Source organism: Pantoea osteomyelitidis, from assembly GCF_044342975.1.
Taxonomy (GTDB): domain Bacteria; phylum Pseudomonadota; class Gammaproteobacteria; order Enterobacterales; family Enterobacteriaceae; genus Pantoea; species Pantoea osteomyelitidis.
In genome coordinates, this window is the sequence record NZ_JBGFSN010000010.1 from 1 (window position 1) to 111,250 (window position 111,250).

The following is a 111,250-nucleotide window of genomic DNA, read 5'->3' on the forward strand; positions in this document are numbered from 1 at the left end:
GATAAGGCCCATCTCGGTTGCGCCCAGCGGAGCTGAAGCCAGCGACTCAGGATGACGATGTTCCAGCCAGGTCTTCTCGTCACCAAAGTTCACATCAAGATCGGGTTCCCAGACATCTTCGCGTCCGGCACTGAAGCCAAAAGTACGGAAGCCGGAATTTTCCAGCGCGACGTTACCCGCCAGAATATACAGGTCAGCCCATGAAATTTTCTGACCATATTTTTGTTTAACTGGCCAGAGCAGACGGCGGGCCTTATCCAGGCTGACGTTATCAGGCCAGGAATTTAACGGAGCGAAGCGCTGCTGGCCGCGTCCGGAACCCCCACGACCATCAGCAGAGCGATAGGTGCCTGCGCTGTGCCACGCCATACGAATAAAAAGTCCGGTATAGCTGCCCCAGTCAGCGGGCCACCATGACTGTGAGTCAGTTAGCAGCGCCTTAAGGTCGCCTTTAAGCGCGGAGTAATCTAACGTGCTGAATTCTTTGCGGTAGTCGAACGCTTCTCCCAGCGGATTAGAACGATCGGAGTGCTGGTTCAGCAAATCCACGCGCAACTGATTTGGCCACCAGTCACGGTTGTTAGTGCCGCCGCCAGCACTTTGGTTAAGATTGCCCTGATGAAAGGGACATTTCCCTGCAGATAAAGCGTTGTGTGAATCAGTTGGCGTGCTCATTTTTATGCTCCGTTTTTATTCCGCCGTTACGATATCTTTGTTTTTTGATAACTCATACCTGAATTAATCTACGGATTTGATAGTTTTTGCCTTTGTTAAACCGGGCAACTGCCGGGTGTGCATCTGAATCAGCCTGGCGGCTAAAGCGGCAGGGCCAGCAGATTGACGAAAACCCGTGCGGTTAACGCCGCGTCTCCCTGGCTGGTTGTTATACTTGTGTAAAATGTAGAAACGGGAGTGAGTATGAAATTAGGCTTCGCTTGTAAATATCTTAATGAGGAATTGGTACAACTGTTTCCTTTCAAAGCGACAACCCGCAAGCGGTTTTTAAGCTTAAATAATGAAGAGAGGATAGAGCTGGTTTATAAGCTTTCAGAAAAAAACCTGAAGAACCTTTTTTTCATCTTTGAAAAGTTGGCTAACCTGCCCGAAGCATTACGGATGATGAGAATCGGGAGTGATTTGCTGCCTTTATATACTGTTCCCGAGGCAACGCTATTATACCGGGATTTTTTGCCAGATTTATATCCTTTGTTCGTAAAGTGTGGCGATTTTGCTAAAAAGAATAATATACGTTTGTCTTTTCATCCGGGACAATATTCTGTTCTGGCATCCGATAATCCGCTGGTGGTTGAGAGAGCGTTAGAAGATGTTGAATATCATGCAATGTGTGCAAAATTAATGGGTTATGGAAAAAGCTTTCAGGATTTTAAAATAAATATTCATATGAATGGAAAGAAAGGCTTCGAAGGTTTCCAGCAGGCTTTCGATCAGCTTAGCCCTGAAGCAAAACTGATGTTAACCGTGGAAAATGACGAACTTTCTTGTTCGTTAGATGATGTATTACAGGCTAAACATCTCTGCCCCATCGTGTTAGATATTCATCACCATTGGGTCAAAGAAAATGAATTTATCAAGCCTGACGATCCTCGGATCGCAGTAGTCAAAGAATCATGGAGAGGCGTTAGGCCGGTATTACATTACTCTGTCTCGCTGGAAAACCTGATTCCCGAGCAGGGTTTCCCCGATCAAAATGTATTAGGGTTATCAAAAACAAAATTACGGGCGCATTCAGATTACTATTTCAACGATACTTTAAACGACTGGGCGTTGTCTTTTAGGGATTTTGATATTATGTGCGAAGTGAAAATGAAAAATATAGCCAGAGACAGGTTATATGAACATGTTCAGTCAAATAAAAATCATCACTAAAACGTTGCCAGCATGATTTGTCGCGCTCGTTATGCGGATGTATTCATCAAATGAGAATAACTTCATCATGATTATTCATTTTTCATCATCAACTCGGAGGGGTAAGGTAAGCACATCCCAATTAATGAAGAGAATGATGCCATGACTGAATATGCTGTTTCACGCAACCCTACTTCCGGCGAGATTCTGGCGCGCTACCCCATGCAAAGTGCCGATGAGCTTGAGCAGACACTGATCCGCAGCGCACAAGGTTTTAACCAGTGGCGCGCTACGCCGGTGAAGCAACGTTTGCAGGTGTTGAGCCAACTGGCCGCTCAGCTTCGCCAGCGCCAGGATGAGTTGGCACGCATGGTTACCCTGGAAATGGGCAAACCGATCGCTCAGGCGCGGGGAGAAGTGCTCAAATGCGCCGATCTCTGCGATTGGTATGCCGCCAATGGCGCAGCGATGCTTGCGCCGCAGGCCACGCAGGTTGCAGATCAGCAGGCGTGGCAGGAGTTTCGTCCGTTGGGGACCATTCTTGCCGTGATGCCCTGGAACTTCCCATTTTGGCAGGTTCTGCGCGGCGCGGTCAGCATCCTGCTGGCAGGCAACGCTTATCTGCTGAAGCACGCGCCAAACGTGATGGGCTGTGCTTATCTGCTGCATGATCTGTTTGCCGCTACCGATATTCCGAATGGCACTTTTGAAATCATCAACGTTAACAATGACGGCGTCTCCGCCGCGATTAATGACGATCGCGTTGCTGCCGTGGCGGTCACCGGCAGCGTCCGTGCCGGCGCTGCCATCGCAGCTCAGGCGGGCGCCGTGCTGAAGAAAACCGTGCTGGAACTGGGCGGCGCGGATCCCTTTATCGTGCTGGCGGACGCCGATCTCGATGAAGCTGTGAAGGCAGCCGTGATCGGTCGCTTCCAGAACAGCGGCCAGGTCTGTATGGCGGCGAAACGTTTTATCATCGAAGCGCCTGTTGCGGCAGAATTTGAAGCGCGCTTTGTTGCGGCAGTACAGGCGCTGCGCATCGGCGATCCGCTGGATGAAGCTAACTATATCGGGCCGATGGCGCGTTTCGATTTACGTGATGAGCTGGATGGACAGGTGCAAAAAACCCTGCAGGAAGGGGCGCGTCTGGTGCTTGGCGGTGAAAAGCTGGCAGGTGAGGGCAACTATTACGCGCCGACCATTCTGGCGGACGTCAGCGAAAATATGACGGCCTTTAAAGAAGAGCTGTTTGGCCCGGTGGCGGCCATTACCGTGGCGCAGGATGCCAGACATGCGTTGGAGTTGGCGAATAACAGTGATTTTGGCCTCAGCGCAACCCTGTGGACAGCGGACACGACGTTGGCCGATGAGATGGCCGCACAGCTGGAAACCGGCGCCGTGTTTATCAACGGTTACGGCGCATCCGATCCACGCGTTACCATTGGCGGCGTGAAGAAGAGCGGTTACGGTCGTGAGCTGTCGCACTATGGCGTGCATGAGTTCTGTAATATCCAGACAGTATGGAAAAACCGCCGTTAACCACGGCAAATTTTCTTATCTGAACAAAAGGTCGCGCAATGCGACCTTTATTATTGGTCATGTTTCGCCAGAAACGAGCTAACACGTACATCGTTAACCGGGTTTTTTACTCAGCGAAGGAAACCCCTCAGCCAGGCTATCGATTAATGCCCTGACCGCAGGGGGAAGGCCCCGGCGTGTGGTAAACACCAGATGAACTCTTCCCGCCTCGCTGCGCCATGCCGGAAATAGCTGAACCAGCTCTCCGTTTTCCAGCGCATGCCGACAAATATGATCGGGCAGAAAAGCGATGCCCAAGCCGCCCACCGCTGCCTGGCGAACGGCGGTAAAATCGCTGCAACTCATACGCGGCTGATGACGAAGCCGGAAAGGGACCTGATTTTCCGCCTCCAGACACCATTCAATCTCGCCGGGTTCATCGCTGGTCGCCAGCGTGGGCGCATTTTCCAGCGCTGCGATCTCTGTGCCCATTTGGCCTGCCAGCTGCGGGCTGGCAACGAGAATGCGGTATGAGACGCCAAGCGTACGCATAATCAGTTCCGCATCGCTGGTCAGCGCCGTGCGTATCCTCAGCGCCACATCGATACGCTCTTGAATCAGATCAACAGGACGATCCAGCGCGATAATTTGTAGCGTCACTTTGGGATAACGATGCATAAAGCGCAGGGTGATATCGGATATCACTTCCACCATGCCGGTCGGGCAGCTAAAGCGCACTCTGCCATGCGGTTCCGTCTGCGTCTGCATAATCAGGGCTTCAGCCTGTTCCGCTTCCAGCAGCATGGCGCGACAGCGCGCATAGAAGGCTTCGCCCACTTCCGTCACTCTGAAACGGCGGCTGGTGCGCTCGATCAGCCTTACGCCTAATCGTGATTCCAGCTCGGCGACGCGTCGGCTGAGTTTGGATTTCGGCTCCCGAATAGCGCGTCCCGCAGCAGCAAAACCACCGTGCGCCACTACCTCGGCGAAATAGCGGTAGTCATTGAGATCGGTTCGCATAATGCCTCCTGTCGTTCAGTTTACAGAACGATGGATACCATATTTGCTCTCTTTTTGCATCATCGTCCCGGTGGTATCGTCATTGTCGAGAAATCAATCAACCCGATACAATGAGGATTAAACAAATGTCTGACAAATTCGCTAAAAAAGTTGTTGTGGTGACCGGTGGCACAAGCGGTATTGGTTTAGCCACAGCGAAAGCCTTTGCTGCCGAAGGCGCTGTGGTTTTCATCACAGGCCGGCGTCAGCAGGCGCTGCAAAGCGCGCTGCGCAACATTGAAGGCGATGTCACTGGCGTGCAGGGCGATATGAGTAATCTCAGGGACATTGACCAGCTTTACGATGCGGTGCAGCAGAAACATGCCCATATTGATGTGCTGGTGGCGAATGCGGGTGGCGGTGAGTTCGCTGCGCTGGGATCCATTACTGAAGAGCATTATGAACAGACTTTTAATACCAATGTGAAAGGGGTGCTGTTTACAGTGCAAAAAGCGCTTCCCCTGTTACGCGATGGTGCTGCCATTGTCCTGACCTCGTCGACAACCAGTATCTCCGGCACGCCTGCGCTCAGCGTTTATTCAGCGACCAAAGCGGCAGTACGTAACTTTGCCCGCAACTGGATCCTCGACCTTAAAGAGCGTCGCATTCGCGTGAATGCCATCAGCCCTGGCGTCACCGAAACGGCCGGACTTGATACGCTGTTTGGCGGAGGCGACCAGGCAGAAGGAACAAAAGCTTATCTGGCCAGCCAGATTCCGGCCGGACGCATAGGTCAGCCGGAAGAGATTGCCAAAGCAGTGCTTTTCCTCGCCTCAGAGGATGCCAGCTACATCAACGGCATTGAGCTGTTTGTCGATGGCGGGCAGGCCCAAATTTAAAGCGCGGCAGCGCATTTTTATGGAAGCGAATAAATATCTGATGTCCAGCCGTCAAAAAAAAGCCCGCATAGCTGCGGGCATTTCAATTAATGTGCCGGTTCGCCGTGGGCATGAGGCGACTGGACAACATGGGAGAGGTCGATCGATTCACGTGCCCGGTTGAGATCGTAGGTTGCCTGCATTGCCAACCAGAGGCGAGCGGCAATGCCTAAACCAGCCTCAAGCCTTAAGGCCATTTCAGGGCTTATTGCGGTTTTACCGGAAGCAACTTTACTTAAGGCTGAGGGCGAAACGTCCAGATCCTTAGCCAAAGAGCGGAGACTTACTCCATAGTCTTCCAGATATTCCGCAATCAAGCCTCCCGGATGAGGGGGATTGAACATAGTCATTAGTGATAGTCCTCCAGATTTAAAATCCAGGCATCGCCATCTTTAAATTCGAAAGTTATCCGCCAGTTGGCGCGAACGGTAATAGCGTACAAATTCTGTTTATCACCTTTCAAAGAATGGAACTTAAAGCCCGGATAACTTTTAAAATCTTCCGTTGTTGTCGCATTATCGAGAGCCAGCAATCTGAGTTTTATGCGCTCTGCATCCTTTGCCTGAACTCCGCTCGTGTCGCCTTTTTCATACAACTTCTGCAGGCCTTTATGCTTCCAGCTTTTGATCACGGTTGGTAACTCCTGTTTCGCAACGGGAAACAGTATAACATATGTTTCTCAACGGGAAACAACCAGCTTAATAAAAAATCTGCAAATGCACAGCGCCTCAACAACGCCTGTTTTACCGTCTCAATCTCTTTACCGCACGCATTCCGCCTCTTTCATTGCACACTCACTGCTACTCTTGTGAATATATTTTGCCGTAGCCATGCAGGCCACGGTTTTCGTCAAGGAGCAGCACGACTCATGGTCATCAACAGCATTGTGTACCGTCACGGAAAACGTAACGAAAATATCTCATTAGAAGAGGTCGGTGACGTCCTCACTGAAGAAAAGGTATTTCTCTGGGTTGGCCTGTGGCAACCCGACGCCGAATTTATGCGCGTGCTTCAGGCGAAATTCGGCCTGCACGATCTGGCGATTGAAGATGCGCTGACCGCGCATCAGCGTCCCAAAATCGAACAGTATGGCGATTCACTCTTTATCGTGATGAAAACGGCCAGGCTGCAGGATGACGATCAAATCCTTTTTGGCGAAACGCATTTCTTTGTAGGCAAAAACTTTCTGATTACCGTACGGCATGGCGCCTCGGAAAGTTATGCGCCGATTCGTCAGCGGGCAGAAGAGAATACCACCATGCTGTGCGAGGGGCCGGGCTATGCGCTCTACTGCATCCTGGATTTTATCGTGGACCACTACAGTCAGATAACCTCTTCTTTAAGCAATCGCATCAGCGATATGGAAGACGCGATGTTTCGCACCGAGTTTGACCGCCAGACGGTAAAGAATGTCTACATCCTGCGTCGCCAGCTGCTGGCGCTGCGCAATGCGGCGATGCCGGTTGATGAGATTTGTCAGCAGCTGGTGCGTTTTCACGAGGATGTTATTCCAAAATCCCTGCGCGCCTATATTCGCGATGTGCAGGATCACGCTCACCATGTGGTGATTGATGCGGAAGATATGCGCGAAATGCTCACCAGCGCCATGCATGTGAATCTGGCCCTGGTTTCCGTTCAGCAAAATGAAGTTGGCAAAAAGCTTGCCGGCTGGGGTGCGATCCTGATTATTCCCACCATCATTTTCAGCATGTACGGCATGAACTTTGAAGATATGCCGGAACTGCATGCAAAGCTGGGCTATCCGGTAATTCTGGGCGTCACTCTGGTAATCTGTCTGGTGCTCTGGCGCAGATTAAAGCGCTCGGGCTGGCTGTAGCGCCGGAAACTGCAAAGGCAGCCGCCCGCGTTGCAGAGGCGGTCGGCTGCTTTTCACGCTTATTTCAGATGTTGTTTCAGTTCGGATGCAGCCTCAAACAGGGCAGTTTTCACTGCAGGTTCGTTGCTCAGGGCATTCAGCAGGCCGTAGTCATGAATCAGACCGTTATAGCGGGTAACGGTAACCGGCACGCCAGCCGCATCCAGCTTACGTCCGAACGCTTCGCCTTCATCACGCAGTACGTCCAGCTCAGCCGTCTGAATCAACGTCGGCGGCAGGCCTTTCAGTTCCCCGGTCGTTGCACGCAACGGTGACGCCAGGATGTTATTGCGGTCGGCCGCTGAGGTGGTGTAGCTGTCCCAGAACCATTTCATCATATTCTTCGTCAGGAAATAGCCGCTGGAGAACTGGTTGTATGACGCCGTATCGAAATTCGCATCGGTCACCGGCCAGAACATCACATCATAACGAATCGCGGGAGTATGGTTGCGTTTAGCCTGTAAGGCGACCGCTGCCACCATGTTGCCCCCTACACTGTTGCCCACCAGCGCCAGACGCGAGCCGTCAACGCCGATCTCATCGCCATGCTCCGCCACCCATTTCGTCGCTTCATAAGCCTGAGTAATGGCAACAGGGAAGTGCGCTTCCGGCGACGGATCGTAGTTAACAAAAACAGCCGCCGCACCGGATTGCGTAACCAAATCGCGCACCAGACGTTCGTGAGTTGGGTAATCACCTAATACCCAGCCGCCGCCGTGGAAGAACATAAATACTGGCAGCTTACCGGTTACGCCTTCTGGTTTTACGATAGTCAGCTTCAGCGGCTTACCCAGAATCTCAACGATTTTCTCGGAAACCTGCGCCGGTGGCAGCGTTGCCCCTTGTTGCGCGCCGATCAGCACCTGACGTGCCTCTTTCGGCGAAAGCTGCTCAATGGGTTTACCGCCGCCAGCATTTAAAGCGGAAAGAAATTTTGCCACGCCCGCTGTGGGCGCAGGTTGATTGTCAGCCCAGGCTGAAGAGATCGTCATTGTCGCTAACAGTGCTGCGGTCAGTGCTTTCGCTTTGGTGGTCATCGTCTTTTCCCTTAATCATTGGTTGCTATTTTATAGTGCGCTATCTAACTGGTGCTAAGCATGACAGAGTTTATTTACATTGCAAGCGATTTATTTTCGCACGAGTTAAACGGGTAGGGATGGCTGCTGCAGATTCTTCTGAAGGGATCGCATCAGAAACAGGTGGAAAAGGGATTGACAGGATCAGGGCGAACCGCAATAAGTCGGCCGAACGGCAGAAAAAACAGGAAAATATGCTGGATTCTCAAAAAAATGCTCACAGCAGCAGAGCGCAAAACTAATAGAGGATCGTGTAATAGTTTTGGAAACAAAATAAGCATCCGCCTCGACAGCAGGTCTTAGAAATCAGTAAAATATGAATGGTTACCCTAAGGTGAATAAAAAATAAATAAATTATTCATATGCTTTTTTTAGTAAGTAGCAGTGAACCTATTACTTTAATGATCTATATCAAAGTTGCTATGAGTTATTTTAGTAGATTGCTAATTGTTTTATTAATCGCCGAAAAAATAACAGATAATTATAAGCATCTGTGATTCTTCAGCGTCGGCCTCTGGCCGGTAATTTTCCCTGGTGTTGGCCACTGGCCGCCTGATCTCTTTGTTTAACGGAACAAGGAGATCAGGTATTTTTTTATCCTACTGTGATGTCAGATAACATACTAGCTGTACTAAAGTACAGGGAGTGCAGGAATATTCCTACAAAACAGCGATGGCAGGCTTAAATAATGACTTTTCCCAATATTAATCAGGAAGCCTAAATGAATAAAGTTGTTGAGTTTTTTAGCATGAATTTTGATCAACTACCTCATCCTCAGGTAAATGAGCTTTACCGGTTAAGACATAACACTTTCAAAATTCGACTGGACTGGCAGGTTAACAGTATTAACGGTCTGGAGTACGATGCTTATGATACTATGTCAAAGTCACCCCTTTTCGTATCAATAACAAAAAAGAGATACTTCAGGTTTAAATGATTATGCATTTAATGAATTTTTGCCTCAAGAGTAAAGCTCTGTCAGGCCAATAGTTGCAAAAAACTACCATGTAGCTGACTGTTAGCCCCAGGAATTTAGTTTTTTATTATTCAAAAGATCAAGGTCAATGCTTAATTTTACAGCATGTCTGGCATTGGAAACACCCAGTTTTTTGATGATATTATGAATATGAAACTTAACGGTTCTTTGTGAAATGCCAAGGATGATTGAGGTTTCGAAATAGGTTTTTCCAACCCCAATCCAGTATAAAACTTCGCACTCTCTCAATGAAAGGCGGTTAGCACTGCTTTTCTGTACCGTATCGTACAGGCGAAGCATTTTTTGATGGATAGAGATAAACAAGGACTGTATTTTCTCTCTGTTTTCCTGAGTCCCGATACGATATTTTTCAAACCCTATAAGCGATAAAACTGTCAAATTGTTTTTATAATCATGCAAGACAAACGTATGGCCAGATGCAATGCTGTGTTTTTTTGCAGCATCAAAAATATCAGGGGTAGTATGTCCGTAAGGTATGAACGTCTCTTTTTTCCAGGGAAAATCCTGAACGGTTTTCAACGATTTTATTATTACCGGGTCAATGAGTTGATAGTGATTTTTCAGATAAATATCAAACCAGACTGGATAGTTATTAATTATGGCTATTTTTAACGGTTCTTTCTTATCCATAATGGCATAAGCATAAACCTCCTTCTTAAAGGGCATGAAAGCCTGATTAAGTGCTTGCTTAATCGTATCATTGATTTCCTTATTGTTATAAAAGTTACTGATCATTTTAATTCTCATTATTTGACGGACATATTGAAAAGGTTTGCCCATGAGCGAAGGGTAAACTTCTATAAAATTTTACGGATTTTTGCAAAGAAGAACTTAAGTTATTATTAGTTGATATTAAAAATCCTTTTTTTCCAGTTATTACTCTTTCGTTTTGCGAATTACAGAACTGCGTAATAGTTATAGCAACAGAAGCAATAGCAGTGGGTATCCAAACGTAGCACTATGCCTGACGGCCGAAGTGTGAATGAACAAGCAGTGAGAATATCCATATTTCTCTTTTCAAAGCAATACTGTTATGCAAATCGTAGCCGTCTTCATTGATCCGCTGCAAGGGATAACATGCCGATTACCCCAGCGAAAATGCTGGCGCACGCCATCCGTAATGAACGAAAAAAGCAGCCTCTCAGCCAGGTTGAAACTGCAGACAACGTGGGTTTAAAACAGGCCACCCTCTCGGCGTTGGAAAATAATCCCGATGGCATCCGGCTGGATACCTTATTTAAAATTCTGTCCGCGCTGAACTTGCAACTGACAATCGTGCCGCGTGGGCAAACTAAACAGCATAACCACAGCGATCTGGGGTGGTGATGGTGGAACGGCTTCAGGTTGTTGATCACGTAGCCGATCGGTTACCGGAAGGATTTCCGCTGGATGTTGCGGATGCCATCTCCAGCGGAGTAAAAAAGCAGGCGGCGAGGCTTCCGGACTGATACAGGCGCCTTACGCCACCCGCGTAGCGCAATCAGGCCAGAATACGCTTCGCCCACTCGGCAATCTCGTCACCGCTGCCGATATCAGGCTGAACCAGTCCATTAATCATAAAGGTTGGCGATACGTGGATGCCGTTCTGGCGGGCATATTTACAGTGCCATTTGATTTCATTCTGCAACTCCGGTCGGGCAAAAGCGTCCGACAGCTTCACGCCGCTGTATGCTTCGATACGCGCAATGATTTCATGCGGTGTGGCATCCATATTGGGTCCGGCGCAGTGATCGGTAAATTCAAACTCTTCGCGATGATCCGCTACCGCGCGCATCACTGCTTTTGCCGCCAGTTTACCTTCGGGCAACGTGGAGGCGGCAAGAATAGCGCGTACGATCACGCCAGAGAACATATGCCACGGCTGCGACTGCAGGCGAATCTTCAGCGTCATATTCTCTTCGCCGACCTGATCCAGCAGCGCGTCGAATTTATTGAAAGCGCGTACGGAAAAAGGGCAGGTTGGTTCAAGAAACACTTCAAATACTTTCACACCCTGACCCCAAACCAGCGGATCGGCGCGTAGCGTCTGTGCCTGATTCATATCGTCTCCTTAAACAGATAATCAAAAAAAGATACTGTGACAAATTGCAGGCTGTGGTGCCAGCTACGATTCGCGTCCCGTCAGCTTAAAGATGGCCCGACCGGCAAGATTCAACGCTTCGCTCAGGTCCGTTTGATTCTGAGTGCTGTTTTTTTTCTTTACACTTTCAGGAACGTCTTAAAAGTACAGGATAACTTTTATCGGGCGGTCAGAAGCCGCGATGAAAGCAGCAGGAGAAGCTATAGTTACAAACTTATGTCGGCTCGTTAAACTCATCGGAACTGAAAAGCTGCGCATCTCCTGATACATTTCACGGGGTGAAGACAACAGAAGCATCAGAAAGAGGGCAAATTTTGTTTACTGAACTTTCCTGGAAAATTATCCATCAGATCATCAATCAGACGATTAAAGAGATGGTGGATGAGCAGCAAACGCTGGATGTGTTGTCACTGCGTGCGCGGCTACGGGAAATGGCCGAAAAAGAGACGGATGAAGTGATGGTGCTCTGTTACTGGCAGGCCAGTAAGGTTCTGAACCGTCTGCCGGCTACCGTCACCGCAAATCAGCTGCTGCACGCTGCGCGTCATGCATTCAGGACGCCGCTGAATCATGAGCTGTCTTAGCACTATCACCATTTAACGCCCAGTCCGGTGGTGAACTGGCGTTCGTTCAGCGTGTCGCGTGTGCCGCTGACAAGGTTATGATGATAACCGATATTCAGCGTTGACCAGGATGTCAACGCATAGCGCAACCCCACTTCGGCATCCATTGTGAAGATAGCGTCCTCATCCAGCGAGTGGCCAACATCGCCATTGCTGTAGAGCGTGATGGTCTTGCCGCGCAGGTAACGCTGGTAGCTCCAGCGCAGCGAAGCGCCGAAATGATTATCTTCCGTCCCGTCGCTGTAGCCATAGCCAAAGCCGCCGCCCAGGAAAGAGAGCGAGAAAGAACCGAGTTCGTTATCCCAGAACTGGTAGCCCGGCCCGGTGCCGAGCAGCGTCTGGCGTGAAAGATCTTCAACCCAGTCGCGTTTGTAGCTGGCGCGCATCTGCCAGAAATATTGCTCGCGCAGACGATAATCCAGCGCATAGCGCAGGCTGTAGTTATCAGTGTTGACGCTGTTGTCTTCTTCCTCCCGATCAAAAGTGCCGCCAAAATTGTGCCGCCAGTTACCTTTGCTGACTTTGTTGTTGAAAGACAAGTTGTAATCCTGCGTGTCGGTGGAGGCTTTTTTAATATTTACACCAGCGTCGATATTGCCAGTCCAGGCGAGCTGGTCAGTTCTTACCTTCGCTTTCATAAACTCATCGATACGCTGCGTTGACACTTTTTCTTCCTGCTCATCTTTTTCCACCCAGATATAACCTGGATCGGAGGATGAAAGTCGCACCTGATAGCCTTCCCCGGTGACTTTGTTTTGCACCGTCACGGGATTATCACTTGCCAGGGTGCTGACGGCGCTCCAGTTGAGCGTCACCGTACCGGCATAAGTGGTATCCAGCCCCAGTTTGCCGTCGCTGAGGTAGCGTACCGTGCCGCTCAGACGGTCGCCGTTAGTGAGCCAGACGGTGTCGGCCCGAGTAACAGAACTGTTAACCAACAGAGCAAGGGCAGTAGAAAAGGTAACAAACGGAAAAGTGACAGGTTTCAGAAGCATCGTCCATTGAGCGGTTTAAACCGGAATTCACAATGGTAGCCAAAGAATCGTTAAACGGAGCGGGATAATGCAGGAATCCGGAATTATCTGCCGCACGCAAAGGGACGCGACAGAGTCCATACAAGAGAGTAACAGACGAGCGCCAGAGTTAACCGCGTTGAGCGATACGCTGGTCCTGCCAGACGCGGGTGTCAGGTCCACACAGCAACACCGGATCACCGCCTTCCAGACGCTCAAAAAATCCCGCCTTCATCTCCGGGCTGATACCGGCGCCGCACCACATCAGGTAATGCATCGGCTGCTGACGGAAGGGAACCGGCGTGCCGACCTGTAGCGACAGCTCGACATGAAAGCCCTGACCGGTAAGCCGGATCGCTTCCAGCCAAATCTCGGTGTCGTCGCGTACGCTTACCGCTTCCAGATAGATATTAACGTCCTGTTTTCGCGAAAGATGCAGCGCACGGCAGGCGTGTCTGACCACCGCATAATGAAAGCGCGCCAGGCGTTTTGCCGCACCAGCACGATGATCGTTGCGCAGCCAGTTATTTAACGGTCGCAGCAGGGCGTTAACCAGATCGTCGCCGCTGTAATGCGCAGCGCTCTGGCGCAGGGTTTTATACAGCTCATCGTCGTTGCCATATTCCAGCTGGTAAAGCAGATCGCCTTTACGAGCCGACCAGCCTGCAACGCTCAGCGGCTGTTGATTTTGCAGCGCACCCAGCATCTCCGCTGGCGTCGCGCCGGTGTTGCTCAGTGCGAGTACCATACAGATCAAATCAAACTGACTGTCGCTGTAGCCTTGTTTACTCGCTGGCCGCGAAATCAGTCCGGCGTGCCGCCAGTGATAAAGTGTAGCGGGTTGAACACCCGTAAGGGCACAAACAGAATCGATAGTAAGAAAAGGCATACAGACTCCCTTTTTGAGGGAAAAGACGGCCGTTAAAGCCGGGGGTGAACAAACAGTGTGAGCCTCTCTGATGAAAAAAGATACCGCAAATAAGGCGAACACTCAGAAACAACACAATATAAAACAGTAATCAAAAGCTGATATAAGCATAACGCTTTGAAGAATTACAGCCAGGTAACTGAAATAAATAGATTTTATAGAAAATGTTACACTGTCACAACAACCGTAAAGGCAATGTTCTCATGCTGAAAAAAAACGTATTAAAGCTCCAATAAATGCAAAATATAAACGCCAAGATAAAAAAGACCCCTCCCGCTGTGCTTTACATTCATTACCGCTGGCAGCAGGGTTATTCGGCCAGTTTATCGCAGGCTATTTTATATCAAGCACATTGCGGTGCGTTAATTATCCGGCAGCAGATGCGGTAAAACGTTGCTATCAGCGCTTTGCTACACTCAGCCCGATTAATCCACTCACACTGAGGTAATGAATGAAAATCAAAAGCTACGCGGCGATGGAAGCGGGTCAGGCTTTAGAACTTTATGAATATGACGCGGGCGCACTGGATGCGGAGGATGTGGAGGTTGAGGTCGATTACTGCGGCGTTTGCCACTCCGATCTCTCCATGATTGATAATGAATGGGGGATTTCACAGTATCCTCTGATCGCTGGCCATGAAGTGATAGGCCGCGTCTCTGCATTAGGCGAAGCAGCAAAAAGCAAAGGATTAAGCCTGGGACAGCGGGTAGGTATCGGCTGGACGGCAAAAAGCTGCCAGCACTGCGACGCCTGTATCAACGGCGATCAGGTGAACTGTCATCAGGGCAGCATACCCACCATTCTGAATCACGGCGGTTTTGCCAGCAAGCTGCGCGCTAACTGGCAATGGGCGATTCCGCTGCCGGAAAAACTGGATATCGAATCAGCCGGTCCGCTGCTGTGCGGCGGCATTACGGTATTCAAACCGCTGTTGATGCACAAAATTTCCGTTACCAGCCGGGTGGGCGTGATCGGCATTGGCGGACTGGGCCATATCGCGATTAAAATCCTGCGCGCTATGGGGGCGGAAATCACCGCCTTCAGCTCTTCCCCCGCCAAAAAACAGTCGATTCTCGATATGGGCGCTGACCATGTGGTCAACAGCCGCGATCCCGAAGAGCTGAAAAAGCTGGCCGGACAGTTCGATCTGATTCTCAGCACCGTTGCGGTGGATCTCGACTGGCAGCCATACTTTGATGCGCTGGCGCCGAAAGGCAATTTCCATACGGTAGGCGCAGTGATGAAACCGTTCCAGGTCGGCGCATTCAGCCTGATTCAGGGCGACCGTGCGGTAACCGGTTCTTCCACCGGTTCGCCAGGACAGATGCGTTCGCTGCTGAAGCTGGCGTCACGCGCTGATATCGCGCCGAAGGTGGAATTTTTCCCGATGTCGAAAATCAACGACGCGCTGGAGCACGTGCGCGCCGGTAAAGCCAACTATCGTGTGGTATTAAAAGCGGACTTCTGATAGCAAAGAGTGCGCGTCCGGTAGCGAACGCGCACTTACCCTTACTGTTGCGGCTCCGCTTTTTCGCCGAGGAAAAAATACCAGAGCGGCACGGAAAACAGGCCGGTAAACACGGCGGTATAAAGCACAATCATCATAATTTGCGTGACGTAGAGCTGCAGCGACCATTCGCTAAACGGAATGTGATACTGATCGATGGCGCCGCCTACAATCGCCTGGGTAATCACCGACGCGGCAATCAGCGACACTACCAGTACGCCAATAAGAAACTGACGTTTCTCTTTTTGCCTGACCGCGACCGGCTGCGCCTTCACGTTCTTTTGCTCTGCGGCCGTGGTTAACGAACGGGCAGGTACCCTATCCTGGCGCTCCCAGCGCACAATATCGATCGACATAAAAATCAGCAGGCTGACGCCCATGACCGGCAGGCAATATCCCAGCGCCAGCGCCACGGCGAACGACGCGATCTTCCAGTAAAGCGGCAGCGCCAGCCAGCTGGCCACGAGAGTCTGTGAAGGGCTGACGGCTGGCGCCGCCGGTCTGCGCAACCACCACATGCGATAGCCCAGCACGATCATCATACAAAGACCAAGGCCGAATGCCGCGAGGATAAGCTGATTCGGCAGGCCAAACAGGATGCCCATATGCGCATCCACGCCCCAGCGCGTGAGTTTCGCCACCAGCGGAAAATCATTGAACCTGACGTAATCGACAATGCTGAAATTATCGGGATTCACCGAAACCGCATCCACCTGTGTAGGCCAACTGCGATCGATTTCCGTGACAGTCCAGGCGCTGTGCTGTTTTTTTGGCTGACGCAGCTCAACTTTGGCAGCGTCAATCCCGTTTGCACGCGCGGCGCTTAATACGCGATCCCAGTCGCCATCGGCACGGTTGCTGACGGGCTTGTTCATCGGCATGTCGCTCATGGCGGTGTGATGATCGGCATGAGGATCGAGCGGCTCAGCAAGGGCGGAACGGTCAAGCGTGGTCGTGACCTGCGGCGTCAGCCAGCCGAGTTCGCTACGCATTTTGTTGATATTGTTTCCGGCCCACTGAGACCAGGTCAGCCCGGTGATGGAAAAAAAGATCAGGCCGAGCAGCAGAATCAGGCCGAGCGTGATATGCCAGTGACGGGCAACGGCGAAGCGGCTCAGGCTCTTTTTCGCCTGACGACGTGGACGATAGCCCAGCCACAGCACCACGCCGCACAGTGCAGCAACCCAAAGCCAGGAAGCGGCCAGCTCGCTGTAGTTGCGGCCAAAATCGCCCAGGAGCAGTCCGCGATGCAGCTGATCGATCCAGGTTCTCAGCGGCAATACGCCCGACGTTCCGTAGACCGTCATATCGCCCTTCACCTGTAGCGTGTAAGGATCGATAAACAGGGCGCGGGATTCTGACTCGTCGAGATGAGGCGCGACAAACTGCACGCGCGTGGTATCAGTCGCGCCGGGGGCGGGACGCACGGCATAAATTTTTGCCGTTGCGCCGACACGTTTGCGTGCGGCAGCGATCTGTTCAGAAAGCGGTTTCGGCGCGCCCTGAGGTTGCGCGGTAAGCGCATCCGCAAAGAGAATATTTTCAATTTGCGGCGTCAGGACATAAAGCACGCCGGTAAGCGCCGCGATAAAAATAAAGGGCGCAACAAACAGGCCAATATAAAAATGAAGACGACGCACAAGATTCAGTACCGCGCCGCGGGGCGCCGACCGATTTACAGTTGAATAAGACATAGCCAATCCAGTTCTCAGGATAACAGGGTGCGGCCACTATTCCGACAGATTCAATCCGCAGAAAAATGACCGGTTAATCTTAAGAGGTTGTACCGGATAAGGCCGGGGGCGGAGCGCGCGGATGATGAAAACCCCAGGGCTGACGAATAACTGGCGCGCTGACGGTAGCCATCGGCGGCGCACGGGAAATCAACATCATCAACCAGATGAAAGGGATAAAAACCCAAACCATCAGCGGGACGTGCACCAGCAGATCGCAATAGCCGCAGGCAAATTCGCCGTCCGGCATGGCACTGTGGTCCATGGTCATCATGCTGGTTTCAGCGCTTTGCATCTGCACGGCAGCGCTGTGGTGAGACGATGAGGAGGCAGCTTCAGCCTCCATGTTAAGGGTGCGCATCTGATGACGTTCAGCCAGGGTTTTGGATACCACCGGCGCCACAAACAGCAGCAGCACGGCCAGTATCGCAATACAGGCTGTGAGTCGTTGTTGAGTGGTGCGTGATAAAACCATCCGAAACCGCAAGTTGCTTAAACGTCAGGAGCGGCAGTTTAACGCGAAGCGAGAAAAAGCGTAAAAAAATTTGCAAGGCAAGAGGGACGTACGCAGACGTCCCGGTAATATCAATGGCCGCTGACGGTGCCGCTATCCACTGTTGGCGCGTCAAGGCGCACCAGTAAGCAGAGCAGGGTGGCATCGCGGGTGGCATTGATGGCAGGCAGCGCATCGTCGTTGCTGCTGGCCGCATCGCCTTTTCCCAGCTTTTGCTCGCCAAGGGTAATTACGCCGTCCAGCACATAGAGCCAGCTGGCGAACCCGTCAATCCGCGGTGCTGCCAGCGTATGATCTTTTTCCAGCCTGACATCATACACCCAGACCTCCTGACGGATATCCAGCGGCGCGCCGCTGCCTTCCGGCGCGGCCAACAGGTTCCAGGCATTGTCGCTGATGCCTGCCGGGCGATCCATAAACTGCACGCGCCCTTCGCCATCCGCCGCGTTCGGCCGGATAATCACCTGCACGGTTTCCGCCTGCACAATCGGCGTTGACTCTTCATGGCTGACACCGCTGCCAGCGCTCATCATCATCAGCTTCTTAGCGGAGAGCGGCGTGCGGTTGCCGTTGGCATCTTCATGCACCATTGAGCCGCGCCAGACGTAAGTGAGAATCTCATCATTAACATGCCGGTGCATCGGCACGCGCGAACCCGTTTCCAGCGTGGCGTGATCGACAATCGCCAGCGGGCCGAAGGTGCTGCCGTTATCAGGGGAATGCATGTGACCAGGGCGCAGACGACGAATGGTAAAAGGGCCGTACTCAAATTTCTGAGTAGGATCGGCACGCATAATGTTGATCATATTTCCTCCCGACTCGCTGGTTAAATAAAAAACGTTTCGCTTAAAAGAGCAAAATTTTTGATGATAATTCAGGCGGCCGGTTTTACGCTCCGGCTAGATTTCATTGCAATAAAAGAGAGAGTAAACCTCAGGGGGAGGAAAGAAAAGTGGGCAGGTTTGCTGTAGTAACTCAGAAAAATTGATGAAGAAAAAATAATCGGGTAAGGTGTGATGCAAAGGCAGCCAGCATAGTGCGCGAAGCACTATGCTGGCTGAGCTGTGGGTCAATTAACCGAGCGTGCTTTGAGAGCGCAGCTGGGTTTTCACATTTTCCGCCGAGCGTTTTCCGGCCAGAAACGCGTGATCGGAATTGTAATATTCCCACTCGCTGTAGCGGCCTGACAGGTGGATATCCTGCGTCAGCAGCCACTGGCGGATCAGCGTCACGTTCGCCTTACGGGCATGATCGTAAACCACATAGGCATAAGGCATATCGACTTCGCTGGCGGAGAGAATCACATCATCGGGACGAATCATGCCTACCTTGATGCAATCTTCCACGCAGCGGGCGATCAGCGCATCTCCTTCCAGCGGCAGCGGCTTATCGTCGCAGTAAGTGATCTCACAGGTCAGGCCACAGGCGCCTTCCGGGCTACAGAACGGGCTGGCGTTGCCCTGCACAAAAATGCGGTGGAACAGCGTTTCGCCCGGATAGTAGATCCAGTGTTTCTCGGTAAGATCCGCCCGGCCAACGCCGAGATTCACGCAGCGCACCGAAACGTGACGCAGCTTTTTCGCCGCCGCCTGCACGTTTTCCGGCACTTCATCACCCATCAGCTTAATCAGTTCCGGCAACGGCATGGTGTTGATCATCTGCTCATAGCGATAGTGGCGTCCATCAGCCAGAATCGCGATATGCGCCTGCGGCAAAATTTTCACGATGGCGGCATTGGTTTCCAGCGTGCATTTCAGATGGGGCAGGAAGCCTGACACCAGCGCCTGAAAACCGCCGCGCAGCGGATAACCGAAGCGGGCATTAGGGCCAAGGGGTTTCCCCAGCGGCTCCAGCGCGCCTTCGATAATTTGAGACAAATCCGGTAGCGGCACGCGGCCGCCCAGCCAGGAGGTTTCCATTTCCGACAGCGGCAGCTTCCAGAGTTTTTTGTTATAGGGCAAAGCAAAGTGACGAGCGATCCCTTTGCCCCAGGTGCGCAGAATAAACTGCTCGAAATTCTCAGAAACCTCTTCTTCGCTGCCTGACGCGCAGTTTTCGCCATCCGGCACGGCGCCATCGGCACAGCAGTCGCGGCGATAAGTGCGGCTTTCCGTGCGCAGCGGACTTTTCACGGAAGCAACATCCAGCGGCAGGGTGCGCGCTTCCGTTTCGCCATAGCGCGCTTCTATCGCACCGAGGATGCACTCTTTGATCACATCCGCTGGCAGCCCGTAGAGCGCGGACTGGAACGGGTAACGGGTATAAACGCCGTCGTTATAGACCCAGGCCTCACGCGCCTGCCAGTGCAGGTTTTCGCCCAGCAGCATCTCATAAAGCTGCAACACATAAGGATCCTGAGAAAACATAATGTGGCCAGCGTAATCGAAGGTAAAACCGCTATCCTCGATGGAGCGGCACCAGCCGCCCGGCGTGGCGTTTTTCTCCAGCACCACGGCGCCTTCGCCATAGTGATAGCCTGCGCTCAGGCCGGTGGGACCGGCGCCGATAATCAAACAGGGTACCGTTTCTGACTCCTCCGTCAGCGGCGTCAGCCAGGTCACTGCCGGTTGAACCGCGGAGGCTTCGTTATTGCCTTGCGTCGTATCGGTGGTTTTCGCCATCGCCTGATGCATCAGCCGGTGCATCTGCTCTGCAGTGCGATCCCAGGAAGTGGCAGCCACTTTTGCCTGCATCTGTTCAGCCAGCGCCTGACGCGCCTCGGGCGTAAGTCGCAGCGCATTCTCGCAGGCCTGGATAAATTCCGCCTGGCTGTGTGCGATGGCCACCAAACCTGCATAGTGCCGTTCCACATCGGCGATCGCGGTGCTGACGATCGGCAGCTGCGCGGCCATATACTCCAGCACTTTGGTCGGGCTGATGTAGCGCGTCGAGGCGTTAAGGGCGAAAGGCATTAAACAAACATCCCAGCCGGCAAGAAACTGGGGAAGCGCCTGATAAGGCTGCTGTCCAAACCAGTGAATATTGCTGCGCTGCGGCAGCATTGCCGGATCGATTTTCACTACCGGTCCCACCATGATGATCTGCCATTCCGGATGACTGTCGGCGAGGGCGGCGATAAGCTCCAGATCCATACGCTCATCAATCACGCCGTAGTAACCGAGGCGCAGCGGCGGCAGTGCTTCCTGTAGCGGGTGGCCGTTATTGCGGTCCAGCGCCTGCTCAAAATGCACCGCATCAACGCTGCTGGGTAAGCAGTGAACATGGGGATGCTTGCTTTTTTTCGCCTCATAAAGGCTGGTGCCGCCGGTAAAGACCAGATCGGCGCGGCTCAGCAACGCTGATTCACGCTGCTGAAGCTGGCGCGGCGCCTGATTAAACGCAGAGAGCTCATCCATGCAGTCATAAATCACCGCACACGGCTGGAAAGGCGTCAGCAAAGGCAGCGCCATCGGCGTATAGAACCAGACCAGCGGACGCTCATCTTCATCAATCAGCGTGGAAAGCAGCAGCTGGAGCGGGGCAATCTGGCTATCATGAAAACCAGGCGCATCGATCTCAGTATGCGGCTGAATCACGGTAATGTTGGGCGCAGGAGAGCTTTGATGGATGCCTGCCGGCCCCGCCTGGTGGAGCGGTTCTTCAATAAACAGGATTTGATAATGTTGCGCCAGGCGCGTCAGTAAATGTTGCGGGCGCTGAAAGACAAATCCCCAACGCAAATGGCTGAATACGATTAAGTTTGGTTTTTTCATACCCTTCTCCTGAGCCTGCTTGGCAGATGAGATAAACAATTGAAAATGCCGCAGCGACCGTTGCGCCTGGCGCAGCGCATGGGCGTAAGGCTGTTGTAATTGACGCGCATAAGGATCGGGACCATTCCGGTCGAGATCCCAGAGTCCGCTGCGGGTCCAGAATTGGGTGTCCTCCCACTGCGGCCGATCGATAATCGGATAAAGACAAATCCCTACCAGCTCCACGCCGGCGAGCTGCGCCTGGGCAACCTGCGCGGTAATCTGCGTGATCCAGGCGCCGCGTCCGCTGCCGACATGGCCGGTTTCCGCCAGCAGCAGCGGTCGCTGATAGCGTTGATGCAGGGCGATCAGCAGCGCGTGCAGCGGCTTGCGTCGTCCGTCGCCCAGATGCCAGGAGAGCCGCTGTTCGCTGTTGGTTTCCCATTGGTTGGCGTGGTAATAGTTAACGCCAATCAGGTCGAGATAGTGCGGCGCGCCACCCAGCTCCGGCTCGCGTTTTCCGGCGAGCATGTCCCAGGCCTGATACTGCGATTCACGCATGATATGCGTAAGGTGATGGCACTCTTCGTTATCCTCGTCCGGCTCTACATGAACCAGCGGATCGCAGTGCAGAATGCGCGCCCGGGGATCCGCCTGCCAGATAGCATCGCAGGCGGCCAGCGTTGCGCGGATGAGCTGACGCTTGGCGGCATCGGCCCGATCGCTCTCCGGGGCATCCGGAGCATTACTAAAGACAAATACCCCGACGGAAAGGCCCCAGCTCAGAAAAGAGATCTCATTCATCGGCGAATAGACCGGTGAATCGGAATATAAGGGAGCAAGGAATCGCGCCAGCGCGCCGCAGAAGGCGGCGAAGCGTGGGATAAACTCCGGAGAAAACAGACTGAGATCTTCGGGCCAGCCGTAGTGACAAATCGTCCAGCTGATCTGAATGCCTTGCTCACGCGCGGCCTGCATACGGATAGCCACGGAGGAAAAGTCATAGCCCAGCTCGGTCTCGGTAAGACGCCAGCCCACGCTTTCGCGCACCGTATTGATATTGAATCGTTTGAGTTCTGCGTAATCTTCCCGTACCCGAGCCAGATGGCCGTTGATTTCATTCATCGACAGCCGTTCGCCCTGAGGGTTGATATGATCGGCACCTTCATAGCCGGCCTGCCAAAAGCTGGAAAATGGCGTCATCCCGGTTCCTCTGATGGGTTACAAATAAAAACAGTTACGCTGACAAGCTATCTGCGGACGGCTTATCGGTAGTAAAGGCAATTTTGCGCAGACTGGCGGGCACCACCATTCTGATTGAGCTGACAATCCATGCTAAAAGCGATGAAAAATCATACGCGGGCCTGGCGAGATCAGGCTCGGCGACGACATGTGAGAGATAGCGTGGTGAGATCAGAAACGCTATCGATGAGATGACCCTCTCTGGTTTCACGTTCGGACTATCAATAAATGATTAGTTTCGAAGTGAAATCTTTTTTTGAAAGTATAGGCAAGGCGCGCGGTTGCGCAAGGGACTGAACAGAAAAGAGAAAGCACAGCGGCAGGCGAATCGTCCATGATAATAATTATGCGCGGATCTGATATCGGAGGTGAAAATCTGAATTGCGGGTCTCTGAAACAGGAAGCCGATTCGGTTATCTGTGAGCGCGCCGTTTCGCTGCACCATAGGGGTGCCTGGAGCGTTTTCTCTGCGCCTTTTCGGTGAGTGAAAGCAGCGCAAAGTGGCGCGACAGCGGCCTGCGCCTGTGATTACAACTCTGGCATTTCTCTTGCATATGTTATGCAACATGCAGGAGCGATAGCGGGTAACCGGTGTCACTGTACAATTTGAAAATGGGTCACTAGGGTTCCGGTCGCAAGACGCTGGTCCGAGAGTGACCGACCGCTCTCTGGCGGTTACACGGCGGGATAAAAGCCCGGGAGGATAGCGCGATCTACTCGCTGCCTCCTGCTTTTATTTCACTCCGCCACCGTCAGAGGAAACATTATGTTTACACGCTTCGCACGTCTGCTTCTGCTTTGTAGCCTCGCGCTGTTCAGCCTCAATACCTTTGCCGCCAAACCTACCTTTAACATCTGCTGGTCGATTTATGCCGGCTGGATGCCCTGGGACTATGCGCAGCAGAATGGCATCGTGAAAAAATGGGCGGACAAATACGGTATCGATATCAAATTTGTACAGGTCAACGACTATATCGAGTCGGTAAACCAGTACACCTCTGGCGGATTCGACGGCTGCACCATGACCAACATGGATGCGCTGACCATTCCGGCCAGCGGCGGCGTCGACAGTACCGCGCTGATTGTAGGCGATTACTCTAACGGCAACGACGGCATTCTGGTCAAGGGTGCAGACAGCGTCGCGTCGCTGAAGGGCAAGCCGATTAACCTGGTTGAACTTTCGGTGTCCCATTATCTGCTGGCGCGGGCGCTCGATAAGTCCGGCATGAGCGAAAAAGATGTCAAAGTGGTGAATACCGCCGATGCCGATCTGGTAGCCGCCTTTACCACGCCGGAGGTCAACGCGATCGTGACCTGGAACCCGCTGCTGGCGGAAGCGCAGAAGCAGCCGGACAGCCATCTGGTCTTCTCTTCCGCCCAGATCCCCGGCGAAATCCTCGACCTGCTGGTGGTCAATACCGAAACCCTGAAGCAGCACCCTGAGCTGGGCAAAGCGCTGACCGGCGCCTGGTATGAAACCCTGAAAATCATGTCCGGTCCCTCCCCGGAAGCGAAAAAAGCACGCAGCCTGATGGCGGAAGCGTCCGGCACCGACCTGGCCGGATTTGATCAGCAGCTGGCCGCAACCCATCTGTTCAGCGATGCCAAACTCACTCTCGACTTTATCGAAACTACTCAGATCAAAACCACCATGCAGATGGTCGCCGAGTTTTCCTTTAAGCATGGCCTGTTGGGCGACGCCGCGCCGGGTGCGGATAGGGTCGGCGTGGAAACGCCTGCGGGCGTCTGGGGCAATGCGGAGAACATCAAGCTTCGCTTCACCGATCGGTTCACCAAACTGGCCGCGGCAAACCAGCTGTAAAGCGGGGAAGGCTCAATGCGTAAGATGATCAATTACCAACCGGTGCCGATGGCGCGCTTTATGATGGGATTTTTGCCGCTGCTGGCGTTGCTGCTGATCTATCTGCTGGCCTCCGATGCGCGCCTGAGCCTGAACGCGGCGGATAAGCTGCTGCCGGGCTTCAACGCAATGGGAGAAGCGGTACAGCGTATGGCCTTTCAGCCCAGCCCGCGTACCGGTGAATACCTGCTGTGGAGCGATACTGCCGCCAGCCTGTTGCGGTTGGTCATGGGGGTGGCGATCGGTGCGATGCTGGCGCTGACTTTCGGTCTGTTCTGCGGCGCGTTGCCGGTAGTGCGCGCCTTTATCTCGCCGCTGATTACCCTGTTTGCGCTGGTGCCGCCGCTGGCGGTGCTGCCGATTCTGTTTATCTGTTTTGGTCTGGGCGAAGCGTCAAAAGTGGTGCTGATCGTTATCGGTATTACGCCGCTGATCGCCCGCGATTTGATGTTGCAGGTGCAGACCATTCCGCGTGAACAGCTGGTAAAAGCGCAGACGCTGGGGGGACACAGCGCACAGATCCTCTGGCGCGTCATTCTGCCGCAGCTGATGCCGCGTCTGTTTGACGCCGTGCGGCTGTCGCTCAGCTCGGCGTGGCTGTTCCTGATTGCCGCCGAGGCGATCGCCGCCACGGAAGGGCTTGGCTACCGCATCTTTCTGATGCGCCGTTATCTGGCGATGGACGTGATTCTGCCTTATGTGGCGTGGATTACGCTGCTGGCCTTTACTCTCGACCTGCTGCTGCGCCTGATCGGCCGCCGCCGCTGGCCGTGGTACTACGCGAAATAAGGGGAAGCGGATGGCAATCCTGGAAATGAAAAACCTGGAAAAACGTTACGGGCAACAGGTGGTGCTGGAACGCATGAACGTCAGCGTGGAGGAAGGGGAATTTGTCTCCATCGTTGGCGCCTCCGGCTGCGGCAAAACCACGTTTCTTAATATGCTGCTGGGGACGGAAAGCCCCAGCAAAGGCGATCTGCTACTGGACGGCAGCCCGATTCCGCAGGAGCCGGACGCCCATCGCGGCGTAGTGTTTCAGCGTTACTCGGTGTTTCCACACCTCACGGTGCTGGGCAACGTAATGCTGGCCGACGAGTTCAGCGAAGCTCGCTGGCTGGGGCGCGTCTGGGGCCGCAAGCGCCGTGAGATCGGCGAGCGGGCGCGCGCCATGCTGGATCAGGTGGGACTGGTCCAGGCGCAGAACAAATATCCCCATCAGCTTTCAGGCGGGATGCAGCAGCGGCTGGCGCTGGCGCAGGCGCTGATGAAGCACCCGCGCATTCTGCTGCTTGACGAGCCGTTTGGCGCGCTGGATCCCGGCATTCGCGGCGAAATGCACGAGCTGATCGGCAATCTGTGGCAGGCACACCGTCTGACCATTTTTATGATCACTCACGATCTTAAAGAGGGCTTTACGCTCGGCTCGCGCCTGTGGGTATTTGACAAGCTGCGCCACGATCCCCACGCCCCCGACGCCTGGGGAGCCAGCATCACCTATGACATTCCGCTGGAGCGCGCCCGGCCTGCTGCACCCGCAGCGCCGACGGTCGCCCAGGTTGCCTGAGGAGAAACGCATGAAAAGTTATGAAACCATTCTGCCCGCCGGATCCCACTGGTCGTTACGTATGCGGCGCGGCAGCGCGCTGCGCCTGACCGATCTGGATGGCGGCGTTAACGCCAGCCTGCTGATGTACAACCCGGAAAACCTGCTGGAGCGCTACAACGCGCCAGACACCCTGAAGTGTCAGCACACTTTCCGTCTCACCGCCGGGCACTGTCTCTACTCCGATATGGGCCGGATTTTCTGCGGCATTGAGCAGGACAGCTTCGGCTGGCATGAAAGCGTCTGCGGCAGCAGCAATGCGCAGCAGATAGCGGCGCAGTTCGGCGCGCGCGATTACCAGCAGGCGCGCAACGGCTGGCACCAGAACGGCTACGACAGCTTTTTGGTGGAGCTGGCGAAATATGGCCTGGGCAAGCGCGATATGGCTGCCTGCGTCAATTTCTTCTCCCGCGTCACTGCCGGTAACGATGGCGAACTTCAGCTACAGCAGCAGGGGAAGAAAGGCGCGCAGGTCACGCTGCGCTTTGCCATGGATACCCTGGTTATCCTGCATACCTGTCCTCATCCGCTCTCTGCCGCCACCTCTTACCCGCAACAGCGGCTGGGCATCGTGCTGGACGGCCATCCGGCACCGCTTCCGGCGATTTGTCTGCAGCGGGAAGAGAATCAGCGCGGCCTGCGCAATAACCAACTCTACTATCTGACCGCACAGTGCTGAGGAGCCGGTGATGATTAAACACAGCCCAAACAACGTGGCGCAGGCGTGTCACCGTGAAATTATTCCCGCCGGCGATTACTGGATCTGGCGCATAGAGGCGGGCCAGACGCTGCGTATCACCGATCTGGCAGGCAATCAGGCGGCGGATACGCTGTTTTTTAACGCCGACGATACCGCCGAGCGCTACAGCGTCAGCGAGACGCTGCGCGGACAAAAAAATGTCTTTCTCACCGCGGGCAGCGTGCTGCGCTCCAACGAGGATCGTCCGATGCTGACGCTGACGGCGGATACCTGCGGTCGCCACGACACCCTGGGCGGCGCCTGCGCCACGGAGAGCAACACCGTGCGCTACGACCTGGAAAAGCGCCATATGCACGCCTGCCGCGACAGCTGGATGCTGGCAGTAGCGGAACATCCGGAATATGGTCTGACCCGCCGCGACATCACCCACAACATCAACTTCTTTATGAATGTGCCGGTCACGCAGGAGGGCGGGCTGACGTTTGCCGATGGCATCTCCGCGCCGGGCAAATATGTCGAAATGGTGGCGCACATGAACGTGCTGGTGCTGATCTCCAACTGCCCGCAATTGAACAACCCCTGCAATGGCTACAATCCCACGCCGGTTGAAGTCGCTATCTGGTAATCCTCTGGCATGGCGGGACGACCCGCAGCAACCGTGCTTTGATGACGCAGGACGACCTGCCTGAATGAGAATTGAGTCATGCTGGAACGCGTATTAATAGCTAACCGTGGCGCGATTGCCGTACGCATTATCCGTACCCTGAAAGCGATGGGCGTTAAGTCGATTGTGGTTTATGCCGAGGCGGATCGTCATTCTCAGCACGTTCGTCTGGCTGATGAAGTCTGGTCGCTGGGCGAGGGCAGCGTACGGGACACCTACCTTAATCAGGAAAAGCTGCTGCAAATTGCTCTCCAGGCTCAGGCGCAGGCGATCCATCCCGGTTACGGTTTTCTTAGCGAAAACGCCGACTTTGTGACCCGCTGTGAGCAGGCAGGAATGATTTTCCTCGGACCCACCGTGGAGCAGATGGCCGCTTTTGGCCTCAAACATCGCGCGCGTGACCTGGCGCAGCAGAACGCGGTGCCGCTGCTGCCCGGCAGCGGACTGCTGAATTCCCTGGAGGAGGCGCAAGCGGCCGCCCGGCACATCGGTTATCCGGTGATGTTGAAAAGCACCGCTGGCGGCGGCGGTATTGGCATGCAGCGCTGTGACGATGACGCACAGCTGAATGAGGCTTACACCAAAGTAAAACGCCTTGCGGGCAATAATTTTGCTGATGATGGGCTGTTTCTGGAGAAGTTTATCGCCCGCGCCCGCCATATTGAGGTGCAGGTGTTTGGCGATGGTCAGGGCGGCGTGCTGGCGCTGGGCGAGCGCGACTGTTCAGCCCAGCGGCGTAACCAGAAAGTCATTGAAGAGACGCCCGCGCCCGGACTGCGCGCTGACGTGCGCAACGCGCTGCAGCAAACCGCTATCCGGCTGTGTCAGGCGGTGAATTATCGCAGCGCGGGTACCGTGGAGTATGTCTATGACGAGGTGACGCAGCAGTTCTACTTTCTGGAAGTGAATACCCGGCTTCAGGTTGAACATGGTGTAACCGAGATGGTGTACGGCGTGGATATTGTGCGCTGGATGGTGCAGCTGGGCGCAGGGGAACTGCCGCCGCTCGCCTCGCTGAAATCTACCCCGTCAGGACACGCGATTCAGGTGCGTCTTTATGCGGAAGATCCGGCCAAAGGATTCACGCCCAGCGCCGGGCTGCTCAGTCAGGTAAGTTTTCCGCAACAGGTCAGCCACGGCAAGCTGCGTATCGACAGCTGGCTGGAGAGCGGGATTGAGGTCACGCCCTGGTACGATCCGATGCTGGTCAAGGTGATTGTTCATGCGGAGGATCGCCCGCAGGCGTTGGCCTCGCTCGCCGAGGCGCTGGCAGGCTGCGAGCTGTACGGCATTGAAACCAACCTGCGCTGGCTGCGCCATCTGATCGCTCTGCCGGAAGTGCAGCAGGGACGCGTCATTACCGCCACGCTGGGCAATGTCAGCTGGTTGCCAGCCACGCTGGATGTGCTTCATGGCGGCACCCTGACCACCATTCAGGATGCGCCGGGACGCGCAGGATACTGGCATGTCGGCGTACCGCCTTCCGGGCCGTTTGACGCCCGTTCGTTCCGTCACGGCAATAAGCTGTTGGGGAATAATGATGCGGCGGCCGGGCTGGAAATTACCCTGCGCGGACCCACGCTGCGCTTCAACCATGACTGCGCCTTTGTGCTGGCCGGAGCAACCATTGATGCCCGGCTGGATGACATTGCGGTGGAGTGTGGCCGCGTTGTTAACGCACGTGCCGGGCAAACGCTCACGCTGGGCGAAATCCGGGGAGCAGGCTGCCGCAGCTATCTGCTGCTGGCGGGAGGCATCGATTGTCCCCTTTACCTTGGCAGCCGCAGCACCTTTACCCTCGGCCAGTTTGGTGGCCATGCGGGGCGGCAGCTGCGCACCGGCGATGTGCTGCATCTGGCCGCGCCGCAAACCTGCGAACAGAGCGCGCTGCCCGAGGCGCTGATGCAGACGTGGAGCAACCAATGGCAGCTGCGGGTCATCTATGGCCCACACGGCGCGCCCACTTTCTTCACAGAGCAGGACATCAATATCTTCTTCGATGCCCGCTGGCAGGTGCACTATAACTCCAGCCGCACCGGCGTACGCTTGATTGGACCGAAGCCCGAATGGGCACGCAGCGACGGCGGCGAGGCGGGCATGCACCCCTCAAATATCCATGACAACGCCTACGCCTTCGGCACGGTGGATTTTACCGGCGATATGCCGGTGATACTCGGCCCCGACGGCCCGTCGCTGGGCGGGTTTGTCTGCCCCGCCACGGTAATTGCGGCTGACCTGTGGAAGCTCGGTCAGCTGAAGGCAGGGGACAGCGTGCAGTTCGTGCCGGTTTCCCTCGAAGAAGCGGATCGACTGGCGCAGCATGAAAACCAGGTTGCAGCGCATCTCCAGCCGCAGCCCGAACAGCTTTCGGCTGTTTGCCGCATCGATCCATTACTTTTCGCATCGCCTGCCGCGCCTCAGCAGCCTTCTCTGACCATCCGTGCCGCCGGCGATAGTTTCCTGCTGCTGGAATATGGCGAGGCGCAGCTGGATATTGCCCTGCGCTTCCGCGTTCATGCGCTGATGCAGTGGCTGGAAGCCCATCCGCAGCCGGGGCGTCTGGAGCTGACGCCGGGCATTCGCTCGTTGCAGGTGCATTTCGACAGCCTTGTTCTGCCACGCACAACGTTGCTGGAAACCCTGTTGACAGCGGATCGCGCACTCGGTTCGCTGGAAAATGCCACCGTGCCGTCGCGCACCGTCTGGCTGCCGCTCAGCTGGGATGATGAAGCCTGCCGTGAGGCGATTACGCGCTACAGCCAGTCGGTGCGGCCAAATGCGCCCTGGTGCCCGGACAATATCGAATTTATCCGCCGCATCAACGGGCTTGGCTCGGTGGATGAGGTTAAAGATATCGTGTTTAACGCGCGTTATCTGGTGATGGGGCTGGGAGATGTTTATCTCGGCGCGCCGGTCGCGACGCCGCTCGATCCGCGCCATCGTCTGGTAACGACCAAATACAATCCGGCGCGTACCTGGACGGCGGAGAACTCCGTGGGCATCGGCGGAGCTTACCTGTGCGTTTACGGCATGGAGGGACCGGGCGGCTACCAGTTTGTCGGGCGCACTATGCAGATGTGGAACCGCGACCGGCAGACGGACGCCTTCAGCCAGCCCTGGCTGCTGCGCTTTTTCGACCAGATCCGCTTCTATCCGGTCAGCGCGGCGGAACTGCGCGATATCCGCGCGCGTTTTCCCTGGGGCGGCTATCCGCTGCGTACGGAACAGGGCGAATTCAGCTTAGCGGCATATCAGCAGAGTCTTGAAAATAATCATCAGCAGATTGCTGCATTTCAGCAGCATCGTCAGCACGCCTTTGACGAAGAGCTGGCGCGCTGGCGCGCCGATGGAGAGTTCACCTTTGACAGCAGCCTGCAAGAGGAAACACTGCAAAACGAGGCGGTTCCGTCAGGATGCTGTGCGGTGGAAAGCGAGCTGGCAGGCAGCATCTGGCAGTGGCGAGTGACTCCCGGCGACCGCGTCACGGCAGGGGAGACGCTGGGCATCCTCGAATCGATGAAAATGGAGATTCCCATCCTGGCACCCGTGGAGGGCACGGTTCGTTCTTTGCAGCGAGCAGCGGGGCAGCAGGTGCAGGCCGGACAATTGCTGCTGGTTATCGAGGAGAATCCCTGAACAGCAACTATTCTGTTTCACAGGGCCGTGGGCGGGGAACGCCTGCGGCCCGTGACTGATACTTACCCAGACAAACAGGAAATGATAATGACCGGGAAACAACTGAATTTCGTCACGCTGACAGGCAGTCTGCGCACAGGCTCATTCAACAAGGCGGTGGCCCATACGCTGCCGGAGCTGGCTCCGCCAAACGTTACCATCGATCATCTGGGATCGCCGGGGGATTTTCCCCATTACAACGCAGACCTGCAGGATGAAGGTTTTCCTGAGCCGGTTGTGATGATGGCGGAGACGATTGCGAAAGCGGATGGCCTGATTATCGTTACGCCGGAATATAATTATTCCGTGCCGGGGGTGCTGAAAAATGCGCTCGACTGGCTATCCCGTGTTTCTCCTCAGCCGCTGGCGGGCAAGCCGGTGCTTATTCAGAGCGCGTCGCCGGGCAATGTCGGCGGGGCCAGAGCGCAGTATCATCTGCGTCAGATCTTGGTGTTTTTTGATGCGCGAGTGATGAACAAGCCTGAAGCCATGATCGGTCAGGTAAATGGGAAGATCGAAGAGAACGTACTGGCAGATGAAGCGACACGCACCTTTCTTACCAAACAGCTGGCCGCCTTTGCCGCTTTCATCAGTAAATAAAGGCTGAACTGCTGCCGATGCAGGAAATAATTGCTGTCACCATCATTGGCTGCGCAAAATTTCGTTGATGGAAAGCGAAGAGACGGCAGAAAGCGGGAAGAAGCACTAAAGCGGAGGGAATGCCTCCGCTCATACAACACTATTTTTCCGTGCCGAAACCCTGCTTTTTAAGCGCGGGCTGAACGTTCGGGAAATAGATATTTCTGTAGTAATTTCCTACCGTTTTGCTCCAGTTTTCGCCACCGTTACGATCGATGGTTTTCCAGTGCTGCGTCAGTTCATCGTTGTGCTGAGCGATCAGCTTTTCCAGATTTTCGCTGCTGTAAGCCTCGTCGTGGCGGAAGGTCGCCAGCGGGAGACGCGGCTTGAGCGCGGCAGGTTCGTCAACGTAGCCCAGGGTTAAGCCGTTAATCGGGAAAGTCATTTCCGGCAGGTTAAGCAGCTTAATCACTTCCAGCGGCTCTCTGCGGATGCCGCCGATCGGCACCACGCCCAGACCTACGGAACGCGCCGCCGCCATGGTGGTGCCCAGCGCAATACCCACGTCGATGCTGCCGGAAACCACGCTCTCAATGCTCTGATGCGCAATCTGGGTTTCGCCCGCTAACTTCATCCCTTCTGCGGTTTTATACATATCCAGAACGAAGGTAATAAAGACCGGTGCCTGTGCAATCCAGGGCTGTCCGCCAGCCAGCGCAGCCAGCTTCTCTTTGGTTTCTTTATCGCGGGTAATAACCAGCGATACCTGCTGCGAATGCACGGAAGTGGGCGCGCGATAAGCGGACTGAATAATGCTGTCCAGGATGTCATCAGGAATCGCTTTATCAAGAAAGCTGCGATCGCTGCGGTGATTAATCAGGGTTTCGATAGTGCTGTTCATTTTTTATCCGCATTTTGTTCTGGTCTCTCATATCCTAATTTATCGGCGGTTAAACTGACTTGGCACTCTGTGCCAATGCCTTTTGTTAATATCACTGATCAGTCAACACGCACATTAACCCGTAACCCTCGCTGTTTTATCAGCGCTGGGCCGGGTTTTCTTACGCGATGCATTTTCTTCTGATACCTTAAAAGCGTTTTGCTCGTAAGATTTCTCAAACTGTCCGGTTAAAGAGTGTCCGGCCAGCTTGTTAAGTTATTTATAGTTAATCATTATCAGGAGGTTTTTGATGAGCAGTACGATCACTATCGTGGCGAATATCAATGCAAAAGCGGGTTTCGACGCTGAGGTGGAGCAGGCTCTTAAGCAGGCTGAGCAGCAGGTACAGTCGGAGCCGGGCTGTGAATACTATGTCCTGCACAGAAATCTGGAGCAAGCTGGCCAGTTTATTATGATTGAGCGCTGGCAGTCTGAAGAAATGCTGGCGCAACATAATCAGGCGGAACCTTTGCAGCAGCTGGTGCGCGCCCTTGAAGGCAAGGCAGAGCTAAGCGTAACGAAGATGACGCAAATCTGATGCTTAAGCGGGCCTGGCAGGAAATAAAGGAACCTGACGCAGGCCCGCTCAAATAAAAAAATAAATAAAATCGTTAAGGTTTGTCGTTTTGGTTTCGCCTGATTCTGCCATTTTGCTGCATAAATCATCTTTAAATTCCCAAAAAGAATAATAAAATCATTAGTTATATTATTTCATTGAAGCGGCAATAATTTGTATTAAAAATTAAAAGGCGGACGCGTTTCGCTTCTGGCAGGATACGCGCCAGCAGCATGCAACGGTACGATCCCTTTATGAAGTGGTTTTCAAAAAACGCAGTTTTGTTCTCCATTAAAACCTGTCTGGCCGCGTTTCTGGCGCTTTTTATCGCTCTTGAACTTAATCTCGAAAAACCTGCCTGGGCACTGACTACGGTCTATGTCGCCTCGCAGCTCTATTCCGCATCGACCATTTCCAAGTCAGTGTTCCGTCTGTTGGGCACTCTGCTTGGCGGGCTGTTTATTTTTCTGATCTTTCCGACGACGGTACAGCATCCTGTACTGTTCAGCCTGTGCGTGTCGCTGTGGGTGGCGGTCTGTTTGTATCTCTCTTTGCATGACCGTACGCCGAAAGCCTATGTGTTTATGCTGGCAGGATACAGCGCGGCGATTATGGGTTTTCCCAACGTTGATTCGCCTGCCTCCATCACTGACACGGTGATTTCACGCATTGAAGAGATTACTGTCGGCATTGTCTGTAGCAGCCTCGTTCATCAGCTACTATTTCCGGTCTCTATGCGCAGCCTGCTGGAGCAGAGCGTCAGCATCTGGTATCAGAATGCGCGCAAACTGTGTAGCGAACTGATTGCCGTCATGCCGAAGGACAAGTCGCTGGAGCGGGAAGATATCCTGATTCAGATGGCAAACTTTCCGCTGAGCGTGGAAATACTCATTACCCACTGCGTGTACGAAGGGGATGCGGCGCGCAAGCTGATCCGTCTGGTCAGCGTACAGTATCAGCACCTCTCCTATTTGATTCCCACGCTGACCGCCATCGAAACGCGGTTGAACCTGCTGGCGGAACAGCAGGTCCGCTTCCCGGAATACATCGCGCAGGCGTTTCAGCAATTTCTGCTGTGGCTCAACAGCGGCCATGAAGTTAACGAAACCAGCACTATTCAGGCGACGCTGACTCACAGCCAGACGCTGCTAAAAAATGCCTGGCGGAACGGCACGCTGAACACGGAAGAGAGTATTTTGCTGATTGGGCTGCTGGAGCGACTGGTTGATTTTGTGCATATTGCCGGGGCTTATCAGAGCGTCAGCACGCTGGTCAGCGATCTCTCTGGCGATACCAGTTTGGCGAAAAATGCGCGGGCGCACCGGCATATTGACGGAGGCATGCTGCTGCTTTCAGCCTCTACCGCCTTTCTCGCCACTTTCGGATCATGCCTGTTCTGGATGGGCAGCGGCTGGACCGATGGCGCTACCGCACCTATGATGGCGGCGATACTCAGTTCGTTCTTCGCCGGAATGGATACGCCAGTCGCGCCGATGAAGCTGTTTGTGAAGGGCGTGGTCATCGCCCTGTTCATCAGCGTGCTCTATATTGCGTTGCTGATCCCGCAGGCGATCACCTTCGAGGCGCTGATCATCTGCCTGACGCCGGGGCTGTTTGCGCTCGGCCTGGTGATTGCCAAACCCTCGATAAATCTGATTGGTATCAGCGTCGCCACGCAAATTCCGGGTTTTATCGGCATGAGTCATCATTTCAAACCCAATTTGTCCGCCGTGATTAACACGGCGATATCGTCAATGGTAGGCATCCTGTTTGCGGTGATCATTACGGCGATTCTTCGCAACAAGCGGCCCGCCTGGACCGCGAAACGGGCGCTGCGTAAAGGGCTGCGCGACCTGTTGCGGTTTATTAAAGAGATTGAGCGTAACGCCGCTTCGCTGCTGTCACGCCAGCAGTTTATTGCCCGCACGCTGGATAAGGTGAATATTATCCTGCCGCGCAAACGTCTCGACCCCGATCCTGATGTAGAGTCGGGCGGTAATTTAATTGCTGAGGCCTGGCTGGGAGCGAACTGCTACGATTTTTATGCCCGTCACCGGAAGGTGCTGGAGCAGTACCATATAGAGAGCGGGCAGATGTTTCACGAGCTGGGATTGTTTTTGAAGCGGCGGATGAAATCATTGCAGGCTAACCCGCATCATGATCTGCTGGAGGAGCTGGACCTGCTGCTGCTCAGGCTGGAGACGCTTGCCGCCCAGGACATGGATCTCTTTATGCCGCTGTTCCATCTGTTTAATATCCGTTTGACGCTGTTTCCTCAACAGCGCTGGCCGGGAAAAAGACAGATCGATATCAGTCTGTCAGAGAACCTGTAGCGCTACCCGTTATATAAAAGAAACTGCCTGAGCTCAGCGGCAAGCTGCTCGGGCGCTTCTTCAGCCATATGATGGCCGCTGTGGATGGGTTTACCCCGCACATTGTGCGCCCAGGCTTGCCAGATGGCCAGGACATCGCCGTAGAGCTGTGGCAAATCGTCCTGTTCAGACCATAAACACAGGGTGGGACACTCAATCATCCGGCCCGTTTTGCGATCGTGCTCTTCGTGCCGACGGTCTATGGTTAAACCCGCCCGATAATCCTCAAGCATGCCGTATACCGTCTCAGGGTCATGTATGGCGCGCCTGAACGCCTGATACTCTTCATCGCCCATGCTCTCCGGCTGGCCGCCATACCAGGCATCCGGATCGGTCAGAATAGCCCGCTCCGGCTTTTCCGGCTGCGCGAAGAAAAACCAGTGATACCACTGGCGGGCAAACTTATCGTTGCATCTTTCAAGCGCCTCGAGGATTGGAACGCAGTCCAGCACGGCCAGCTGAGTGATTCGGTCAGGATAATCCAGCGCTGCCCGATAAGCCGTATAGCTTCCCCGGTCATGCCCTACCAGCGCAAACTGCTCAAAGCCAAGCTGGCTCATCAGCTCTACGCAATCTTTCGCTTTGGCCCGTTTGGAGGAGCCGGCATGGTCAGGCAGATCGACGGGTTTAGAAGAGTCGCCGAAGCCGCGCAGGTCAGCGCAGACCACGGTAAAGGCGTCGGCAAGCAGCGGAGCGACCTTTGACCAGGTTACATGCGTGCGCGGATGTCCGTGCAGCAGCAAAACCGGCGGACCATTGCCGCCGTAACGCACATTCAGTACGGCATCGGAAAGGGTAAATTTTGCCTGGGTGAAACCTGTAAACATACGCGCCGCTCCGATCAAGGCTGAAGAGCACATTATAGACGGAGCCGTCATGGGTCAGGCAGGATAAACGGTTCAGGGTTGCAGAAGCTGGGGTTTGTTCATACAATGTTGTTGTTCATGATTCATGAACAATAAAAGAGCGTGAACATATGAAACAGGAACAGCTTTTCTCCGAAGTCGTCGAAAACTTACCCGCCGGTTTCATGCTTAATAAGGCGATGAACGTCGAAAAAAGGGAGAGCGGCGAACGCGTCGAACTCATTGCGCCTCATGGTGAAACGGTGCATTTTGCATTAGAGATAAAATACATTCACCGCAAAGCAACATTAATGGCGGTGAGAGAGAAAATGACGCGTTCTGCCGGAAACATGCCCTGGCTGCTGTTGTGTAATCGGCTGACGCCAGCTCTGGCGATGTATTGTGCAGAACATCAGATAAATTTTATCGATAGCGCCGGGAATGCGCATATTCAGGTGCCGGGTCTTTACCTTGCTATCGAAGGAAAGTACCAGAAAAAACCCGTTGCTTCAGGCGGCAGGCTTGCTGAAGGCGTTATGAAGCTGCTTTTTGTCCTGCTCTCCAGTCCTGAAACATTGAACAACACTTATCGTAGCCTGGCTGAACTGTCAGGCATCTCCCTGGGAATGGTCAGTAAAACTTTCGATTACCTGGAAAGGCAACGTTATTATCGCAAATCAAAAAGCGGCAGGCGCCTGGTTAATGAAGAAGAGCTGCAAGCGTTGTGGATCAACGATTATGCCAGCGCGTTACGGCCTAAACTGGATCAACTGTCGCTGAGACAGCCCGAATCCTGGGAAAAGCTGCTGCTTTTACCAGATGAATATCGGGGGGGGGAACTCGCAGCAGCAGAACTCAGCGCTGGATATCTGCTACCCGCAACGGGAATAATCTATACGCCGCATTCACTGTTGCAGCGTCGAAAAGAGCTGGGTTTAAAACCTGCGCGTGATAGTGGACTCCAGCTGATCGCATGTTTCTGGGGAAGTTACATCCTCAATACCCGAGCCGAAGTAATGCTCTGTCTGGCTGAGCTGCTGGGAAGCGGTGATGACCGAAACCGGGAAGTCGCAAGGATAATTAATGACAAATACCTTCACCTTAACGAATCCGCTCTCTTCAGTTACTGAAAAACTGCTGAACAGGATAAACCGCATTTGCAGATCTCAGGGCATTTCCTATTTCATTGCCGGCGCGACCGCACGAGAAATTCTTATCCATCATGTACATGGTCGAAGTATAGGCCGGCGAACCCGCGATATAGATTTTGCCGTATTTGTTAATGGATGGGCGTTGTTTGCAGCGTTAAAACAGGCGTTTATTGACGAAGGCGCTGAGGCAATCAAGGGAAACGCCCACAGAATGATCGCGGATGGTATTGAACTCGATATTATTCCGTTTGGAGGGATAGCCGAGGACAAACAAGTCGCATGGCCGCCAGATCGGGAAATCATCATGGCGGTTGATGGTTTTGAAGAAGCGTTTACGCATACCGTCCTGGTAGAGCTACAGAGCGGCGAAAAACTTCCGTTTTGTTCATTACCGGGGCTGGCGTTATTGAAACTTTTTGCATGGCGCGATCGTGGAACTGCGAATGCTAAAGATGCTACAGACCTTTTTAAAATCATCAGTGAATATGGTCTTATCGAAGAAGAGCGTATTTATGAGCCACCCGTTGACTGCGCTCAGCTGGACTGGAACCCGGTGCGTATGGGAGCTTTCCTGCTGGGCAGCGACATTGCGGCGATCAGCGCAGGTGAATCTTATGCCGAACTTCTGCGACTGGACAAAGAACGACTCACTGATGCCATTGTGCGTCAATCCGACACAGAAAGTGCGGATGAAATTGATCGGGTAATGGACGATTTTTGGCGAGGCATGGACGAAGTTGACTGAGGGAAACGTCTGAATCCCTTTCCTCAATAATAAAAAGCCGATAACAACCGTTATCGGCTTTTCGCTGTGGGTTAGGGCAGAAAACGAATGAATCAGGCGTTCAGTAACGGCTGTGCAGTGCGTTCTACCAGCGCCAACAGGACTTTAATGTCCTCCAGGCTAACCGTTGGGTTCAACAGCGTCAGCTTCAGGCAGGTCACGCCATTAAACTCGGTCACGCCCACATTGGCGCGTCCCGACTCCAGCAAGGCATCACCAATCTGTTGGTTCAGCAACGCGACTGCGGCATCGCCGCTGTTCGCCAGCTGCTGCGGGCGATAACGGAACAGGACGCTTGCCAGCTGCGGCTGCATCACCAGCTCCAGAGACGCCTGCTCTGTCACATAGTGCGCAACCTGCTGCGCCAGGGTAACGCCATGATCGATGATCTCGGCGTACTGCTTCTGACCTAACGCTTCCAGACCCATCCACAGTTTCAACGCGTCGAAACGGCGCGTGGTCTGCAAAGATTTAGAAACCAGGTTCGGCACGCCCTGAGCTTCGTCAAACTCGGAGTTCAGGTAGGCCGCCTGATAGCGCATCAGCTCATAGTGACGCGCTTCTTTCAACAGGAAAGCGCCGCAGCTGATGGTCTGGAAAAACTGCTTGTGGAAGTCCAGCGTAATGGAATCCACCAGTTCAATGCCATCCAGATAGTCACGATACTTTTCAGACAGCAGCAGCGCGCCGCCCCAGGCCGCGTCAACATGAACCCAGATCTGATGTTCTGCCGCCAGGGTCGCAATTGCGCGCAGCGGGTCGATCGCACCGGCATCGGTGGTGCCAGCGGTGGCGACAATCGCCAGGATCTGCTCGCCGTTGGCTTCGGCCTGCGCCACTTTTTCGGCCAAATCGTTCAGGTCCATACGTGCGAACCGATCGGTTTTCACCAGCGTAACGGACTGGTAGCCCAGGCCGAGTAAAGCCATGTTCTTTTGCACCGAGAAGTGGGCGTTTTCAGAACATAAAACTTTAAGCTTCCTCAGGTTACCCACCAGGCCATCCTGCTGGATGGAGTGCCCCTGACGCGCAAAGAAGGCGTCGCGCGCCAGCATCAGGCCCATCAGGTTACTTTGGGTGCCCCCGCTGGTAAACACGCCCGCATCGCCAGGCTGATAGCCTACTTGGGTACGCAGCCATTCGATCAGCTTCATCTCGATGATGGTGGCTGAAGGGCTTTGATCCCACGAGTCCATGCTCTGATTCGTGGCGTTGATCAATACCTCGGCAGCCTGGCTTACCACCAGGCTCGGACAATGCAGATGCGCGACGCACTGCGGGTGATGCACCGACAGGCTGTCTTTCAAAAAATATTCAATCGCACGTTCAATCGCCGCCTGGTTGCCCAGACCCTGAGGATTGAAATCAAGCGTAATGCGCTCACGCAGCTCGGCAACGGTTTTACCCTGATACATCTCGGGCTGTTGCAGCCACTGCACAACGGCTTCACTGCTCTGTGCAATAGCCTGCTGGTAAGCCTCAGTGCTCTGCGCTGAGGCTGCCAGAATCGGGTTTAACCTGGACATCAAATTCACTCCACTCAAACAGGCTTGACGCCAGCGGCTAACAGAGCCTGCTCAAATTTATCCAGGAAAATATTCAGCTCATCGTTGCTAATCAGCAGGGAAGGCAGCAGGCGCAACACGCAACCATGACGTCCGCCACGCTCAAGAATCAGCCCGGCTTCAAAACATTTTTTCTGCAGCAGTGCGGATAACTGACCATCGGCCGGATAGCAACCCATATGATCCTGCGCATCGTTCGGTTTAACGATCTCAATACCGATCATTAAGCCCATGCCGCGCACATGGCCAATCACCGGATAACGTTTTTGCAGCTCGGCCAGTTTGCCTTTCAGCCATTCACCCTGAGCCGCCACTTTGTCGGCAACCTGGTTATCTTTGAGATATTTCAGGGTGGTCAGGCCGGTCGCCATCGCCAGCTGGTTGCCGCGGAAGGTGCCGGTATGATGACCCGGTTCCCAGGCGTCAAACCGCTTTTTAATACCCAGCACTGCCAGTGGTAAGCCGCCGCCGACTGCTTTCGACATCACGATAATGTCTGGCTCAATGCCGGCATGTTCAAAGGCAAAGAGTTTACCGGTACGGGCAAAACCTGCCTGAACTTCGTCGATAATAAGCAGAATGCCGTGTTCTTGGGTGACTTTGCGAATACGCTGCAGCCATTCAACCGGCGCCGGGTTAACTCCGCCTTCGCCCTGAACCGCTTCCAGGATCACTGCCGCAGGCTTGCGCACGCCGCTTTCAACGTCATTGATCAGATTTTCGAAATAGTAGGTTAATGCTTTAACCCCGGCTTCGCCGCCAATGCCCAGCGGGCAGCGGTACTGATGGGGATATGGCATGAACTGCACTTCCGGCATCATGCCGTTGATCGCTTCTTTCGGCGACAGGTTGCCTGTTACCGAGAGCGCGCCATGCGTCATACCGTGATAGCCGCCGGAGAAGCTGATCACGCCGGAACGGCCGGTATATTTTTTCGCCAACTTCAGCGCCGCTTCTACCGCGTCTGCGCCAGACGGACCGCAGAACTGCAGGCAGTACTCGCTGCCCTGTCCCGGCAGCAAAGAGAGCAGATAAGCTGAAAACTGATCTTTCAACGGCGTGGTCAGATCAAGTGTATGTAACGGCAAGCCGCTGGTAATGACATTTTGGATGCTTTGCAGTACGTCAGGATGGTTATGTCCAAGCGCCAACGTGCCTGCGCCAGCCAGGCAATCAAGATATTGATTGTTCTCAACATCAGTGATCCAGACGCCCTGAGCTTTCGCAATTGCTAATGGCAATTTACGCGGATAGCTCCGAACATTCGATTCAAATTCAGCCTGTCTCGCTAAAAAGGTTTCATTGTTACCGTTTAATGAATTCGCATCTAAATTATCAATACGGACTTTATCCGTCATCATATCACTCCTACAACCGGGGTTATGGCTAGCCGCCCTGGTTGAATAATTGAATTAAAAGGTTAATCACTATGAAAAAAGCGCGGCCAATATAGGGCTTTTTAGTGCGCGACTCAATAATTTATTTTGTTAAGATTTATTTACTTTTTTTAATTTAAAAAACAACAACTTATTTGATATTTGACTGATTGTGCTGCGGCGGAGATGTTACATATTCGTTAATGATGACGAGAAAATTCTTTCTGGTAACAGGATAGCGCTTCTGAAGGTTTTCATTAGAGAGGAAATAAAAGCTATAAGGCCCAGGACAAGTTTATTAATGAAAGCTGCTGAGCCGCTTTGATAACACCAAAAGTAATAAAAAATCTTATTAAATCAGCGGCTTTTTTATACAAGCGCGACCAGTCTGAAACCCTGCCGATCCTTGAGTTGATCACACCCTGAAACAATACGCAACCTCATTTTCACCGTTCTTCGCAAACTGAACTAGTCTTAACGATAGAGCGCGTCCACAGAGCGATATGTTTCAAATTTGACATACAAAATGACTATATTTCAGTTTTTGCCGTCACGCCGAGAAAAAAATGAAAACCCAACCCCCTGATAAAAATCTGCAGGATAAACCTGAAGTTGTACTCAAGCTTGCTGAAGAACAGGTCAAGCTGTCTAAAGAGCAGGTTGTGGATGGCCGCGTTACGGTTACCCGTGCAACTACCGAGCATGATGAAGTGATCAACACTCTACTCAGGCACGAAAAGGTAGAGGTGGAGCATGTGCCGAAAGCACAGCGCATTGAGGTTATGCCGGAAATCCGTGAGGAAGATGGGGTGCTGATTGTACCGGTGGTGGAAGAAGAAATTGAGATAGTCAGGAAACTGATACTCAGGGAAGAACTGCATATTCGCAGAGTTGAGCAGCAGGTTCCCTTTGAGGAGGTCGTCACGCTACGGAAGCAGCATGTGAAAGTTGAAAAAGAGGAAGAGCAACCGTCATCACAGTCCATAAGAGAGGAATAGGTTATGGCACATGATAAAATCGTTACCATGTTTAATACCGTCACTCAGGCGGAAGGCGCAAAACGGAGCCTGCTGAAAGCCGGTTTCCCTGACAGCGATATCGATATTCTTTCCGGTGAGCGTCTGCAATCGGAAGGCCATAATGCCCGCCATCCCGGCATCTGGCAGCGCCTGTTTGGCGATACGGTGGATGACGAGCAGGCTGGCGTTTATAACGATGCGCTGGAATCCGGCGGCGTGGTGCTTTCGCTGCGCGCTGACGAAGATCAACTGCCGCGCGCGCTGACCATTCTTGACGCTCACGATTCGGTAGATATGTCCCGTCGTAATAATCCTGACTATACGGATACCACGGGCGCGGTCTCTGACGTGACTCCTTCAACGGATCCGATCTTTACCGGCGAGAGTGACGGTCTTGCTGCACCGCAAGGCAGCTCGCTGACCGGCAGCGAAGCATCCCGCCCGCTGCGTACCTCTTTAACCGGCGATGAAAGTGAAGAAGAGGTGCTGCGCCTGGCAGAAGAGCAGCTGGAAATCGGTAAGCGCCTGGTCAGTGAGGGGTCGACACGTGTGCGCCGCTATACAGTGACCGATGAGGTTTCAGAAGAGATATCCCTGCGCGAGCAGCATGCCGATATATTCCGGCGTACAATCAATGAACCAGCGCATCTGGATGACGTGGACTGGTCCGAAAAAACCGTTGAGGTCGCTGAAACCCATGAGCAGCCTGTTATCAATAAAACCGCACAGGTAACGGAAGAAGTTGTGGTTCGCACCGACGCCTCCGAACGTGTCGAGACCGTCAGCGATACGGTTCGTCGTCAGGAAGTGGATATTGACCATACGGCGCCCGAAACGCTTGAAGGGGATGTGACTACCACCGGCGTAACCACAGGCACAGGTTTAGGCGCAGGCACCGGTTTAGGCTCAGGCACCGGCACCGGTGGCGTACGGACAGATGACGATATCTCTCCCGTGCCCGGCGTAGCGCAGCAGGGTCAGACGGGCGTAACCTCTGGATCAGGTGTAACCTCAGGATCAGGCGTAGCGCAGCACGATAAGAAAGAGGGATTTATAGATAAAGTTGAAGATAAGGCTGAAGAATTGAAGGATAAATTCACTGATAAAGACAAACCGCGTTGAGATGATGGGATGCTGCACAAGAAGGTGCCACGCCAGTGAAAAAAGGGGTTCATAGCCAAACATTAATTGTGCTATGCCCCTTTCCGCAGCGATCCCCTATTGCGATAGCTTATTTTATCTATTAATTACCCGCCGTGCGCGGGTATTTTTTTACCTACTTTCTGGCACTGTTAAACAATAATTACGGCTTCGTTTTAAAGTGCCAGCACTGAATTATGTTTTAGCTTTGTCTCAGGCTATTCAGCATCCCTTCTGCTGGTTGTATTACGCAGCGGCATATTCTGCTATTACATGTTACTGACAATTTTCAGAGCGGTTTAAGACGCCTGTCAGCAGCCAGAAAATAAAAACTACTATAAAATAACCTTGAGTCTGATAATCATTCCATGGCTGATGGGGGTAATATGTGGCTAACAGATCGCCTGAGCGCTGCTTGTGCCCAATTACCTCCGCACAGGCTAAAACTTAAATGACTGACCAGTGTGTCAAATGTTTCGCTCCTCTGACAATAGAAGAGAAGTTTTACTTTTATTGCAGCTGCGAGCGTTGCGAAGTGGATACTGCAGTGGTGCAGGATGAGAATAAACGATTAATAAAGTCGCCGGTTTTCATCATGCGGCTGATATTCTTTTATTTACGGCGCTTTTGGTTTCTTTATTTTCATGATCATCACAAAGCCTGATAAATTGCCTCGCTATCATCTTCTTTACCTTAATGCGCAGAAAATGAAGCTTGCTGCGCTATTTCAATATCACCGCTCTTGCATACACTAAAAAGATAAATAAGCGCTACGATGCGTGAGAGCTGACAAAATAATTATGTATCGGTTAGCAACCAGCCGGACAGGAAATCCGTCCGGCATAATGATCGCTACGGAAGCGTATCGCTACCTTTTCCAAGCGCACGTTGCATTATCACAGTATCGAGCCAGCGCCCGTGCTTCATGCCTACTGACTTAAGCGTTCCGGTTATGCTAAACCCTGCCGAGCGGTGCAGGTTCAGTGACGCCACATTTTCACTGTTGCCAACTACGGCAACCAGCTGACGATATCCCTGATTTTCAGCCCAACTGATGGCCCGGGCGAGTAAAGCTTTGCCAGCGCCTCGCTTTTGAAAAGCAGGATCGAGGTAGATGGAGTCTTCAAGCGTGAATCGGTAGGCAAAGCGCTCACGGTAACGGGAAAGGTAGCAGTAGCCCCAAACCTGGTCCTGCTCCATAGCGACCAGCCAAATCAGACCCGCCTCCCGAATTTTTTGCAGGCGGGCAGACATTTCGTTTGTGTCCGGCGGCTCGGTCTCAAAGGTGGCGGTACCGTGCAGGACGTGCCAGGCATAAATTTTTTGTATTGCGGGAATATGTTGCTCATCTGCTTCACAAATTTCCATAAATAGGGTTCCCTGATGTTCGTTTCACTCAGCATACCCTGGCCCTTCACTACCAGACAGGGCGGGCGGGTTATTAGCGTTATAAGGAAAACTTTGAGATGGCAAATCTGAACCTCGAACATTTGGCTACCTTCAGACTGGTGGTGAGCAGAGGAAGTTTTTCCGCTGCGGCCAATGTTCTGGAACTTTCCCAGCCTGCCGTCAGCTTGCAGATCAAGCAACTGGAGCAAATGCTCCAGACTCGCCTGCTGGAGCGAACCGGTCGGGGTGTACAACCCACTGCGGCGGGGCTATCTCTGTTGGCGCATAGCGGAAGCATAGACCAGGCCGTCAGCGCTGCGGTGCATGCCGTTACCCTGCATATGCATGAGGTTAGCGGTACCGTGACAGTGGGTACCGGCGCCACAGCCTGTATTCATCTTATGCCGCCAGTACTACAGCAGCTGCGCCAGGCTTTTCCGCTGCTGTCGATAAAAGTCAGAACGGGAAATACGCAAGAAATTGCTCGCGCTATAGACGAAAACCAGATCGATATAGGACTGGTAACGCTGCCTGTGACTGGGCGCAATCTGCACATCAGCCCAATCATGCAGGATGAGTTTGTGATGATTCGTGAAGCAGACGGATCGGAGGCTATCCAAACGCTAACGCCTGGCGAACTGCTTGCGCTGCCGCTTATTGTTTTCGCATCGGGCAGCAGTACCCGCGCCCTGATTGATAGCTGGTTTGCAACGGCAGGAGAGGTTGCGCAACCGGTAATGGAGCTTGGCAGCATTGAGGCTATCAAACGTATGGTGCGTGCCGGGCTTGGCTACAGTATTGTGCCGCGCATGTCGGTGACTGCTGATGCCGATCGCGCCGGACTCAGGGTTGATTCCCTTACGCCTGCTCTTCACCGCACGTTAGGTACAGTAATGCGTCAGGATAAAATTATTAACCGGGGAATGACAGAAATCATGAACGCCCTTCGTCAGATGGGCATCTCTGCTATATCGCCGGGCACAAAGCCTGACTATCCGCTACGCTAAAGGCATGAAAACGCAGCTTTTACGCAGCGGGTTACCCGGATTTTGCCTTTAAGAGGTGCTCAGGAGAAATTATGATCGTCCTCTACAATGCTCTGATCGTCTTGTTAACCATTGTTTGTATGGAGATCGTGGCGGCGCTGTCTCATAAGTACATCATGCATGGCTGGGGGTGGGGCTGGCACCACTCACATCATAAGCCCCATCGCGGCGGGTTCGAACTCAACGATCTTTACGCGGTGCTTTTCGCCGTGCTGGCGATTGTCCTGATTGCCGTCGGCAGCGCCGGTCTCTGGCCGTTGCAGTGGATTGGCGCCGGAATGACCGCCTACGGCGCGCTCTACTTTATTGTGCATGATGGCCTGGTGCACCAGCGTTGGCCATTTCGTTACATACCCCGGAAGGGATATCTGAAGCGTCTGTACATGGCGCATCGTCTGCACCATGCGGTAAGAGGGCGCGAAGGCTGCGTGTCGTTCGGTTTCCTTTATGCGCCGCCGCTGCCGAAACTGCAGGCCGCCCTGCGCCGCGCGCATGGCAGAAACCCTAGCGCGGACGCTGCCAAAGATGCGCAGGACGCGCCGCCGGAGACGCCATCCGGGAACTGAGCGCCAGACCCGCTCCCGACATCAGCAGAGCGAGCTTCTCTGGTCGGCTGGTACCCTGGCGCTGGTCCCAGGCTTTTTCACCGGCGTTTCTCACCTTTACCCCAATCTCCCGATAAACCCCCCTGGCCGTTGCGATGGCCCACGCGGATCGCAGCGGCAAACCGGCAAGTCCCGCCTGTGCCGATGCGTAATAGGGTTCCGCTTCCGCCACCAGGCGCGTCGCCAACTGAGCCAGCGCGCTGCGCCGGGACGGATCGGCAAAGTTATCGCGATTCAGTCCCGCATCGGCGAGCCAGCGGGTTGGCAGATAGCAGCGTCCAACCTGCGCATCTTCGACGATATCGCGCGCAATGTTGGTTAGCTGAAATGCCAGCCCCAAATCGCACGCCCGATCCAGCACCGCTTCGTCGCGCACTCCCATTACCCGCGCCATCATCAGTCCGACGACGCCCGCAACGTGATAGCAGTAGCGCAGCGTATCATTCAGCGTCTCGTACTCCTCGCCGCGCACGTCCATGGCGAAACCCTCCAGATGATCGAACGCCTGCTGTTGCGGGATCGCATGCGCCAGCGCGACCTCCTGGAACGCTGCGAAAGCGGGTTCCGTCATGGCCTGACCTGCATAGGCGCGGCGGGTCTCAGTCTGCAACATCGTTAGCCGCGCTTGCGCAGTGGCAGGATGATTAGCGGCGGCCGCAAAACCCAGCGTCTGACCATCGGTGACGTCGTCGCAGTGTCGACACCAGGCGTAGAGCATCAGGGCGCTGCGCCGGGTAGCGGCATCAAACAGTTTCGAGGCGGTGGCAAAGCTTTTGGAACCTGCCGCCATGGTCTGGGTCGCATGGTTTAATAAAGGTTGGTTCATCATGCCAGATCCTTCAGCATCAGACTGGCGGTCGCTTTGGCGGAACCTATCACGCCGGGCACGCCAGCGCCCGGATGCGTTCCTGCGCCAACCAGGTAAAGATTAGCGATGCGATCATCGCGATTATGGGGCCGGAACCAGGCGCTTTGAGTCAAAATCGGCTCCACTGAGAAAGCGGAACCCTGGTAAGCGCCCAGCTGGTCGCGAAAGTCGAACGGGGTAAACATCCGATGGGTAACCAGCTGCTGACGCAGTCCCGGCATATAGTGCTGCTCCAGATAATCAAAGATACGCTCGCGCAGGCGCGGACCTTCCTGCGCCCAATTGAGATTGGCAGTACCTAAATGGGGCACCGGCGCCAGCACGTAGTAGCTTGCGCAGCCGGGGGGCGCCAGCGAGGGATCGGTAATGCAGGGAGAGTGCAGATAGAGCGAGAAATCTTCCGCCAGCGTATCGCGGTTAAAGATCTCGTCGATCAATTCTCTGTAGCGCGGACCGAAGCAAACCGTATGATGCGCCAGCTGGGTATGATGATGATTCAGCCCGAAGTAAAGAACGAACAGCGAGTTGCTCATGCGCTTGCGTTTCAGCTTCGCGGCGCGGGCCATGCCCTGCGGATGATGGCCGAGCAGTTTTTCATAGGTATGCACCACGTCGGCGTTCGAGGCCACCGCTGAGGCGTCGAAGCGCCGCCCGTCCGCCAGCTCAACCGCGCTGACGCGATCCTCTGCCATCTCCAGGCGGCTCACCTGCGCATTTAACTCCAGCTCTCCGCCCAGATCCCGGAACAGACGAACCAGCGCCTGCACCAGCGCGCCGGTGCCGCCGCGCGGAAACCAGACGCCCCATTCGCGCTCCAGCGCATGAATCAGGGTATAGATAGAGGAGGTTGCAAAGGGGTTGCCGCCCACCAGCAGCGAATGAAAAGAGAACGCCTGCCGCAGATGCTCATCCTCAATAAAGCTGGAGACCATGCTATAGACGCTGCGCCAGGCCTGCAGGCGCGCCAGCTGCGGACCTGCGCGCAGCATATCGCGGAAGGAGAGAAAAGGAACCGTGCCCAGCTTCAGATAACCTTCCCTGAAAACGGCGCGCGAATAGTCGAGAAAGCGCCGGTATCCTTCCACGTCGCGCGGATTAAAGCGGGCAATCTGGCTCTCAAGGCGCTGTTGATCGTTGTCGTAATCCAGCACTTCGCCGGATTCCCAACAGAGACGATAAAAGGGGGTAACTGAAATCAGCTCCACATAATCACTCATCCGCTTACCGGCCAGCGCGAACAATTCTTCGATGGCGGAAGGATCGGTAATCACCGTGGGACCGGCGTCAAAGGTAAAACCCTGATCCTGGTAAACATAGGCGCGGCCGCCGGGCTTATCGCGCTGCTCAAGCAGGGTGGTGGCAATGCCCGCCGCCTGCAGGCGTATGGCTAAGGCCAGGCCGCCAAAACCGGCGCCAATAACAATGGTTCTTTTCATCTGAAGGCTCGCAGCCGTGAGTGTTGTTTGAGCAGGGCCGGGATGGCCTCGCGCACCGGTACCGGTGGCTTGCCCGTGAGAATTCGCGTCTTATCGGCGAAGGTGAGCTGACCGGCATAGAAGCGGTTGATCAAGCCGTCACCGAGGCGGTAAAAGCGTTGCATCACCTGCCAGCGCTGCTCCGGGCGTCCGGCAAGAAACAGCATGCGGTTGAGCATGCGGAAAAAGCGTTGCTGCCGCCACTGCTCTGCGGCATAGCGACGCATCAGGGCAAATAGTGCCTGGTGCGTCAGGGTTTTCTGTTGTGCAATCAGATCGGCCAGCGCCACGGCCTGCGGCAGCGAATAGCCGGTGGTGGGGTGAAACAGTCCGGCGCGCAGCCCACTGCATGGCTGGCCCTGAGCCTGATCCCAGAATGCCTGATGATGCCCGGCAAGGGTGATGGCAAGGTTGCCCTGCTCTTCACGCAGCAGAGATTTAAGCGCCCAGCCACGGGCATGAGCATAGTCGGCGATATGCTGGCTCGCCTGCCGGACATCGAGCAAAGCGCAATCGATATAGTGCGTGTCCTCAATCAACAGCCGGTCGGCTGAGAGCGGCAGGGTGTAGACGAAGCGATAACCTTCTTGCTGATCCACCGTGGCGTCCATCAGAACAGGCCGCACCAGGCCGTGCGGACGGCTGAGCTGCCACTCCTGGCCAAGAAAAGCCTGAAAGCCTGTCGCCAGATGCGGGCTGGGCTGATAACCTCGCCCGTCAATCACCGCGCTGGCGGTGAGGATCTGCCCGTCAGCCAGCTCTACGGAATCGGGCGTCAGACGCGCGACTTCAATATTGGTCAGCAAGTCGCCTCCCAGCGCCTGCTCCATCACCGTGGCGAAGCGCTCACTGGTAACGCTCAGGTAGGCGCCAGGCAGCGTGCGGGTAAGCTGAGGAAAGCAGACGTCGTAACCCTGCCAGCGGTGCGCCACCAGCGGGGCGATCCAGCTATGTTGAGCGGCGCTCAGGTCTCCCTGATGAAATGACCAGGTATGGTTGCCGCCCGCCCGCGCGCCCGCTTCGAGAATCAGAACCTTCAGCGCTGGCTGGCGCTGGCGCAAACGCCAGGCGATTAACCCATTCGCCAGCCCCGCGCCGACCAGAATCAGATCCCAGTGACGATTCAGCACGCCGCCTCCACCACGACCGGACGCTGCCCGCGCAGCGCGCGCTCAACGATGTCAGCGGCCAGCTCAACGCCACCGGCTTGTTGAAGATAAGGGTGCAGGGCGGCCATCCGTTGTCGGTAGCGTTCATCAGAGAGCAGCAGGTTCAGATGATGAGCAACCGTATCGCTGCCGGCAAAGCGCGATACGCGTCGGCCGATGCCGCTACAGACAACCCGTGCCGCCACGCCTGGCTGATCGAAGGCGATCGGCACCGCCAGAACCGGCGTCTGGCTGGCGACGGCGTCCATCACGGTATTCAGCCCGCCATGCGTAATCACTACCTGCGCCTGGCGCAGCATCTGATGCTGGTCAGCGAAATCGGTAACGTAAGTCGCGCCGTGCCCTTTCAGCTTCTCCGCCTGGGCAGGGTCCAGGCCGCCGCAGTGGGCGACCAGCAGCTCGGCGTCGATGCTGCGACAGGCGCGGGCAAGGGTGCGAAACAGTCCGTAGCGATGTCCCTGTAACGTGCCCAGCGAGGCGAAAACCCGTGGCCGCGCAGGGTTTGGTGTGAGGAAAGGTTGCTGACAGGCGGCGGTTGTCAGCGGGCGCAGCGGCCCAACGGCATGAAAGCAGGAGGGTAACGTCGCGCGCGGGAAATCGAGTTCAGGAATGGTCTGGCTGATCTGCGCCAGCGGCGATAAACAGTCGTGCAGAGCATGCCGGGGCGGAAGGCCAAAACGCCGGGCGTGGCTGGCGATAATTCGCCCATGCCCCCGCATCAGCCAGTCATAAATTTTCTTACTGGCATCATAAAGCCGTCTGGCGCGATCGTCAGTTGCGTAATCAAACGGCATCACCGGCAGGGGCAGGCCAGGCTCGCGGTTAATTGGCAATGCGCAGGCCACCGAGACGAAAGGCAATCCCGATGCCTCGGCGACTAACCCTCCGGCGGCCTCCATCTGGTCAACGATCAGGCCATCCACGCCGAGTTTTTCCAGCACGGCGGGAAGTTCGCGGCACAGCATATCGGTGGTGTTAGCGAGATCGGCAATAACAGCACGTATCGAAAGGCCTGACGGATTCGCCAGCAGATGCAGCGTACGGGTGAGGGAGCCAGCCGGGTGGCTTGCGGCGCCCACGGCATGAAAACCGACGCGCGTATCCTTTAGCAGTTCACTCGCTTCAAACTGCTGGATAAAGGTCACCTGATGACCACGGGCAATCAGCGCCTGAGCGAGCGCTTCCAGAGCACGCACATGGCTATAAAGCGGCGGCGCCACCACAGCGTAATGACTCATGCCCTATCCTCGTTCCGTTGAATGAGCTATCCTTAAGTGACGCTGTAACGACATCAGCCAATCATCGCCAGCTGCTGATCGAACCAGGCGTTCATAAAGCGCCGCGTCGCCACGCCCTGATGGCAGGCGCCTGCAAGATGCTGGTCGGCGCTGCGCAGATGTTCGCGCAGCCGCTGCTGCGCCATTTCCGCGCCCAGCATCGCCACCAACGTGGATTTCCCCTCATCCTTGTTGCAGTCCTTGCCGGTGCCGCTCAGGCTGTCGGCAAGATCGTCAAGCAACTGAAAGGCCTGTCCCAAATCCTGAGCAAAACAGCGCAACTTCTGACGCACGGTTGATGGTGATTCCGCTGCGATGGCTGCCATTTGCAGCGTGGCGCCAAACAGCATGCTGGTTTTCAGCTCGTTGGTAGTAAGTATCGCCTCAGCGCTGCGCGCATCGCCTCCTTCGTAGAGATCCTGATACTGGCCCTGCACCAGTCCCTGTAGCCCAACCGCAGCGGAAAGCTCAGCTACCGCCTGCGCCCGGCAGAGGCCCGACAGTTCTGGCGCGGCCGCGACCACGCCGAAAGCTCGGCTGAGCAGCGCCACTGCTGCAAGGATAGCGACGTTTTCACCGAACTGGCGGTGCACGGTAGGCCGTCCACGACGCAGTAGCGCATTATCCATCGAGGGAATATCGTCGAGCATCAGCGAGGCGGCATGCACCATCTCAACGGCGCAAGCGAGATCCAGCAAACCCGTATGGCTGCCATCACAGCCGAGATCGCGGGCGGCAAGCATCAGAAGCAAAGGACGGATGCGCTTCCCCGGCGCCAGCGCGCCCTCGCGCATTGCCGCGCCGACCAGATCGCGTTCATTGCCCGCAGGCAGCAGCTGATCAAGACGGTTTTGCAGCGCCTCGCGCATCGCCAGCAGTTCACTGTCCGCGCTTAAAGATTTTTCTGCGTTAGCTGTCATCATTGCTGTCCCTGGTTTGCCGCAATCGCTATGTTTATTGACGATAAGTAAAGACTGCGGCTCCGGTAAATGCCAGAAGGCATAAGTTAATTTACAGTTATCGCGGTAACGCTGATTTGAAATCGCCGTTTTGGCTAAGTATAGAAGTGCTTGTTAAATAAGGCAGAAGAAAATCAGCAGGATAGCAGCAGCCGTCTGATTCACGCTGCCGCAGAAGATTCAGGGGGAAATACCGGGTTATATCAGCAAGGTTTGTAACAGCGATATAACCTGATTGATCTCGTCAGAAGTCAGCGCGCCCTCTTTCGCGAAGCGTACCTTGCCTTGCTTGTCGAGCACCACCAGCGCAGAACTGGCATCCTTCAGCACCCAGGCGCGTTTTGCCGCGCCTTCGCTGTCGATAATAAACTCCGACTGCGGAGAGGCTTTTTTACTGCTTTCCAGGCTGCTGCGCACGAAAATCGCACTGCCCGGAATCGCATCGTCGGTATTCACTATTGTGGTGGTCTGATAACGTGCTGGCGGAAAATGCGCAGCCGCTATCGCTTCGGCTACTGCTTCGTTCATCTCTTTTGCCGACAGGCGACCGGCGATATGCAGCAGCACACGCACTTTTCCCGTGAGCATTGCGCTGTTCCAGTTAACGTAGCTCAGCTCGTTCTGTTGCAGGATCAGTTCGCCCCGGTCCGCTATGTCCACCGGCGCGACGCGCTGGCCGGTAATAAAATTATGGGCCGAAGCGAAAAAGGGAACCAGAAGCGCGAAAGCAACAAGGGCAGCGGCGGGAAAAGACATTGATTCTCCATGGTTTCAGAATAATAAAACGCCTGAAAGACTCTCTTTCAGGCTGTCATAAAGGTTTGAAGAGTTGAACCCCGTCTCTGCCCGCGCGTTTTACGCTGTAAAGCGCCTGGTCAGCCTTGCGCAGCCAGTCGTGAATGGAAACGGCACTCTCTGCCGGGGCGATGCCGATACTGACCGAGCAACGCAAATCGGGCGATCCCGGCAGGCTTATCAGGGCGATTTTTGTGCGAATCCTGCCCGCCAGATCCAGAATGCTTTCATTATTTGCGTCGCGCACAATAACCACCAGCTCATCACCGCCAAAGCGGGCGGGGATATCCTGAGCGCTCACCTCATTGCGAAGCAGGCCGGAAATTTCAGAGAGCAAAAAATCACCCACTTCGTGGCCGCCGGTATCGTTGACCTTTTTGAAATTATCCACATCCATCAGCAGCAGATACGCGGAGCTTTCCCCCCGTTTGGTGCGCAAAAACTCACTCTCCAGACGGCGTTCAAAAAGCCTGCGGTTAGGGATTTTCAGGCCGGGATCCATCAGGGCGATTAACTCAAGCTCGCGATTTTTTTTACGCAGACTCAGGGTCAGATTGTAGGAGACCGCGCTGAGCGCCAGCATATAGCAGGAGGCCAGCGGCAGGGTGAGCCATACCGTTTGCCGACTGAACGCAGTTTGTACCGGCGCGCCATTCATTACCCAGACCAGAATGAAGGCAAACAGGAAAGCGCCCAGCGCCGACCTCAGCTGTTTCCAGCCGCCAGCGGCATAACGATCCGAGGCCAGCACGGCCATAATAATAAAGGAAGGCACCGGGCTGATCGCCATCATTGCAACCCAAATCCCGCCAAATGCGGCATCCAGAGTGAGGTTCTGTTTTTCCCTCGCGGTGGGATCGTTGGATGAGAGCGCCATGCGGTAAGCGATATAAGGCCATAAGAAAGCGTTGGCAAAGAGCAAAGCATAAAATTCAGCGCCGCTTTTCATCTCCAGCAGCACCGACAAAATCGGGTTGAAACATAAAAAGGTTCCCAGTTGCCTCATGACAAACATACGACGGATAAACCGTGTGGAACGTAGCTTCAGATGACTGTCGTCAGGTGAGTAATAGGTCATGAATGAAGGTTATTATGCGGTTAGATAATGCATTCTAACGATAAAGGGTTATAAACCGAATTGGTTTTAATCAGATTGCCGCCAGGCTTTGTGACAGAAAAGCTCAAACAGCAGTGCAACTTATCGGTTTTGGCCGCCAAAATTTTTTTGGACCTGAAATATCACCGGAACGACAGTGCTTAATCAAAAAATAAGCGTCAGATAAAAAAAGACCCCCGGATGAGCCGGGGGGTGCAGTTTGCAAAACACCAGGGAAAGGGTTTCAGCTATTCCTGATTGTCAGCCAACAGATCAGGAAGCCTTGAATTCAGTAATGTTGCTAATCAGTTTAGCAGTCCAACTTAAAATGGAATTGTCTCAGTTTTGATATGTGATCTGAATCACGTTATTGCCGGTTTTTTGTTCAGCCATGTTTTACATTGTTGGTCTGACGCGCAGTAGAGACGTTTATCTTCAGACTTAACCGCCAAAATAAAACGCGGTGCCTGCCAGAGACAAAATGGATTTTTTTTGTGATCGCTCGCTTTGATTTGATTCTTTCCCGATTGACTAATTTATCACCATGAATGACATTCCGGCATAAGCCAACTGTTTTCCTCTGATAACGGTTTTTTTATTTCCTTTTTTGCACCCGGTTGCAAATTGCTGTTTGCTGGCTAAAGCATCTTATGTTCTGAAAACGCTGTCCACTTTTTTGCACTCGGGTGCAAACGCAACCCTTACAAGGAGTGAATATGTTAAATGGTGAAAGAAAAATTCCACGGCCCTTACGCTGGGCAATAATTGGCGGCGGCAGCCTCAGTCAGGTCGGTTATAAACACCGCTCAGGCGCGCTGCGTGATAACACAGCTTTTCAGCTGGTCGCCAGCGCATTTGATATTGATGCGGTTCGGGGACGGCAGTTTGGCGTTAACCTGGGTCTGGCGCCGGCGCGCTGCTATGACAACTATCAGCAGCTGCTGGAGGAGGAGGCGAAAAGGGAGGACGGCGTCGAGGTGGTCACCGTCGCAACTCCTAATGGCACCCATTATGAAATCACCCGCGCAGCCCTCACGGCGGGAATTCATGTGATCTGTGAAAAGCCGCTGTTTTTCACCACAGCCGAAGCGCGGGAAATCAAAGCGCTGGCGGAGCAGAAAGGATTGATCGTCGGCGTGACCTACGGTTTTTCCGGTCATCCTTTGCTGATGCAAATGCGCGCCATGATCGCAAAAGGCGATATCGGCGAAGTGCGCATGGTTGAACTGCAGTACACCCACGGCTTCAGCGCGAACGAAAGCGCTGACAAATTCAGTGAGGCGCAAAAGTGGCGTGTTGATCCGAAAATCGCCGGACCTTCTTTTGTTTTAGGCGATATCGCTACCCACACCTTTTATATCTCGCAGCTGGTATTGCCCGATTTGCCGATCAAAACGCTGCTTTGCGACAGGCAGAGCTTTATCCCGTCCCGCGCGCCGCTGGAAGATAACGCCATGGTGCTGATGCATTATCAGGGCGGGGCCGTGGGCCGCATGTGGGCCTCATCCATTAATGCCGGTTCGATGGACAGCCAGAGCATTCGCGTCATTGGTTCCAGGGCCAGTCTGGAATGGAGCGATTACAATCCCGGTGAATTGAAATATGAAGTGCAGGGGCAGCCCAACCAGATCCTTCATCATGGTATGCCGTACCTTGATGAAAGCGCGCTGGCGGATGAAAGGCTGGGAGCGCTGCATACCGAGGGACTGGCGGAATCCTGGGCCAATATCTACCTGAAATTCGCCATTGCCATCAGCGCCAGTCAGCGAGGCGATCGGCAAACGCTGGAAACCTTGATTTATCCTGATATCAACGCCGGGCTTGAGGGTGTGCGCTGGATTGAAAACTGTGTCCGTTCCGCCGACAACGGCGCGACTTGGGTGACCTACGAATAAGGAGAAGCGCATGAAACTTTCCTTCTGTACCGACAGCCTGGGAAACCTGCCATTTGAAGCAATGCTGGATAAATTGCTCGAACTGGGCGTGCGCGGCGTGGAAATGACCACCGGCGGCTGGTCTTCCGCTCCCCATCTGCAAACTGATGAGCTGCTGGGCAGCGCAGCGAAACGGCAGGGGCTGTTACAGGCGCTGGAGAGTCGTGGGATGGAGATTGCGGCATTGAACGTCTCCGGCAATCCCCTCGATCCCGGTGAGCTGGGGCAGCGTCACAAGCGCGATACTGATAAAACCTTGCAGCTTGCCGGCCTGCTTGGGGTGAAGAAGATCGTCATGATGAGCGGCCTTCCGCCAGCCAGCCCGGGGGACACCATTCCAAACTGGATTACCTATACCGTCAGCTGGCCTCCCTCGCTGAAAAACTGTCTCGACTATCAGTGGAACGATGTTGCCATTCCTTACTGGCAACAGCTTGTTCATCGCGCTCAGGCGTGCGGCGTGGAAAAATTTGCGCTGGAGAACTTCAGCTCAATGCTGGTGTGGAATCCCGATACCCTGTTCCGTCTGCGTGAAGCCGTCGGGCCAATGGTCGGCCTGAACCTCGACCCCAGTCATCTTATCTGGATGGGGGCGGATCCCATCGCCGCTGCGCGTGCGCTTGGTCCGGCTATCCACCATGTGCATGGTAAAGATGTGCGGCTGGAGCGCGGGCTGGTGGAGATCAACGGACGCCTGGAGACCCGACCGGTGGAGGATACGGCGCATCGGGCCTGGAACTATGTGGCAGTGGGCTGCGGTCAGGATCTGCAATGGTGGAAAGAATTTTTCTCTGTGGTACGCATGATGGGCTACAACGATTGGGTATCGCTTGAGATGGAGGATTTAACCATGTCGGTGGAAGCAGGTATCGCGTCGTCAGTGGCTGCGCTACAGCAAACTCTCAGCCAGTAACAGAATCACAGCGGCGCAGGCTGCTCTCATCGGATTTGATAAGGTGATAGCGGGTCGCGCCGTTTTCCCTGACGCGGAGAGCTGAATTACACAGCTCTCCGTTAGCAGGTTAATACTTAAACGGAACCAATCAATCCACCATCTACGCGAATAACCGGTATGCTGCCCGATATGCCCATCGCACGACGTTATTGCCTGTTATACAGCCGCCAGCATGCCGCCATCAACGAACAGCAGGTGGCCGTTAACGAAATCAGAGGCTTTCGACGACAGGAATACCGCTGCGCCCACCAACTCTTCAGGATTGCCCCAGCGCGCGGCTGGCGTGCGTTTGCATAACCAGTCGGAAAATTCTTTGTTGTCCACTAGCGCCTGCGTCATCGGCGTGCGGAAATAGCCGGGCGCGATGCCGTTAACCTGAATATTATGGCGCGCCAGCTCTACGCACATGCCGCGCGTTAACATTTTCACGGCGCCTTTTGCGGCAGCATAAGGTGTAATGGTATCCCGGCCTAATTCACTCTGCATTGAACAGATATTGACGATTTTACCCTGCCTGCGCGCGATCATTTTTCTCGCCACGCATTGCGAAACGATAAAGACGCCGGTCTGGTTGGTGGCGATAATGTCGTTCCATTCATTAAGCGGAAATTCGACAAAGGGATGTCGGCGCTGAATGCCTGCGTTGTTGAATAACACATCAATCGGGCCGATGTTATTTTCAATATCCTCGATTGCCTGCTCCACCGTGCCGGCATTTGCGACATCAAACAGGGAAATATGGGCTTTGAAACCCTCGTCGCGTAATTGTATCGCGGCCTTTTCTGCCCGCTCTGCGTTGGTGCCGTTGATGATGATCTCTGCACCCTGTTGCGCCAGACCGCGAGCCATAATAAAACCGATGCCCTGAGCGGCGCCGGTCACTAATATCCGTTTGTTATGCAAGTTAAAAAGGTCGTTCATCTCAATTCTGCCCTGTTTTGTTATGCGTAACCTCTATCTCACGGTTTTACCGTTTACAAAACAGTGATGGAGATCACTTTAAGCCGGATGGCCTGGCAGAAACTAAACGGCGCAACTGTTTTTAGCAGGGGAAAAATCGCAATGGCAGAGTGGGGGTATTAAACCGTGGCGGACGCATCCGCCACGGTTTACATCAGAGATTTCTATTTACTGCCGAACGTGAATCAATAATCTTTTTAAAAAAGACCGAAAGGATATTCAACGTAGACGCGGATTTCATTACCACCGACATTGTAATCAGCCGCATCCGAAGAGACGCGCAGAACGGAATAACGCAGTTTCAGTCTTAAATCTTTGGCCAGGCCATCCTGAACTTTGTACTGAATCTGGTTAAAGAATTCATGTTCATGACCATTGCTGGTGGCTGAGGTTTTGATGTTATCGCCACGCACATAAGCGACGTCATAGCTCAGGCCGGGAAGCATTACGCCGCCGAGATCGACGGAATAAGCCAGCTGCCAGGAGCGCTCATCTTCACCGTTAAAGTCTGACCAGTAGGAGTTCGCCAGCCAGATGGTGTTGCCGCCGTCGCCAATACCGCCCTGATTGCGGTAGCCGCCATAATGGTAACCCGTACTGCCGCTGCTCTGCTGATAAGCGAGCTTAAAGGTGTGGATATCCCACACGTAGCTGGCGGCAAGGCTCCAGATGGTGTTGCTGCGGCCGGTGGCCTGACTTTCAGCGTATTCCTGATCGAGGCGGGAGTTATAACCATTAAAGTCCAGCGCGAAGGTTTGATCGCCTGCAACGGGCTGCTGGTATTTCATTCCCAGATATTGTTTGTTTAATACGTCCTGGACGTTTGACGCGTAAAAAGCGCCACTGAACCGATCGTTAAACTGATAGCTGGCGCCAGCGAAACTCAGACTGTTTAGTCCGGTGTCATGGCTGTCGTCACTTTTCTGCTGCTCAGCGGTAAAATAACCGGCGCTGACATCAAGTCCGTCGATCTCTTTTGAATCCAACATAAAACCGGTAAAGGTTTCATTCAGCAGACGTGAATCATCAGCGTAAAGAATTGGCAGGACAGGACGCTGCGTGCCGTAACTCAGAACGGTATTGGAAAAACGCATTTTTGCCGTTGCGCCAAATTTGGCTAAATCGGACCGGGCACGTCCATCATTATCCTGAGCAAAAAAGTCGATACCGCCCGCGCCACTGCGTCCACGGCCGCCATCCAGACGCACAGCGTACTGGCCAATTGCGTCCACGCCAAATCCTACCGGGCCTTGGGTAAAGCCGGAAGTATAGGTAGCGATAACGGCTTGTCCCCACTCATCACGATCGCGCACGCCATCCGCTTTATAGTCACGGTCGATATACGCATTGCGGAGCAGGACATTAAGATGACTGTCCTCAATAAATCCATTGTTTTCCAGCCCGGAACTGGCGAAGGCAGAATTTGCAGAAAGAGCTGCAAATACCGCTAATGGCAGTGCTTTATTCACGTTGTGTTAACCTGTTATTTTTAAAATTGTTTAGAAAGTACGCGGATATCAGGCGCTACTGACGCCTGAGGGCGCACAACTTAGCATTTTTTTGACAGGGAACCGAAAAAGAATTTATCGAATAATGCGAAATTTATTCAGAATGGTGAAAACGTAACGAGGCAGAGAGAAATACATATCGGGTAGTTTCGATTATTGGTCAGTAGAATAACTACCTGTTAAAACTATCTGGCAGGTATTATTCCGCTCAATCCCGGCGGGGCGTTCTCGCATTATTATTTAACATAATGCATATTATGCGCATTATGATAGAGTGGCTAAGTTATCATGTTCGCGAGATGTTTGACGACTGCTACGAGCGATAAGCAGATGTTGATGGCATAAGTTGAACATGCGTGTAGACAGGCGTTTGTAAAGATAATGCTTAAAGCCTTCTCAAAAGCCTGGCGGGATTCCCTGCATACACTCCTTTCACCAGCACAGGCGTTGTAACCACACTACCTGCACCCATCACTGCGCCGCTGCAAATTTCTGTTGTCAAAATTGTTGCGCCACTTCCCACGAATAGCTTAAAAAAGTAGCATGAAGCTTGCGATAATTGCAGATATCCATGGAAATCTTCGGGCGCTGGATGCTGTGCTGGCAGACCTCAAATCACAATATCGTGAACCTGTGCGGCCTCCTGGCACCGGTCATTATCTTGCTGATACTGCTGACGATGACTGGCTGTCCAGCTGAAAATGGAAAGTGGAAGATTAGCTTCAGCGCACCAGCGGTATAATTCGGGCGTGGCTTCGCCGTAAAGATGCAACTGCCAGCGCATCTGTTTCAAAGAATCGTAATTATTCCCATTCTGAATTTTTATCCACGGCAGCCGGTCCCCGCCACAAATTTCCCCTGCCTTGCCCTCACAGAGCGGCGAGCGCCGGTAGTTCAGGCGGATTTGCGACATGATGCGAAACAATCCCTGTTGCAACGTAGAAGAGTGATAAAGGGTACCGGCGAAAACAGGAAATAAGCGCGTGCGGAACACGCCCGCGACGCTGTTTTTAGCGCTAATCAGGCTAAAGGCTTTATCAGTGGTGTTAACCAGATCCCGGTCGGACCTGCTCCGGCGATTAACACCATATCGTCATACATCGTCTCTCTCCGATAAGATTTCGCATAGCATGGCAGATTCCTGCCTGTACGCCCGGATGCGCCTCCCGTTTCCGACAAAAACGCCAGCCCTGCCGGTTTGCTCTAAAATCAATAGCTGTAAACCCCTTGCTTTCAGGAGCTCTTGATGAAAACGCTTCCCGCCTTAGTTTTTGACGTTAACGAAACCCTACTGGATATCGAGGCGTTAACGCCCTTTTTTGCCGAAACATTGGGTTCGCCCCAGGCGATGCGGGAATGGTTTGCACAGACGATTCTCTATTCTCAGTCGCTATCTCTGATCGATCACTATCTGCCGTTTGGCGAGCTGGGAGCCGCCACGCTGAAAATGCAGGCTGATATCGCTGACGTGCCGGTGACGGAGGCAGATATTGAGCGGCTTCAGCGTTTAATGAAATCGCTGCCGCTGCACCCGGAAGTAAGCGAAGCGTTGACCTGCTTACAGCAGCAGGGATTCCGAATGTTTACCCTGACCAATAATGCTTCAGCAACGCAAAATGCTCAGCTGGAAAATGCCGGTATCGTGCACGTTTTCGAAAAGGCGCTCAGCGTTGACGATCGCTCGAAAGCGTTCAAACCGGCGCTGAAAACCTACCGCGACGTAGAGTCACAGGTTGACGATAACCCGCAGGGCTTCTGCCTGATCGCCTGTCACAGCTGGGATATCGTTGGCGCCAGAGCGGCGGGCTGGGATGCGGCTTTGATTCTGCGTCCAAACAATGCCGTGCTGCCGGTGGGGCCACAGCCGACCTTTATCGGCAAAAACCTGACGGAGATCGCTGCACAGCTGATTGCTCATTACGCGCCGTAATCCGCTCGCCCGGCAAAGATAATGTTAAACAGGGCAGATAAGAAAACGCCGTAAGCAGTTTCCCGCTTACGGCGTCTCGTCACGATTCAGATCACAAGGCGATCAGGCTGCTTTCACCGCTCTGATTTTTTTGCCGCTGCTCGTCTCTTCAGACTCTGCCTTATCGGCATTCTCCAGCGCAGGCTGTTCGCTGCTTGCGTCAGGCAGTTTGCTGGTACGCAGAATATGCTGCACGGCATCTTTCTGCTCAGCCAGATAGAGACCGAAGTTTTCCGCCTGAACTTCATCCATCTGCAGCTCGCTTTGTAACAGCCAGTCGGTGAACGCTTCTGCCATGTCGAGCATTTTGTCGTAGGCGTCCGCCTCTTTCTTGCTGGCAAATGTCATTTTCTCTTCACCTTTTCTGACGACAACAAATTTTGTTTCAACAGCCATCATTCACCTCCTATACTGTAATTATATACAGTATATCACTCCGGGATTTTTTTTATAGTACTCTTCGCCATTTCTTTTTGCTTCTGCTTCAGCTCGGGCAAAACGGTTACGCTTATTATCAGATTTCTTTCCCGGCCAGACAGGATAAAAGCCTGAGCGTAATATTTATTTTACTACTATCTTAAATGAAAAATTAATTTCATTTAAGGAGCCTGTCATGCCCTCTCCCCTTTCCGCTGACCTGCTATTACAGCAAGAAGCGGATAGCCGCCTCGCCCATTTTGATTTCCGACAAGCCTGGCAGCTGGGTCTGCATATGCATACTCGTGCTATGGCGCTCAGCGCGCCGGTTGCTCTTGAGGTTTATGCTTTCGGACAAGTGCTTTTTATCGCGGCGCTGCCCGGTTCCAGTGCAGAAAACCTTGAATGGATAAAGCGCAAACGCAACAGCGTTTTGCGCTGTAGCCACTCCTCTCTCTACCTTGAAGTGATTAATCAACAAAAGGGTGAGCGGATGGCGGCGCAGCCCTGGATTAATCAGGCGGAATATTGCGACCACGGCGGCGCTTTCCCGCTGCTGAATGAATCAGGCTGTATCATTGGCGCGGCAAGCGTCAGTGGTCTGCCTTCGTCAGAAGATCATGCGTTGGCGCTGTGGGCGATTCAGCAACTGCAAAGCGCCGCTTCATAACGGGGGAAGCATGATACGCGGCAATAAAATTGCGGCGGTGGGGAAAGATCTCAAGGCGAACGGATCATTGATGCGCAAGGCAAGTTTGTGTCCTCAGACCCGTTGCCGTAGGCAACGGGTCTGAGGACATTACTTTATCGCGTGCGATGGCGGCTTTATGCCATAATTTCGCTTTTCATACTTTCGTAACTGTCGCGCGCAGTATCCCGGAGATCGTGCTCCCAGTTACGTGGGCTAAGCAACTCAGGCGACCAGACGCCATCATAGCCGGTAGCTTTTACCGCTTTGACCCAGGCCGGGATATCCACGTCGCCTTCGCCTGGCGCATAGTTGCGCTGTACCTGCTCGTCCCAGGCTTCGCCGGGATGCGCGGCTCGTCCGTCGCAAAAATGCACGCCATAAATCAAACGCTTATCCATCGCAGCAACCTCTTCCGGTTGCGTTCTGCCGCTCGCGTGCAGATGCCAGAAGTCAATCACCACGCCGACGTTATCTTTACCACTCTGGCGGATAAGGTCCAACGCCTGCTGTAAAGAGTTAAAAGCGGTAAAGGCAACTACCTCAATCTGGAACTTGAGGCCCAACGGTTTGCCAATATCGGCAATGGCGCAGATGTTCTCCAGCAGAATGCGATTACGCGCCTCTTCACTGAGGTGATCGAGTTCAGTCAGCGCCATGATTTGCACGACCGGGCAACCCAACTCAACCGCTGCATGGCAGATTTTTTCCGCTTCCTGCATCAGTGCGGCTCGCTCAGCAGCTTCATGGCGGCCAATGGGTTTCAGCGCGTTGATACAGGTGATCTTAACCTGATATTTCTCCATCAGCTGCCGAAGCGCCGCAAAGCTGCCGCCATTGTCGAGGTAGCGAAACAGATGTTCCGGCAGCAGCTCAACGCCGTCAAATCCTGTTTCGTGGGCAATGCGCAACTGCGTAACGACATTGCTGTGCCAGACTGATACGCCATGTAATGACAACTTCATCTTTCCTCCTTGCAACACTATTATCTTTTCAGGTGAGAGCGCCTGATGCGTAGTTCCCCCTGAGACCATGCGCCAGCGTCGCTGGCTTTTCCTTCAATGAGGCGGTTCAACGCCTCGGTAATCAGCCTGTCGATACGTTGGCTATAGCTGGTCAGCTGCCAGGCGGGAGCGCTGGCTTCATCAATATCATCGAAACCCACTATTCCTATCCCGCTCACGTGCGCTTCCCGCAACGCCTCCAGCGCGCCGATAGCCAGAATGTCATTTTCACAAAATATCGCCTCAACACGCGCTTGCGGCGCACTATTGGCGAGATAGCGCGCCATTGTTCGGTAACCCGCCTGACGGTCATAGCTGCCAGCCGTGAGTTGCAGCGTCAGCGGGATCTGCTGCGCCATCAGGCCGTCCTGAAAACCCTCGCTGCGCAACAGGTGGTTCGATGGGGTATCCGGGCCTTTCATATAACCGAAGCGTTGAAATCCCTGTTCCAGCAGCAACGCGGCGATGGTTTTGCCCGCCTGATAACCATCAACGTTAACTACATCAATATCCGTATCACTGGAATTACGGCACACCTGTACCAGCGGGATATGATGGAGATCCTGCGCGACGGCGATCAGTTCATCACTTAGTAACGTGCCGAGAAAAAGAATGCCATCTACCTGCAGCTGATCGGCCATTGCCAGCACCGCTTTGTAGTTATCGCCCGCCGTGATATTCAGCAGCAGCGCCATCTTGCCGCGTGCCTGTAACTGCTGCGTCACTTCATCCAGCATCATTGCCGAATGGGGATTTTTCAGCTCATCAATCACTACGCCAATGATATGCGTGCGCTTCTGCGACAGGCTACGTGCCAGCAGGTTAGGCCGGTATCCCAGGCTTTGCGCGGCGGCCAGCACCTTTTCGCGTGCGCGTCCGGAAATCGATGCGCCCGGAATAAAGGCGCGCGATACCGTCCATTTAGAAACGCCTGCCTGCTTCGCCACATCATTCGCCGTGGCCTTACGTAATTTTGTCTGCTGCTCTTTTGTGGTCATTGTCCTTGCATCGTCTGTTAACTCACTTCCTGCAGGAATATTACAATTCTGTTTTATCTTTGCACCCGATTGTAAAAAATCCCGCTATGGGGTGAAAAGTGGCTAACATCGCTGTTTCGTAAAAGCTTGATGGGCTGCGGGAATGCTATAGACCACGTCACGCTTACCTGTGCCAGCCCAGCGTTTGAGCGATAACGCGCCGGTAAGGAGTATCGATCTGCTCCGGAGTCTGCTCAATGTAATGACGAGCATGTTCGCGCGTTTCTCCACGCAGCCCGTCAAGGTAGGCCAACGCCTCTTCAATCGAGGGAATGCGTCCTTCGATATGATCCACACGCGGCGGTAGCGCGGTCCAGATAATGGCGTCGATCTCTCTGCCTTTTGCCCATTCCGCCAGTTTGCCCACCGGCGCGGCTGAAACCAGCAGGACGCCAATACCATCCTGGCGATAATCCGGGATCTGCTCGCGCTGACGCAGGGCTTCGCAGGCCTCTCCTAACGTGTTGGTCGCGAGCCGGGTCCAGTAAACCGGCACTTCAGGCGCATTCAGGCAGATGGCCGTGGAAAGCTCCCCGCCATCGCCGATGCGTGAAAATTCCACCTGCAACTTTGGACCATCGTTATGCCACTCTTCTGCGACAGGCAGCGCTTTCGGTTCCCAAATCAGCGATCCCCAACCCAAACAGACGATCTTCATTTCACTGATTCCTGTGCCAAATATCATCCAAAGGTTTTTAACGTCTTATTTCAGAGAAAAGTATAGTCAGATTAAGGCCGTTGCGGTTAGAAAGGCGCAGATTTGTATCAGACATTATCAAGCTCAGGCGATCAGCTGTTCAAGAAACTCCGTCAACGCTTTACGCGGATCGTCCTCTTCCGACACAATCATCTCGATTCCCCACTGCCCCAGCACCTCTTTGGCGACCGGATTGTTGCGGTTGGTGAACAGATAAGATTTCGGACGCGCCGAGGCAAGTCCGGTACGGCCCCACATTTTGGTCAGACGATAAAAAAGCAGGCGAATATTGAAGTCGCTGATGCTGTAACCAATAAACAGCACCGAGTTGCCCATCACATCATGGGTGAGTTTGATATCCAGCGGAGAGTCAAAGTAGAGGCGTTCGAAGTAACTGCTCTCATCCAGAACAATCGAGGTGTCATCATCAAAATCGCCGTGCAGCTTAATGATATGACGCTTATGTTCGGTTAACGCCACCAGATCGGCGGCATTGGCGACCTTGCTGTAAGGAACGCCATGCGCTTCATGCGCCATCTCCAGCCAGCGGTCGTAATTGGTGGTATAGATGCGGGAAAAATTACCCTGAGTAATCAGGGTGTGGATTTCTGAGGTGCGAACATCAATATCCGGGCGATGCCATTCACGATCCATCCAGCTACGCAGCGGCCCAAGCGATCCCTTTTTCTGCTTGTAATATTCCGCCAGCGACAGGTGGGTGCCGTAGGCGTTGAAGATTTTTGGATCGTAGCCCAGCTCATTTGCCAGATGGGCGATCAGCTCATGCCACTCAGGTAAACCGAGGTTGCGGGAGATGCCCGCACCGGCGAACAGAATCAGTTTACCGGCGTCGTAGGCGCGTTTCAGTTCAGGTTTCATGCCAGGCCTCGAGACGTTTTCAAAAAGGCGGCAAACTGGTCAAGCGCCAGCCGACGCATTGAGATCTCATTTTTCAGATCGCCCATCTCGGCAAATGTTTGCGCATGCCCTTGCGGAATAAACACACAGTCCCACTGAAACTCGCGCGGTCCTGCCGGATGTTTAGCAATGGTTCCGCGCAGCTGGCCTTCAAACTGATACATCTTGCGCCCATCGCAGTAGCCGAGCACGGTTTTTGCTGTGACGCACTGGCTGTCCAGCCCCTGTACCAGAGCCGTAAAGCGATCGGCCTCCAGACGGTCCCAGAAAATGCGCGTCAGTCCTGCGGGCAGACCGTTCAAACCGTCGAGATAAAGGCCGGTGTGCTCGACAAAAAGCGGGCGGCCAATCATAGAGAAAGCCTTGGTCAGTTTGTCACGTACCAGTTCGACCTCATTCTCGGTCTGAATCTCTTCAATGCGCTGCGCGATGGGGATCACTTCTACCCCAACCGGCTCAAGGATTTGACGGACTTCGCTCAGCTTGTGCTCGTTGGCTGAAAGAAAGCGTATTTTCATGCTTCACCCGTGAATATGATCTGCCTGATGCTTATTTAATTGAGAGAAGAAAACCCTGCTCGCGGTGAGTGTAGTCTACATTCTTTATCGCTGGCTTTTTAATCTGCCATTTGTCATTTATAATAAAGCCAAATGTCAGTAGTGGAGGTGTTATGCGCCTGTTTATCCCTGAAAGAAATGATGTGCCTCAGGTTACGCTTATCGACATGCTCACGCATGGTCAGTCTCTGCGTGCTGAGTTAAAGAGTGGATTAAAGACCGAAGTGCTGGATGTGGTCGGCAACGCGGCGGGCATGAGCCGCACAGAATTTATCAAAACCCTGGGATTAACCGAGCGCACGCTGGCCAGACGGATGAAACAGGAACGTCTGTCGCAAAATGAGAGCGAAGCCGTTGCGCGTTATGCTGTGGTGTATGACCTTGCGATGGAAGTGTTTCAATGGGATGAGCAGGCGGTGCTGCACTGGATGAGAACGCCGCTCGCTATTCTGGCGGGAGAGACCCCCAATCAGGCGCTGGGCAGCGAGTCAGGCGCGCGGGATGTGATGAGCGTGCTGGAAGGGATTCAAAACGGAGTGGTGATGTGATTTTGTATCGTTTGTGTGCAGGGAAGTACCTTAACGACCCGTGGAATGGCGTTGGCGCTGCGCGCAATCCTTTGGCGCGCTGGAATGAGATCGGCACGCCGATGATTTATCTCTCAACCTGCCCCTCCTTGTGCAATCTGGAAGTATTGGTGCATGTAAAAAGCGAAGCGGTGTTGAAAACCCATGCACTGATCAGCATCGAGATCCCTGACCGGCTGATTCTTGAACTCTCTGCTGAACATTACCCCGAGAACTGGCAGGCTGCGGTACCCGTCTCAGCGAGTAAAAAACTGGGCAGCCAGTGGTTCCGGAGCCATGCTTCGGTCGGATTGATGGTGCCCTCCGCCATTGTGCCGGTAGACAAAAATGTGCTGATAAATCCGGATCACCCGCAATTTGCTGCCTGTCTCGACAGCGTTCACCTTTTTCGCTATCGCGTTGACCAGCGGCTGACGGCATAAGTGCCTGGCGGCAAAAAATGGCTCCGCAACGGAGCCATTATATTTTCATCAGAACCTGTAGCTGGCGGTGACTGAGACGTTTCGCGGCTCGCCATAAACGATATAGCTGCCGAGTTCGCTGGTATCATATTTTTTGTCGAACAGATTGTTCACGTTCGCCTGGAGCGTCAGCTGTTTGGTCACCTGATAACGGCCAAACAGGTTAACCAGCGCAAAGCTGCCCTGCTCTGCGCGCCAGGTGCCGTTCCCTTCCGGCGCGCTGGCATCATTCCAGACTTTGTTCTGCCAGTTAACGCCACCGCCCAGCGTCAGTTGTTGCAGCATCGGCAGACGATAGCTGGTGAACAACTTCAGCTGTGAGCGCGGCAGGTTGGGGTTTACCGCCTCGCCATCGCCATCTTCCGCAATATAGCGGGTACCGCCAAACGTCATCTGCCAGTTGTCGGTCAGCGCGCCGTTGACTTCAAACTCAACGCCTTTGCTCACCGTACCATCAACACCTTCGTAAGCGGTGTCGGTAGAACCCGGAATAATACGGTCGGTGCTTTGCGGCACATTATCCAGTTCGATGCGGAACACAGAGAACGAGGCGGTCAGACGGCTGTTAAACCAGTCGGATTTCAGGCCCGCCTCATAGTTTTTACCCACCTGCGGCGACAGGTAGCTGCCGTTAATGTCGCGATAGGTTTGCGGCTGGAATACCGAGGTGTAGCTGGCATAGGCAGACCAGGTATCATTGATGTCATACACCAGGCCTGCGTATGGCGTGATGTTATTTTTCTCGGTCTCTTCCGTTAGGGTATTGGCGTTCCAGCGGGTGTAGCGGGCACCGAGGATCAGGTGCAGCGGATCCGCCAGCGAGAGGCGGGTCGCCACGTAAGCGGATTGCTGACGGATAGTATCATCCTGCGACAGGCTGCGTTCGCCCCACTCTGTTTCAGCATAGTTGCCGTTATAGGTATTGAAGTCCCCGAGCATCGCCGAGGAAATGTTATCAAAGGTGCCGTAGTAGGTGTTTTGCTGCTTGCTGTAGCTCACGCCCGCCATCAATTCATGCTGGCGACCAAACAGTTGATACGGGCCGCTGGCAAACGTATCGACAGCATCCACTTTGCGCTTTCCGGTGTTATAGCCCGTCCCGCCCACCACAGGATAATCAGGATAAGCAGAAACGCCTGCTCCGGTGGTTTTATCGAAATAGCCGTCGATGTAGAGCATTTGGCTGTCGAGGAAGGTTTCGTTGTGCGTGCCGTTTAAGGTGAGCTGCCAGCCGTTGTTGAAGCTCTGCTTCAGGTTAACAAAGAGTTTTTTGCTCTCGTGATCGTTATAAGCCCAGTCAGGCGCGGTGTTAAAACCACGGCGAAAATCGGTTTTGCTGCCGTCCGTATACCAGCGCGGCACGCCGCCCCAGGTCGGGCTGTCGGTGTTGGTTTCCTGGTACTCGTAGCCAACAGAAAGCGTGGTGGAATCGGTCAGATCGGCATCTACCACGCCATAAATAAATTCTTTATCTGCGCCGTAACGCTCAACGTAGCTGTTGTTATCCTGATAACCGGCAACCAGACGGCCACGCACGTTGCCCGATTCGCTCAGGGGAGTCGAGATATCGGCCACGTAGCGCTGTTTATTCCAGCTGCCGTAAGTGGCGGAGACTTCACCGGTAAATTCGCGGCTGTCGGCGTGCTTGCGCACCATATTCACGGAAGCTGACGGGTTGCCGGCACCGGTCATCAGACCGGTAGCGCCGCGTACAATTTCAATACGCTCATACAGAGCGCTATCAGTATCGGCATCGCCCAGATTCCATTGCGTCTGGAAGGTGGTTGGAATGCCGTCAACCATATAGTTATCAATCAGGAAGCCGCGTGAGTAGTAATTTTTGCGGTCCAGATCAGCCACGCTTTGCGTGATGCCGGTGGTGTTGTTTAAGACGTCACTCAACGATTGCAGCTGCTGATCTTCCATGCGTTGTTTGCTGATAATGCTAACAGACTGAGGAATATCGCGCGAAACCAGCGGCATTTTCGTGCCCGCGCCGGTGACCGGCACGCTGTAATCGGTTGCGGCGCTGTCGCTGTTGCTTTCTGCCGAGGCATCCACCGTCAAGGTTTGCTGTTCGTTATTGGTGGTTTCAGCTGCAAAAGCATGCGGCGCCTGCAGCGCAACGGCGACCAGCGCGGCAACGACGGAGTAAGGCGTAGTAACTCTCACTGCTGCGATATCGCTCACGCGATTCCCCCTGGCAAAAAACAACATCCTGCCTCCAGTTATATTATTATTTATCAATAGTTAAGTTAGCGATGACGAGCTGTCTGAGCCGGTTTCCCTGTAGCCAATGTGGCCCGAGGTCAGTGTCGATCACAACGCGTGCCAGCTGGGTTACACAAACTCGCTGACAGCATAAAACCCGCGTTCTGCATGCAAGTTTAAATGCGAATGAGAACTATAATTTTTTTTATTGCCGGTGTAAAAGTTTATTAAAGAACTTGTCAGGATTTTGGAGCCGCAAGAAAGTTTTGCACCATTAACTGAGCGCATTGCGGTTCGAAGCGCTTTCTGCAATAGGGTTTAACGAGAATCTGGAAGAGAAGGGATTTATTATAGGATAGCTAACCTAGTTACAACATTCTATAGACCTATCAATGATACCTGTTCTGCAGCATCCTGCCTTCTTTCATTTATCTTGAATATAATCAGAAAGAAAATTAAAAACTCTGTTAATACAAATTGATAACATTAAGAATTTCTGACATAACAGAACTACTAATCTATTTCGTCATATAAAGAATGGCATTTTCAGGTAGTTGCAATTGCTCCCCTTCATACCGGTGCATTAGCTGATAATAACTTTCCTGACTGATAATCTGTTGCAGCGTATCGGAATAACGTTGCAGCGCCTGCTTCATTTGCGGCAAATAATCATGCGTATCATAAACCCGATCGATCCCTTCCAGCGCATGGTTCATAATTTTACGCGCGACGTCGTTTGGAACATCCAGCGCAGCCAGCTTTGAACGGGCGGTACGGCGTAAATCGCGCGTGGTAAATGGCTCAATGCCCAGTCCGCGCTCGGCGCGCACCATACGGCGCAGCGCCTGAGTAATCGCGCCTTTGGAAATCGGCTGTTGCGCATCCTGCGGCGAGGGTACCAGCCAGGGCGATTCAGCGGGGCTATGATGCATAAGCTGCCCGATACAGATTTGCATCAGCGGTGAAATTGGCAGGGTATGCTCACGCTGGGATTTATTCCGCGTTCCCTGCTTCCATAAACCAAGACGGATATCGAATTCAGCCTTTTTCGCCAGCACTACTTCATCTGGCCGACGTGCGCTGGCCAGGCAGAGACGCAGCGCCCAGCGGCACTGCGCGCTGATATTCCACTCATCAAGGCCGCGCCAGAAAACCCAGATTTCCGCATCAGTCAGCTGGCGTGAACGTGGCGGCGTGGCGCGCCCGCCAACATCACGTTTTTTCATTGAGGCAACAGGAGAATGATCGATATAACCCTGTATTTCCGCCCAGGATAAAAATTGTTTGGTCAGCGCAAAAACGCGTTTCGCCTCATCAATTTTACCGTCGGCGATCAAGACGTTATAAAGTCGGTTCAGACGTAATCGGTTGATTTCATTTAACGGAATTGCACCGATCGCTGGCAGTACATGCTTAAGTAATGAGGAGATAGCAATCTCCGGTCGACGGCGCGTTACCAGCAGCGATAGCTTTACCCACACCTTCATCACCTGCTCAACGCTGCCCTGCTCACCAAAATTATCCAGGTCGGCCAGCGGCATCTGACGCACCTCTTCCAGCCAAAGCATTACATGGCGACCAACATTATGTGACGTTGTCACTTGTTGCTGATTTTTGGTTGCTGCTGAAACCTGTTTGCTCACGCTTTTTCATCCGCTTTTGCCGAAATTTGCCTGTTGATCGCCCTGACGGATCATATCGATGCGCAGCCATGATAGCTTTTCAATTTTGATGACTCCAGATCTATTAAGTCTGGAGTCATCAAAACGCGCATACGTCTCTTTTTTGGCATTTTCCTCAACCCATGCACCCGTTTGTATCAACTTAGCTCGCAAGCGTATTTCGTCCCTTTTCTGACCAATTGTCCAGCAATGTAAATGTGAATGAGAATTTATATACAATGATAATTGTTATCATTATCATACGCATTTACTTACAATCGTTAATGTAACAGGGAGATTTTTCAAGTGGATGTAAATACATGTGTCCGGAAACACCCTTTCGCGTTTTTGATGGCTGGTCTGTTAAGTACCTCTGCCTTTGGCGCAGGTGAAGAAGAAACTGAAAAGCTGGCCGACAGTGAGACAATGCTTGTTACTGCTGAACAGGAGTTGAAACAGCAACCCGGCGTTTCCACCATTACGGCACAGGACATAGAAAAGAACCCGCCTGTTAACGATCTCTCTGACATCATTCGCAAAATGCCCGGCGTCAATCTTAGCGGCAATAGCGCCAGCGGCAGCCGCGGCAATAACCGACAAATTGATATTCGCGGTATGGGCCCCGAAAATACTCTGATTTTGATTGATGGCGTTCCCGTTACCTCACGCAACTCTGTGCGTTACAGCTGGCGCGGCGAACGTGACTCGCGCGGCGACACAAACTGGGTGCCGCCAGAAATGGTGGAACGCATTGAGGTGATACGCGGTCCCGCCGCCGCGCGTTACGGCTCCGGCGCAGCAGGCGGTGTGGTAAACATCATTACCAAACGGCCGACCAATGACTGGCACGGATCGCTTTCGCTTTATACTAACCAGCCGGAAGATGATAAAGAAGGCGCGACCAAACGCGCCAATTTTAATCTGAGCGGTCCGCTGGCGGGCGACGCGCTGACGATGCGGTTGTACGGTAACGTTAACAAAACCGACGCTGACGCTTTCGACATCAACACCGCTGAAAACGGCAGCTACGCGGCCGGGCGCGAAGGCGTCCGTAATAAAGACATTAACGCCGTGTTATCCTGGAAGCTCACGCCGCTGCAAATTATCGATTTTACATATGGTTATAGCCGCCAGGGCAATATCTATGCGGGAGATACCCAGTACAGCAACGGCGGAAACATTCCGCTGATCCAGTCACTCTATGGCGATGAAACCAACCGGCTCTATCGCCAGAGTTATGGCCTGGTGCATAACGGCATCTGGGATTGGGGCCAGTCAAAGCTGAGCTTTAATTACGAAAAAACCAACAATACCCGCTTGCAGGAAGGCACCGCCGGCAGCACTGAGGGAAGAATCAACAGCACAGATTTCTCTACCAGTCGTCTGGAAAACTTTCGGGCTAATGGCGAAGTCAGCTTCCCGCTGGATATCGTGCGTGAACAAACCGTCACGCTCGGCGCGGAATGGAACCGCGATAAGCTCAACGATCCGGCGTCGATGCTTGCGACCAACGCATCGGGCGTGATCATTGGTGACACCAGCGGCGACGCCTCAGGACGCAACAGTAAAAACAGTGCGACCCTGAGTTCTCTCTATTTTGAAGACAACATTGCTGCCACCGACAGTACAGAAGTGATCCCCGGCCTACGTTTCGATTATCACGACACTTTTGGCGCTAACTGGAGTCCGAGCTTGAACATTTCGCAGGCTCTGGGCGATCACTTCACGCTGAAAGCGGGTATCGCCCGTGCTTTCAAAGCTCCCAACCTTTATCAGTCAACCGAAGGCTATCTGCTTTCGACGCGCGGCAACGGTTGCCCGGTCGGCATTACCAGCGGCAGCTGTTACCTTTTGGGTAATGAGGATCTTGACCCGGAAATCAGCGTGAACAAAGAACTGGGGCTGGAGTTCAGCAACAACGGATACGTTGCCGGTATTACCTGGTTTCGCAACGATTATAAAAACAAAATCGTTGCAGGTAGCGATCGCGTAGGATTTGCCTCAAACGGTTACAATATTATCCGTTGGGAAAACGGCGGCAAAGCGGTTGTGGAAGGGCTGGAAGGTAACCTGACCCTCCCGCTGGTAAGCGATACGCTGGAATGGCGCACCAATGCCACTTATATGTTCAAGTCAGAAAGCAAAGAAACCGGCAATCCGCTCTCCATCATTCCTGAATATACTATCAACACCATGCTCGACTGGCAGGTCACGGAAAGGTTCTCCGGTAACCTCAACTGGACAATGTATGGGCGCCAGAAGCCGCGTGAATATGCGGAAATCCGTACTGAAAATGGATCCATGTCCAGCCGTGAGGTAGGGGCCTATTCTGTTTTTGGCGTTAACATCAACTATGACCTCACCAAAAATTTGCGCGCTAATGCAGGCATCAGCAACCTGCTGGACAAACGCGTTTACCGTGAAAATGATGGTGCTTCTACTTATAACGAACCCGGCCGCGCTTACTATGCGGGTGTGACCCTGTCCTTCTGATTTTGGTTTCTTATCATCATATGTCATGTAAAAAAGCGCTCCTTTTATCCGGAGCGCTTTATGAGTGTCACAAACCAGGTAATTAAAATTGAATCATGATGATAAAAACAACGACATTGAAAAGCAGAAATAAATAGCTGAATTTTTTTCAGGAGCAAAATACTTTTTTTTACCTTGATCATTGAAATACCTCTTATTAGGTATAAGAAATTAGCATTTTTTAGATTAAATAAGATGAATCATATGTATAAGTCGTTGATAAAAAATCACTTTGATTAAAAATTTTGTTTTTTCTTTTTCGATTTGAGGAACGAATTATTTTTTGATTTCCCTCAGTACTTTATTATCTCATCCTGCATAACATACCTCTAAATTTTCTCATAAATATTAAATCTATTTTAGAGGTTACAATGTCGGTTATAGATAACGAAAATGAACGTTATGTTCTTACCGGATGGGATCCGGAAAACAGCGAGTTCTGGCAGCGTCGGGGAAAAAAAATAGCCCGGCGCAATCTGCTGATTTCGCTCTCTGCTTTACTGCTGGCGTTTTGTGTCTGGATGCTGTTCAGCACGGTTGCCGTCAATCTGAATCGGGTAGGCTTCAATTTCACTACCGAACAGCTGTTCTTACTGACTGCCCTGCCTTCCCTTTCTGGCGCTCTGCTGCGCGTGCCTTACTCGTTTATGGTGCCGGTGATGGGCGGGCGGCTCTGGACCGTGCTCAGTACCGTCATTCTTATTCTGCCCTGCGTATGGCTCGGGTTCGCCGTTCAATCGCCGGCAACGCCTTTCTGGATTTTTGTCATTATCTCTTTGCTGTGCGGCTTTGCTGGCGCCAATTTTGCCTCGAGCATGGGCAATATCAGTCTGTTTTTCCCGAAGAAAAGCCAGGGCGCCGCATTGGGCCTGAATGGCGGATTGGGCAATCTGGGCGTAAGCGTGATGCAACTGCTGGCGCCGTTCGTGATCATGGTGCCGCTGTTCTCCTTTACCGGTATGCAGGGATCGGTTCAGCCGGGGGGAGAATCGCTCTGGCTGGCAAATGTGGCCTGGGTTTGGGTACCGCTGCTTGCTGCCGCTACCTTAGCCGCCTGGTTTGGTATGAATGATATTGCCGGATTTCGCGCTTCATTCAGAGCACAGCTGCCGGTGCTGAAAAAGGGTCATTTATGGCTGCTGGGCATGCTTTATCTGGCCACTTTCGGCTCGTTCATTGGTTTTTCCGCCGGGTTCGCCATGCTGGCAAAAACGCAATTTCCCGCCGTCGACATCATCAAACTGGCATTTTTCGGCCCCTTTCTTGGCGCGCTGGCGCGATCCGCAGGCGGCATGCTTTCTGACAAACTGGGAGGCGTGCGCGTTACGCTGATCAACTTTTTTCTGATGGCCGTTTTTACCCTTGCGCTGTTCGTCACGCTACCGGGCAGCGGCGAAGGAAACTTTGCCGGTTTTTATCTGATCTTTATGGGACTTTTCCTGACAGCGGGTCTCGGCAGCGGCTCCACTTTCCAGATGATCGCCGTTATTTTCCGTCAGCTCACGCTGGAGCGCATTCTGAAAGGAGGCGGCAGCCCGGAACAGGCGCAGAGCATCGCCGTTACCGATACCGCCGCAGCGTTAGGGTTTATTTCGGCTATTGGCGCGTTAGGCGGCTTCTTCATTCCTAAAGCTTTTGGAACGTCGCTCGCGCTTACCGGTTCGCCGGTCGGGGCGATGAAGATCTTCTTACTTTTTTATCTGATCTGTTTTTTCGCCACCTGGCTGGTCTATGGCCGTCGCCGCGCTTCCTGAATAAGCCCGCTAAGGCTGTGAGCAATTTATCAATAAGCACAGGGCCAGCCGTGCCCTGTCAGGAGAACAGTAATGAGTAAACTACTGGATCGCTTTCGTTATTTTAAGCAGAAAGCTGACAGTTTCGCCGGGGATCACGGACAAACCTATAACACCAACCGTGACTGGGAGGAGAGCTACCGTCAGCGCTGGCAATATGACAAGATCGTGCGATCTACCCACGGGGTGAATTGTACTGGCTCCTGTAGCTGGAAAATCTATGTGAAAAGCGGCCTGGTGACCTGGGAAACCCAGCAGACCGACTATCCGCGTACCCGTCCCGACTTGCCGAACCATGAACCGCGCGGATGCCAGCGCGGCGCCAGCTACTCCTGGTATCTCTATAGTGCGAACCGCCTGAAATATCCTCTGGTGCGTAAACGTTTGATTGAACTCTGGCGCGAATCTCTGGCGCAGCACAGCGATCCCGTTGATGCCTGGCACGCTATCGTCAGCGACCCGGAAAAGGCGCAAAGCTACAAGCAGGCGCGCGGCAAGGGCGGCTTTGTTCGTTCCAGCTGGCAAGAACTGAACAGGCTGATCGCCGCCGCCAATATCTGGACCATCAAGCACTGCGGGCCTGACCGTATCACGGGTTTTTCGCCGATTCCGGCGATGTCGATGGTCTCCTATGCCGCCGGTACCCGCTATCTCTCGCTGATCGGCGGCACCTGTCTGAGCTTTTACGACTGGTATTGCGACCTGCCGCCCGCGTCGCCGATGACCTGGGGCGAACAGACGGATGTGCCGGAATCTGCCGACTGGTACAACTCCAACTACATCATCGCCTGGGGGTCGAACGTCCCGCAAACCCGTACGCCGGACGCCCACTTCTTCTCTGAGGTGCGTTATAAAGGCACCAAAACCGTGGCGATCACGCCCGACTATTCGGAAGTGGCGAAGCTAAGCGACGAATGGCTGGCGCCGAAGCAGGGCACCGACAGCGCGCTGGCAATGGCGATGGGCCATGTGATCCTGAATGAGTTCCACCTGAAAAATCCCAGCGATTACTTCCTGAAATATGCGCGTCACTACACCGATATGCCGATGCTGGTACTGCTTGAAGCGCGTGCTGAAGGCGGCTTTGCGCCGGGACGTCTGCTGCGCGCCGCCGATCTCACCGAGGGTATGGGCGAGGCGAATAACCCGGAGTGGAAAACCGTGGCCTGCAGCCAGCAGGGAGAACTGGTGGTGCCCAATGGCTCCATCGGCTTCCGCTGGGGTGAAAAAGGCAAATGGAATCTGGAGCCGCGGGCGGCGGGCGCCGACACCGAGCTGAATCTCTCCCTGCTGGGCCTGCACGACGAGGTGGTGGAGGTCGGCTTCCCTTACTTTGGCGGCGAAGAGCATCCCCATTTCCGTCATGTTAAGCAGCAGCCGGTGCTGATGCATAAGCTGCCGGTGAAAAAGCTCACGCTGGCGGACGGCAGCGAGGCGCGTGTGGTGTCGGTGTATGACCTGACGCTGGCAAATTACGGCGTGAGTCGCGGTCTTGAAGACGAATACTGCGCACGCAGCTATGACGAAGTTCAAGCTTACTCCCCCGCCTGGGCTGAGCAAATCTGCGGCGTGCCGCGCGATGCCATCATCAAAATCGCCCGTGAGTTCGCCGATACTGCGCATAAAACCCATGGCCGCGCCATGATCATTGTTGGTGCCGGAATGAACCACTGGTATCACATGGACATGAACTACCGCGGTCTGATTAACATGCTGATTTTCTGCGGTTGCGTGGGACAGACCGGCGGCGGCTGGGCGCACTATGTGGGCCAGGAGAAGCTGCGTCCGCAAACGGGCTGGGCGCCGCTGGCCTTTGCGCTCGACTGGAACCGTCCGCCGCGTCAGATGAACAGCACCTCCTTCTTTTACAACCACTCCAGCCAGTGGCGCTATGAGAAGCTCAGCGCCAGAGAGCTGCTGTCGCCGCTGGCCGATGCCAATGCTTTCCCCGGTCAGCTGATTGACTTCAACGTGCGTGCCGAGCGCATGGGCTGGCTCCCCTCCTCGCCGCAGCTTAACGCTAACCCTTTGCAAATTGCCGCCGAGGCAGAGAAAGCGGGACTTTCCGCGCAGGAATATACCGTCCAGTCGCTGAAATCGGGCGCGCTGCGCTTCGCCAGCGAACAGCCCGACGGCGGCAATAACCATCCGCGCAATATGTTTATCTGGCGTTCCAACCTGCTCGGCTCATCCGGTAAGGGCCATGAGTATATGCTGCGCTACCTGCTCGGCACCGAAAGCGGGATTCTGGGCGATCCGCTAACGGATGAAGAGCTGATGCCGCAGGAAGTGGCGTGGCGAGATAAGGCGCTTGATGGCAAACTCGATCTGGTGGTGACGCTCGATTTCCGTATGTCCAGCACCTGCCTCTTTTCCGATATCGTGCTGCCCACCGCCACCTGGTATGAAAAGGATGATATGAACACCTCGGACATGCATCCGTTCATTCATCCGCTCTCGGCTGCGGTGGATCCCGCCTGGGAATCGAAAAGTGACTGGGAGATTTATAAAGGCATCGCCAAAACCTTCTCCGAACTGGTGCCCGGCCACCTGGGCGAAGAAACCGACGTGGTGTTGCAGCCGATTCAACACGATTCCGCCGCAGAGCTGGCACAGCCTTATGAGATTCAGGACTGGAAGAAAGGCGAGTGCGATCTAATCCCCGGCAAAACCGCGCCGCATATTATTGCTGTTCAGCGCAATTATCCCGCCACCTATGAGCGCTTTACCTCGCTGGGGCCACTGCTGGAGCAACTGGGTAACGGCGGTAAAGGCATCAGCTGGAACACCGATAAAGAGGTGGATCTGCTGCGCCAGCTTAACTACACCAAACCCACAGGCGTTGCGCAGGGTCAGCCGCGGATCGACAGCGCCATCGATGCAGCCGAAGTGATCCTCGCCCTTGCACCGGAGACCAACGGCCAGGTGGCGGTAAAAGCCTGGCAGGCGCTCGGCGAGTTTACCGGTCGCGATCATACCCATCTGGCTCGTCCGAAACAGGAAGAGAAGATCCGTTTCCGCGACATCCAGGCGCAGCCGCGCAAAATCATCTCCAGCCCCACCTGGTCGGGACTGGAAGATGAACATGTTTCTTACAATGCCTGTTACACCAACGTGCATGAGCTGATCCCGTGGCGCACTCTGTCGGGTCGTCAGCAGCTTTATCAGGATCATCCCTGGATGCGCGCCTTTGGCGAAAGCCTGGTGGCCTATCGTCCGCCGGTAGATACGCGCAGCGTGCAGCAGCTGGCGCATATTCCCTCTAACGGCTATCCAGAGAAAGCGCTCAACTTTCTGACGCCGCATCAGAAATGGGGCATTCACTCCACCTACAGTGAAAACCTACTGATGCTGACCCTGTCGCGCGGCGGCCCGATTGTCTGGATAAGCGAGGTGGATGCGGCGGAACTCGGCATTGAGGATAACGACTGGATCGAAGTGTTCAACGCCAATGGCGCGCTGACGGCACGCGCCGTGGTGAGCCAGCGCGTTCCCGCAGGCATGACGATGATGTATCACGCCCAGGAACGTATCACCAATATCCCCGGCGCGGAAACCACCGGCATGCGCGGCGGCATCCATAACTCAGTAACGCGCGTCAGCCCGAAACCCACCCATATGATCGGCGGCTATGCGCAGCTCTCTTACGGCTTTAACTACTACGGCACGGTAGGCTCCAACCGGGATGAATTTATTATGGTGCGCAAAATGAAGCACGTTAACTGGCTGGACGATGAAGGCCGCGATCAGATTCAGGAGGCAGCGAAATGAAAATCCGTTCACAGGTCGGCATGGTCCTTAACCTTGATAAATGCATCGGCTGCCACACCTGCTCGGTAACCTGCAAAAACGTCTGGACCAGCCGCGAGGGCATGGAATATGCCTGGTTTAATAACGTTGAGACCAAGCCGGGCGTGGGGTATCCCCATAGCTGGGAAGATCAGGAAAAATGGCGCGGCGGCTGGATCCGTAAAATCAATGGCCGACTGGAACCACGACTGGGAAACCGTGTAGGCGTGCTGAAGAAAATTTTTGCCAACCCGGATGTTCCCGGCATCGATGATTACTACGAACCCTTTACCTACGACTACCAGCATCTGCATAGCGCCAAAGAGGGAAAAAGCCAGCCCACGGCCCGTCCCCGCTCGCTGATCAGCGGTCAGCGAATGGATAAGATCCATGGCGGCCCGAACTGGGAAGAACTGTTGGGCGGCGAGTTCAGCAAGCGCTCGGCGGACAAGAATTTTGATGCGATGCAGAAAGCGATTTACGGGCAGTTTGAGAATACGTTCATGCTCTACCTGCCCCGTCTGTGCGAGCACTGTCTGAACCCCGCCTGCGCAGCAACCTGTCCGAGCGGCGCCATCTACAAGCGCGAAGAGGACGGCATTGTACTGATCGATCAGGACAAATGCCGTGGCTGGCGTCTCTGCGTCAGCGGCTGTCCTTACAAGAAAATCTATTTCAACTGGAAAAGCGGCAAATCGGAGAAGTGCATTTTCTGCTATCCGCGTATCGAATCGGGGATGCCGACGGTCTGCTCGGAAACCTGTGTTGGACGCATCCGCTACCTTGGCGTGCTGCTCTATGACGCCGATCGTATCGCCGAGGCTGCCAGCACCGAGGGGGAACATAACCTTTATGAGCGTCAGTGCGACGTGTTCCTTGATCCTTATGATCCCAGGGTGGTTGAAGAGGCGCTGAAGCAGGGCATTCCGCAGAGCGTGATTGACGCCGCTCAGGCTTCGCCAGTGTGGAAACTGGCGATGGAGTGGAAGCTGGCGCTGCCGTTGCATCCTGAATATCGCACCCTGCCGATGGTCTGGTACGTGCCGCCCCTGTCGCCCATCCAGTCGGTGGCGGATGCTGGCGGGCTGAAAAAGCCGGAAAGCCTGTTGCCCAACGTCGAAAGCTTACGCATCCCGGTTCAGTATCTGGCCAATATGCTGACAGCGGGCGATCCCGAGCCGGTGCTGCGCGCGCTGAAACGCATGATGGCGATGCGCCACTATAAGCGGGCGCAACAGGTAGAAGGTGTCAGCGATGTCCGCGCGCTGGAGGAGACGGGAATAAGCGTCGCACAGGCTGAAGAGATGTACCGCTATCTGGCGATCGCCAACTACGAGGATCGTTTCGTCATCCCTTCCAGCCACCGCGAGCTGGCGCGCGAAGCGTTTCCGGAGCGCAACGGCTGTGGTTTCAGCTTTGGCGACGGCTGCCACGGCAGCGACAGCAAATTTAACCTGTTCAACAGCCGTCGCATCGATGCCATCGATATCGGCAGTCAAGGAGGTAAATGATGCGCTTGCTAAAAGCAGCAGGTTTGCTGCTGGAATATCCGGACGCCGCGCTGTGGGAAAATCGCGACGAGCTGCTGACGCTGTTTCGCGCGGAACAACCTGAGCTACTGCCGTTTGTTGAGCGCTATCTCGCCGCAAAAGTGCTCGATAAGCAGGCAGAGTGGTGCGCGATTTTCGAGCGTGGCCGCGCCACGTCGCTGCTGCTGTTTGAACATGTTCATGCGGAATCACGCGATCGCGGACAAGCGATGGTGGATCTTCTGGCGCAGTACGAGCGTGCGGGATTGCAGCTGGATTGCCGCGAGCTTCCCGATTATCTCCCGCTTTATCTGGAGTATCTGAGCCAGCAGGAAGAGGCAGCCGCGCGCGAAGGTTTGCAGGATATCGCCCCGATTCTCGCCCTGCTGGGCGGCCGATTGAAAGAGCGCAACAGCGATTTCAGCGAGCTGTTTGATGCGCTGCTTAAGGTCGCGAAGAGCCCGTTGCGCAGCGACAGCGTGGCGTCACAGGTCGCCGATGAAATCCGTGATGACACGCGCGAAGCTATGGATGCCATCTGGGAAGAGGAGCAGGTGAAATTTATCGGCAACAGCGCCTGTGACTTTGCGACGCAGCAGCACCAGCGTCGCTTCAGTCAGCAGCCGGCGCCGCAATATCTTGATTTGTCAGTGGGAAGAGGTGAGTAATGCACTATCTCAACATTCTGTTTTTTGATATTTATCCCTATTTATGCGGCACCGTTTTTCTTATCGGCAGCTGGTTACGCTACGACTACGGACAGTACACCTGGCGCGCCGCCTCCAGCCAGATGCTTGATAAACGCGGCATGCGGCTGGGATCCAATCTGTTTCATATCGGCATTATTGGCATTTTTTTCGGCCATCTGTTTGGTCTGTTGACGCCGCACTGGGTCTATGAACCCTTTCTCGCCATTGCCGCCAAGCAGAAGCTGGCGATGGCGGCAGGCGGTGTATTTGGCGTAATGACCCTTGCGGGCGGGCTGATCCTGCTGAAACGTCGATTGTTTAACCCCCGAATCCGCGCCACCTCCACAGGTGCCGATATCCTTATCCTCGCCATTTTGCTGGTGCAGGCGCTGCTCGGCCTGACGTCGATTCTTTTCTCGCTGAGCCATCTTGATGGCGTGGATATGATGAAGCTGGTGGGGTGGGCGCAGGCGATCGTGACTTTTCAGGGCAATGCCGCACGCTGGCTGGATGGCGTCGAGTGGATTTATCGTGTTCATCTGATTCTGGGCATGACGATCTTTCTGCTGTTTCCCTTTACCCGCCTGGTGCATATCTGGAGCGCGCCGGTTGAGTATCTGACTCGCCGCTATCAGGTAGTACGCGCCAGACGTTAACTTACGCATACCGGGACGGTTTACTGCCGTTCCGGTTTACTGCACAAACGCTTCCAGGTAACATAGCGCGCAGACATCAGGGCAAATGCTCTTTTGCGTAAGCGTTAACGTTAACCAACGCACTATCAGCAGGCTTCCTGCTATTTGTGCGAAGAGTGAAATGTCTCAGACTCAGGCGCCCCGGTCGCGCGCTTCCCTTATCTCCGGCTCCGGTTTTTTCCTTTTTGTTTTGCTGATTACCGCCGCTAATCTGCGTACGCCGATTACCGCCACTGGCCCGATCCTCGAAAATATTTGCCAAACCTTCGGCCTGAACGCCACCGCTGCCGGCTTGCTGAACTTTATTCCTTTGCTGATGTTTGCCGTGCTGGCGCCCGCCTCATCCTGGCTGGGCAACCGCATTGGCCTGGAAAAAACGCTGTGGGGCGCCGTCTGGCTGATTACGCTGGGTTCAGCGTTGCGTATCACCGGCAGCGCGACGGGCCTCTGGCTGGGCACGCTGACGCTAAGTTCCGGCATCGCTGCCGCCAACGTGCTGTTGCCGCCGCTGATTAAGCGCGACTTTAAAGAACATACCGCAAGATATATCGGCCTCTATGCTTCTACCATGGCAATCACCGCCAGCATCGCCTCTGGCGTCGCTGTGCCTCTGGCTCAGGCAACGCGCGCAGGCTGGTTTTTGTCGGTGGGCGTCTGGCTGATCCCCGCTGTTGTTGCGCTGGCAGTTTGGATCCCTAAGCTTAAACATCAGAGCCATTCAGCCGCGCAGCAAAACAGCCTGTCCGCGCCGCGTCTGCGCTCGCCCTGGGGTTCTGCGCTGGGCTGGCAGGTCTCGATATTCATGGCGCTGCAGTCGATGGTGTTTTACACCCTGATCGCCTGGTTCACCCCTTATGCTCAGGCGAATGGCTTCAGTCAGGCAACTGCCGGCTGGCTGCTGTTTATTTATCAGGCGGTGGCGGTAGCGGCCAACCTGGCCTGCATGGTTGCGCTGAAAAAGATGCGCGACCAGCGGCTGATCGGTTTTATCGCCTCGCTGGCTATCTTTTGCGGGCTGGCGGGCTTGCTGCTGGCACCAATGCTTTCTGCGCTTTGGCTGGTTATTGCCGGACTGGGCGCGGGCGCATCAATGGTAACCTGCCTGTCGCTGTTTAACCTGCGCGCGGGCGATCATCGCCAGGCATCTCAACTTTCGGGCATGTCGCAATGTGTGGGTTATGGCCTGGCTGCGCTGGGACCGCTGGTTTTCGGCTTGCTGCATGAAACCTTCCTCAGCTGGTCACTGCCGCTGCTGGCGCTGCTGGCCATGAGTCTGTTGCAGATGATCGTGGCGCCGCTGGCCGGAAGATCCGGGCAGATAGATTAGGTTGGCAACAGAGGCAGCGAGCGCTGCCTCTGTTGTTCAGAAAAAAGGCTACTTTTCGTCTTTAAACACAATCCCCAGCTGCTGCGAAGTATGAGATTTCAGCGCTTTGGTAAAACGTTCGGCAATGCAGCCTGGGCCGATCATCCCCTGGCGCAGCACAGGAATTTCATGGTCAGCAGGACGACGAGGTAAAGGTAAGACGGCAGGAAACATAACTGCTCCTTTATTACCGTTGATTCTGGTCAGGACAATATAAAGAGCGACTGACGCGCAACGGTATCGCTTTAGTGATGGAAAACCCTCATCTTCGGGAAAGTCGGGGCCAGCTTTTCGAAGAGGAATATTGCGCAGCGACAGCACCCCTTGGTCTGGACGCCCGCACGATGACGGATCATCAATCGATCGCAGCGGCCACAAAGCACTATGTGCCAACTCCATACCTTCGCTATCACGCAGGAAGATCCAGAAGAGGAAAAGATTGACGGTATCAGCTTATTATCTTTTACTTCGCTGAACGATGTTGCGGATTATCTTTTCAGCACTGACTGGTTGAAAATAGAAGCGGCAGAAAGTCAACTCACCAATCAGGAAAATCGCAATTCTGGACATCGTTCAATTACAACATAATTAATTGTCTGAAGTCTGAGCTAGCGACAGACAGATAACAGATCCGTATCTGACGACTTAAAGCCCGTAGCCTGACAGCTGCGGGCTTTTGCACTTAGCGTTGGCGCTCTTATTTAGCTTTATCGCAATGTTTGTGGTGAAAACAGAACCGAAGTACAAGATTTGCTAATTTCAGAATAACCCCGACTCGATCAGGATAAAGCAGAGCTTGTAACGTGATCTCCTTAACTATTTTATTAAAATAAAAACTGTAAGAAAGCGAGGATGCATAGCGTGGCCAGCGCCTTCTCCTCCGGCTTTCTTGCTTTAAAAACAATAGCCAGAGTTTTACCTCTTGCCACCCTGAAATAATGGCCACCCTGGATAAAATCCTAAAAACAATGTGAAGAAAACCAGTCAGAATCAGGGCTTATGTTATTTGCCATTCAGGGCGGATTCAGATATTTCGGGTATTGCCCTTTTAAACCTAAGCGGGCAGGATTGCCTTCTCTACCAATAAACGGATAGTGTCTATGATCAGAATATTGGGATTTATCGCACTGCTCTCTTTTTTTCACCTGGCAAACGCAGCAGAATGTTTCGACTCAGCGGGCAGAAGTTATAAAATTGATCCCGATTTGCTGAGAGCTATTTCGTTGCGTGAATCATCAGGGCGGGCCGATGCCATGAATATCATTTCCAGCGACAGCTATGCGGTAGGAATAATGCAAATACATTCGCAAAACTTTCCGCATCTGGCACAGTTCGGTATTTCGCCTGAACAGCTCCACAAAAATGCCTGCTTGAATATCTATACAGGCGCGTATTACCTGGCTATCGCATTTAAACGTTGGGGATATACCTGGCGCGCCGTAGGTGCTTATAACGCCGGATTTAAGAAAAGCGACACGCAGGAAGCAAGAAGAAAAAAATATGCTGATGAGGTCAGCGTTATCTATAAGAAACTCAAAGCAGGAAAGCCCTTGTCGCTGGCCTGGCGCGCGGAGCAGTTTGAAGGCGTTACCGCCACTAAATAAGTTATCTTATCTGCTGCCATTACCATTTTAACGCTATGACGCTTTCTGCCACCGCCATCGGCTCAACACCCTTTACTGTTACCCGTTTGCTGTCAGTAACGGCACAACGCTGCTGATAAAATCAGTAATAAATCCTTTAAACGCCATGGTTTTTTAATCATGGTTTTTATGGCAGGATACGCGCCGGTTTTACATTTCAAACGGTTATCAAATGATGCTACCTAAGCTCCGGCTGGTGATTCCGGCTCTGGCCTGCCTGACTCTTCTGATTTACTGGCTGATGCCGCACTACAACGCTGAAGATGAGGCATATTATGTTTCTGTGTTTTGCGCCATTCACCATGACGACCCGCAACAGTTCCTGCCTGATATGCAAAGGGTGATAGAGGGCGGCAACTCAGATTATGCGCTGCAAAAAATCCATTACATTCCGGCGCTGGGCAAACATGTGGTTGATGCGTGGCAACAGCTTGGTGAGCAGGATCAGCTGAAAGCCCGACAGGATAATCACGCCTGCCAGCAGGTTTTAGCCACGCAGCTGCAACGATAATTTTGGTTTTGTCGCAGGGACGCGGCATCATAGAAAATATCATTATTTTTTCAGTAATAATCCGGGCTACGGCAGCTATTTTGATGACCCGACTGGCAACATCATCGCAGACAAAATTTACCGGCAATAAACCGGCCTGGCCGGAGTCCTCTTTCTTCCGCCAGAGTTAACAACCGGCAATGACGCCATCCATAGGCTAACCTTTGGTTTTAACGCTAAAGGAGTTAACAATGAATGATTCAACTCTGATTGATACCCTGCAGTTTGGTCCTGAAGACGCGCCGACCCATAAATATGAAATTTACGGCGAAGATGAAAAAACGCCGAAATACGCGGTTATCTCACAGCGGGAAAGCAACGGTAGCTGGAAAAAGCTGGACGAGCAGATTTCCTTTGCCGCTGAGGATGAGCAACAGGCGGCAAGCAGCACTATGGATTACGGCTACAGCGACGGCGCTCCGGAATTACGCGATCTACCGGCGGAGGCCAGAGAGCGTTGCCAGCAGCATTGGGAAAAGAGCAGTAAGTCGTGAGTTCTCTCGCGAGTTGGAAAGATGGCCGGGTAACAGTAACCCGGCCAGAATGATGAGCTTCCTTACAGAGAATATGCGGCGCTTAAGTTAATTAGTTCCGCAACACAGGCTTATGGTTCAGCGTTATCCGTTTCGCCTGATAAATTAACTCAGTGTTGTTGCCACTGGTGATATTCACCCTGGCGGCGGCCCGGTGCGGTTTCAGGTAAACGCATAAGCCCTGTGATGGATACGACGCCGAGTACGGCAACATAGATAGCCAATCCATACCAGTGGCCATCGGTGACCTGCAGAATTTTGACGGCGACCAGACCCAGAACCCCGCTACCAATCAGCGAACCCACCTGCCAGATAACCGCAATACCGCTACAGCGGATGTGCGTCGGGAAAAGCTCCGGGAACCAGGAAGCCTGTGGCGCGTAACACATGCTATGACCCAGCGTCAAAGCTACGATCATAGCGATCTGGGTGAGCCAGTAACTGTTCTGAGATAACGCGAGGAAAAATGGCACAATTGAGACGACAATCAATAATGCGCCCATAAGATAAACCGGCTTACGACCTATCTTGTCTGATAATGAACCCATTAACGGTATTGCAAACACCTCAAGAATAACGGCGACAATCATGCTGTTCATTAAAATGCCGGCATCAAGCTGGTTCGCTTTTCCCCATGCCAGAATGATGACGGTAAACAGCGCAAAGGCACAGGCTTCGATGAGTTTGGCCGCCACGCCACTTAACACAATGCGTGGATGTGCCTGAATAACTTCTTTAAGAGGACGTGATTCTGCGGCCTTTGTGGCGCGAATTTCAGCAAAAACCGGTGACTCGTCGATACGCAACCGAATAAACAATCCCACAATCACCAACAGTGCACTCAGCAGGAAAGGTACGCGCCAGCCCCACGCCATCATCTGTTCCGATGATAACGCAGCATTTAACACAGCGAAGAGCGCAAGCGGCAGGAGAAAACCCACGGGGGCGCCAATCTGCACCCAGCTGGCGAAAAATCCGCGTCGGGCCGGTTGCGCATATTCAGCCGTCATCAACACAGCGCCAGCCTGCTCACCACCCACGCCAAAGCCCTGTAACAGACGGATCAGGATCAGCAGCGCAGGCGCCCATATGCCAATTTTCTCATAGGTTGGCAGCAGGCCGATGCAGAATGTTCCCAGGCCGACAATCAGGATAGTGGCTACCAGTGCCTTCTTACGGCCAACTTTATCGCCAATATGACCAAAAACGATGCCGCCAATGGGTCGTGCCAGAAAGCCGACGGCATAAGTCGCGAACGCAGAAAGCGTGCTGATGAGAGGATTTTCACTGGGAAAGAACAGATGGCCAAAGAAAAGAACAGCCGCTGTGCCGTAGGCAAAGAAGTCATAATATTCAGCCGCAGTGCCGATAGCCGAGGCGCTGGCGACGCGCCTGATCAGTGAACTGTTTTTTACGTCAGCAGCAGATTCAACGGTTGTAGAGGAAGTATGCATAAGAAATATCCTTGACAGATTTGTATCTACCATACAAGTAGGCCCGATAATTTGTTGCGAAAATGATCACATAACGCGCATTTAGTCAACAGAACGCCAAAGCCCGGCCGACGTTTCAGGCGATGAGAAGTATCAGAAATCCACCAGGGGAAATCTGACTTTGTTGATTTTTTTATCGCTACGCTCCCTTTCTACCTAAGATTTACCTGAGCACAGCGGCTGGTCATTTTATGCAGGCCCTGTTGGAATGAAGACTTTTTGACATCTGAGGGAATTTTGCTGACTGAAAACAGGTTACTTGCCCTGACGGGTTTCGCGCTTATCGCAGTGACTTACGGCCTCGCCCGTTTTTCATGGGGGCTTATGCTGCCGGATATCATGCAAAATATTCATCTTTCATCAGCAATGGCAGGCAGTATCTCATCTGTTTCGTTCACTGCTTATTGTGTGGCTATCGTTTTCTCGTCAGTGTGTACAGGCAAAACAGGCCCACGTTTTCCCGCCGTGCTGGCCGGACTGTTTGCCGCAGCCGGAATGGGTATTATTGCGCTATCCGATACAGCGGCAGGAATGGTCTGCGGGGTCGCTTTCGCAGGTATCAGTACCGGCCTCGTTTCGCCACCTATGGCGGAGGCGGTGAAAAGAAAAGTGGTTGAAAAGCGTCGCTCTGTTATTAATACGCTGATCAATGCCGGAACCGGAGGCGGGATTATTTTTTCCGCGCTGGCAGTTCTGTTCCTGACGAACAACTGGCGGGCCACTTACCTGTTTTTCACTTTTATCACCCTGATGACGGTTTTGCTGAGCCTGAAGATCATGCCAACCGGGCCTGACGGGGAAAAGTTCTCCCTCAGACAACAGTTCTCCGCCTTTTTGCTGCCTGCCTTACGCAGCCCGCTTATCGTTGCTTTTCTGAGCGGCCTCGTCAGCGCAGCGTACTGGACGTTCGGACCCGTGATGTTTCACTCGCTGGGCGGTATGGAAAGAAATGAAATTACCCTATTGTGGCTTATTACAGGCGTAACAGGTTGTGCAGGAATCATGACTGGCGCCTTAATAAACAGATTTGGCGTAAACAGCGTTCACCGGCTCATGCAGGCGCTGACCATTCTTTCTTTTCTCCTGCTCGCCCTTTCACCACATTATCAGCTGCTGCCCTATATCGTTTCCGCTCTGTATGGCTTCGCCTACATCACGCTTAGCGGGGTTCTGCTGGTCAGCGGCGTAAATTCAGCGGGATCATTGCCCGCTGCCGGTTTGGGCGCGGTATTTTTGATGCTGGCGATCGGTCAGGTTATCGGCGCATCCCTGTTTGGGTGGTTGTACGACATTACAGGCGCAGCAGTCGCCCTTTTACTCTTTAGCGCGGTCGCCCTGTTGGCTATGTTTTTGCGGGCAGAGCAGTGAATGATTCGAGAAAATCCAGGAGACTTACCGGCAGATCTTAACCAGCCTGAAAGATGCTGGCGCTGAGGTGGTGATTCTCAGATGTACAAAAATCACAGTGCTGTCAGATGCGCATGGCCCGACATTTACCTGCCACTAACCTGTATGAGCTATGATGTTGATGTTGGAGCGGTTAGTGTTTCAACTAATAGAATGTTGTAACTAGCAAACCGATATAAATGGCGAATTTCAGGTGAAATCACCCCTTTTAATATTTAAATATCAAATAGTTATAAAAAAAACAAGCTGGCGATTTCAGGCTGAAATTTCGCCGGGCGACCATCAAAAAGGGTAAAAGAAGAGCATTCATTTGCAGAAAGGGCATGCAGGAAAGTGAAAACTATTCAGACTGACGCAGTAAATGCTGCATCAACACGAAATCGTCATTTGTGGCAGGATTATAGATCACCATACTGAGTCCGGGCTTTCCCTCAACGGCCAGCGTGGTGTACTCAAGCGTAAGCATTCCGGCATCAGGATACTGGATCTTTTTGAGTCCGGCACCATGCAGGCTGACATCCTGTGAAGCCCAGAAGGCACGAAATTGCGGATTCGTATCGCACAGCAGCTGCACCAGTGTTTTCACGTGATTGCTGGCGCCGGTACGGGCGAGATCGGCACGGAAGGAGGCGACCAGCGAACCCGCCACTTTATCCCAGTCAGGTATTTTGCTTTTTACATCCTCTTCGCAAAACACCAGCCATAAAATATTACGCCGGTTCACCGGCAAACGCGCGTAATCCGTAAAGATGCGCGTTGCCGCGTGATTCCAGGCAACAATTTGCCAGTCTGCGGTTTTGATAAAAGCGGGACTGAGCGGCAGCGCATCCAAAACGCGCTGTAGCTGCGGCGTAACATCGGTTTCCTGAAACTGAACTCTGGGTGGCCGGTGCTGCGCCAGTAAAAACAGATGTTCACGTTCAGCTTTAGAGAGTGCCAACGCTCTGGCGAGTCGCTCCAGCACTTCGGCAGAAGGCGCACCGCCCCGGCCCTGCTCCAGCCAGGTATACCAGGTGGTACTGACATTAGCGCGTATCGCTATCTCCTCGCGCCGCAACCCCGGGGTACGACGTCGACGCATCGGATAACCGAGCTGCGCAGCATCCATTCGCATCCGACGAGCTTTCAGGTAGCTCCCCAGCAGGTTCTCTTCATTCATAGCGTACTTATCCTGTTATTCGTTTTACCGGTATAACGTCACGACTGTTAACGCACTGTAAGAGAATTATCATAGTCCTCATTGGTAAATGATGAGGAGAAGGATTATGCGACTTTTTGTGACAGGCGCGACCGGATTTGTTGGTTCGGCGATTGTTGAACAGCTACTGGCGCAGGGAAATCAGGTACTGGGACTGGCGCGATCAGAAGCCTCGGCTCGCCAACTTCGCGCTTGTGGTGTTCAGGTACAGATGGGTTCGCTGGAGGATGCGGAGAGCTTGCAGGCAGGAATTCGCGCAACGGATGGTGTGATTCACACTGCCTTTATTCATGACTTCAGCCGTTTTGAAGCTTCAGTAGAAATTGATCGTCGGGCGATTCAGATTATGGGTAATAGGGTAGCCGGATCGCAGCGCCCATTTATCGTCACCTCCGGCACGGCCATGCTTCCGGCAGGAAAGCTGGTGACGGAACAGGATAAACCCACCACAACACATCCACGTCACTACTCAGATTTGGCCGCGCTGGCGCTGGCTGAACGCGGCGTTTGTATCAGCCTGGTGCGCTTACCGCCCTCGGTGCATGGCGCCGGCGATCATGGGTTTATCCCCATGTTGATTGAGCGGGCGCGCAACAATGGCGTGTCAGTTTATATAGAGGATGGCGCTAATCGCTGGCCCGCCGTGCAGCGTGCTGATGCTGCCGCGCTCTTCTGTGCGGCGGCAGAAAAAGCGCTGAGTGGCGCATCGCTGCATGCTGTCGGCGAGCAAGGAATTCCTTTCCGCGCCATAGCCAGCCTAATCGGCGAGCGGCTGGGCGTGCCGGTTAAATCTGTCAGCCAGGCTGAAGCAGCAGGTTATCTTGGCTGGATGGCGTATTTCGCCGCCCTGGATAACCCTGCTTCGAGCCAGTGGACGCAGGAGAAGCTGGGCTGGACACCGCGTGGTTCAGGGCTGCTGGAAGAGATGCGCGACGCGGGATATTTCCGCGCGTCACAATAAATCAGCTGGTTTCGGCTCGTCAGGCAAAAGGAAACTCACGCGCCAGCAGTCGGGAGATCACATTTAGCGCGCCCTCGTCATTGTTGCTTTCGGTACGATAGCGCGCCACGGCGTTCACCGGCTCGGCAGCGTTGGCCATAGCAAAGCTGTAGCAGGCCTGGCGCAGCATTTCGACATCGTTGCCGCTGTCGCCGATAGCCACCACTTCGCTATCGTCGATGCCCCATTTTTCCTGCAACAGCGCAATGCCGTGCGCTTTATGGCAGCCGGGAATGATCAAATCCACAAAACCGAAGCCGCTGGAAACCGGATGCATGATATTTTCAACGGCGTTCAGGCGGGTATGAAGTCGCTCCAGCAAAGGCTCAATGCCTTCGTGCGCCAGGTTCAGGGAAAATTTGAAAATGGTGTCATCGATATTTTTTAAATCTTCACGCTTTTCCAGCTTATAGTAGTGATTCGACAACATCGCAACCACTTCATCCGGCACGGACGGATGAATATAAGCGCTGTTGCGACCACAGACTACGGTGCTGATATCTGGCTCTTTCGCGAGAATATCGAGCACCTGCGCCACGCGCTCCGGCGCCAGCGCGCCGCAGAACAACTCCTCATTACAGTCAGTAACGTAAGCGCCGTTTTCCGCGACAAAAGCAATTTCATTTTTAATTTCCGGAAAATAGCGCTGTAGCTGCCAGAACTGATTTCCACTGGCCACGACAAAACGAATATTTTTCTCTTTCAGTACTGCGTACTGCCGTTGAAAACGCTGGATGTTGTACTGCTTATTCTCATCAAGGAAAGTACCATCCATATCCACCGCAATCATTTTCACTGCCATTTTGCTCTCCTGTCTGTTTGGCCCGCCCGGACATCCAGCGACGCGGCGTAAAGTCTTAATAGTAAGCTTACCCGCAGCATGGTTTAGTGAGGAAGATCATTGTTCATCTTTGAACTTATTTCAGAGCTTTCTTTATCCCATGCATTGCTGTAGCCATGGTTTGATCCCAAGCCTGAGTAACTAAAGGCTTTTCTGTTAGTTGAATATTTATGGTGGTTAGCTGATTTACAGTATGCTACTGCTTTAGTAGGAAGCTTATGTATTGCAATAAATCGCTATTTTTCGCCGTCCCCCCTGCTGCCGATCTGTTCGGATTAACCATTTCGCTGTTTCCGGTGGTTGGGATCAGCATTCTGGCAACCGGCGTGTTACGCAGCCGGCTTTAATCTTTATGCTTTATCGCACTGCAAAAAATAAAAGCGGGCATTGCCCGCTTTTTTTATCAGAGCAACTGCTTAAACGTGGGGAAAAGTAACGTTGTTTCCGGGAGCTTCACGATGCAGGTGGATAAAGTTCAGATGACGTTCGTACTGATCGAGAATATCGATAATCACCTGCTCTTTGCTGTAATCCATCAGGTCGTTGCCCTGGCTGCCTTCCAGTAAAAAGGTTTCCAGACGATAGTAAGTGGATTTTCCACTACGCGCCCGATAGGTAAAGCCCGGAACAGAATATTGCTGCGGCCAGATTTGATAGACAAAATCCTGTTCATCGCCCAGATGCACCAGCAGCGTCAAGTGCCCCAGATTTTCACTCTCCGTCGGCGGCAGGCTTTGCAGTTCAACTCTGGCGCCACGAAGCTCCAGCTCTTTTGCCACTTCTTTCATCGCCGGGAAGCAGACGCTTTCCATCATCTCTTTGGTATAGCGTGAGCCGGGATAATTCATTAAGCGCGACAACCGTTTTTTCCAGCTGAGTCGATCGTGCCCCGCCATCGGATAAGGCGCCGTATCACGATTAGCGCTGACGCGACGGAAATCTTCAACCTTCAGCGATTTATACAAACCTGCCATAACAAAAAAGATCACGAAGCTGAACGGCAGACCCATAATCACCGTAGCATTCTGTAGGGCGGAAATGCCGTTTGCCATCAGCATGCCCAGTGTCAGAACACCAATGATCACCGACCAGAAGATGCGCAGCCAATTTGGCGCATCGCTGTTGATATCCTTCAGCTTCGAGGTGAAGTTACCCAGTACCAACGCGCCGGAATCCGCTGAGGTGACATAGAACAGCAGGCCGGTGATGGTCGCCACCGAGGCGCTAAGCTTAAAGGCGGGATATTGCGCCAGCAGGTTGTAAAATCCGCGCTCCGCATGCGCTATCACTTCCTGCGCAAAGGCGGTATTGCCATGGGTGATCTCATACAGCGCCGCGTTACCAAAAACGGAAAGCCAGAGCAGAGTAAAGGTGAATGGGATTATCAACGTTCCCAGCACAAACTCGCGAATGGTACGGCCGCGTGATATACGCGCCAGGAACAGGCCCACAAACGGCGCCCAGGCGACCCACCAGGCCCAGAAAAACAGGGTCCAGCTGTTCATCCATTCTGTGGGACGATCGAAGGCGAAGGTGTTTAGCGTCATGCCCATAAAACGATTGATATAATCGCCAACGTTCAGCACCAGCGCATTAAGTAAAAATTCGGTATTGCCGCAAAACAGCACGAACAGGATCAGCCCCAGCGCCAGTACAACATTAAGCTCCGACAAAAAGCGGATGCCCTTATCCACGCCTGAGGTGACGGAGATAGTGGCAATAACCACCGAAAGAACAATCAGTGCTGCCTTAGCGCCCATGCTGTCGGGAATATCAAACAGTACGCTGAGCCCATAATTCAGCTGCACCACACCAATGCCCAAGGTCGTGGCGATACCAAATATGGTCCCGATTACCGCAGCGATATCAACACTGTGTCCAATCGGGCCATTGATGCGCTGACCGAAAATCGGATAAAGCGCTGAGCGAATGGTCAGTGGCAGATTATAGCGATAGCTGAAGTAGCCCAGCGCAATGCCCATCAGGGCATACATAGACCAGCCGGTCAGGCCATAATGGAACAGAGTCCATACCATTGCCTGTCGCGCCGCTGCGATGGTCTGCCCTGCCCCTTCCGGCGGCTGCATATATTGCGTAACCGGTTCCGCCACTGAGAAGAACATCAGGTCGATGCCGATGCCTGCCGCAAACAACATCGCCGCCCAGCTTAATATGCTGAATTCGGGTTTCGACTGTTCCGGTCCCAGTTTGATTGTGCCAAAGCGCGAACTGGCGATAAAAACTACAAACACGATATAGAGCGTGGCAGCCAGCATGTAATACCAGCCGAAAGTGGCTGATACCCAGTTAACGACCCGCAAAATCCATGCTGCGGACTGGTCGCTAAATAAAAGGGTCATCAAAGAAAACAACAAAATCAGTCCGGCGGAGGTGTAGAACACCACAGGATTGATTTTGTCTTTTTCGCTTGCAGGTGGATTAATCATTTAATACCTCGGGTAAATCGCTGCACAAAGATGCGTCTGCCGCGCCTGGCTGCAAATCACCTTGCAATCTCCGCCAGATCTGGCGCGCATAATTACCATTAACTTTTTGATTCAGTTATCTATCAACAAATTTCCTCATCTTTCCATCACGTTAAGTAACCCTGGCGGGACATAATGTTAACAATTTCCCATTTTATATTGAACGTGCAATCAAAAAAAGATTTAATAATGCACAAATGAGATAAGGAGTTGTGGTTATGCCTAAGGTAGGTATGCAACCAATACGGCGTCGTCAGCTGATTGACGCGACCCTGAGCACGATTAATGAGGTGGGACTGAATGATGCCACCATCATTCAGATCGCCAAACGCGCTGGGGTCTCCACCGGCATTATCAGTCACTACTTCAGAGATAAGAATGGACTGCTGGAAGCCACGATGCGGGATGTGACCACACAACTGCGCCGTGCGGTCAAAAGCAGACTGAATGCCTTAACCAGCGCCAGCACGGAGGCGCGTCTGCGCGCCATCGTGGAAGGCAACTTTGACGAAACACAGGTTCACAGTGCGGCGATGAAGGCATGGCTCGACTTTTGGGCCAGCAGTATGCATCAACCGGCGCTGCATCGTTTGCAACGCGTCAGCAGCGGACGACTGCTTTCAGCACTGATCGTTGAGTTTCGTCGTGAACTGCCGCGCGACCGGGCGCGGCTTGCCGGCTACGGACTGGCGGCGCTTATTGATGGATTGTGGCTGCGCGCCGCACTGAGCGGTGAGCCTTTTGACCTGCAGCGTGCAAAAACGCTAACCACACAATTTATCAGTCAGCATCTGGCTGATACAGAAGCATAAAAACGAGGAGAAACCATGTCCCGATTCGCAGAGCAACTGCTTTATATAAACGGTGGCTATGTCCCGGCTCAGAGCGGTGATACGTTTCAGACCATCAATCCCGCCAATGGCGAAGTGCTGGCAACGGTACATGAGGCGGGTGCGGCTGATGTTGATCGCGCGGTTGCCGCCGCGAAAAAAGGGCAGAAAGTCTGGGCCGCAATGACCGCGATGCAGCGATCGCGCATTTTGCGTCGCGCGGTGGATATCTTACGCGAGCGTAACGATGCCCTGGCTGAGCTGGAAACACTGGATACCGGCAAACCCATCAGCGAAACCGCCAACGTGGATATCGTGACCGGCGCCGACGTACTGGAATATTACGCCGGTCTGATTCCGGCGCTGGAAGGCCAGCAAATCCCGCTGCGCGAGACCTCATTTGTTTATACCCGTCGCGAGCCGCTCGGCGTCGTCGCCGGGATCGGCGCATGGAACTACCCGATTCAGATTGCGTTATGGAAATCCGCGCCCGCTCTGGCGGCAGGCAACGCCATGATTTTCAAACCCAGCGAAGTCACGCCGCTGACGGCGTTGAAACTTGCAGAGATTTACAGCGAAGCAGGCGTGCCGGACGGCGTATTTAACGTATTGCCCGGCACCGGCCCGGTAACCGGCCAGCTGCTGACGGAACATCCCGGCATCGACAAAGTTTCCTTTACCGGCGGCGTGGCAAGCGGCAAAAAAGTGATGGCCAACGCGGCAGGTTCAACGCTGAAAGATGTCACCATGGAGCTGGGCGGTAAATCGCCGCTGATTATTTTTGACGATGCCGATCTCAATCTGGCGGCAGATATCGCCATGATGGCCAACTTTTACAGCTCGGGTCAGGTCTGTACGAATGGCACTCGCGTATTTATCCCGGCTTCGCTGCAAACAGCGTTTGAAGAAAAGATCGTTGAACGCGTCGCCCGCATCCGCGCCGGCGATGTGAAGGTTCCCGAAACCAATTTTGGCCCGTTGGTCAGCTTCACGCATCGCGACAATGTGATGCGCTATATCGAATCAGGTAAACAGCAGGGCGCACGCGTGGTGTGCGGCGGCGATCGCCTGAGCGGCGACGGCTTCGATAATGGCGCCTGGGTTGCTCCCACCGTATTTAGCGATTGCCACGATGAGATGCAGATTGTCCGAGAAGAGGTCTTTGGCCCTGTGATGTCCATTTTATCTTACGAGACAGAAGAAGAGGTTATCCGACGCGCTAATGCCACCGAGTATGGTCTGGCTGCCGGCGTGGTCACACGCGACCTCAACCGTGCGCACCGCGTAATCCACCAGATTGAAGCGGGCATTTGCTGGATTAATACCTGGGGCGAGTCGCCCGCAGAGATGCCGGTAGGCGGCTACAAACACTCGGGCATCGGGCGGGAAAATGGCCTGATGACGCTGCAAAATTACACGCAGGTTAAATCGATTCAGGTCGAGATGTCGCCGTTTCAGTCTCTGTTTTAACAGGAGTAAGGTTTGGAATTTGATTACATCATTATTGGAGCAGGATCCGCAGGGAATGTTTTAGCTGCACGTCTCACAGAGGATAGCGATAGCACCGTCCTGCTGCTGGAGGCGGGCGGCCCCGATCATCGTTTTGACTTCCGTACGCAGATGCCTGCTGCCCTGGCGTATCCGCTACAGGGTAAACGCTACAATTGGGCTTACGAGACGGATCCTGAGCCTTATATGAATAATCGCCGCATGGAATGCGGCCGCGGTAAAGGTTTAGGCGGCTCATCGCTGATCAACGGCATGTGTTATATCCGTGGCAACGCTATGGATCTTGATAACTGGGCTGCCCGGCCAGGATTGGCAGCGTGGAGTTACCTGAACTGCCTCCCTTATTACCGTAAAGCGGAAACGCGCGATATCGGGCCGAACGATTATCATGGCGGCAAAGGTCCGGTGTGTGTCGCCACGCCAAAAACGGGGAATAATCCGCTGTTTGAAGCAATGATTGAAGCGGGCGTACAGGCAGGCTATCCCCGTACGGATGACCTGAATGGCTATCAGCAGGAAGGTTTCGGTCCAATGGATCGCACCGTGACACCGAATGGTCGTCGCTCAAGCACTGCTCGCGGCTACCTGGATATGGCCAAAGAGCGCCCGAACCTTTCCATCCTGACGCATGCAGTAACCGATCGTATTCTGTTTGATAACAAGCGCGCGGTAGGCGTGGCGTATCTGCAGGGCGACAAACGCATGAAGGCTACGGCGCGTCGTGAAGTGCTGCTTTGCTCTGGTGCCATCGCTTCGCCACAAATCCTGCAGCGCTCCGGTGTGGGTCCTGCCAGTTTACTGAAGCAGCACGGCATTCCACTGGTTCATGATCTGCCTGGCGTCGGAGAGAATTTGCAGGACCATCTGGAGATGTATCTACAGTACGAATGCAAAGAGCCGATCTCGCTCTATCCGGCCCTCAAGTGGTGGAACCAGCCAAAAATCGGCGCTGAGTGGTTATTTAACGGCAGTGGCTTGGGCGCCAGCAACCATTTCGAGGCGGGCGGCTTTATCCGTAGCCGCGAGGAGTTCGCCTGGCCGAACATTCAGTATCACTTTTTGCCGGTGGCGATTAACTATAACGGTTCAAATGCCGTGGAAGCGCATGGCTTCCAGTGCCATGTTGGTTCAATGCGATCACCAAGTCGTGGCCGCGTCCAGCTTAAATCACGCGATCCCCATGCACATCCGAGTATCCTGTTTAACTACATGTCTTCAGAGCAGGATTGGCAGGAGTTCCGTGACGCTATTCGTATCACACGCGAGATCATGAATCAGCCAGCGCTGGATAAATATCGTGGCCGAGAGATCAGCCCAGGCCCGGATTGTCAGAGCGACGAACAGCTCGATGAGTTTGTGCGTAATCATGCAGAAACGGCTTATCATCCCTGCGGCAGCTGTAAAATGGGTAACGATGAGATGGCGGTGGTGGATGCAGAAGGCCGCGTGCACGGCCTGGAAAGCCTGCGCGTAGTGGATGCATCCATTATGCCGTTGATCATTACCGGCAACCTGAATGCCACAACCATTATGATTGGCGAGAAGATGGCTGATTGTATTCGTGGACGTCAGCCGCAGTCTGCCAGTACAGTGAAATACTACGTCGCCGGTGATGCGCCGGTGCGTAAAGCGCCGACTCGCGCATTCTGATAGTTGTGTTGTCAGGCGGCCAAACGAGAAAAGCCGGAAAGCAGCTGCTTTCCGGCTTTTTTACGTTTAGCCTGTAGTCAGGCTGTCACGCCTGTTTGGGTTGCCCATTCGAAGCCGTGATGCCGCCATCAACCGGGAGATTGACCCCGGTAATATAACGCGCATCATCACTCGCCAGGAAAGCGATCGCGTCCGCCAAATCTTCCGGCTCACCTGCACGTCCCATCGGGATGCGCTCGTAGAATTTTTTCAGCAGCGTCTCGTCCTGCTTCATATCTTCGGTCAAATCGGTAAAGGTAAAACCAGGGCAAACGGCGTTAACCCGCACACCATCGGCAGCATAATCCATTGCCAGCGAGCGGGTGAAGTTGGTAATCGCCCCTTTCGCCGCATTGTAGGGACTCATGCCCCAATCGCCGCCGAGACCGGAAACCGAAGAAACGTTTATCACGTTGCCTTTGCTTTTCAATATGGCTGGCATAAAGAAGCGCAAACAATAGAACACACCGTTGAGATCGGTATCCATTAGTTTCTGCCAATCTTCCAGCTTAACTTCATGTATCAAACCCTGAATTACCGTGCCTGCGTTATTAACCAGAACATCGACACGGCCATATTCCTCTGTTACCCGCTGCGCCAGTGCTTCCACCTCTTTAGCGACAGAAACGTCACAGGGCGCCACCAGATGTTTGCCCTGTGGCAATGCAGCAGCTGTTTTTTCCAGCTTTTCCTGCGTGCGTCCTACCAGGACAACATTCGCGCCTTCACGGGCAAAACGTTGCGCCGTACCTGCGCCAATCCCGGAACCTGCACCCGTTATCACTACAACTTTATCTTGAAAACGTGCCATTTAACCTCCTGTCTGGATAATCAGCTTAACTTTCACTGCGTTAACAGCGCTTTATTAAGCGTGGCAGCCATCAGGCGCTCTGCAAGCGATACGCTGGAAATTCTTACTAACTTACTGTTATCACGCCGGTTATAAATTTTAAAAAATGTGACGGCGCGCAAGGCCATGCCTGGTAATACAAAAGTCGCAAGCAAGAGGAGTAAACAAAGTTATCCACATTTTCTGTGGATAAACCGCTGAATATCCGGGTATGAGAAGGAATAAGATGAAGAGCCTTAATAAAGATAAAGCAAAAAACACGAAAAAACGACTGGCAGCACAGCTGAAAAAAGCGAGTTCTTTATGATGAAACTTGGCGATTTCAGCCTGAAATTCCTTACTCTATTACTGAAATAACAAACAGTTAGCCCCGAAAATCCAGTGGCGAAAGAAGCATTAAAAAAGGCTGCTTTTTAGCAGCCACTACTACTCAGGAAAGATATTTTTTCAGCGTCTCTTCGATGACCCGATCAAGCTCATGCTGGAGTTCTTTCGACTGTCGATTGAATTCATAACTAAACATACGGCCACGCGTTTTCTTACGGGCAAAGCGATCTTTGTCGGCAAAGCTCCAGAGACTCGTGGTTTCGATTTTATCCTTAGCCGGCGCCAGGGCAGAACAGGCATTTTTGATCAGGCGCAGCAGGCGGTTTTTACACTCATCCGCTGCAAGATCGTCTGTGGCGCAAATGCTATTCGCTTCCTGCGAAATGGTATCAATCAGCGTTGCCGCCGTTTCCCCTTTTTCCAGCAGCTGTTCATGCGCTATCAGCAGCGTTTTGTAATCAGGGTAAGTAAGCTCCGACTGCACGGGAAAAAGGGCGATCAGTTCAACAGGCACGCTTGCCGCCTGCAAAGCTCGGGTAACTTTAGCCTGTGATAACCCCTGACTTTCTGCAATCTCTTTCTGGGATAAGCCTCCCTCTTTTAACGTCTGCAAGCGTATACCCACTTCGCGCAGGTTATGCTCGCGCGCAGTCTGAATGTCCTGCGCCAGCTTACGCGCTTCTTCCGTTGTAATAGCATCGTCAGTGACCAGAACATCAAGTCCGGTTTTGCATAACATTGCCGCTGCGCGACGACGTGAGCCATCCAGAATTTCAATACGCTCGCCCTGCCGGATACCGATGGCCGGGAAAAATTGTTGCAGCTTTAGGGTACGGGTGATGTCTTTCAGAGACGCCGGCGTAAGGCCTGACTGATCGCGTCCGTTGGTTTCCATCAGCACAAAAGTTGTATTTCCCACATCTTTTGCAGCAATACGTTCGAAGCGGAAAAGCGCGCGCTTGCCGGTTGCCAACGTAAAGGTTTGTGCTGGCGCATTACCGCTGGTGTCTGCCTGCATCGGCGTCTGGCTGAAGGTTCGGCCAATAGTGATTCTTTTTGCACTCATGATAAACCTCAGTTCAGCCGGATGAATTCAATGCGATCAAATACTGCTTTAGCAAAATCCTCGGCCGCAACCCGGGCATTTTTCAGCGCTTCACTGCTGCCGACATAGGTCGAAGGATTGGCAGAAATCACCGTATCGAAAGATTCGCCACAACGTTCAAATCCATCCAGACGGGGCAGGGCGGCATCCAGCATATCGCCGCCAAAAATCTCTTTCGCCAGGCTGTGGCAAAGTTTATGGTCCGCCTTATTGGAGAGTTTTGACATAAAGCCTATGTTGCCCTGGACGCGACAAGAGGCGCCTGATTCCTCAATTATGGCGATAAGCTCAGGCAGGCGCGTGAGATACTTTAATGTAGAGTGAAAGTCCACCTGAGCGGGCGGAACCGGGGTCATCAGCAGATCGGATGCAGCAATCGCATTCTTCAGGAAAGCATCAAGATGGGGACCGCTGTCGATAAAGATAAAATCGTAGTCCGCGCCAAGCTTAGCAATAACATTCTCATACAGCACAGTGTGAACATTCTGCTCCGGCAGATGTTCAGCACAAAGTTCATCCCAACGAGAAGCGATAAAGGCATCATCGATAGAAGCGGGCAACACATCCACGCCCGGCACAATGGAAGGCACAATAAACTCTTCTTTCAATTCTTCACGTGTCACATTTTGCAGCATCGCCTGTGCGGCCGTCGCTTCAACCAGGCCCACAGAACGTTGATGGTTGAGAAACATGGTAGCGGAAGATTGTGGGTCGAGATCGATAACCAGAATACGTAAATCTTCATAAAGCAAATGAGGATGGGCGCGTAGCGCATGAGCCAGAGACACAGTAGAAACGGTCTTCGATACGCCGCCTTTCAGATTGCCAACAAAAATGGTGTAGGCTTGCGGGTGGCGATCGCGATATTTAGGTACGCCGCGATGATGATAAATATCGATGATATTCTGGATAGACATGGCGTACTTTGTTGATGTCCCTGCCGGCCTTTTATCAAAGACGTAGCCGCTTTCTTCCATTTCATTAACCGCATAATCCACACTGGCGCGCGTAAGCTTCGGCAGTTTGGCTAGTGCCGCTTTGGCATACACCTGGTAGTAGGTGTTTTCTTTTAATTCTTCTTTTTGAATTTGTATCTGGTCCGTCAGGCTCAATAACATTTTTTCGGAACGCTGAGCAACCTTCAGAACCTGTCTGTCATCATTAGCCATAGTTACTCCATGTATGCAGGATTTGTGACTTTATACATAAATCCTGCATACATGGCAACTTTTAAAATATGATAGACTCTTGGTGTTAACATTGCGGATGCAGAAGAAAAGCTGACTGGCGTTTCGTGAAAATCTTCTGTCAGGTACAAGAAGCAGAACAGCAGAGATATCTGTTAAGCCTACTATCTATAACGTTCACTATAATCAGCAAGCTTATCGATGCAGGATGACTGTTGCTTGCAGATTGCAGTGAGTACCATTAAGGCAGCATGTTTGGTTAGAACTATCGTTCACTATAATCAGTAAATTCCTTTCTTTTCATCCCACCCAAGCCGAGAAGGGAAGTAAATCGCCACAATTAGCTGATTTCTCGACATAAATTAGCTACAAGCCTCCTTCATCGTTAACTAACTATCCATTCGTTTAAACATTCACTGTAATCAGTAGCCTTTACAGTAATGAGTAATTCAGTGCGAGGGGGAACAGATAGAAAGACTGACATTTCAGTAATAAGCAGAATTGTCCATCATAAACGTTCACTGTAATCAGTAACTGAATCTCGTAAACATCCGTTTTTGCTGGCACGTCCGTTAGTATTTACTGTAATCGGTACCGCTAACAGACAAAACCGGGAATACATCTCGCAGTTGAACAAACATTCACTGTAATCAGTAACGGAAAGCTGTTACTACGTTCACTATAAACAGCAGACGGACACGCTTTATTTTTTCAGGAGGCGCTCTAAGGATCAGGCATTCACTGTAGTCAGTAGATGGCGGCCGCTATCGGTAGCAATAAGCGTTGGTAAGCTGCCATAGCTCTGTCGTTCACTGTAATCAGTAATTGCTTACGTGAATGATTCGGTTAGGGGTCCGTTAAACCATTCACTGTAACAAGTAACGGGCCCGGATGACTTTCGCTTTAAAAACCTTAGTCAGCCCATAATCCGCCATGTTGAGCATTTACTGTCATCAGCAAAGCCGGGGCGATGGGCATTACAGTGTGGATTGAGCAGGGAGCAGGAGATAACGTTCACTATAGTCAGCAAATGCAGCGGGGAGAAAAGCAAAAGAGCAGAAACGAGGCATTCAAACTATCCGTTAGCAAACGCTTACTTAAAGATAACCTGTTGAAATTTATGCATCATTAACGTTACTCACATTTCTGTTTAGCCACACCAGAGCAGGAACATGGTCAATAAAATCCCTGAGATTTACTGATTACAGTGAACGTAGCTGATTACAGTGAATGAACAGGGTTTACTGATTACAGTGAATCCGGAAAACAACGCATAAAGCGGCGGCTGAAACAATCAGTGCAACCCGCGCACTGATTACAGTGAATCTTCGGCAGCGTCCTCAAAATCAATCTCATCAAGATCGTCCAGACTTTCAAGGTTGCCAATGCCATCCAGCTTTGGCGTACGGCTATGGATCACAAAAAAGACTGAACGGCCGCGTTTTACTTCCGAGTAATCGAGATAGCCTATCTCTTTAAGCTGTTCCATTGCGCGACGTACCACATGGTTCTGTGTGGTCGTTTTGGACCCCAGATTCAGGCGCATACGCAAACGGGCCAGCGAGATAGGCGCAGGATTAGTAGGCAGGCTTTCCAGGTAGGTATAGAGCGCCTGTGCCGACTCTTTACGCTTGAGACGGGAAATGGCGCGCAGTTGAAGCAGAACCTTGTGATCGAAATTATAAAGCTCGAAGAGCTTCGGGTCGGCCTGGATCTTTACCACATCCTTTTCACGATCGTAATAGGCCGACTGTACGAGGTGCGTATGGTACGCTTTGCCGTTCCCTTCAAACGATAGCGTATTAGTGGCAATACGGCGTAGCGAGGCGTCCAGCCGCTTACGGAGCGCTGCTGAAGAGTTAGCTGAGGGTATCCCGCACATTTTAACGAAATCGACGAAGGGCAGCGTGACGGTATCTGCTTTGGAAGGATATTTGGCAAAGGACTGAATGATCCCGGCCCAGGTTTTGAAATCATTGTCCATATCTAACCTGGCGCCGGTAATGGTAATCTTTTCATAACCCTCCGCTTTTACCAGCGAAAGATTTTTAAGTTCTTTCGTTGCATCAGTAGATGCCATGGCACCCGATTTTCCGCGAGCAGTGGATTTCAGGGTAGGGACAAACAAGCCAAGGCGCATTAACGCCACCGGCTGAACGGTATTGTTCTTGTTAGGCTGAAGTTGGATAACTTCACCGCTGTTTTTTGTCACCACCAAAAATGGTTCAAGTAACCCTTTGTTATTGATGTCTTTTTCGGCCATGCTGCGAAATCTTCTTTCTGTGGATGAAAAGGATCGCCTACTGACTACAGTGAACATTAACACTGATTACAGTGAACATTCTACTGTATACAGTGAATAAAGTACTGATTACAGTGAACACTTTACTGATTACAGTGAACGCGATCACCCTCTCAGCCCTTGTCCCGTGCGGCCTGCGACGATCGGGGATCTCTTTGGATCTTTTAGGGATCTCTTTATGATCGTTTATTAGGATCTATTTGCTGTATATGTGGATAACCAATCCGGCACTGAGCAATAATTTATCGCCTGTGCATAAATCCGGCAGAGCAAAGAGAGATGAAAGCAAAAATAGTTACAAAGGATCGGTAATCTTATGCCTGCTCAAAAGCCCTGTTATCCAGGGCTGTAAGAAACAATAAAATGTCGTTTTTACTGAGACAGCTTCATATGCGGCTCAATCCACAATAAACAGCTTTGCGCCGGTTACCGTTGACGATCGGTGAGCTTCAGCATTATCAGCCACCTGATAACTGATACCTGCCGTCAAAGTAAAGGTGCGTCCGTCATCCAGTTCTGTATGAAGTTCACCTTCCAGACACAGCAGAATATGGCCTTTCAAACACCAGTGATCGGCCAGATAACCGGGAGAATATTCCACCATTCTTACGCGGATATCATTAAAACGGGCGGTACGCCACAGGGCGTAGCCCTGGTCACCCTGATGGATTTCCGGCTCTATCTCGTGCCAAAGGGTGGTCCCAAAAGGGATATTATTTATCTGCATTGAATTATCCTTGTTTGCTGAGTTCGGGTTAACACTTTTATATCCTTTTTAATAACATTCAGGAAAAGTTTTCGTCGAACACCTGTCAAGATGAGCTTTTGAACCGCTCCCTTACCAGTTCCAGAAAAGAAAGCAGTAAAGGCGATGGATTTTGTTGCGGATAAGCGATGGCAATTCCAACCGACAATGAATCGAATTCTTGTTTCAAAGCCCTGAACACCACACCCTGACGCCGAACGTTCTGAAGTGACGAAGGGATAAAAGCCAGACCTTTGCCTTCAGCAATCAGCCCCAGCAAAATGTGATGATCGGGTGGTTCCTGACGTGTTTCAGGCCGGAAACCTGCCTGCGCAAAAAAGGAGTGACAGTAGTCATAAAAGCCAGGATTAAGTCGGCGCGGAAACCAGAACAGGGTTTCGCCTGCAAGATCGGCCTTTCCTAGCTTTTGCTTTCTGGCCAGTCGATGATTAGCTGACAAAGCAACTACAAACGGCTCCCTGTGAATGACTTCCGTTTTCAGCCCACGTGAATCGGTATGTAAACCGATAAAAGCCGCATCCATAACACCGTTCAGAACGTCGCGAACCAGACTGATTGAATGTTTGTCGTGCGTAACGAGTTGCCAACCGGGAAAACGAAGAGGAAAACTTTCTGACAGGTCAGGAATAACGCTTCGGTCAAATACAGTAGTAAAACCGATAACAAATCGCCGATTTCCTGTTTCACGAGCCGCCCGGGCAGCAGCCACAGCTCGCTCTGCCTGAGCCAGCGTACGTCTTGCTTCAGGTAAAAATGCTCTTCCGGCTTTTGTCAGAGAAACGCCGGTTTTATTGCGTACGAAAAGTTCAACGCCTAGCTGGTTTTCCAGTTGTTGAATCTGCCTGCTCAGCGGCGGCTGCGAAATATACAGACGCTTTGCCGCCCGCCCGAAATTCAGCTCTTCACTGACCGCAATAAAATAGCGGAACTGACGTAAATCGATATGAGTATTCATACCGAAAAGGTATCACAGAGAGAGTATTGGATCGATTAAAAACCTGTTTATAGACTCCAGGGAAACAGATCACCTGCGAGACAGAAACAATGATCACGATTAAATCTCAACGTTTTGACAAGGGTATTGATACGCTCAGCAAGGTAGGCGGTCTCGACTTCGATCGTCCTCTCACTATCCTTGAGCAAACGGCTCCCGACCTTGCACGGTTAACAGTAGAATTCTGCTACGGTGAAATTATTTCCCGTCTGGAGCTGGATCTGCCGACCCGCCAGCTATGTACGGTAGCAGCTTTAGCTGCAATGGCTAATGCACAGCCACAGCTCCGTTATCATATCGCTGGCGCGCTGAATGTCGGCTGCACTCCCGATGCCGTAACAGAAGTCATGTTGTTGTGTGCCGTTTTTGCTGGTTTTCCTGCCGCAGAAAACGGTGTGGCCGCTGCAAAAGAGATTTTTGACCTGCAAGAAGGGGGATTCCAGCCGGTTTCATTCACACCCACTGGCGATCGCTATGCGCGGGGATTTTCGGCTGTCGAAAAGCTCAGCGCTGGCGCGGGGAAATCAGTGACGCAAAGTCTTAGGGCTATATCCCCGGATCTGTCACGCTTTGTTGTGGAATTTTCTTATGGGGATGTGCTGTCGCGTAACGTCATTGATAACAGAACGAAAGAGCTGGCCATCATCGCTATGCTGACCGCCATGGGAACGGCGTCGCCTCAACTGAAAGTGCACATCAGCGCGGCATTAAACGTGGGCGTTACTGAGGGTGAAATTATCGAGGTCATACAACAGATGGCGATATATGCTGGCTTTCCGGCTGCGCTTAATGGCGTATTTGCGGCGCAGGCAGTTTTCAGCGAAGCGGCCGCAGAAGCTGAGCAAAACCGCCAGTAAATCATGTAGCAGGCCGTACAATAGGGCTTTACTTCGATGCGATGCTGTCAGTCTGCACATATGCGCTAAGCAGCCGCACCAGCTCAGTCTCCAGATTCTCCTCAAAGCCGGGCGGAGAAGCGCCTTCAAGCACCAGGCGCACAGGCCCGGCGAGCGCCGTCAGCATCATTAGCGCAGTGATCCGCGCATCGCCAGCCCGGACATCAGGCGCGCTCGTTAACGTGTCTGTCAGCGCTGTTGCTATCGTATTCTGTATGCGCGTAACAAGCTGTGCGCCGCCACGCTCAGCGGCAATGGCATAAAGCGCGCGGGACTCGAGCGGATCCCGCAGCTTGACGTTCAGGAAGTTGCTGACCAGAGCGGGAATGAATTCAGCTACAGATTTCCCACGATGGGCGCGGCAAGTTTGCTCCACCACGGCGAGGACGCCATTCAGATGCTTTTCAAGTACCGCAGCGAGCAGCGCATCGCGATTTGGATAGTATTGGTACAGGCTGCCCACTGATATTCCCGCGCGCATCGCCACACGCGATGTGGTGCAGCGCACCAGTCCTTCCCGGGTCAAAACCTGAATGGTTGCCGTATGGAGCGCGTCGACAGTGGCAGCCGACCTGGCCTGAACCGGCGATCTACGTGGCTTAAGTGATGGTTCTGGCATACTCATGGAATGCGAATTCCAAAAACAGATGATCGTTCATACCCTATACGTTGCTCAGTTGAATTAATCAATAAGGAAACGAATATGAGTAACATGACATCAGGCGAAACGTTCACCCTCGGCTCGCGCGTTGTGAAAAGAATGGGTTATGGCGCGATGCAACTGGCCGGGCCGGGCGTGTTTGGCCCGCCGAAAGATCGCCAGGCCGCGCTGGATGTGCTGCATGAAGCGGTCAGTCTGGGGATCAATCATATCGACACCAGCGACTTCTACGGGCCGCATATCATCAATCAGATCATCCGTGAGGCGCTTGCGCCTTATCGTGACGATTTAATCATCGTGACCAAGGTCGGAGCGCGTCGTGACGGGAAGGGGGGCTGGCTTCCTGCCTCTTCGGCAAAAGAATTAACCGCGGCTGTACACGACAATCTGAGCAACCTGGGGCTGGAAGTCCTGGAGGTGGTTAATCTGCGTATTATGTTTGATGCCTTTTCGCCAGCTGAAGGATCAATCGAAGAACAGCTAACCGCGCTGGCTGAATTGCAGCAGCAGGGATTGATACGGCATATTGGCCTGAGCAACGTCACGCAAGCTCAGATTGCCGAAGCGCGCAGCATCACGTCTGTCGTCTGCGTGCAAAATATGTATAACATCGCTCAGCGTCGGGATGACGATCTGATAGATGCGCTCGCCCGGGAAAACATTGCGTATGTACCTTTCTTCCCGCTGGGTGGCTTCACACCGTTGCACTCTGCCACGCTATCAGAAGCCGCGAGCACCATTGACGCAACGCCGATGCAGCTGGCGCTGGCCTGGCTGTTGCGCCGGTCGCCAAATATCCTGCTGATCCCCGGCACGTCATCCATTGCCCATCTTCATGAAAATATGAAAGCGGCAGAGATCGATCTGACGGATGAAATGTATAACAGGCTTGATTCCATTGCCTCTTAGGTGAAAGGTAAAATTACTGAAAACGCCTCAGCTCTTTTTCCGTCAGCCCTGTTATGGCGGCTATCGCCTGAAGCGAGAGTCCCATTTTGCAAAGGTTGCTCACTTTGGCATGCTCTCTGCTGTAGGAACAGATGACCCTTGATACGCCATCGCTTTCCGGGCATTCCTTACCCTGGGTTTCTGACTGTTGGCTGAAGTGATTTTTTTCATTAAGGAGCATAAGCCCGTCTCCCTTTCTGTATGACGTTTACAGCGGACAAAAAAGGGGAGTGGTATACACCACTCCCCGGAGATAACACCTTAACGCAGGTCGAAACGATCCAGATTCATCACTTTGGTCCATGCCGCGACAAAGTCTTTCACAAACTTTTCTTTGGCATCGCTGCTGGCATAAACCTCTGCAACGGAACGCAGAATGGCGTTTGAGCCAAACACCAGGTCTGCGCGGGTCGCGGTGAATCTCACCTCGCCGCTCTGACGGTCGCGTCCTTCAAACAGTTCGGAGGTCGCATCGGTGGCTTTCCATTCGTTGCGCATATCCAGCAGATTGACAAAGAAATCATTGCTGAGTACGCCCGGACGATCGGTGAAAACACCGTGCTGGCTGCCATCGAAATTCGCGCCCAGCATACGCAGGCCACCAACCAGTACAGTCAGCTCCGGCGCCGTCAGCGTCAACTGCTGCGCCTTATCAATCAGTAGCGCCTCAGTCGAGGTCGCATTACGTACGCCACGGTAGTTGCGGAAGCCATCAGCAGCCGGTTTGAGCAGGTCGAATAACTCAATATCGGTCTGATCCTGACGGGCATCGACACGACCCGGAGCGAAAGGCACATCAACGTTAACTTCAACTGCTGCCGCCGCCTTCTCAATACCCACTACGCCAGCGAGCACGATAATATCCGCCAACGAGACTTTACCGCATGCCTGCTGGATAGATTCCAGCACTGAGAGCGCACGGGTTGCGTTTGCGTTAACTTCCCACTCTCGCTGAGGAACCAGCGCCAGTCGTGCGCCGTTAGCGCCGCCGCGCTTGTCGCCGCCACGGAAAGTCGAGGCGGAAGCCCAGGCCACAGAGACCAGCTCGCCGACAGAAAGACCAGCGTTGGCAATCTCTGTTTTCAGGCTCTCAATATCTGCTACTGTCGGGTTATGAATCGGCTGCGGCAGCGGGTCTTGCCAGATCAAATCTTCTTTTGGTACTTCCGGGCCGATGTGACGCGCCTTGGGTCCCATATCTCTGTGGGTCAGCTTGTACCAGGCTCGGGCGAACGCTTCATTGAATGCCTGAGGATCGTTCAGGAAACGACGGGAAATTTTCTCAAATTCCGGATCGAATCGCAGCGTCAGATCGGTAACAAGCATGGTCGGCTTGCGTTTCTTCGCCGGATCGAACGGGTCAGGAATGATTTCCGGCGCATTGACGGCTTCGAACTGAATCGCGCCGGCAGGGCTGCGCGTCTGTACCCACTCATATTTGAACAGGTTTTCAAAGAAGTAGTTGCTCCACTGGGTAGGCGTCTGCGACCAGGCAACTTCCAGACCAGAAGTAATCGCATCGGCGCCTGCACCGCTGCCATGGCTACTGACCCAGCCTAATCCCTGCGCTTCAATCGGCGCGGCTTCCGGATCGACACCAACGTTGCTGGCAGCGCCTGCGCCGTGGGTTTTGCCCAGCGTATGACCACCTGCGATCAGCGCAACGGTTTCTTCATCGTTCATACCCATGTTGCCGAACGTGGCGCGAATAGCAGGCGCGGCTGAAGCCGGATCGCCGCTGTTTTGCGGACCTTCAGGGTTAACATAGATAAGGCCCATCTCGGTTGCGCCCAGCGGAGCTGAAGCCAGCGACTCAGGATGACGATGTTCCAGCCAGGTCTTCTCGTCACCAAAGTTCACATCAAGATCGGGTTCCCAGACATCTTCGCGTCCGGCACTGAAGCCAAAAGTACGGAAGCCGGAATTTTCCAGCGCGACGTTACCCGCCAGAATATACAGGTCAGCCC

At 53.3% G+C, this 111,250-nt stretch carries 97 protein-coding genes, 3 pseudogenes and 1 riboswitch; of the genes and pseudogenes, 50 read left to right on the forward strand and 50 right to left on the reverse strand.

Going from position 1 to position 111,250, the window contains the following annotated elements; genetic code table 11:
• Positions 1 to 675 (reverse strand): peroxidase family protein (locus ABU178_RS17765; protein ID WP_397217366.1); only part of this gene is annotated, 675 nt, incomplete at its 3' end.
• Positions 676 to 918: 243 nt separating this feature from the next.
• On the opposite strand from ABU178_RS17765, the gene ABU178_RS17770 reads away from it, so the two are divergent.
• Together ABU178_RS17770 and ABU178_RS17775 are read left to right on the forward strand one after the other, a co-directional pair.
• Positions 919 to 1,887 carry a UV damage endonuclease UvsE gene (locus ABU178_RS17770; RefSeq protein WP_397217368.1) on the forward strand — a complete coding sequence of 323 codons (969 nt, stop codon included), beginning with the start codon at positions 919 to 921 and terminating at the stop codon, positions 1,885 to 1,887.
• Between the two features lie 141 nt (positions 1,888 to 2,028).
• Entirely contained in the window at positions 2,029 to 3,405 is a 1,377-nt protein-coding gene (locus ABU178_RS17775; RefSeq protein ID WP_397217370.1) for an aldehyde dehydrogenase family protein, read from the forward strand.
• Between the two features lie 93 nt (positions 3,406 to 3,498).
• Here ABU178_RS17775 and ABU178_RS17780 read toward each other — a convergent pair whose 3' ends face one another.
• Positions 3,499 to 4,404, reverse strand: coding sequence for a LysR substrate-binding domain-containing protein (locus ABU178_RS17780; protein ID WP_397217372.1), 906 nt, complete (start codon positions 4,402 to 4,404; stop codon positions 3,499 to 3,501).
• A 125-nt stretch (positions 4,405 to 4,529) separates the two neighbouring features.
• Here ABU178_RS17780 and ABU178_RS17785 point away from each other — a divergent pair, with 125 nt between their 5' ends.
• Positions 4,530 to 5,282, forward strand: coding sequence for an SDR family NAD(P)-dependent oxidoreductase (locus tag ABU178_RS17785; protein WP_397217374.1), 753 nt, complete (start codon positions 4,530 to 4,532; stop codon positions 5,280 to 5,282).
• Positions 5,283 to 5,368: 86 nt separating this feature from the next.
• On the opposite strand, the gene ABU178_RS17790 is transcribed toward ABU178_RS17785, so the two are convergent.
• On the reverse strand, positions 5,369 to 5,671 hold the full coding sequence (locus ABU178_RS17790; protein ID WP_397217377.1) for a HigA family addiction module antitoxin: 303 nt from the start codon (positions 5,669 to 5,671) through the stop codon (positions 5,369 to 5,371).
• Positions 5,671 to 5,952: a type II toxin-antitoxin system RelE/ParE family toxin gene (locus ABU178_RS17795; protein WP_397217379.1), complete on the reverse strand. Its 282-nt coding sequence runs from the start codon at positions 5,950 to 5,952 to the stop codon at positions 5,671 to 5,673. The genes ABU178_RS17790 and ABU178_RS17795 overlap by 1 nt, the downstream gene beginning before the upstream one ends.
• 237 nt (positions 5,953 to 6,189) lie before the next feature.
• On the opposite strand from ABU178_RS17795, the gene corA reads away from it, so the two are divergent.
• Entirely contained in the window at positions 6,190 to 7,158 is a 969-nt protein-coding gene (gene corA / locus ABU178_RS17800; RefSeq protein WP_397217381.1) for a magnesium/cobalt transporter CorA, read from the forward strand.
• A 59-nt stretch (positions 7,159 to 7,217) separates the two neighbouring features.
• Here corA and ABU178_RS17805 read toward each other — a convergent pair whose 3' ends face one another.
• Positions 7,218 to 8,234, reverse strand: coding sequence for an alpha/beta hydrolase (locus ABU178_RS17805; RefSeq protein WP_397217383.1), 1,017 nt, complete (start codon positions 8,232 to 8,234; stop codon positions 7,218 to 7,220).
• A 119-nt stretch (positions 8,235 to 8,353) separates the two neighbouring features.
• Between ABU178_RS17805 and ABU178_RS17810 the strand changes: the two genes are divergently transcribed.
• Positions 8,354 to 8,515 carry a hypothetical protein gene (locus ABU178_RS17810; protein WP_397217385.1) on the forward strand — a complete coding sequence of 54 codons (162 nt, stop codon included), beginning with the start codon at positions 8,354 to 8,356 and terminating at the stop codon, positions 8,513 to 8,515.
• A gap of 506 nt (positions 8,516 to 9,021) precedes the next feature.
• Complete coding sequence (locus ABU178_RS17815) at positions 9,022 to 9,210, forward strand: acyl-homoserine-lactone synthase (RefSeq protein ID WP_397217542.1); 189 nt, start codon at positions 9,022 to 9,024, stop codon at positions 9,208 to 9,210.
• 81 nt (positions 9,211 to 9,291) lie between these two features.
• Here ABU178_RS17815 and ABU178_RS17820 read toward each other — a convergent pair whose 3' ends face one another.
• Positions 9,292 to 10,005 carry a helix-turn-helix transcriptional regulator gene (locus tag ABU178_RS17820; protein WP_397217387.1) on the reverse strand — a complete coding sequence of 238 codons (714 nt, stop codon included), beginning with the start codon at positions 10,003 to 10,005 and terminating at the stop codon, positions 9,292 to 9,294.
• 342 nt (positions 10,006 to 10,347) lie between these two features.
• Here ABU178_RS17820 and ABU178_RS17825 point away from each other — a divergent pair, with 342 nt between their 5' ends.
• Together ABU178_RS17825 and ABU178_RS17830 are read left to right on the forward strand one after the other, a co-directional pair.
• Positions 10,348 to 10,596, forward strand: a complete 249-nt coding sequence (locus tag ABU178_RS17825) for a helix-turn-helix domain-containing protein (protein WP_397217389.1) — start codon at positions 10,348 to 10,350, stop codon at positions 10,594 to 10,596.
• On the forward strand, positions 10,596 to 10,718 hold the full coding sequence (locus ABU178_RS17830) for a hypothetical protein (RefSeq protein WP_397217391.1): 123 nt from the start codon (positions 10,596 to 10,598) through the stop codon (positions 10,716 to 10,718). Before ABU178_RS17825 ends, ABU178_RS17830 begins: the two co-directional genes overlap by 1 nt.
• Positions 10,719 to 10,750: 32 nt before the next feature.
• On the opposite strand, the gene ABU178_RS17835 is transcribed toward ABU178_RS17830, so the two are convergent.
• On the reverse strand, positions 10,751 to 11,311 hold the full coding sequence (locus ABU178_RS17835) for a DsbA family protein (RefSeq protein WP_397217393.1): 561 nt from the start codon (positions 11,309 to 11,311) through the stop codon (positions 10,751 to 10,753).
• Positions 11,312 to 11,664: 353 nt separating this feature from the next.
• On the opposite strand from ABU178_RS17835, the gene ABU178_RS17840 reads away from it, so the two are divergent.
• The gene (locus ABU178_RS17840) at positions 11,665 to 11,934 is read left to right on the forward strand and encodes a hypothetical protein (RefSeq protein WP_397217395.1); all 270 of its coding nucleotides are present in this window, start codon (positions 11,665 to 11,667) and stop codon (positions 11,932 to 11,934) included.
• Between the two features lie 5 nt (positions 11,935 to 11,939).
• On the opposite strand, the gene ABU178_RS17845 is transcribed toward ABU178_RS17840, so the two are convergent.
• Together ABU178_RS17845 and ABU178_RS17850 are read right to left on the reverse strand one after the other, a co-directional pair.
• Complete coding sequence (locus ABU178_RS17845) at positions 11,940 to 12,968, reverse strand: DUF481 domain-containing protein (protein ID WP_397217397.1); 1,029 nt, start codon at positions 12,966 to 12,968, stop codon at positions 11,940 to 11,942.
• A 148-nt stretch (positions 12,969 to 13,116) separates the two neighbouring features.
• A complete protein-coding gene (locus ABU178_RS17850; RefSeq protein ID WP_397217399.1) occupies positions 13,117 to 13,875 on the reverse strand; it encodes a MerR family transcriptional regulator in 759 nt (252 codons plus the stop codon).
• Positions 13,876 to 14,365: 490 nt separating this feature from the next.
• Here ABU178_RS17850 and ahr point away from each other — a divergent pair, with 490 nt between their 5' ends.
• On the forward strand, positions 14,366 to 15,382 hold the full coding sequence (gene ahr, locus ABU178_RS17855) for an NADPH-dependent aldehyde reductase Ahr (protein WP_397217401.1): 1,017 nt from the start codon (positions 14,366 to 14,368) through the stop codon (positions 15,380 to 15,382).
• A 41-nt stretch (positions 15,383 to 15,423) separates the two neighbouring features.
• On the opposite strand, the gene ABU178_RS17860 is transcribed toward ahr, so the two are convergent.
• The 4 genes from ABU178_RS17860 to ABU178_RS17875 all read right to left on the reverse strand — a co-directional run bounded on the left by ABU178_RS17860 (position 15,424) and on the right by ABU178_RS17875 (position 22,563).
• Positions 15,424 to 17,115: a DUF2534 family protein gene (locus tag ABU178_RS17860; RefSeq protein ID WP_397217403.1), complete on the reverse strand. Its 1,692-nt coding sequence runs from the start codon at positions 17,113 to 17,115 to the stop codon at positions 15,424 to 15,426.
• Between the two features lie 79 nt (positions 17,116 to 17,194).
• Positions 17,195 to 17,629 (reverse strand): DUF2946 domain-containing protein, encoded by a 435-nt coding sequence (locus ABU178_RS17865; RefSeq protein WP_397217405.1) that lies wholly within the window; start codon positions 17,627 to 17,629, stop codon positions 17,195 to 17,197.
• A 110-nt stretch (positions 17,630 to 17,739) separates the two neighbouring features.
• Positions 17,740 to 18,474 (reverse strand): pirin family protein, encoded by a 735-nt coding sequence (locus ABU178_RS17870; RefSeq protein WP_397217407.1) that lies wholly within the window; start codon positions 18,472 to 18,474, stop codon positions 17,740 to 17,742.
• Positions 18,475 to 18,741: 267 nt separating this feature from the next.
• Complete coding sequence (locus ABU178_RS17875) at positions 18,742 to 22,563, reverse strand: NAD(P)-binding protein (protein WP_397217409.1); 3,822 nt, start codon at positions 22,561 to 22,563, stop codon at positions 18,742 to 18,744.
• Between the two features lie 648 nt (positions 22,564 to 23,211).
• Positions 23,212 to 23,306, forward strand: a riboswitch (guanidine-I (ykkC/yxkD leader).
• Between the two features lie 62 nt (positions 23,307 to 23,368).
• Here ABU178_RS17875 and ABU178_RS17880 point away from each other — a divergent pair.
• The 7 genes from ABU178_RS17880 (at position 23,369) to ABU178_RS17910 (ending at position 31,705) form a co-directional block, all read left to right on the forward strand.
• The gene (locus ABU178_RS17880; protein ID WP_397217411.1) at positions 23,369 to 24,424 is read left to right on the forward strand and encodes a putative urea ABC transporter substrate-binding protein; all 1,056 of its coding nucleotides are present in this window, start codon (positions 23,369 to 23,371) and stop codon (positions 24,422 to 24,424) included.
• 15 nt (positions 24,425 to 24,439) lie between these two features.
• Positions 24,440 to 25,252, forward strand: a complete 813-nt coding sequence (locus tag ABU178_RS17885; protein ID WP_397217413.1) for an ABC transporter permease — start codon at positions 24,440 to 24,442, stop codon at positions 25,250 to 25,252.
• 10 nt (positions 25,253 to 25,262) lie between these two features.
• Positions 25,263 to 26,027, forward strand: coding sequence for an ABC transporter ATP-binding protein (locus ABU178_RS17890; protein WP_397217415.1), 765 nt, complete (start codon positions 25,263 to 25,265; stop codon positions 26,025 to 26,027).
• 10 nt (positions 26,028 to 26,037) lie between these two features.
• The gene (locus ABU178_RS17895; RefSeq protein ID WP_397217416.1) at positions 26,038 to 26,745 is read left to right on the forward strand and encodes an urea amidolyase associated protein UAAP1; all 708 of its coding nucleotides are present in this window, start codon (positions 26,038 to 26,040) and stop codon (positions 26,743 to 26,745) included.
• Positions 26,746 to 26,755: 10 nt separating this feature from the next.
• Positions 26,756 to 27,391, forward strand: coding sequence for an urea amidolyase associated protein UAAP2 (locus tag ABU178_RS17900; protein ID WP_397217418.1), 636 nt, complete (start codon positions 26,756 to 26,758; stop codon positions 27,389 to 27,391).
• Positions 27,392 to 27,469: 78 nt separating this feature from the next.
• Positions 27,470 to 31,066, forward strand: a complete 3,597-nt coding sequence (gene uca, locus ABU178_RS17905; RefSeq protein WP_397217420.1) for an urea carboxylase — start codon at positions 27,470 to 27,472, stop codon at positions 31,064 to 31,066.
• 87 nt (positions 31,067 to 31,153) lie between these two features.
• Positions 31,154 to 31,705 (forward strand): NADPH-dependent FMN reductase, encoded by a 552-nt coding sequence (locus ABU178_RS17910; RefSeq protein WP_397217422.1) that lies wholly within the window; start codon positions 31,154 to 31,156, stop codon positions 31,703 to 31,705.
• Positions 31,706 to 31,844: 139 nt separating this feature from the next.
• On the opposite strand, the gene ABU178_RS17915 is transcribed toward ABU178_RS17910, so the two are convergent.
• Positions 31,845 to 32,585, reverse strand: a complete 741-nt coding sequence (locus tag ABU178_RS17915; protein WP_397217424.1) for an NADPH-dependent oxidoreductase — start codon at positions 32,583 to 32,585, stop codon at positions 31,845 to 31,847.
• A gap of 289 nt (positions 32,586 to 32,874) precedes the next feature.
• On the opposite strand from ABU178_RS17915, the gene ABU178_RS17920 reads away from it, so the two are divergent.
• Positions 32,875 to 33,162: a putative quinol monooxygenase gene (locus ABU178_RS17920; protein ID WP_397217426.1), complete on the forward strand. Its 288-nt coding sequence runs from the start codon at positions 32,875 to 32,877 to the stop codon at positions 33,160 to 33,162.
• A 272-nt stretch (positions 33,163 to 33,434) separates the two neighbouring features.
• Positions 33,435 to 35,513, forward strand: a complete 2,079-nt coding sequence (locus ABU178_RS17925) for an FUSC family protein (protein WP_397217428.1) — start codon at positions 33,435 to 33,437, stop codon at positions 35,511 to 35,513.
• A gap of 2 nt (positions 35,514 to 35,515) precedes the next feature.
• Here ABU178_RS17925 and ABU178_RS17930 read toward each other — a convergent pair whose 3' ends face one another.
• Entirely contained in the window at positions 35,516 to 36,379 is an 864-nt protein-coding gene (locus ABU178_RS17930; protein ID WP_397217430.1) for an alpha/beta fold hydrolase, read from the reverse strand.
• 149 nt (positions 36,380 to 36,528) lie between these two features.
• On the opposite strand from ABU178_RS17930, the gene ABU178_RS17935 reads away from it, so the two are divergent.
• Complete coding sequence (locus ABU178_RS17935) at positions 36,529 to 37,527, forward strand: type IV toxin-antitoxin system AbiEi family antitoxin (RefSeq protein ID WP_397217432.1); 999 nt, start codon at positions 36,529 to 36,531, stop codon at positions 37,525 to 37,527.
• Positions 37,481 to 38,293 carry a nucleotidyl transferase AbiEii/AbiGii toxin family protein gene (locus tag ABU178_RS17940; RefSeq protein ID WP_397217434.1) on the forward strand — a complete coding sequence of 271 codons (813 nt, stop codon included), beginning with the start codon at positions 37,481 to 37,483 and terminating at the stop codon, positions 38,291 to 38,293. Before ABU178_RS17935 ends, ABU178_RS17940 begins: the two co-directional genes overlap by 47 nt.
• Positions 38,294 to 38,385: 92 nt before the next feature.
• Here ABU178_RS17940 and ABU178_RS17945 read toward each other — a convergent pair whose 3' ends face one another.
• The gene (locus ABU178_RS17945; protein ID WP_397217436.1) at positions 38,386 to 39,858 is read right to left on the reverse strand and encodes a pyridoxal phosphate-dependent decarboxylase family protein; all 1,473 of its coding nucleotides are present in this window, start codon (positions 39,856 to 39,858) and stop codon (positions 38,386 to 38,388) included.
• Between the two features lie 14 nt (positions 39,859 to 39,872).
• Entirely contained in the window at positions 39,873 to 41,258 is a 1,386-nt protein-coding gene (locus ABU178_RS17950; protein ID WP_397217438.1) for a diaminobutyrate--2-oxoglutarate transaminase, read from the reverse strand.
• A gap of 581 nt (positions 41,259 to 41,839) precedes the next feature.
• Here ABU178_RS17950 and ABU178_RS17955 point away from each other — a divergent pair.
• Positions 41,840 to 42,271: a DUF2382 domain-containing protein gene (locus ABU178_RS17955; protein ID WP_397217440.1), complete on the forward strand. Its 432-nt coding sequence runs from the start codon at positions 41,840 to 41,842 to the stop codon at positions 42,269 to 42,271.
• A 3-nt stretch (positions 42,272 to 42,274) separates the two neighbouring features.
• Positions 42,275 to 43,414 (forward strand): YsnF/AvaK domain-containing protein, encoded by a 1,140-nt coding sequence (locus ABU178_RS17960; RefSeq protein WP_397217442.1) that lies wholly within the window; start codon positions 42,275 to 42,277, stop codon positions 43,412 to 43,414.
• 870 nt (positions 43,415 to 44,284) lie between these two features.
• On the opposite strand, the pseudogene ABU178_RS17965 reads toward ABU178_RS17960, so the two are convergent.
• Positions 44,285 to 44,809 (reverse strand): annotated as a pseudogene (locus ABU178_RS17965) (N-acetyltransferase family protein); the annotation flags it as partial.
• 89 nt (positions 44,810 to 44,898) lie between these two features.
• On the opposite strand from ABU178_RS17965, the gene ABU178_RS17970 reads away from it, so the two are divergent.
• Both ABU178_RS17970 and ABU178_RS17975 read left to right on the forward strand, forming a co-directional pair.
• Positions 44,899 to 45,828, forward strand: a complete 930-nt coding sequence (locus ABU178_RS17970) for a LysR family transcriptional regulator (protein ID WP_397217444.1) — start codon at positions 44,899 to 44,901, stop codon at positions 45,826 to 45,828.
• A 71-nt stretch (positions 45,829 to 45,899) separates the two neighbouring features.
• The gene (locus tag ABU178_RS17975) at positions 45,900 to 46,433 is read left to right on the forward strand and encodes a sterol desaturase family protein (RefSeq protein ID WP_397217446.1); all 534 of its coding nucleotides are present in this window, start codon (positions 45,900 to 45,902) and stop codon (positions 46,431 to 46,433) included.
• Here the strand turns inward: ABU178_RS17975 and crtB are convergent.
• The 7 genes from crtB to ABU178_RS18010 all read right to left on the reverse strand — a co-directional run bounded on the left by crtB (position 46,372) and on the right by ABU178_RS18010 (position 54,093).
• Positions 46,372 to 47,301 carry a 15-cis-phytoene synthase CrtB gene (gene crtB, locus ABU178_RS17980; protein WP_397217448.1) on the reverse strand — a complete coding sequence of 310 codons (930 nt, stop codon included), beginning with the start codon at positions 47,299 to 47,301 and terminating at the stop codon, positions 46,372 to 46,374. The two genes, ABU178_RS17975 and crtB, sit on opposite strands and share 62 nt — an antisense overlap.
• On the reverse strand, positions 47,298 to 48,776 hold the full coding sequence (locus tag ABU178_RS17985; RefSeq protein ID WP_397217450.1) for a phytoene desaturase: 1,479 nt from the start codon (positions 48,774 to 48,776) through the stop codon (positions 47,298 to 47,300). The genes crtB and ABU178_RS17985 overlap by 4 nt, the downstream gene beginning before the upstream one ends.
• Entirely contained in the window at positions 48,773 to 49,942 is a 1,170-nt protein-coding gene (gene crtY, locus ABU178_RS17990; RefSeq protein WP_397217544.1) for a lycopene beta-cyclase CrtY, read from the reverse strand. The genes ABU178_RS17985 and crtY overlap by 4 nt, the downstream gene beginning before the upstream one ends.
• Positions 49,939 to 51,222 (reverse strand): glycosyltransferase, encoded by a 1,284-nt coding sequence (locus ABU178_RS17995; RefSeq protein ID WP_397217452.1) that lies wholly within the window; start codon positions 51,220 to 51,222, stop codon positions 49,939 to 49,941. Before ABU178_RS17995 ends, crtY begins: the two co-directional genes overlap by 4 nt.
• A gap of 53 nt (positions 51,223 to 51,275) precedes the next feature.
• Positions 51,276 to 52,181, reverse strand: coding sequence for a polyprenyl synthetase family protein (locus tag ABU178_RS18000; RefSeq protein ID WP_397217546.1), 906 nt, complete (start codon positions 52,179 to 52,181; stop codon positions 51,276 to 51,278).
• Positions 52,182 to 52,418: 237 nt separating this feature from the next.
• On the reverse strand, positions 52,419 to 52,976 hold the full coding sequence (locus ABU178_RS18005) for a YtfJ family protein (RefSeq protein ID WP_397217454.1): 558 nt from the start codon (positions 52,974 to 52,976) through the stop codon (positions 52,419 to 52,421).
• Between the two features lie 55 nt (positions 52,977 to 53,031).
• The gene (locus tag ABU178_RS18010) at positions 53,032 to 54,093 is read right to left on the reverse strand and encodes a diguanylate cyclase (protein ID WP_397217456.1); all 1,062 of its coding nucleotides are present in this window, start codon (positions 54,091 to 54,093) and stop codon (positions 53,032 to 53,034) included.
• A 734-nt stretch (positions 54,094 to 54,827) separates the two neighbouring features.
• On the opposite strand from ABU178_RS18010, the gene ABU178_RS18015 reads away from it, so the two are divergent.
• Complete coding sequence (locus ABU178_RS18015; RefSeq protein WP_397217458.1) at positions 54,828 to 56,006, forward strand: Gfo/Idh/MocA family protein; 1,179 nt, start codon at positions 54,828 to 54,830, stop codon at positions 56,004 to 56,006.
• A 10-nt stretch (positions 56,007 to 56,016) separates the two neighbouring features.
• Entirely contained in the window at positions 56,017 to 56,958 is a 942-nt protein-coding gene (locus tag ABU178_RS18020; RefSeq protein ID WP_397217460.1) for a sugar phosphate isomerase/epimerase family protein, read from the forward strand.
• A 198-nt stretch (positions 56,959 to 57,156) separates the two neighbouring features.
• Here ABU178_RS18020 and idnO read toward each other — a convergent pair whose 3' ends face one another.
• The 4 genes and pseudogenes from idnO to ABU178_RS18040 form a co-directional block, all read right to left on the reverse strand.
• On the reverse strand, positions 57,157 to 57,921 hold the full coding sequence (idnO, locus tag ABU178_RS18025) for a gluconate 5-dehydrogenase (RefSeq protein ID WP_397217462.1): 765 nt from the start codon (positions 57,919 to 57,921) through the stop codon (positions 57,157 to 57,159).
• Positions 57,922 to 58,157: 236 nt separating this feature from the next.
• On the reverse strand, positions 58,158 to 59,429 hold the full coding sequence (locus ABU178_RS18030) for an OprD family outer membrane porin (RefSeq protein ID WP_397217464.1): 1,272 nt from the start codon (positions 59,427 to 59,429) through the stop codon (positions 58,158 to 58,160).
• A gap of 424 nt (positions 59,430 to 59,853) precedes the next feature.
• Positions 59,854 to 59,991: pseudogene (locus tag ABU178_RS18035) on the reverse strand (N-acetyltransferase); the annotation flags it as partial.
• 87 nt (positions 59,992 to 60,078) lie between these two features.
• On the reverse strand, positions 60,079 to 60,381 hold the full coding sequence (locus ABU178_RS18040) for a hypothetical protein (RefSeq protein WP_397217466.1): 303 nt from the start codon (positions 60,379 to 60,381) through the stop codon (positions 60,079 to 60,081).
• Between the two features lie 333 nt (positions 60,382 to 60,714).
• Between ABU178_RS18040 and ABU178_RS18045 the strand changes: the two genes are divergently transcribed.
• Positions 60,715 to 61,398: a haloacid dehalogenase type II gene (locus ABU178_RS18045; RefSeq protein WP_397217468.1), complete on the forward strand. Its 684-nt coding sequence runs from the start codon at positions 60,715 to 60,717 to the stop codon at positions 61,396 to 61,398.
• Between the two features lie 102 nt (positions 61,399 to 61,500).
• On the opposite strand, the gene ABU178_RS18050 is transcribed toward ABU178_RS18045, so the two are convergent.
• Complete coding sequence (locus ABU178_RS18050) at positions 61,501 to 61,833, reverse strand: YebG family protein (RefSeq protein WP_397217470.1); 333 nt, start codon at positions 61,831 to 61,833, stop codon at positions 61,501 to 61,503.
• A 217-nt stretch (positions 61,834 to 62,050) separates the two neighbouring features.
• Here ABU178_RS18050 and ABU178_RS18055 point away from each other — a divergent pair, with 217 nt between their 5' ends.
• Positions 62,051 to 62,524, forward strand: coding sequence for a heme-degrading domain-containing protein (locus ABU178_RS18055; RefSeq protein WP_397217472.1), 474 nt, complete (start codon positions 62,051 to 62,053; stop codon positions 62,522 to 62,524).
• Positions 62,525 to 62,679: 155 nt separating this feature from the next.
• On the opposite strand, the gene ABU178_RS18060 is transcribed toward ABU178_RS18055, so the two are convergent.
• From ABU178_RS18060 to ABU178_RS18080, 5 genes are all read right to left on the reverse strand, one after another.
• Positions 62,680 to 63,507, reverse strand: coding sequence for a sugar phosphate isomerase/epimerase family protein (locus ABU178_RS18060; RefSeq protein ID WP_397217474.1), 828 nt, complete (start codon positions 63,505 to 63,507; stop codon positions 62,680 to 62,682).
• Between the two features lie 20 nt (positions 63,508 to 63,527).
• Complete coding sequence (locus ABU178_RS18065) at positions 63,528 to 64,544, reverse strand: LacI family DNA-binding transcriptional regulator (RefSeq protein ID WP_397217476.1); 1,017 nt, start codon at positions 64,542 to 64,544, stop codon at positions 63,528 to 63,530.
• Between the two features lie 163 nt (positions 64,545 to 64,707).
• Positions 64,708 to 65,241 carry a hypothetical protein gene (locus ABU178_RS18070; RefSeq protein WP_397217478.1) on the reverse strand — a complete coding sequence of 178 codons (534 nt, stop codon included), beginning with the start codon at positions 65,239 to 65,241 and terminating at the stop codon, positions 64,708 to 64,710.
• Positions 65,242 to 65,364: 123 nt separating this feature from the next.
• The gene (locus ABU178_RS18075; protein WP_397217480.1) at positions 65,365 to 66,159 is read right to left on the reverse strand and encodes an SIR2 family protein; all 795 of its coding nucleotides are present in this window, start codon (positions 66,157 to 66,159) and stop codon (positions 65,365 to 65,367) included.
• Positions 66,156 to 66,716: a non-canonical purine NTP pyrophosphatase gene (locus tag ABU178_RS18080; RefSeq protein WP_397217482.1), complete on the reverse strand. Its 561-nt coding sequence runs from the start codon at positions 66,714 to 66,716 to the stop codon at positions 66,156 to 66,158. The genes ABU178_RS18075 and ABU178_RS18080 overlap by 4 nt, the downstream gene beginning before the upstream one ends.
• Before the next feature lie 152 nt (positions 66,717 to 66,868).
• Between ABU178_RS18080 and parS the strand changes: the two genes are divergently transcribed.
• Together parS and ABU178_RS18090 are read left to right on the forward strand one after the other, a co-directional pair.
• Positions 66,869 to 67,303, forward strand: coding sequence for a type II RES/Xre toxin-antitoxin system antitoxin (gene parS / locus ABU178_RS18085; protein WP_397217484.1), 435 nt, complete (start codon positions 66,869 to 66,871; stop codon positions 67,301 to 67,303).
• Positions 67,300 to 67,764 carry an RES family NAD+ phosphorylase gene (locus ABU178_RS18090; protein WP_397217486.1) on the forward strand — a complete coding sequence of 155 codons (465 nt, stop codon included), beginning with the start codon at positions 67,300 to 67,302 and terminating at the stop codon, positions 67,762 to 67,764. Before parS ends, ABU178_RS18090 begins: the two co-directional genes overlap by 4 nt.
• A gap of 48 nt (positions 67,765 to 67,812) precedes the next feature.
• Here ABU178_RS18090 and fhuE read toward each other — a convergent pair whose 3' ends face one another.
• A complete protein-coding gene (fhuE, locus tag ABU178_RS18095; protein ID WP_397217488.1) occupies positions 67,813 to 70,020 on the reverse strand; it encodes a ferric-rhodotorulic acid/ferric-coprogen receptor FhuE in 2,208 nt (735 codons plus the stop codon).
• A gap of 512 nt (positions 70,021 to 70,532) precedes the next feature.
• On the reverse strand, positions 70,533 to 71,582 hold the full coding sequence (locus ABU178_RS18100; RefSeq protein WP_397217548.1) for a tyrosine-type recombinase/integrase: 1,050 nt from the start codon (positions 71,580 to 71,582) through the stop codon (positions 70,533 to 70,535).
• A gap of 444 nt (positions 71,583 to 72,026) precedes the next feature.
• Here ABU178_RS18100 and ABU178_RS18105 point away from each other — a divergent pair, with 444 nt between their 5' ends.
• The 7 genes from ABU178_RS18105 to ABU178_RS18135 all read left to right on the forward strand — a co-directional run bounded on the left by ABU178_RS18105 (position 72,027) and on the right by ABU178_RS18135 (position 84,029).
• Positions 72,027 to 74,168: a TonB-dependent siderophore receptor gene (locus ABU178_RS18105; protein ID WP_397217490.1), complete on the forward strand. Its 2,142-nt coding sequence runs from the start codon at positions 72,027 to 72,029 to the stop codon at positions 74,166 to 74,168.
• Between the two features lie 410 nt (positions 74,169 to 74,578).
• Positions 74,579 to 75,961: a NarK family nitrate/nitrite MFS transporter gene (locus ABU178_RS18110; RefSeq protein WP_397217492.1), complete on the forward strand. Its 1,383-nt coding sequence runs from the start codon at positions 74,579 to 74,581 to the stop codon at positions 75,959 to 75,961.
• 72 nt (positions 75,962 to 76,033) lie between these two features.
• Positions 76,034 to 79,771 carry a nitrate reductase subunit alpha gene (locus ABU178_RS18115; protein ID WP_397217494.1) on the forward strand — a complete coding sequence of 1,246 codons (3,738 nt, stop codon included), beginning with the start codon at positions 76,034 to 76,036 and terminating at the stop codon, positions 79,769 to 79,771.
• Positions 79,768 to 81,300: a nitrate reductase subunit beta gene (gene narH / locus ABU178_RS18120; protein WP_397217496.1), complete on the forward strand. Its 1,533-nt coding sequence runs from the start codon at positions 79,768 to 79,770 to the stop codon at positions 81,298 to 81,300. Before ABU178_RS18115 ends, narH begins: the two co-directional genes overlap by 4 nt.
• The gene (gene narJ, locus ABU178_RS18125; RefSeq protein WP_397217550.1) at positions 81,300 to 81,986 is read left to right on the forward strand and encodes a nitrate reductase molybdenum cofactor assembly chaperone; all 687 of its coding nucleotides are present in this window, start codon (positions 81,300 to 81,302) and stop codon (positions 81,984 to 81,986) included. Before narH ends, narJ begins: the two co-directional genes overlap by 1 nt.
• On the forward strand, positions 81,986 to 82,663 hold the full coding sequence (gene narI / locus ABU178_RS18130) for a respiratory nitrate reductase subunit gamma (RefSeq protein WP_397217497.1): 678 nt from the start codon (positions 81,986 to 81,988) through the stop codon (positions 82,661 to 82,663). Before narJ ends, narI begins: the two co-directional genes overlap by 1 nt.
• Before the next feature lie 160 nt (positions 82,664 to 82,823).
• Positions 82,824 to 84,029, forward strand: coding sequence for a CynX/NimT family MFS transporter (locus ABU178_RS18135; RefSeq protein WP_397217499.1), 1,206 nt, complete (start codon positions 82,824 to 82,826; stop codon positions 84,027 to 84,029).
• A gap of 48 nt (positions 84,030 to 84,077) precedes the next feature.
• On the opposite strand, the gene ABU178_RS18140 is transcribed toward ABU178_RS18135, so the two are convergent.
• Positions 84,078 to 84,461 carry a hypothetical protein gene (locus tag ABU178_RS18140; RefSeq protein ID WP_397217501.1) on the reverse strand — a complete coding sequence of 128 codons (384 nt, stop codon included), beginning with the start codon at positions 84,459 to 84,461 and terminating at the stop codon, positions 84,078 to 84,080.
• On the opposite strand from ABU178_RS18140, the gene ABU178_RS18145 reads away from it, so the two are divergent.
• The 4 genes from ABU178_RS18145 to ABU178_RS18160 all read left to right on the forward strand — a co-directional run bounded on the left by ABU178_RS18145 (position 84,453) and on the right by ABU178_RS18160 (position 86,755).
• The gene (locus tag ABU178_RS18145; RefSeq protein WP_397217503.1) at positions 84,453 to 84,656 is read left to right on the forward strand and encodes a hypothetical protein; all 204 of its coding nucleotides are present in this window, start codon (positions 84,453 to 84,455) and stop codon (positions 84,654 to 84,656) included. The genes ABU178_RS18140 and ABU178_RS18145 overlap by 9 nt on opposite strands.
• 512 nt (positions 84,657 to 85,168) lie before the next feature.
• On the forward strand, positions 85,169 to 85,672 hold the full coding sequence (locus tag ABU178_RS18150) for a transglycosylase SLT domain-containing protein (RefSeq protein ID WP_397217505.1): 504 nt from the start codon (positions 85,169 to 85,171) through the stop codon (positions 85,670 to 85,672).
• A gap of 214 nt (positions 85,673 to 85,886) precedes the next feature.
• Positions 85,887 to 86,222: a hypothetical protein gene (locus ABU178_RS18155; RefSeq protein WP_397217551.1), complete on the forward strand. Its 336-nt coding sequence runs from the start codon at positions 85,887 to 85,889 to the stop codon at positions 86,220 to 86,222.
• A 230-nt stretch (positions 86,223 to 86,452) separates the two neighbouring features.
• On the forward strand, positions 86,453 to 86,755 hold the full coding sequence (locus ABU178_RS18160; protein WP_397217507.1) for a hypothetical protein: 303 nt from the start codon (positions 86,453 to 86,455) through the stop codon (positions 86,753 to 86,755).
• 149 nt (positions 86,756 to 86,904) lie between these two features.
• Here the strand turns inward: ABU178_RS18160 and ABU178_RS18165 are convergent, their stop codons facing one another.
• The gene (locus tag ABU178_RS18165; protein WP_397217509.1) at positions 86,905 to 88,248 is read right to left on the reverse strand and encodes an MFS transporter; all 1,344 of its coding nucleotides are present in this window, start codon (positions 88,246 to 88,248) and stop codon (positions 86,905 to 86,907) included.
• Between the two features lie 276 nt (positions 88,249 to 88,524).
• On the opposite strand from ABU178_RS18165, the gene ABU178_RS18170 reads away from it, so the two are divergent.
• Complete coding sequence (locus ABU178_RS18170) at positions 88,525 to 89,655, forward strand: MFS transporter (protein WP_397217511.1); 1,131 nt, start codon at positions 88,525 to 88,527, stop codon at positions 89,653 to 89,655.
• Positions 89,656 to 90,034: 379 nt separating this feature from the next.
• Here ABU178_RS18170 and ABU178_RS18175 read toward each other — a convergent pair whose 3' ends face one another.
• Positions 90,035 to 90,853, reverse strand: a complete 819-nt coding sequence (locus tag ABU178_RS18175; RefSeq protein WP_397217513.1) for a helix-turn-helix transcriptional regulator — start codon at positions 90,851 to 90,853, stop codon at positions 90,035 to 90,037.
• Between the two features lie 106 nt (positions 90,854 to 90,959).
• Here ABU178_RS18175 and ABU178_RS18180 point away from each other — a divergent pair, with 106 nt between their 5' ends.
• A complete protein-coding gene (locus tag ABU178_RS18180; protein ID WP_397217515.1) occupies positions 90,960 to 91,853 on the forward strand; it encodes an SDR family oxidoreductase in 894 nt (297 codons plus the stop codon).
• Between the two features lie 19 nt (positions 91,854 to 91,872).
• Here ABU178_RS18180 and ABU178_RS18185 read toward each other — a convergent pair whose 3' ends face one another.
• Complete coding sequence (locus ABU178_RS18185; protein ID WP_397217517.1) at positions 91,873 to 92,694, reverse strand: Cof-type HAD-IIB family hydrolase; 822 nt, start codon at positions 92,692 to 92,694, stop codon at positions 91,873 to 91,875.
• Between the two features lie 455 nt (positions 92,695 to 93,149).
• Positions 93,150 to 95,180, reverse strand: a complete 2,031-nt coding sequence (locus ABU178_RS18190) for a choline transporter (protein ID WP_397217519.1) — start codon at positions 95,178 to 95,180, stop codon at positions 93,150 to 93,152.
• A gap of 257 nt (positions 95,181 to 95,437) precedes the next feature.
• Between ABU178_RS18190 and betI the strand changes: the two genes are divergently transcribed.
• From betI to betA, 3 genes are read left to right on the forward strand one after another with little or no spacing between them, the layout of a single operon-like run.
• On the forward strand, positions 95,438 to 96,031 hold the full coding sequence (betI, locus tag ABU178_RS18195; RefSeq protein ID WP_397217520.1) for a transcriptional regulator BetI: 594 nt from the start codon (positions 95,438 to 95,440) through the stop codon (positions 96,029 to 96,031).
• Positions 96,032 to 96,046: 15 nt separating this feature from the next.
• A complete protein-coding gene (gene betB / locus ABU178_RS18200; protein WP_397217522.1) occupies positions 96,047 to 97,519 on the forward strand; it encodes a betaine-aldehyde dehydrogenase in 1,473 nt (490 codons plus the stop codon).
• Positions 97,520 to 97,531: 12 nt separating this feature from the next.
• The gene (betA, locus tag ABU178_RS18205; protein ID WP_397217524.1) at positions 97,532 to 99,208 is read left to right on the forward strand and encodes a choline dehydrogenase; all 1,677 of its coding nucleotides are present in this window, start codon (positions 97,532 to 97,534) and stop codon (positions 99,206 to 99,208) included.
• 85 nt (positions 99,209 to 99,293) lie between these two features.
• Here the strand turns inward: betA and ABU178_RS18210 are convergent, their stop codons facing one another.
• The 6 genes from ABU178_RS18210 to ABU178_RS18235 form a co-directional block, all read right to left on the reverse strand.
• Complete coding sequence (locus ABU178_RS18210) at positions 99,294 to 100,058, reverse strand: SDR family NAD(P)-dependent oxidoreductase (RefSeq protein WP_397217526.1); 765 nt, start codon at positions 100,056 to 100,058, stop codon at positions 99,294 to 99,296.
• A 469-nt stretch (positions 100,059 to 100,527) separates the two neighbouring features.
• Entirely contained in the window at positions 100,528 to 101,490 is a 963-nt protein-coding gene (locus tag ABU178_RS18215; protein WP_397217528.1) for a ParB family protein, read from the reverse strand.
• A gap of 8 nt (positions 101,491 to 101,498) precedes the next feature.
• Positions 101,499 to 102,698: an AAA family ATPase gene (locus ABU178_RS18220; RefSeq protein ID WP_397217530.1), complete on the reverse strand. Its 1,200-nt coding sequence runs from the start codon at positions 102,696 to 102,698 to the stop codon at positions 101,499 to 101,501.
• Positions 102,699 to 104,031: 1,333 nt separating this feature from the next.
• A complete protein-coding gene (locus ABU178_RS18225) occupies positions 104,032 to 104,979 on the reverse strand; it encodes a RepB family plasmid replication initiator protein (RefSeq protein WP_397217532.1) in 948 nt (315 codons plus the stop codon).
• A 436-nt stretch (positions 104,980 to 105,415) separates the two neighbouring features.
• Complete coding sequence (locus ABU178_RS18230) at positions 105,416 to 105,745, reverse strand: DHCW motif cupin fold protein (protein ID WP_397217534.1); 330 nt, start codon at positions 105,743 to 105,745, stop codon at positions 105,416 to 105,418.
• Between the two features lie 85 nt (positions 105,746 to 105,830).
• Complete coding sequence (locus ABU178_RS18235; protein ID WP_397217536.1) at positions 105,831 to 106,739, reverse strand: LysR family transcriptional regulator; 909 nt, start codon at positions 106,737 to 106,739, stop codon at positions 105,831 to 105,833.
• A gap of 89 nt (positions 106,740 to 106,828) precedes the next feature.
• Between ABU178_RS18235 and ABU178_RS18240 the strand changes: the two are divergent.
• Both ABU178_RS18240 and ABU178_RS18245 read left to right on the forward strand, forming a co-directional pair.
• Positions 106,829 to 107,179 (forward strand): annotated as a pseudogene (locus ABU178_RS18240) (carboxymuconolactone decarboxylase family protein); the annotation flags it as partial.
• Between the two features lie 21 nt (positions 107,180 to 107,200).
• A complete protein-coding gene (locus ABU178_RS18245; protein ID WP_397217553.1) occupies positions 107,201 to 107,635 on the forward strand; it encodes a carboxymuconolactone decarboxylase family protein in 435 nt (144 codons plus the stop codon).
• 28 nt (positions 107,636 to 107,663) lie between these two features.
• Here the strand turns inward: ABU178_RS18245 and ABU178_RS18250 are convergent, their stop codons facing one another.
• Positions 107,664 to 108,293 carry a TetR/AcrR family transcriptional regulator gene (locus ABU178_RS18250; RefSeq protein WP_397217555.1) on the reverse strand — a complete coding sequence of 210 codons (630 nt, stop codon included), beginning with the start codon at positions 108,291 to 108,293 and terminating at the stop codon, positions 107,664 to 107,666.
• Between the two features lie 84 nt (positions 108,294 to 108,377).
• Here ABU178_RS18250 and ABU178_RS18255 point away from each other — a divergent pair, with 84 nt between their 5' ends.
• Positions 108,378 to 109,244, forward strand: coding sequence for an aldo/keto reductase family oxidoreductase (locus ABU178_RS18255; protein WP_397217538.1), 867 nt, complete (start codon positions 108,378 to 108,380; stop codon positions 109,242 to 109,244).
• Between the two features lie 300 nt (positions 109,245 to 109,544).
• Here the strand turns inward: ABU178_RS18255 and katG are convergent.
• Positions 109,545 to 111,250, reverse strand: a 1,706-nt coding sequence (katG, locus tag ABU178_RS18260; protein WP_397217540.1) for a catalase/peroxidase HPI, incomplete at its 5' end; no start/stop codon positions are given.

What these genes read in the sequence shown, in the direction of transcription:
- ABU178_RS17770 (WP_397217368.1), top strand. Translation starts at nt 919, where the DNA reads ATGAAATTAGGCTTCGCTTGTAAATATCTTAATGAGGAATTGGTACAA.
- ABU178_RS17775 (WP_397217370.1), top strand. Translation starts at nt 2,029, where the DNA reads ATGACTGAATATGCTGTTTCACGCAACCCTACTTCCGGCGAGATTCTG.
- ABU178_RS17780 (WP_397217372.1), bottom strand. Translation starts at nt 4,404, where the DNA reads ATGCGAACCGATCTCAATGACTACCGCTATTTCGCCGAGGTAGTGGCG.
- ABU178_RS17785 (WP_397217374.1), top strand. Translation starts at nt 4,530, where the DNA reads ATGTCTGACAAATTCGCTAAAAAAGTTGTTGTGGTGACCGGTGGCACA.
- ABU178_RS17790 (WP_397217377.1), bottom strand. Translation starts at nt 5,671, where the DNA reads ATGACTATGTTCAATCCCCCTCATCCGGGAGGCTTGATTGCGGAATAT.
- corA (WP_397217381.1), top strand. Translation starts at nt 6,190, where the DNA reads ATGGTCATCAACAGCATTGTGTACCGTCACGGAAAACGTAACGAAAAT.
- ABU178_RS17805 (WP_397217383.1), bottom strand. Translation starts at nt 8,234, where the DNA reads ATGACCACCAAAGCGAAAGCACTGACCGCAGCACTGTTAGCGACAATG.
- ABU178_RS17810 (WP_397217385.1), top strand. Translation starts at nt 8,354, where the DNA reads ATGGCTGCTGCAGATTCTTCTGAAGGGATCGCATCAGAAACAGGTGGA.
- ABU178_RS17815 (WP_397217542.1), top strand. Translation starts at nt 9,022, where the DNA reads ATGAATTTTGATCAACTACCTCATCCTCAGGTAAATGAGCTTTACCGG.
- ABU178_RS17820 (WP_397217387.1), bottom strand. Translation starts at nt 10,005, where the DNA reads ATGATCAGTAACTTTTATAACAATAAGGAAATCAATGATACGATTAAG.
- ABU178_RS17825 (WP_397217389.1), top strand. Translation starts at nt 10,348, where the DNA reads ATGCCGATTACCCCAGCGAAAATGCTGGCGCACGCCATCCGTAATGAA.
- ABU178_RS17830 (WP_397217391.1), top strand. Translation starts at nt 10,596, where the DNA reads ATGGTGGAACGGCTTCAGGTTGTTGATCACGTAGCCGATCGGTTACCG.
- ABU178_RS17835 (WP_397217393.1), bottom strand. Translation starts at nt 11,311, where the DNA reads ATGAATCAGGCACAGACGCTACGCGCCGATCCGCTGGTTTGGGGTCAG.
- ABU178_RS17845 (WP_397217397.1), bottom strand. Translation starts at nt 12,968, where the DNA reads ATGCTTCTGAAACCTGTCACTTTTCCGTTTGTTACCTTTTCTACTGCC.
- ABU178_RS17850 (WP_397217399.1), bottom strand. Translation starts at nt 13,875, where the DNA reads ATGCCTTTTCTTACTATCGATTCTGTTTGTGCCCTTACGGGTGTTCAA.
- ahr (WP_397217401.1), top strand. Translation starts at nt 14,366, where the DNA reads ATGAAAATCAAAAGCTACGCGGCGATGGAAGCGGGTCAGGCTTTAGAA.
- ABU178_RS17860 (WP_397217403.1), bottom strand. Translation starts at nt 17,115, where the DNA reads ATGTCTTATTCAACTGTAAATCGGTCGGCGCCCCGCGGCGCGGTACTG.
- ABU178_RS17865 (WP_397217405.1), bottom strand. Translation starts at nt 17,629, where the DNA reads ATGGTTTTATCACGCACCACTCAACAACGACTCACAGCCTGTATTGCG.
- ABU178_RS17870 (WP_397217407.1), bottom strand. Translation starts at nt 18,474, where the DNA reads ATGATCAACATTATGCGTGCCGATCCTACTCAGAAATTTGAGTACGGC.
- ABU178_RS17875 (WP_397217409.1), bottom strand. Translation starts at nt 22,563, where the DNA reads ATGACGCCATTTTCCAGCTTTTGGCAGGCCGGCTATGAAGGTGCCGAT.
- ABU178_RS17880 (WP_397217411.1), top strand. Translation starts at nt 23,369, where the DNA reads ATGTTTACACGCTTCGCACGTCTGCTTCTGCTTTGTAGCCTCGCGCTG.
- ABU178_RS17885 (WP_397217413.1), top strand. Translation starts at nt 24,440, where the DNA reads ATGCGTAAGATGATCAATTACCAACCGGTGCCGATGGCGCGCTTTATG.
- ABU178_RS17890 (WP_397217415.1), top strand. Translation starts at nt 25,263, where the DNA reads ATGGCAATCCTGGAAATGAAAAACCTGGAAAAACGTTACGGGCAACAG.
- ABU178_RS17895 (WP_397217416.1), top strand. Translation starts at nt 26,038, where the DNA reads ATGAAAAGTTATGAAACCATTCTGCCCGCCGGATCCCACTGGTCGTTA.
- ABU178_RS17900 (WP_397217418.1), top strand. Translation starts at nt 26,756, where the DNA reads ATGATTAAACACAGCCCAAACAACGTGGCGCAGGCGTGTCACCGTGAA.
- uca (WP_397217420.1), top strand. Translation starts at nt 27,470, where the DNA reads ATGCTGGAACGCGTATTAATAGCTAACCGTGGCGCGATTGCCGTACGC.
- ABU178_RS17910 (WP_397217422.1), top strand. Translation starts at nt 31,154, where the DNA reads ATGACCGGGAAACAACTGAATTTCGTCACGCTGACAGGCAGTCTGCGC.
- ABU178_RS17915 (WP_397217424.1), bottom strand. Translation starts at nt 32,585, where the DNA reads ATGAACAGCACTATCGAAACCCTGATTAATCACCGCAGCGATCGCAGC.
- ABU178_RS17920 (WP_397217426.1), top strand. Translation starts at nt 32,875, where the DNA reads ATGAGCAGTACGATCACTATCGTGGCGAATATCAATGCAAAAGCGGGT.
- ABU178_RS17925 (WP_397217428.1), top strand. Translation starts at nt 33,435, where the DNA reads ATGAAGTGGTTTTCAAAAAACGCAGTTTTGTTCTCCATTAAAACCTGT.
- ABU178_RS17930 (WP_397217430.1), bottom strand. Translation starts at nt 36,379, where the DNA reads ATGTTTACAGGTTTCACCCAGGCAAAATTTACCCTTTCCGATGCCGTA.
- ABU178_RS17935 (WP_397217432.1), top strand. Translation starts at nt 36,529, where the DNA reads ATGAAACAGGAACAGCTTTTCTCCGAAGTCGTCGAAAACTTACCCGCC.
- ABU178_RS17940 (WP_397217434.1), top strand. Translation starts at nt 37,481, where the DNA reads ATGACAAATACCTTCACCTTAACGAATCCGCTCTCTTCAGTTACTGAA.
- ABU178_RS17945 (WP_397217436.1), bottom strand. Translation starts at nt 39,858, where the DNA reads ATGTCCAGGTTAAACCCGATTCTGGCAGCCTCAGCGCAGAGCACTGAG.
- ABU178_RS17950 (WP_397217438.1), bottom strand. Translation starts at nt 41,258, where the DNA reads ATGATGACGGATAAAGTCCGTATTGATAATTTAGATGCGAATTCATTA.
- ABU178_RS17955 (WP_397217440.1), top strand. Translation starts at nt 41,840, where the DNA reads ATGAAAACCCAACCCCCTGATAAAAATCTGCAGGATAAACCTGAAGTT.
- ABU178_RS17960 (WP_397217442.1), top strand. Translation starts at nt 42,275, where the DNA reads ATGGCACATGATAAAATCGTTACCATGTTTAATACCGTCACTCAGGCG.
- ABU178_RS17970 (WP_397217444.1), top strand. Translation starts at nt 44,899, where the DNA reads ATGGCAAATCTGAACCTCGAACATTTGGCTACCTTCAGACTGGTGGTG.
- ABU178_RS17975 (WP_397217446.1), top strand. Translation starts at nt 45,900, where the DNA reads ATGATCGTCCTCTACAATGCTCTGATCGTCTTGTTAACCATTGTTTGT.
- crtB (WP_397217448.1), bottom strand. Translation starts at nt 47,301, where the DNA reads ATGATGAACCAACCTTTATTAAACCATGCGACCCAGACCATGGCGGCA.
- ABU178_RS17985 (WP_397217450.1), bottom strand. Translation starts at nt 48,776, where the DNA reads ATGAAAAGAACCATTGTTATTGGCGCCGGTTTTGGCGGCCTGGCCTTA.
- ABU178_RS17995 (WP_397217452.1), bottom strand. Translation starts at nt 51,222, where the DNA reads ATGAGTCATTACGCTGTGGTGGCGCCGCCGCTTTATAGCCATGTGCGT.
- ABU178_RS18000 (WP_397217546.1), bottom strand. Translation starts at nt 52,181, where the DNA reads ATGACAGCTAACGCAGAAAAATCTTTAAGCGCGGACAGTGAACTGCTG.
- ABU178_RS18005 (WP_397217454.1), bottom strand. Translation starts at nt 52,976, where the DNA reads ATGTCTTTTCCCGCCGCTGCCCTTGTTGCTTTCGCGCTTCTGGTTCCC.
- ABU178_RS18010 (WP_397217456.1), bottom strand. Translation starts at nt 54,093, where the DNA reads ATGACCTATTACTCACCTGACGACAGTCATCTGAAGCTACGTTCCACA.
- ABU178_RS18015 (WP_397217458.1), top strand. Translation starts at nt 54,828, where the DNA reads ATGTTAAATGGTGAAAGAAAAATTCCACGGCCCTTACGCTGGGCAATA.
- ABU178_RS18020 (WP_397217460.1), top strand. Translation starts at nt 56,017, where the DNA reads ATGAAACTTTCCTTCTGTACCGACAGCCTGGGAAACCTGCCATTTGAA.
- idnO (WP_397217462.1), bottom strand. Translation starts at nt 57,921, where the DNA reads ATGAACGACCTTTTTAACTTGCATAACAAACGGATATTAGTGACCGGC.
- ABU178_RS18040 (WP_397217466.1), bottom strand. Translation starts at nt 60,381, where the DNA reads ATGTCGCAAATCCGCCTGAACTACCGGCGCTCGCCGCTCTGTGAGGGC.
- ABU178_RS18045 (WP_397217468.1), top strand. Translation starts at nt 60,715, where the DNA reads ATGAAAACGCTTCCCGCCTTAGTTTTTGACGTTAACGAAACCCTACTG.
- ABU178_RS18050 (WP_397217470.1), bottom strand. Translation starts at nt 61,833, where the DNA reads ATGGCTGTTGAAACAAAATTTGTTGTCGTCAGAAAAGGTGAAGAGAAA.
- ABU178_RS18055 (WP_397217472.1), top strand. Translation starts at nt 62,051, where the DNA reads ATGCCCTCTCCCCTTTCCGCTGACCTGCTATTACAGCAAGAAGCGGAT.
- ABU178_RS18060 (WP_397217474.1), bottom strand. Translation starts at nt 63,507, where the DNA reads ATGAAGTTGTCATTACATGGCGTATCAGTCTGGCACAGCAATGTCGTT.
- ABU178_RS18065 (WP_397217476.1), bottom strand. Translation starts at nt 64,544, where the DNA reads ATGACCACAAAAGAGCAGCAGACAAAATTACGTAAGGCCACGGCGAAT.
- ABU178_RS18070 (WP_397217478.1), bottom strand. Translation starts at nt 65,241, where the DNA reads ATGAAGATCGTCTGTTTGGGTTGGGGATCGCTGATTTGGGAACCGAAA.
- ABU178_RS18075 (WP_397217480.1), bottom strand. Translation starts at nt 66,159, where the DNA reads ATGAAACCTGAACTGAAACGCGCCTACGACGCCGGTAAACTGATTCTG.
- ABU178_RS18080 (WP_397217482.1), bottom strand. Translation starts at nt 66,716, where the DNA reads ATGAAAATACGCTTTCTTTCAGCCAACGAGCACAAGCTGAGCGAAGTC.
- parS (WP_397217484.1), top strand. Translation starts at nt 66,869, where the DNA reads ATGCGCCTGTTTATCCCTGAAAGAAATGATGTGCCTCAGGTTACGCTT.
- fhuE (WP_397217488.1), bottom strand. Translation starts at nt 70,020, where the DNA reads ATGTTGTTTTTTGCCAGGGGGAATCGCGTGAGCGATATCGCAGCAGTG.
- ABU178_RS18100 (WP_397217548.1), bottom strand. Translation starts at nt 71,582, where the DNA reads ATGCTTTGGCTGGAAGAGGTGCGTCAGATGCCGCTGGCCGACCTGGAT.
- ABU178_RS18105 (WP_397217490.1), top strand. Translation starts at nt 72,027, where the DNA reads ATGGCTGGTCTGTTAAGTACCTCTGCCTTTGGCGCAGGTGAAGAAGAA.
- ABU178_RS18110 (WP_397217492.1), top strand. Translation starts at nt 74,579, where the DNA reads ATGTCGGTTATAGATAACGAAAATGAACGTTATGTTCTTACCGGATGG.
- ABU178_RS18115 (WP_397217494.1), top strand. Translation starts at nt 76,034, where the DNA reads ATGAGTAAACTACTGGATCGCTTTCGTTATTTTAAGCAGAAAGCTGAC.
- narH (WP_397217496.1), top strand. Translation starts at nt 79,768, where the DNA reads ATGAAAATCCGTTCACAGGTCGGCATGGTCCTTAACCTTGATAAATGC.
- narJ (WP_397217550.1), top strand. Translation starts at nt 81,300, where the DNA reads ATGCGCTTGCTAAAAGCAGCAGGTTTGCTGCTGGAATATCCGGACGCC.
- narI (WP_397217497.1), top strand. Translation starts at nt 81,986, where the DNA reads ATGCACTATCTCAACATTCTGTTTTTTGATATTTATCCCTATTTATGC.
- ABU178_RS18135 (WP_397217499.1), top strand. Translation starts at nt 82,824, where the DNA reads ATGTCTCAGACTCAGGCGCCCCGGTCGCGCGCTTCCCTTATCTCCGGC.
- ABU178_RS18145 (WP_397217503.1), top strand. Translation starts at nt 84,453, where the DNA reads ATGTGCCAACTCCATACCTTCGCTATCACGCAGGAAGATCCAGAAGAG.
- ABU178_RS18150 (WP_397217505.1), top strand. Translation starts at nt 85,169, where the DNA reads ATGATCAGAATATTGGGATTTATCGCACTGCTCTCTTTTTTTCACCTG.
- ABU178_RS18155 (WP_397217551.1), top strand. Translation starts at nt 85,887, where the DNA reads ATGCTACCTAAGCTCCGGCTGGTGATTCCGGCTCTGGCCTGCCTGACT.
- ABU178_RS18160 (WP_397217507.1), top strand. Translation starts at nt 86,453, where the DNA reads ATGAATGATTCAACTCTGATTGATACCCTGCAGTTTGGTCCTGAAGAC.
- ABU178_RS18165 (WP_397217509.1), bottom strand. Translation starts at nt 88,248, where the DNA reads ATGCATACTTCCTCTACAACCGTTGAATCTGCTGCTGACGTAAAAAAC.
- ABU178_RS18175 (WP_397217513.1), bottom strand. Translation starts at nt 90,853, where the DNA reads ATGAATGAAGAGAACCTGCTGGGGAGCTACCTGAAAGCTCGTCGGATG.
- ABU178_RS18180 (WP_397217515.1), top strand. Translation starts at nt 90,960, where the DNA reads ATGCGACTTTTTGTGACAGGCGCGACCGGATTTGTTGGTTCGGCGATT.
- ABU178_RS18185 (WP_397217517.1), bottom strand. Translation starts at nt 92,694, where the DNA reads ATGGCAGTGAAAATGATTGCGGTGGATATGGATGGTACTTTCCTTGAT.
- ABU178_RS18190 (WP_397217519.1), bottom strand. Translation starts at nt 95,180, where the DNA reads ATGATTAATCCACCTGCAAGCGAAAAAGACAAAATCAATCCTGTGGTG.
- betI (WP_397217520.1), top strand. Translation starts at nt 95,438, where the DNA reads ATGCCTAAGGTAGGTATGCAACCAATACGGCGTCGTCAGCTGATTGAC.
- betB (WP_397217522.1), top strand. Translation starts at nt 96,047, where the DNA reads ATGTCCCGATTCGCAGAGCAACTGCTTTATATAAACGGTGGCTATGTC.
- ABU178_RS18210 (WP_397217526.1), bottom strand. Translation starts at nt 100,058, where the DNA reads ATGGCACGTTTTCAAGATAAAGTTGTAGTGATAACGGGTGCAGGTTCC.
- ABU178_RS18215 (WP_397217528.1), bottom strand. Translation starts at nt 101,490, where the DNA reads ATGAGTGCAAAAAGAATCACTATTGGCCGAACCTTCAGCCAGACGCCG.
- ABU178_RS18220 (WP_397217530.1), bottom strand. Translation starts at nt 102,698, where the DNA reads ATGGCTAATGATGACAGACAGGTTCTGAAGGTTGCTCAGCGTTCCGAA.
- ABU178_RS18225 (WP_397217532.1), bottom strand. Translation starts at nt 104,979, where the DNA reads ATGGCCGAAAAAGACATCAATAACAAAGGGTTACTTGAACCATTTTTG.
- ABU178_RS18230 (WP_397217534.1), bottom strand. Translation starts at nt 105,745, where the DNA reads ATGCAGATAAATAATATCCCTTTTGGGACCACCCTTTGGCACGAGATA.
- ABU178_RS18235 (WP_397217536.1), bottom strand. Translation starts at nt 106,739, where the DNA reads ATGAATACTCATATCGATTTACGTCAGTTCCGCTATTTTATTGCGGTC.
- ABU178_RS18250 (WP_397217555.1), bottom strand. Translation starts at nt 108,293, where the DNA reads ATGCCAGAACCATCACTTAAGCCACGTAGATCGCCGGTTCAGGCCAGG.
- ABU178_RS18255 (WP_397217538.1), top strand. Translation starts at nt 108,378, where the DNA reads ATGAGTAACATGACATCAGGCGAAACGTTCACCCTCGGCTCGCGCGTT.